The following is a 115343-nucleotide window of genomic DNA, read 5'->3' as shown; positions in this document are numbered from 1 at the left end:
TCGGTACGTTTTTTTATTGCTCTTTTTCATTAGCTTTTTTAATTATGTTGATCGTTTCGTCTTAACAGGGGCAGCCAACGGGATTGCCCATGAGCTAGGTTTCTCGCTGGATGGGATTGGTTATATCTCTTCAGCCTTTCTGGTTGTCTATACTTTTGCCTGCGTTCCTCTGGGGATATGGGCGGATGCAGGCAAACGCAAAGATGTTATTGCCTTTAGCGTTGCTTTTTGGAGCCTGAGCACTGCTTTGACGGCGCTCGCTAATAGCTTTGCGACCCTCTTTCTAGCGCGTATGTTACTGGGTATGGGGGAGGCTGGTTATTTTCCAGCGGGAACGGCCCTGTTGAGCGATTATTTTCAGCGCGAGAAGCGGTCGCGTGTGATGAGCTTATGGAGTATTGCTGAGCTATTTGGGGTGCTCATTGGCTTTGCCATTGGGGGAGCCTTTACAAGCCCGGGCCTGGTCATGGGGAGCTGGCGTATCGCTTTTCTGTTGACTGGAATTCCAGGGTTAATCCTGGCATTTTTTTCATGGCGTCTGCGTGAGCCGCGCCGTAACCAGGCCGATGAGGAGGCCACCCTCGATGTACTCCCTGCTGAGCAGGCTCGCCCTGTTCACCTGACGCGAAGCAATGTGCTTCTCCAGATGTTCTCTTTATTGCGCATCAAAACATTAGTTACGTTGATTTTTGTGCAGATCTTTGCCTTTTTTGTCATTGGGGTGACGATCTCATTCTTGCCAACCTATCTACAACAGAAGGACACCTATGGTTTTACACCGGGATTGGCGGGCCTCTATTCTGGTGGATTACTGGTCATCGCAGGTGGCATTGGAGCGCTGGTGGGTGGCTACGTCTCAGATCTCCTGGGTCGGCGCTATCCAGGGGCACGTGTCCTGGTCTGTGGTTATGGCTTTTTATTGGCCGCTCCATCAATGGCTGTCGTTTTGCTCTGTCATAATATCTACGTTTTTACGACCTTCTTTCTGCTTACCTCGTTATTATTACGTTGTTACAACGGACCCTATTCGGCGGCTGTACAAGATGTTGTTCCGGCGGTGTTGCGAGCCTCAGCAATCTCGCTTACGCTCTTATTGGGCCACCTGTTTGGGGATGCTTTTGCGCCTGCTATTGTGGGAATCATGGCCACCAATATTGATCCAACACATGGACAGCATTTTCATGCCAATCTCGCCGGGCAGGATCTTGGCAGGGCTCTTCTGATCACCTGTGTGCCTGCACTTGTCTTAGCCGGCCTATCTGGCATCCTGGGATCGCGCTGGATGCAGAGCGATGTTCTGGCGGCTGAACGTACCGGTCTGGCCTTATCACAGCTATCGTAATTGGTGGTTGCTTTATGAAGGAGACCTCAGCCGTTGAGAGGCTTCCTGGTGCTCATGGGGCACTAAACGGCTGAGGCCCTGGTTTCATGGGCCTATGCTTTAAAAATATCTTGCCATTGATAAAACTAGAATTACCGGCAAATATAGCACAAAGATCTACATATGACGGCTGCGAGATAAGAATATCCTGAATGTTTTGGGGGACCATTGGCTAAAATATCATTACTAATATGAAACCTGTCCGTTATAAATTATTAGAATACTTGCCAATCGATAGCAAGTAATTGTCTATTCTTATTCGTGAGACCCAAACACTTCTTTTGGGTTAGAAATTATCATGAGAAAAATAGTCCAAATACGCATTTGCATGGTCCTCTGTATTGTTTTCTGTTTTGTCCTCCTTAGTTCTTGCGGTGCCCCATCTTCAGCTGGAGCCAGTCAGGCAGCCACGCCTACACCCAGACCAGAGTCTGCAAGCGACCTGTTGTCTGCCAGTAACAAAGTCATGAGTGCTATGAACAGCAAACATCAATCGCTGGTGATGGTAGTTGGAACAGATTTTATGGCCTCTTATCTCCCATCTACTAGTGATCCAGCCGTTGCCAGTCAACTCTCAGCAAAATATACCAGTGAGAGTGATAGCAATGGAGCAACCGAATCTTCCCAACTCTTGACGATACAGATCACCGCTGGGACAAAGGATATCTCCTATGCTATGAAGCAGATCCTGCTGGGCGACCAGGCTTACCTGCAAGGGAACAGTGGTGTCTGGTATGTATTAGATGCCAGTGCTCTGAACGATTCTTCAAACAATCCATTTGCTATAGGGACAAATTCTCTGACCGATCCAGGCTCGATGGGTTTGGATGCGCTAACAGGCACTTTGACCGACCATAAGATTGAAGTTCTTAATGGTAAAAAACTGCGTCATATCACTTCTACATTAAATAAAGATCAGGTGATCAACGAGATGGGCAGTTCAGACACCCCCTTTGTTCACTCAGTTACAGGGGCAAATGTGGATATTTGGATTGATGAGGCCACGAAGTATCTTTATAAGATCGACTATAAAGTGCTGACGGATGCCAGCGCACCAGTTGTCGCAGGTCAACCACAGGGTTTTGAGGTCATAGCAAACTTCAGTAACTTTAATAAGCTGGTAAACTTTACTGTTCCTACCAATCCCCAACCTGCTACAAATGTCAAGCAAGTGTTGCAGTAGTCTGATTGGGTAAAAACTGCCCCATTTGAGAAATTACCTGCTCTTCCGTTGTATTAACTGGTTGCATTTAAAAGAAGAGGAAAATTTCTATTTTACGTAAGAATGAGAAGGGAATCGTTTCTTTATGAAAATCAAACAGGGTCTGTGCATTTCTGCGCTCATGCTCTCCTTGACGCTCCTGGCCTCCTGTGGTGTAAATCCTGGAGTTGGGGCAAGCCCCACACCCAGGCCTAAAACAGCGGCTGAACTGCTGCAGAGCAGCGAAACAACGATGAATAAATTGAAGTTTGTGCATGTTGTAAGCAACACGGTGGTCAATGAGGATATTAGTAATCTGCCTTCGCAAGATGGTCAGGCAAAATCCCTCAAAATCGACATTGGTGAGAAGTTAGATGGAGACTCTCTGCTTTCAACTCAGGAGGCAGCCTATAATCTAAACACCAGTGTTGACTCTGGCACTATCCAGCAGGATACTGCGATGAAGCTGGTGACCCAGGGTGACAAAGTATATGTGCAGAATAAGAATGGCACCTGGTATGTGCTCTCGAAAGCTGCCCTGGACAGTTCTCTGGATAATAGCCAACTAGGAGATTTTAGTGCACTCTTCGCGCTGGCAAAGAAGGGAACCCTGAACGATTCAGGAACCGAAAAACTGAATGGAGTTACCGTTCATCATCTGGTAGTGACCCTGGATAAGGACGCCTTGAAAGATCGTTTGCAGAAAGTAGCAGATTCTTTACAGGCTGTTCTGGGGCAGGATGCTGCTAAATCGTTCTTTGATACCATTCAGCTTTCAAAGCCAACGCTTGATTTATGGATTGATGAGTCGACCTCACGGCTCTATCAATCTGACCTGACGTATGGCCTGACACTTGACCTTAGTTCACTGGCCACCCCAACACCTGGCGCAAGTGCTCCAAGCATTGTGATATCTAGTGACGGAAAGTCCACCTACAGCAACTTTGACAAGAAGGTGACTGTAACTGTGCCTGCCGATGCCATTCCAGCCTCCAGCCTGGCCGAGGTTGGGCAATAAAGCAGTTTTGTCGTCGGATAAGTCATCTCGGGAGAGGTACGGTTAGAAAATCGTACCTCTTCTTTTTCATTGAACAGATTAATTGGACATAGACACCATTTCGCTTGTCGCGTATTATTGAGTGGGGACTGGTGTTGAGTGGCTGGCCCCTGAAGCCTTGACTAATCATGCGAAGGAAGACTTATGATTCACTACTATGAATTAGCGCGTCTGGATGCGCAGCAGAGAGCTCGTCTATTGCGTCGGGCGGAAGTCGCCATTGATGATCTGCTGGAGTATGTACGCCCTATTGTGAAGGCTGTGCGAGAGCGTGGCGACGAGGCTCTCATTGAATTTATGGAGCGCTTTGACCATGTGCAAGTGCCTGCTGATCGTTTGAGGGTCAGCCAGGAAGAGATTGCGCGAGCGCATGATCGATTGGAGCCAGAGATCCATCATGCCATCGAACATGCGATCCGAAATGTGCGCACCTTCCATGAGCATCAGATGCCGCATGAGCAGTGGTGGATGCAGGTCGCCCCTGGCGTCATGGCGGGTGAGAAGATTACGCCAATTAGCAGCGTTGGCCTCTATGTCCCCCGAGGAAAAGGAGCCTTCCCGTCTGTCATGTATATGCTGGCAACGCCAGCCAGTATTGCGGGGGTACCGCGTATTGTCGTGACAACGCCTCCCGGGCCTGATGGAGAGGTTGATCCAGCCTCTCTGGTTGCTGCTGATCTCTGTGGAGTGCATGAGATCTATCGTGTAGGTGGGGCCCAGGCAATTGCCGCACTGGCTTATGGAACTGCCAGTATCGCCCGTGTGCACAAGCTGACGGGGCCCGGGAGCCCTTATGTCTCTGCTGCTAAACGGCTGCTGTACGGGACCGTTGATGTGGGCCTCCCCGCCGGTTCAAGCGAAGCAAACCTGCTTGCTGATGAAACTGCCGATCCAGAGCTGGTAGCTCGAGATCTGCTGATTGAGTCCGAGCATGGTCCTGATTCATCGAGTCTTCTCGTCACCTCCAGCCGTTCGCTGGTCGAGGCAGTACTAAAGTTGTTGCCCGAAAAGATCGAGTCGCTACCGGAGCCCCGGCGAACCTTCTGCCGCACAAACTTTATGAGTGAAAAGGGGACCAGTGCCTTGATCTTGACCGAGAGCATGGAAGAGGCGATCGCATTCGTCAACGAATATGCTCCTGAGCATCTGGAAGTCCATGTGCGCGATCCCTTTGCGGTCTTGCCGGAATTAAAGAATGTTGGTGAGATCCTTCTAGGATCATATACACCCACCAGCCTGGGAAATTACAGCCTGGGAACCAATGCTATTCTGCCTACGGGTGGCTTTGCGCATACCTTTTCCTGTACCTCTGTCTATGATTTTCTCAAGCGTACGGGCATTGGATATGTGACAGCCGAAGGATATGCCAGCCTGAGTGAGACGACGCGCCGTCTCGCAGAGTTTGAGGGTTTCCCGTCCCATGCCCGCGCCGTCACCGATCGTCCAGTCTAACCTGATCAGATTGGGCCGGGTTTATCAGATAGATCGGATGGGGCGATGATAGCGCACATAATGTGCGTCGTTATCGCCCTGTCCTATCGTCTGACAGACCTTTCTTCTATGATGGAAGTACTTCTGGCCCTTTCTGGCAAAAGCTCTGCTATTTTTGTGGGATCAGATCGTTTAAGACTATGGATTATTCCACATCTCTGCTGTAAGCGTCTTGCTCTACGATTTGTCAAGATCATTAGCGAGCCAGCCAGCCTGTATTTTGGATATATGCGCTTGCTGTGATACTATATTCTTGTACATTGTAGACATTGTAGCCTGACAAAGACCTTTTTTTGATTGAACAGATCCTGACAGGTCGTACTGCAAGGAGGCTGATGTTTGTTTTCGACCGAGAAATCTTTCTCTGCTCAGAATGGTAAAGTTGTGTTATAATGCCCAGGTGAACTACCGCTGAACTGAAGACTCAGCGGCTTCTCTGGAAGCCTGAGTTCACCGATAGAAAAAAGGTTGATTTGAAGCCACTTCCCAGGTTTGAGAGTATGCATAGAGTGAGTGTCCGATCATCATGGATTATTCGTCAAAAAACTATACAACGTTTCTGATCCTCCCCCACCTGGTTTTTGTCTATACAGACCAGAAAAAGCGTTTGAATAGCGATGAAGATGCAAAAAAAGCGCTGTTTGAGGAAATTGCTGTTGTATCCAACTGTTCTCTTGCACCAGTCAAACAGAGAGTTCAAGCAGTATAGAGCGGTGTAAAAATATGGCAAGTAATTATTCATCTGACCAGAACAGATCGGTACCTCCAATCAATAATCCTGCGCTGCCGCAGAGTGAAGCTGGTGGAGTTCTGCCAGGAGTGGCTCAGAATCCGCCAATCTCTTCTGCTGCCCTCCCACCTTCGTCTGGAGATGCTGTGTCACCTCGTCGTCTACCATCAGGAACCCTCTTATCCGCAGACCGCTATCAGATTGATCGTCTGATTGCCTCTGGTGGGATGGGAGCGGTGTATAGAGCTATTGATACGCGCTTCAAGCGTCCATGTGCTGTGAAAGAGATGCTTGATGATTTCCGTAATGAGAGTGAGCGGGCCCAATCGGTGGAATGGTTTTCGCGTGAGGCGACCCTGTTACTGGAGTTGAACCATCCCTGTATTCCACGCGTGCGTGATTTTTTTGCTGAGAATGGGCGCCATTATCTGGTCATGGATTTTATCGATGGGCGTACATTAGCCGAGACAATGGATACCGAGGCAAATATCGCGGGTGTAAATGGAGCGCGTGGACTGCCAGAAGAGAAAGTGCGTGACTGGACCCATCAGATCTGTGGTGTGCTCTCATATCTTCACCAGTTAACGCCCCCAATTATCTTTCGTGATCTCAAGCCATCGAATATTATGGTCACCAGTCGCGGTGAAATTAAATTGATCGACTTCGGTATTGCGCGTACCTTCCAGTCACAGAATCAATCTACAGTGATTATGACGCTTGGTTATGCTCCACCCGAGCAATTACATGGAATGCCTGAGCCGCGTAGTGATCTGTTTGCATTGGGGTCAACAATGCATAAGCTCTTGACGCGTCATGATCCAGCCAATAATAAGCCGAGCATTTTTAACTTTCCGCCGGTACGGGTATTGCGACCAGATGTTTCGCCAGCTCTTGAACAGGTCATTAGCAAGGCGCTTGCACTGCCATTGGATCAGCGCTGGAGTAGTGCAGAAGAGATGGATCGCGCCATTCTGAAGCTGCCTCCAATCAGCCAATCCCAGGGGACAGTAGAGACGATTCCAGGTCGTCCTGGTGACGGCATACGGAGTACAAATGGCTCGGGTGGGAATATCCACGCAGTTTCACAGGTGGGTATCCCCTCAGGTCCAATCCATATGGGCACAACCGGCCCGGCTGGCCCCCAGATCATGACAGCCCAGGAACACCTGAATGCTGCTCGGATCGAGGCCGCCTATGAAGCGGTTAAAATGGCGCATGGCCTTGAGCAAAATAATCCATTGGTACACAAGCTATTTGGTCAGGTCTATATTCGCAGGAATCCACCGCAGGTTGACATTGCAATGAATGCATATAATCGCTCCTTGCAGTTGAATGCTAATGATGCTGAGACGCATAAATTGGTAGGGGATGTCTATCTCTACTATCGGCCTAATCTACAGATGGCCATTCAAGCCTATATACAATCTCTCCGTTTGCAGGCCAATGATTGGGAGACGCATGAACGGCTGGGCATTGCGTACGAGCGGGCGAATCAATTTGCGCAGGCGTTACGAGAGTATCAGGAGGCCATTCGTCTGGGGACAAACGTGCCCGAGAATGTCCGCTCACGGCTCTTCTTTGCGCTTGGTCAATTGGCAATGAGGCTTTCGCAGTGGAACGTCGCAGAATTTGCCTTTGTGCAGGTCCTGACATTGAATCCATCGGATAATCTCTCTCGTTTCTTATTGAGTCAGGTATATGAGAATGAAGGGAAACTACCGGAAGCCCTTCGGGAATGTAATTATGTTCTGGCTGGTCAGTGGGGGGCGACCAACCCCGCGGTCAAGCAGATGTATGATCGTTTAAGAAATCGTCTTGGACGCTAAGAGGCAAACTTTTATGCACTGTCAATCCGGCATGAAGGGAACGTGTCAATGAGTACGCATCGTCTCATCTTGAAGAGACAAAAGAGTGGTAGTCTGACGGCTCTTGCCTTGTTTTTCAGGCTATCGATTGCCTTTCTTTTGTGGCTGTCTCTGGCTTCTACTGTCCTTGCCGCAGCGGATGAATCACCGCTACGGCAGTCTCAGTTGTCTCTACCACCACAGGGGATCACGCGTGCTGGAGTCTCTGTCGTCCGTTTATTGGTGACGTATACTGGTTCAGACTCTGCACAATCAGGCAACACAGCCCCTGTCGTCGCACAATGTACAGGTCTGGGTGTGCTTGTGGCGAGCTCCCTCAATCCTGATCCCCAGGCGAGTCCTGAATATAGCAACTGGGTGTTAACGGATGGAAATCTGGTGAACGCCTCAGGGGATAAAGCGACCTGTGCTTCTAATCAGCCATCGGGCAGACTGGCTTCGGTCAATATTTTGCCCAGTACTGCCTACAATTCCAGCTACTTACCCCTATTACCACCTGCCACGACGGATGCAGGAACAACGAATTTTCACTGCCTCAATACCGATTGTAGTAAGGGCCCAATACTCTTTCCTTTTTCAACTGATACACAACATCCACAGCCATTTTTGAATATAGCAAAAAGCACTGTTGCAACTCAGGCTCTGATTCTTGCTCCCAATACAAATAAGACCGGACCTCTCAGTGTATTTTCGAGCACAAATCCAAAAGATCCGCAACAATTTCGCAACTTGCTAGAAGGCTACCGCGCTCCTGAAGTGGTACCAATGAGTGCAAAAACGCTGGAAGCTGGCACACCTTCGATTGATGATGAAGGCAACCTGGCAGGTATTCATCTTTCCAGCGCCAATGAGAATGCCACTGCTGATGTGTTTGGAAGTTTTGTTTCAACCACATTTGCGCAACTAAAATTGCTTTCTTCAAATGCGGTTCATGATAATTGGAATACTGGCGTTGATGATCTCTATCATTCGCATCTGGATCTGGCTCAAACGAATTTAAAGAATGCTTCAGCTGCTAACACAGAATTCACTGCTGGCAAGGCATTGGCCGCGACCGCCACTATTCAGGCGGCCCCACCGGCTTCGACTTCTGCTACGAGCTCTGGAAATGTCTTAAATGATGGGATAACTATCGCAGGATATCGCATTTCATTATTGCTTTTAAGCCTGGCAGGTCTTACCGTCCTTATTCTTTTCTTATTAATTGCCTATTGGATCATGAGCCAGGCTCGTGCAAGACGAAAGTTTCGCGAAGAGTTAGCTGCGGCAGAGCAAGATTCGGAGCGTGAGCTCCAACGGATTGAGGAGGAAGCTACTCAACAGAGTAAGGCTCAGATGATACAGGTTCCTGCTCAGTCACTTGTTCCAGCGGCTCCCACGATGTTGCGTTGTCCCCGCTGTAATGAATTTGTGGCCAGGGACGCGACCATCTGCCCTCGCTGTCAGCTCTTTTTGTCACCCAGCGAATCTGGACTGCATCTGCGCATAAATCCTGCTGCTCCACAGGCGGCTGGCTCGGCCTCTGGTCGTTCATTGCGCGAACCACAGGCGCCTCCTATGCTTGCTGATCAGCCAACCATGGTCCCTGTGAATACTATTGGGGAGCAGCCTACAATCGAATTAGCGCCAGGGACAGTTGCTGATCCTGACCGAACGGTCCCGCTGAATCGGCGTGTCAAGCCAGTAGGTTTTGTGGTAGGGACTCATTCTGATCCAGGGATCAAACGTAAGTTTAAGCCCAATGAAGACAGCCTGTTTGCAGCGCAAGGTCCTCTGGGAGGCCATGCCGGGAATCAGCCTTTTGGCCTGTTTGTTGTGGCAGATGGAATGGGTGGTCATGCTCAGGGTGAGGATGCCAGTCAGCTAGCAATTCAGAAGATTGTGGATACAGTCTTGATACGCCTTGCGAAAGACGGCTCGCTTCAGAATGATGATGGGGGTCGGCTCTTGATGGAGGGTATTCAGACGGCGAACCAGGCTGTTCACCAGCATAACATGGATGAGCGGGGTGATATGGGCACGACTGTCACGGCTGCATTGGTGCTAGGCAGTCAGGCCTATGTGGCCAATGTAGGTGATAGCCGCACCTATCTCTATCGCAAGGGTGAAGGGCTGAGAAAGATCACCAACGACCATTCAGTGGTGGCGAGCCTGGTCGAGGCTGGCATCATCAAGCCAGATGACATTTATACCCATCCAAAGCGCAACCAGATCTATCGTAGCCTGGGCGAAAAGCCTGCGGTTGATATTGATTGCTTCCCTCTACAACTGCAAGAGGGGGATAAACTTCTGCTCTGTTCGGATGGACTCTGGGATATGGTTCGCGATCCTCAGATTGAAGAGGTGGTCAAAAACACTGTTGTGGATCCCAATCAGACAGGCGATGCCCTTATTCAGGCTGCCTTAGCTGGTGGAGGAGAGGACAACGTCAGTGTCATTGTCGTACAGATCACCGATGCAACGAGAGTGAGCGCAGGACGAGGGTCAGTTCAGATCCTGGCGAAGCCGGAATCTGTACAGCTTCCATCATTCTAGTCTTTTGACCATTATCGACGCGGGCCATACATGCTTTGCACGTTAGCATAAAGCATGTATGGCCCGCTTTTACCGCTGCGGCCTTGATGTAGGCCAGTCGATTAGAAAAATTGTCGCACTTTCCTCCCTGTGCTATAATCAAAACAGCATTTTCTTGCCTTCGTCAACTTGGCGAAGGTTTTTGTTGGGAGGAAAGCTCGTGTCAACACCAGCTAATGTTGGATATTTATATGCAGGTATCTTGCTGGCTGCAGGCTTTGTTTTCGTGATTGTTGCGACTGGTCTTGCCGGCCTGCTTGCTCCTCATAAAAGAACAGCAGAAAAATTGCAGACCTACGAGTCCGGTGAGACTCCGATAGGGAATGCCTGGGTCCAGTATCCTTTGGGTTTCTACATCTTCGCCCTTCTGTTTGTGGCCTTTGATGTCGATATCGTTTTTATCATCTCCTGGGCTGTCATCTTTAAGCAGTTAAGCATTTTTGGCTTCTGTGAAATCCTCTTCTTCATTATCGTGCTCACGCTTGGACTCGTCTATGCATGGCGCAAGGGAGTGACCCGATGGATTTAGTACCACGTTCAACGAATATTCCTAGCGCGACCAGTGGATATCGTGATCAGAATGCGGCTCTGGCTCGTGAGCTGGCTCCGCTTGCACAGATTACAGGGACAGCAGTTGCTCCTCGTCCGCAGAAGGGTGATTACCTGGGCCTGGAGATCGAGCGTGAGAACCTGGTGGCTGTCTGCCGTTTCTTACGTGATCAGCTAGGTTTTGATCTTCTCAGTAGTATTTCAGGCGTCGATATGTTGGATCATCTGGAGACGGTCTACCATCTCCGTTCAACCACGCGTGGTCAACTGCTTCAGTTGAAGGTTCGGATCGACTCAGCGAAGCCCGAGGTAGCTAGCGTCGTATCTGTCTGGCAGACGGCGAACTGGCTTGAACGCGAGACCTATGATATGTATGGGATTCGTTTTGCGGGCCATCCAGATCTCCGTCGAATGCTGCTTGATGACGACTTTGAAGGGCACCCATTGCTTAAAGGGTTCCATCAAGTGCCTCTGACGAACAAGCCTCGTGCAACCACCCAGGTTGATCCCAATATGGCAGTCTCGGGTCAGTTTCAGCAGCAGGGCCTTGAGAGGGTCGTACAGAAGAAATTGGGCCAGGGTATGGAAGAGCGCCTCCATCCAGGGACTCCGACCTTTGGACATTCTTATGAGCGTGCCAACGATCTTGAGAAGGCCAATCTGCAAGGGTCTACAACTGAAGGTGAGTCAGTGACGGGGAGTTCTGCGTCTAATCCAGATAAGGCCTAAGATAGCTTGATCAAACATGTTGAGAGATACGACGAAGTGAGCATGAGTAGAACAATGCCAAGAACGAAAGCACAGAAACAAAGGTCGGCTCAAGCAAGGCGGTCTAAGGCGCGTCCTCTGGTGGCTCAGGATGAAGTGGGGAATGTTGAGCAGGTTGCGCTGCCCAATAAGACGACGCAGCAGCGCCCTGTTCCAGTGAAGCGTGGAGGTCAGGGCTTGTGGATGGAGGCATTCGTTGCTCTGGGCTGCTGGATGTTGGCATTTACCTTTGTATTTTTTACGCAAGATGCAAATCGCTATCTCTTTGCGGGCATTGCAGCGCTCATGGCCCTGGTATATTCTTTCATGTTTGTTGTCCGTTTCCGGACATGGCGGCAAAAAAGATAATCATACATTTAAAGGAAGCTTATGGCTACAAATCAAGGAATTGACCTTCAAGCTCAGTCAAGCGATACTTCTGAGGGCATTAAGTCGCAGGAGATGTTGCTCAATATGGGTCCGCAGCATCCAAGTACCCACGGTGTGCTGCGTCTGGTGCTGAGTCTGGAAGGTGAGACTGTTACAAACTGTACTCCAGTCATTGGTTATCTGCACCGTGGTATTGAGAAGATCCTGGAAAATCGGACAGTGATGGCTGGCATCCGGTATATGGATAATGCTGACTATCTCTCGCCCATGCTGAACGAGATCGCCTATGTTGGTGCAGTTGAGCAACTGATGGGGATCGAGGCTCCACGACGCGCTCAATATATTCGCCTCTTAACTGGCGAGATGCAGCGTATTGCCAGCCATCTCGTGGCTATTGGTACGTATCTCGTGGACCTGGGCGCATTTACGCCGATCCTGTGGACCTTCCGCGATCGCGAGGGTATTCTCTCATTGTTTGAGGCTCTAGGTGGTAGCCGCTTTAACGTAAACTATCAGCGCGTTGGTGGGGTTTTGCACGATTTCCCTAAGGGCTGGTTGAACGAGTGTTCGGCTTTCCTCGATCAATTTGAGAAGAATATGGTCGAGCTGGATGCTCTGATCACGGGCAATGAGATCTTTGAGTCGCGTACGCAAGGTGTTGGCTATATTGATCCTCAGCAGGCGCTGGCTTATGGCCTGACAGGTCCGATGTTGCGTGCTAGTGGCGTGAATTGGGATCTGCGCGTGAACCGTCCTTATATGGCCTACCGTGAGGTTCCAGTCAATGTCCAGGTACGCCAGGAAGGCGACTGTTATGCGCGGTATAAAGTGCGTCTGCAAGAGATCACCGAGAGCATCCGGCTCTGTCGCGTAGCGATTGATAAGTTGCCTGGTGGCCCTATTGGTACCCGGACACCGATTGCTCTGCGTCCTCCACGTGGGGAGACCTACTTTGCAGTTGAGAGCAGCAAAGGCGAGCTAGGTGTCTACTTTATTAGCGATGGTAGCGAATATCCATGGCGTGCCAAGCTCCGTGGACCTTCTTTTGTCAATTTACAGATCCTCCCTGAATTGTTGCGTGGCCACAAGATGAGCGACACCGTTGCAATTATGGGAAGTCTGGATATCGTACTGGGTGAAGTCGACCGCTAGAATACGTTTCTGTGAAGTGACAAACAGGTAGGCTAAGCTATAGCCGCTGCTGGTCGCTTCGGCACTGGAGTTATCAAATGTTACACACTGTTTTAGCCGATAACGTCGGGCTGGGACAACAGCTGTGGAGTGGAATCATTTCCTGGTCCTTCTTACAGTTTGTGGTGGCCTTCGTGACGATCTTCGGTTTCACTCTGACCAGCGCTACGATCCTCGTTCTTGCTGAACGTAAGGTAATGGGCTGGATGCAGGACCGCCTTGGGCCAATGCATACGGGCCCCTGGGGTCTATTGCAGACGGTGGCAGACGTTGCAAAGCTGCTGCTGAAAGAAGATATTCAGGTCTCAAGCGCCGATAAAGCTGTTTTCTGGCTTGCTCCTTCAGTTTTTATGGCCCCTGTGATTGCGGCCTTTGCAGTGCTACCTTTCTCGCCGTATATTCAATTGCCAGGCGGGGCTCTGGCGACCGGAATCATCTTCCTGGTGGCGATGAGCTCACTGGATGTTATCGGTGTGATTATGGCTGGTTGGGGCTCAAATAATAAATATGCTCTGATTGGTGGCCTGCGTTCGGCTGCGCAGATGATCTCCTATGAGTTGCCGCTCGTACTGGCTCTGATTGGGGTTGTGATGCTGACAAGCATCCTGACCAATGATGGCATTGGGACGATCTCTCTCTTTGGGATCATGGAGCACCAGAATAGCTGGCAGCATACAGGCAATGCAGTCCTGGATTTCCTCTTCGATGGCTTTACGCCGTGGAGCTGGTTTATCCTGGTTCAGCCTTTGATGCTGGTCGTTTACTATACCTGTGGTCTGGCTGAGACCAACCGCGCTCCCTTTGACCTGCCTGAGGCCGAGTCCGAACTGGTGGCTGGTTATCTGACTGAGTATAGTGGCATGCGTTGGGCTATGTTCTTCCTGGGTGAATACGGTAATATGACGATCGTCTCGGCGATCACCAGCTACCTCTTCCTTGGTGGTTTCTCTGGTCCTGGCGTAAACTTCCTGACTGCTCAGAACAGCCTGCTGTGGGGCTTTGTCGGTAATATCCTGGCTCTGGGCTACTTCCTGTTTAAGATTTATGCCCTCTGTTTTGTCTTCATCTGGGTGCGCTCAACCCTGCCACGTCTGCGGTCAGATCAACTGATGCAGTTTGCCTGGTTGATTCTGATGCCGGTTGGACTGGCAAACATTGTGGCAACAGGCTTTATCTTCCTGGTGACCGATGCTCTGCATCTGCCAATCTGGCTCTTCCTGGTGATCCTGGGTATTGTCAACTGGGTTGCCCTGTTCGGGTTTATCCAGCTGGTGGGTCGTGTGACGGTCGCTTCGACACGTAAGGCGCAGGCTCCGGCTATTCGGGCTCAACTGCGTCCACGAGCGGCTGCTCCTGCGCAGGCTCTGCAGCTGCGTGATGGCATTCCTGCTCCTGTGGCTCAGCTTCCTCAGGGCGTTGCCAGCGGTCACAAGTAGACAAGGATCTGTTTAAAAAGAAGTAGGGGTGAGCAATCTCCCTCTACTTCTTTTTTTTATCATATAGTGTCCAGAAACAATGGGGTTTCCAGTGAGAAAAAGAGGTGACGCTTTTGACTTCTGATGGGCAATTGAAGGTACTCTGGATTGTTGTCTGTGCTGCGGTGCCTGCTCGTACCGTTCAGGAGCTGGTTGTGCTGGCGCAAGAGGTAGGATGGGATGTGCATCTGATTGTGACCCCGAATGCGCAAAAGTTTGCAAACTCACCTCTGCTGGCACAGGTCAGTGGCCATCCAGTGTTGATAGATCTGGAGGAGCAGCAGCCCTTGCTGGAGCAGATCACCGCTGTAGTTGTAGTGCCAGCGACCTTTAATACGTTGAGTAAGTGGGCTGAGAAGAGGCCCGATACCTTTGCGCTCGCGTTTTTATTGCGGGCTGTAGAGGCTGGATTACCAATTCTGGTCGTGCCTCGTGCCTCAAGCGAACTGGCTCAAGAGCCCTCGTTTCTGCCCAGCCTTGTGCTTCTGCAAGCACAGGGTGTGCATGTTCTTTATGATCTTGAAGCATTCCCCCCTAATAATGCTGTGCCCTGGCATGTAATTCTGGAGCAATTGCAGTTTATTGCGCAGAGTAAGTACTATCTCCATAATAGTGAGTAGAAGGAGGGCGACCTCTTTTCTGATTGCATGCATATACGTTGAAAACTGCAAATTATTATTGGTGAGCAGCAGAAGAATGGTCTGCATAATACTATTGTACCATCTTTACTTTTATTAAGAAATATAGTATCCTTATGAAGGATATATTGATAAGTATTAGTATCTTTCGATAACGATTCGAGGAGGTTCTCACATGACCCTCAGTCAGGTTGTCAGCTTCTAAGAGCGGCTGTTAAGCCCGCTCTACCTCTCCTTTCTCTGTCCTGGTGTGCCTGTTGTGTACGGCCCAGGTCTGCTTTGTGTTTTCCAGCTACGCAGCTCTTACGGTTTTTTTGTGTTGAGCACATTCTCTTGCCTCATTCTTTATGAGAGTTTGCTTGTATCTGGCTTCTTCAGGGAAGGAAACCGGTTTATGTCTCATGAGTTTCAGCGTTATCAGCGCCTGCTTATGATCTATCTCAGGCCACAATGGCGACGTGTCCTCTGTTTATTATTCTTTGTTTGTGCTGGCATTGCCCTTTCACTCATCAATCCTCAGTTGCTGAGCTCTTTTATTGATGCTGCCATTGCAGGTAAGCCCCTGTCTAGCCTCCTGCTGCTAGCTGGCTTCTTTCTGGCTGTAGCTTTTATAAAGCAGGTGACCGTTCTGATTGAGGCGTATGTAGCAGAGAATATCGCGTTAAGCACGACCAATCGACTACGAGCGGATCTCATGTTGCACTGTCTCCAACTAGATTCAGCCTTCCATACAGTGCATACCCCTGGCGAATTGATTGAGCGTGTCGATGGCGATGTGAGTTCCTTGAGCAATTTCTTCTCTCGCTTTCTTGTCTCGCTGCTGGGAAATCTCTTATTGCTCCTGGGGGTACTTCTATTGCTCTATGTCATTGATTGGCGGATTGGTCTGGCTTTGAGTGGCTTTACCCTGTTCTCTCTCATTGTCTTTGACCGTTTGCGTAACATTGCCTCAACGGCATGGCAGGATGAGCGCCAGGCCAGCGCTGAGCTGTTTGGCTTTTTAGAGGAGCGGCTGGCCGGGACGGAGGATGTTCGTTCCAGTGGGGCTACCACTTATATGCATTATGGCCTGGCTGCCCGTTCACGTCAGCGTCTGCTGAAGCTACGGAGAGCGATCCAGCTGAATTTTGCCAGTTGGGGTCCGGCGACAGTGTTGACTGCTCTTGGGACTGCATTGGCTCTGTTGCTGGGGAGCTATCTTTTTCTCAACAAGAGCATCTCAATTGGAACCGTCTATCTCATCTTTAACTACTCTCTGTTGCTGAACACCCCGATTGAGCAGATTGTCAATCAGATCCGTGATCTGCAACAGACGACTGGCAGTATTAACCGTATCCAACAGCTCTTTGATACGACCAGCTCGCTTCAGGATGGTGAAGGGGCTCCGTTACCTCCAGGTGCCCTGGCCGTGGCTTTTCAGGACGTTACATTTGGCTATGTTGAGGATCTACCAGTGTTGAAGCAGCTTCAACTGTTGATTCCCGCAGGAAGTATTCTTGGCCTGCTGGGACGAACGGGAAGTGGTAAGAGCACGCTGAGCAAGCTTCTGGTGCGCCTGTATGATCCACTACAAGGGAGTATTCAACTTGGAGGCGTTGATCTGCGCAGTTTAAAGCAGGATGAACTGCATGCACGGATTGGGATTGTGACGCAGGATGTACATATTCTGCATACGACCGTGCGCAATAATCTGACGCTCTTTGATCCAGCGATTCAGGATGAGCGTATTCTGGAGGTTTTAGAGATGCTTGGACTGAGCTCCTGGTATCATTCGCTGCCGAAAGGTCTGGAGACACGCCTGGCTCCAGGAGGGAGCGGTCTTTCAGCGGGGGAGGCGCAACTGATCGCATTTGCCCGCGTCTTCCTGAAAGACCCCAGCCTGGTCATTCTAGATGAGGCCTCGTCTCGCTTAGATCCTGTTACCGAGCGATTGTTGGAACAGGCTATTGATCGTTTATTAAAGGACCGAACAGGGATTATCATTGCGCATCGACTGGCCACAGTGCAGAAGGCAGATCATATTCTCATTTTGGAGCAAGGAGCCTGCAAAGAATATGGCGAGCGCCAGGCTCTGGCAGCTGATCCTGCCTCTCACTTTGCACATTTATTACAGGCTGGTTTAATGGAGGTGCTGGCATGAAGGTAAAGACACTCTTTCGCCTTGCTACCTATGATCCAATCTTATATATCATCAGCGGACTCTTGAATGGGATTCTATTCTATCTTATCCCACTCCTACCCGGGCTGGTGATTCAGCGTTTGCTAGATACACTGACTCATGGGACTGTGACAGTGACGAGCCTCTGGAGCTTTATGATACTTCTCGTCGTCATTGCCCTGGTGCGTGCGGCTACCCTTTTTATAGGAGTCAGTGCCGAGTCTACGCTAAATATAGTGTCAGCGAGTTTACTGTGCCGTAACCTCTTTGCGCATATTTTGCAGAGGCCAGGGGCTCAGGCCTTGCCCTCGTCATCTGGTGAAGCCATTAGCCGTTTTCGCAATGATACTGATGCTGTTGGAACATTTATGAGCTGGATCTTTGATCCATTGGGTCAACTGATCGCTTTTAGTATTGCGCTGGCGATTCTTATTAGCTACTCCCCATTTATCACCCTGGCTGTGTTTCTGCCATTGCTGCTGGTGCTGGCTGTGGTGAATTCGTTCAAGCAGCGTATTCGTCAGTATCATGCTTCAAATCAAGAGGCTATTGGGGATATCACTGGTCTGCTAGGAGATGTCTTCGGGGCTTTCCAGCTCTTTAAAGTTGCCAGAGCCGAGAGGAATGTCGTGGCTTATTTTCAGTCACTGAATGAAATTCGGCGACGGGCGGCGCTTAGAGACAAGCTGTTAAGCCAGTTTATTGATACGCTCTCGAATAATGCGGCTGACCTGGGGACTGGATTAGTCTTACTTGTTGCCGCCCAATCGATGCGCAGCCGGGGCTTTACCCTGGGAGATTTTGCCCTGTTTGTCTCGTATCTAGGCTGGCTCTCACTTATCATTAGCTTCTCTGGCAACTTCTTCGCCAAGTTTAGCCAGATGAGCGTTTCGCTGGAACGTTTGTGGGAGCTACTTCAGGGGGCACCGAAGCTCGAACTGACCGCTCATAATGAGATCTATATAAGAGGCGAGAAGATTCCCCCACTCACCTTCAGCCCTAAGCAATCCACCGATCGGCTTGAGCTTCTAAAAGTGGAGGGACTGAGCTATCATTATCCTGGGAGCGAGCATGGAATTCAGCATATCGATTTTCAATTGCCGCGAGGATCATTTACGGTGATCACGGGGAGAATTGGATCGGGTAAGACAACACTGTTACGGGTTTTACTGGGATTATTGCCACGAGATGAGGGCGAGCTCTACTGGAATAGTCAGATTGTAGATGATCCGGCAACCTTTTTTGTTCCCCCGCGTTGTGGCTATACTTCTCAAGTGCCTCGGCTCTTTAGTCTCTCGCTACGAGAGAATATTCTGCTGGGGCTACCTGAACAGGAAGTAGACCTGGTGGGAGCCATCCAGGCGGCAGTTCTGGAGCCAGATGTATGTGAGCTTGAGCAGCAACTGGAGACTAGAGTTGGTCCCCGTGGCATCAAGCTCTCAGGTGGACAGATTCAGCGCACAGCAGCAGCGAGAATGTTTGTACGCGATCCTGAACTATTAGTGATGGATGATCTCTCCAGCGCACTTGATATTGAGACGGAACGGCAGCTCTGGTCACGCTTTACACAGGGTATGACACGGTTGGCCGTCTCTCACCGACGAGCAACGTTAGGAGAGGCCGATCAGATTATCGTCCTCAAAGATGGGAGAATCGAGGCCGTAGGGAGGCTAGCTGAATTATTAGCCACATCCCGAGAGATGCAACAACTCTGGAATGCAGAGGTGATTGATCAGGAGGAGATACCCGCATAAAAAATGGAGACAATGGGGCCTGGGCGTATATGCCCAGGCCTCGGGATCATGGATCTTCGACTATCGAAAGCCCTCTTGCACTCTCCTTGACACGCCTATGCGCTTGATCGTTTAGACACCTCGAATGAGCAAGGTAACCGCAGTCATGATAATACCCAGAGAAGAGCCAGCGATCACCTGACCGAGAGTATGCCGTTTGAGGACCACGCGTGACCAGTCTACCAGGATGACCAGCAGAAAGGCCGGTAGGATGACAACCCCATACAGCATCGTCAGCATCGTTGAGACCGCCGCAATTGAAGCTGCATGCATGCTGATCTTCCACCAGAAGGTAATGATCATCATGAGCGCGCTGGTAAGAGCAGTCAGGACTAAAATCGTAATCAGATCCTTTGGTCCATTGGCAAACGATAATATAAGGGCCCCGACCAGACTGGAACCAATAATAAACAGAAAAGGTCCAGTGCGTTGAGAACGATCACTTACGTCGATATCCGTAAATTGTCCAGTGCTGACACCAATCAAAATATAGAGCAAGGGTCCGATACTGAGAAATAAGAGCGTCACACCAGCATACTGTAAAGCGGCTGGATTGGGATGATAGAACGCGACCAGAAGAATAAGAGGTAATGAGATCGTCGCAGGTGAAAAAATAGTGGAGATAAAACGAGCGAACTGAATATAAAAAGGTTTGGACTTCGTAGGCATGCTTGCACTTTCTTCGCTCTCAAAGAGAGCTAAATTATCTGACATTATTGTCGTACAACCTCCCAAAAGAACGTAGCTACATTTCAACACCGATCAACACCGACTTCTGACTGCCCGCGCCCTGGATAAGAGCAGCAAGCAGCCATTAAAGAGAGCCCGGAGATGAGATCTCATCTCTGCAAGAGGGCTGGCACAGAAGAGAGAGGGCCAGGAATAGCCTTGCCTTGCTCTCTCTGGGGCCGGGCCTTTGCACCTTCAGTAAGGAGCCTGCCGAGCTGTAACGGGATAACCAAGCACAGTCGTGGCAACCTGACTAAAGCTTTCTGTATCTCCACTGCACCAGATCTGGGTCTTGCCATCCCTCATAGTCGCTGGATGGCTCATATCTTCCGCATCAAGTATAGCATGTGTGCGGCGAGCGATAGCTTTTCCACTATCAATAACCTGCACCTCCTTGCCCACAATGCGTTCAATAGCTGGTCGTAAGGCTGGAAAATGAGTGCAACCCAGAACCAGCACATCGATCTGCTGAGCGAGTAAAGGATCAAGGGCGTGACGTAGAATCTGATCAACCTCAGGGCCTTCGAGCTCTCCTCGCTCCACCAGCGTAACCAGTTCGGGGCAGCCAACGGAAAAGACCTGAATACCAGAAGCAAAATCTTCAATCAGATGTTGTAGATAGCTCGCCCTGGCTGAACTATTTGTTGCCGCAATCCCGATTCGTCCCTGCTTTGTGAGCCGAGCGGCGGGTTTAACGGCGGGGACCACGCCAATGAAAGGGATCGAGAACGTTGCTCGTAGGGTAGACAGAGCCGCTTGAGATGCCGTATTGCAGGCCACCACAATCAGTTTCACCCCCTGCTCAATCAGAAACTGACAGGCATTGAGCGACAGCTCCGTAATCTCTTCCTCGGTACGTACTCCATAAGGGCAGTTGGCAGTATCACCAAGATAGATAAAATTTTCGTGAGGAAGCTGTTTCTGAAGGTCTGAGAGGATTGTCAGGCCACCGGCTCCTGAGTCAAACACACCAATAGGAGCCAGAGAACGTTCTCTCTGCCTGTTTGGTACCTCACCATTGCGTGCATAGAGCAGTGGGCGCTGATGGGCTTCACCTCGATTGGTATCATAGATGGAATATATACTGCGTTCGGCATCGCGTGCGGGATACACATCGCGCGTCTCAGCCTCTTCTTCGATGCTCCAAATTTTCATAAGCGATTCTACTCGGTTGATTTCTCTCATTAAATGGATGACAAATGATGAAATTCGCGCTGCTCGCCAAACACATGGCGCAACGTATCGCTGATCTCACCGAGAGTGGCATATGCTTCCACCGCAGCGATAATCAGGGGCATGAGATTCTCCTGCCCGGTTGCTCCATGTTCAAGAGCGCGTAGGGTTCTGTGTACAAGGTTAGTATCACGTCGCTGGCGTAGCGCCTGTAGCCGGGCCACCTGCTGCTTTTCAACGGCTTCATTGACGCGTTGGAGCACAGGTTGCGACTCTTGTTCACTCACAAAACGATTGACTCCAACAACAATCTTTTGTTCCTGTTCCAGTGCCAATTGATACTGATAGGCAGCCTGTTCAATCTCCGCCTGCATAAAGCCAGACTCAATAGCGCGGACGCTGCCACCCAGTTCAGCAATTTTGTGGAGATAGTCCCAGGCTTGAGCTTCAATCTGATTGGTCAAAGACTCCACATAATAGGAGCCAGCCAGAGGATCAACCACATCGGCCACGCCAGTCTCATAAGCGAGGACCTGCTGTGTACGTAGAGCCAGACGAGCCGTCTCCTCATTGGGGAGCGAGAGCGCCTCATCCTTACTATTAGTGTGGAGAGACTGTGTGCCGCCCAGAACAGCAGCGAGAGCCTGATACGCTGTGCGCACAATATTATTATCGGGCTGCTGTGCCGTTAAGGTTGAGCCAGCGGTCTGGGTATGGAAGCGAAGCATCATCGAGCGTGGATCCTGAGCCTGAAACTGCTCGCGCATAATCTGAGCCCACATTCGGCGTGCGGCTCGGAACTTGGCGGCCTCTTCAAACAGATTGTTATGGCTGTTAAAAAAGAACGAGAGCTGTCCCGCAAATGCATCGACATTCAGGCCAGCCTTCAGGGCCGCTTGAACATAGCTGATCGCATTTGCCAGCGTAAACGCCACTTCCTGTACGGCGGTCGCCCCTGCCTCACGAATATGGTAGCCACTGATACTGATCGTATTCCAGCGTGGTAGCTCATCTGCGCAATAGCGGAAGATATCCGTAATGATCCGCATGGACGGTTCAGGTGGATAGATATACGTTCCGCGTGCAATATACTCTTTAAGAATATCGTTCTGGACCGTTCCTGAGAGCCTTGCCAGTGGGACCCCCTGTTTTCTCGCCACAGCGATATAGAGAGCGAGCAGAATGCTGGCAGTAGCATTAATAGTCATGGAAGTACTCACGCGCTCAAGAGGAATCCCATTGAACAGCGTCTCCATATCTTCCAGGCTGGAGATCGAGACACCAACTTTGCCCACTTCCCCCTGTGCCAGAGAATGATCGGCATCATAGCCCATCTGGGTTGGAAGATCAAAGGCAACGGAGAGACCAGTCGTGCCCTGCGAGAGGAGATAGTGATAGCGTTGATTGGACTCTTCAGCGGAGGCAAAGCCAGCATACTGGCGCATCGTCCAGAGGCGAGAGCGATACATGCCAGGATGGATGCCGCGAGTAAATGGATACTCGCCTGGATATCCCAACTGTGTTTGAGTATTGAAGGCGCTCAGATCTTCTTCTGTAGAGAGATCTGGGATCTCGTTATCAGCACTGGTAACAAATTTTTCCTGCCTTTCAGCTCCCTTGCTGAGAGCTTTACGGGCAGTTGTTTCGCGCCATTCTTTGGTACTTTTACTTGTGGGTAGATCCATGACACACCTTCCCTTCTTTATGTACCGTTGGCATTATAACATATCAGAAGAGTTGCGCCTATTATCAACAGCGGAAAAAAGCAGGCAGTAAAAGGCTCTAAGATATGTCAGTGGATGCCAGCACGACTGACATATTAATTATTGTGAGCAGCCTGAGCTGTAATTGACACGAGGAGCTGGCCCTGCTCAACGGTCTGTCCTGTCTGGACGCGGAGCTCATGGACGATTCCAGAGATAGGAGACGTGAGATCATTCTCCATCTTCATCGCCTCGAGCACAGCGACCGTTTGACCTGCGTGGACCGCTGTGCCCACATCGACCAGGAGCTTCACAACAAGACCCGGCATTGGAGCCTGAACCCTGGCACTCTGACTGGCCTGAGAACGACTCACATTGGCTAATTGTCTGATCCGTTCATCTTCGACCAGCACCTCAAAGCGTTGGCCTGCCAGAAGGATCTCATAGCGCTGTTCAAGAGGGGCATCTACGGACTGAAGACGGCGAGCAAAGATCTCATATGAGCGATGGTTGAGCAGAAGATGATAGCGACCGCCGGTTAGTGATTGCGTAAAGAGAGGAAGGAGCTGTTGCCAGACGATGGAATGTGGAACAGTATCCACGAGAACCTGCTGCGATTGTGAGCCAGATTCCTCTACTGCAACGGTATAGCTGTGTTTATTGTGAGTAACAACGTACGCCATAGAAGCATCTATCCTTTGGTGATGTTTGATGATCGACAATGATATCTCAACGACACATGAGCATTGTATCATGTGGCGATAGCAACTTGCTCATTGCCGAGCCTATATCTATAAGTATTTTATACGTATCTTCTACACCCAGGCATTGAGGATGCTTCACCATTCAATAATAATAAATTATGTATAAGTAGTGAATAGCTGTTTTGGGTATGAAAAGAGTGCCTATGGAAATAATTCTAACAATCCTCTAACACTTTTCCTATATGGCTCTAACATTGGATGTGACATACTGTGTGAAGAGAAAAGAGCACTGAGAGGTGGGGTGAGTGTACAAGGCAGCAGGAGCCAGCGTTGGGCGTTGGTGAGAGCAGCATAAGAAGGGTAGAAGTGCCATTCAAAGTTCTGCAAGCACGAGACAAGAGGATATGGACGTGGAGCAAAAGCAATCGAAATTATCCCAGAAGGGGCAGATCCACTCTGCGCAGACGCCACCGCGGTGTGCGAATTGCGATATTGATATTCTCTGGTCTCCAACAGTAGTTGAGGAGACGACCTATTGTTGCACAGGTTGTGCTGTAGGTGGACCTTGCTGCTGTGACTACTCTCTCTACAGCTCAAAGAATATCTCAGGAGTCATTCACTATGGCCCTGAGGAAGAAGTTTTGAAAAAATCTTCTGATTGACAATAAGCTTCATTGAGGAAAGGAAGTGTACATCGTGGCACAGATTCGTCCTATTGGAGATCGTGTGGTTGTAAAGCCAGCGGCTAAAGAAGAAGTTACGAGAAGCGGAATTGTTATTCCTGATACTGCCAAAGAGAAGCCCCAGGAGGGCGTGGTGATCGCTGTTGGTAATGGCCGTTTGCTGGATAATGGTGACCGCGCTGCAATAGATGTTCACACTGGTGATCGTGTGTTATTTGCCAAGTATGGCGGTACCGAGTTCAAGCTGGACGGCGAAGAGTATCTCGTCCTTAAAGAGAACGATATTCTGGCAATTGTCGGCTAGTTGTCACTAGTCTGGGCTTGCACTATCTTCTGCATTCAGCCGAAAAGAGGCGTCTGTATAAGATAGGTGAAGGGAAGGAATAAACTTAGTATGGCTAAACAGCTTATATTTGATGAAGAGGCTCGACGTTCCCTTAAAAAGGGTATTGATATTCTGGCTGGTGCCGTAAAGACAACGCTGGGACCAAAGGGCCGCAACGTTGCTCTCGACAAAAAGTTTGGTGCTCCTAATGTAACGCACGATGGTGTCACCGTTGCCAAAGAGATTCAGCTTGAGAACCCCTTCGAGAACATGGGTGCTCAGTTGCTGAAAGAGGCAGCAACCAAGACCAACGATGTCGCTGGTGATGGCACCACGACTGCAACCGTTCTGGCTCAGTCCATCGTCAACGAAGGTCTGAAGAACCTGGCTGCTGGCGCAAATCCCATGCAGTTAAAGTTTGGTATTGATCGCGGTACCGAGGCCATCGTCGCTTATATTCGTGAGATGGCGATTCCAGTCGAAGGCAAGAAAGAGATTGCTCAGATTGCTTCGATCTCTGCTGCCGATGAGCAGATTGGCGATCTGATCGCTGATGTCATGGATCGCGTAGGTAAAGATGGTGTGATCACCGTTGAAGAGTCCCGCGGCATCAACTTCGAGACTGAGTATGTTGAAGGTATGCAGATTGACAAAGGCTACATCTCTGCTTACTTTGTTACTAACTCTGAGAAGATGGAAGCCACTCTGGAGAATCCCTACATCCTGATCACGGATAAGAAGATTAGCGCTGTCCAGGATATCCTGCCAGTAATTGAGAAGATTGTCCAGCAGGGTCGTCGCGAGATCGTAATTATTGCTGAGGATGTCGATGGCGAGGCTCTGGCTACGCTGGTCGTCAATAAACTCCGCGGTATCATCAACGTCCTGGCCGTAAAAGCTCCTGGCTTTGGCGATCGCCGCAAAGAGATGCTGAACGATATCGCTGTGCTGACCGGTGGTCAGGTGATCAGCGAAGAGATGGGCCGCCGCCTGGATAGCGCCACGCTGGACGATCTGGGTCAGGCTCGCCTGGTTACCTCTCACAAAGAAGACACGACGATCATCGAAGGTCGTGGCGATTCTCAGGAGATCCAGGGCCGCATCCATCAGATTAAAGCCCAGATCGAAGGCACCACAAGCGACTACGATCGTGAGAAGCTCCAGGAGCGCCTGGCGAAGCTCTCTGGTGGTGTTGCCATCATCAAAGTTGGTGCTGGTACCGAGGTTGAGCTGAAGTATCGTCAGACCCGCGTTGAGGATGCGCTTTCCGCAACCCGCGCCGGTGTTGAAGAGGGTATGGTCCCTGGTGGTGGTGTTGCTCTCTTGAATGCCAGTGCTGCTCTGGATAATGTGAAACTGACTGGTGATGCTGCAACCGGTGTGGCGATTCTGCGCCGCGCCCTTGAGGAGCCCATCCGTCAGCTGGCCGCCAATGGTGGTCGCGATGGTTCAGTCGTAGTTGAAGGTATTCGCCGCGCTCAGAAAGAGCACAACAACAATCATATCGGCTACAACGTCTTGAATGACACCTATGTCGACATGTTCGAAGTTGGTATCGCTGATCCTGCCAAGGTGACCCGTTCGGCTCTCCAGAATGCTGCCAGCATTGCTGCTATGATCCTGACCACCGAGGCCCTGATCACCGATCTGCCCGAAAAAGAGAAGTCTGCTGCGCCAGCAATGCCTGAGTACTAAGCCAGTACTTAGCCCTTTGCCTGAGCGTAATGCTCAAGCGGCCCACCATTTATTGGTGGGCCGTTTTTTTCCATCGTGTGCTGATTTTTCTGATCTGGTCCGGCGTACCTATGAAAGAAAGCGGATTGAATTTAAGATCGGCTGAATGTATTTTTTTTGAGCCTCCTGATATATACTCTCTTTCATGATGCTATTGATGTTATAATAGCTTTTGTTGCGTTGGACGGTGATCACTATCAGGTGATACTGTACATTGTTTTTGTCTTGAAACGTTGCTTCTTGCTGCGACCATGGGATGCCACCTATGGTTGGTTGCGGCTGTGCACTGGAGATGGTCTGGATATTGTGGAGATCACTATATTGGGAGAGCCCTTGAATATACGCCGCATTAAGATCGTTGGCGCTATTGATCTGCGTGGATGCCCTGGTTGAGAAGTGCTGTAAATCTATGACGATCATGGCGCTTCCATTCTGACTGGGCGATTTAAGCGGAAGATCAGCTGGCTCACTGGCTTGATTTAGGGGGCCTGCTGTCCAATCGGCGGGATACTGAAGGGAGAGATTAAGCGTCGTATCTTTAACCGTCTTAAAGGGAGTGTCTGTGGCAGGTGTTGCGCCGGTAGTCAGCTGCTGGCTGACTGGATTAGCAGCGGTTGAAGATGCTTTTCCTGTCCCATAGAGGAAGCCTAATGTTGCCAGAGAGCCTAGCAGGGGGGTCAGAATGACCAGGGCCAATAAGATGAGCGGCTTTTTAAGTCTGCGTTGTGCAATCTCAGGAGCACTGGACTGTTGCAAGGGGGGCTGTTGCGATGCTGATAAGGATGGTGAAGTTGTCTCTGGCCAGGGCGGCGCACCTGGTGGGAGATACGAGAAGTTCTGTTGGCTCTGTTCCATGGTCAGGCCTGCCCCACACTGAGGGCAGCGCTGCGCGGCACCTGTTACTTCAGTAGCACATTGAGCACACTTCATATAATTTCCCCTCTTTTTCAGCCCGAGCATGTTTACATTTCCGTTGCCTATCCACGAGGGCTCTGTTTGACTTTTCTTATCTCTCTCCTCAGTACAGTAAACCTCTACCTTGATTACTACATATATATTTAAAATAGTATGAAATATACTGTTAATTGTCAAATCGGTCTTATGGATGTGCTATGCATGATGATTTTTCTGCCAGAGAATTATATTATGTGTGTATCTCTATGATTTGATTCAAAAAACCATTTTGATTGAGAGAACAACCTTTTTCACACTGAGCGAACCGTCTTTTTGAATCATCGGTCGATAATTGTAACTCGGGTAGGTTTTCAGGCAGTTTATTTCTGTGGAGATTGAGCGGAGATCGGTTCTGGTGAAGGAATGGAAAGTTGAAATGGTTTGCCAAAGCGGCGGCGGATAAGCATAGCCAGCGCAGGCCAACCGTCCTTCCAGGGGGAGAGCTTTTTTTCGGTGCGTGGGTGATAACGAATGGGGACTTCAACAATGGTATAGCCAGCCAGGAGTGTGCAGGCGGTGATCTCTGGTTCAATCTCAAAGCGCCGCCCTTGCATTGGAAGCGAGCGGGCTAAGGCTAATGGCAGGAGCTTATAGCAGGTCTCCATGTCATGAATCTGGCTCCCGTAGAGGAGATTGGTAAGTGTGGTAAGAAAGCGATTTCCCCAACGGGTAGTTCGTTTCTGGCTTGAGAGATCGCGATATCCATACACAACCACTTTCTGTTGCTTGCTGGTTGCATGATGCCATTGAGTGACCAGCACTGGCAGGTCCATTGGATCATACTCTAGATCGGCATCCTGGACAGTAATTAAATCGCCTGTTGCCAACTGAAAGCCGGTGCGGAGCCCTGCCCCTTTCCCTTGATTGCGTACATGGCGAACATACTGATAGCCGTCAAATGGTGGCTGTTGGCGCAGTTGTTCGAGAATCTGCCAGGTGCGATCAGTAGAGGCATCGTCTACCACCACTACTTCGAGATCCAGTGGGACACGTGTGAGCGACTCCAGCACCTGAGCGATAGTTTTCTCTTCATTATAGACTGGTACAATCACAGAAATACGCATCTCTTGCCACCTTGCCTGGGAGAGTTAGAAGAGACAAGTCGTTAAGAAGGGCCCCTTCATCCAAAGAGAGAAGAGATCTCTCCTCTCTTCCTAGTGTAGCAGTGGTCTGGAATGATACAAGAGAATAGACTTATTCGCGCCAGATTTGAATCGTTCCATCGGTTAAGGCGACAATTAATTGTTTTTTGGCAAAATGGAGGGCACTAATCTGCCAGGGATGATAGAACTTCTGCAATAATTGTCCTGTCTGGATGGACCAGAGATCGATAACACCTTCGTTAATCTCACTATCTTCACGAGCGACTGCCAGCCATTCTCCATCAGGCGAGATTGCCAGCCTGGCATTGCCACCCATATTTCCACTCTGGATCTCGCTATATGTCCCTGTCCGTGTATCACAGATGCGTATCTGCTTGCCTGTATAGGTAAAGGCCAACATATTGGCGTTGGGAGTAATAGCATAGGGGGTTGTGCACTCATCGCAGCGTCCAACTACTATCGTATCCGCGATCTGTGGCATTTTTTTGCTGAGCAGCTTATTCTTTGGCGAGAGATCCCAACGGCGGACAACTGCCTGCTGATCTTTCTCATTGGGGAGCTGAGCACAGGAGAATGTGACGAGCGTCTGAGCGTCTTGAGAGAGTGCCCGCATCCGAATGGCCCAGAATTGTCGCTTTTCGACACTCTCTTCGGAGCAGATGAGCGGATCAGAGAATTTTTTTGCGCTGCTCCCTATCGTGTAGCTTAACACATCGGTGCTGCGCACCCCCCAGGAACGTGGGGCTTGAATATCTTCGGCAAGATAGGGCAGGGCCATCTGAGCTATCCGCTTGCCATCAGGTGTTACTTGCAGGGTAACATCGAGCGAATAGTGGGCTGAGACGGCGCGTTCTTGTAAGGACTGGCTCCAGAGAAGCGTTCCGCTATAGGCATCCCAGATATGGAGGCCAAGCCGGCCCCAGCCAGCCAGCAGAGAGCCAGCTTCCGAGAAACGGAGGTCTCGGAGCGATTCAACCGTGAACGCAGGATCACTGGCAATGTTTGTGGCCTCTGTTACCTGATCCTCAATCAATTGCCAGAGGATGCCAGTGCCATCCAGTGAGCCAGCAGCGATCAACATCCCCTGGACTGTTGGAATGCTACTGAGAGCAGAGAGTACTCCGATACGGCTGCGAATCAGCGGACCAGCGTGTAAAGGGCCGCGAGAGCTAAACATACTCAGGCCTGAGAACTCATCCTCAGTAGCAGCGTCAAAGCGTTTGGGGTGAACAGAGGGTCGGGCAAAGCCACGTTTGCGCAGATCGATCACCCCACCAATGATCGTATCATAGCTCTGACGTTGTTCAGGATCGCTTAAGACCGCATAGGCGCGGTTGATCCGCTTCATCTCTATAGCCCCTTCTGGTCCTGCAAGATCAGGGTGGAAGCGGCGAGCCAGTTGTCGGTAGACGCGCTTCAACATATCACTATCTGCGTCTAGAGGGACGCCGAGAATTGCATAATAATTTTCAGGTGTATCCATTAAAGATAATGTTGCGCTCTGGCGAGCAGAAACGCCGCCTCCTCTTGTGTAGTATTGAGTAGAGATAAAGAACTTAACGTTATTATGCTATCACAAAAACTCCTCCTGGTTACAATGGCTCGATCTCTTTGAGCGAACTTAAAGGGAGACGATGCGTGTGCGTGGGCGCTCGTTTTTTACGGTGATGCGGCGTATGGCCCACATATACCAGGTAGCAAAGGTGCGATAGGGTCGCCAGAGCTCGCCCCGATCGCGAGCCTCAATCCGGGTTGGCCGCTCGGGCAATTGATAAGCAGTCTTAATCCCTTCTAAAAAGCCCAGATCATCAATAGGGAGGACATCGGGGCGACCAAAGGTAAAGATGAGACTCATCTGGGCCGTCCAGATGCCAATGCCTTTGACCGCCGTCAGTTGATTGATAACCTCCTCATCGCTTAACTCTGCTAATTGAGCGAGTTGAAGTTGTCCAGTCGTAACATGTTCAACAAGATTGCCGATATAGCGAGCCTTGGGTGTTGAGAGTCCAAGAGAGCGAAGGGCATCGAAGTCCAGGGTGGCTAGAGCTTCAGGGGTAACTTTTTGCCCTGGCAGAGCGGTTCGCACGCGATTCATAATCGCATCTGCGGCCTTCACGGAGATCTGTTGAGAGATAATGGCATCGATCAGAGCATTAAAGATATCGGGGTCAGGCTGGAGAGTGCAAGGGCCAACGAGTTGGATCGTTTCACGCATAACTGGATCAATATCGCTTAAGTAGGTTGTGGCTGCGGTAATCACATCCTGGAAAGGGATCTGCATACTATACCTCTCTGTTTTACGTTAAAGCCTGTTGTGAAGAGAGTATAGGCGTTTGAAGAACATTTGTCCAGTCACAAAAAGGATGCTTGCGCTCAAGCATCGTCTCGACCTTGAGCGCAAGCATCCTTTTTGTGTTTCTTCATGCATTTCCACGATCGACATCGTTCCTCTGAAATTGGATCACTCCAATCATCAGCAATGCCGCCGAGAGAGCCAGGAGGCTCCAGATCGTTCCCCAGCGCCAGCCATTCTGGATGGGGCTGCCATAGGCATAGAGAATAGAGAACCATTGTACCCAATCTGGCAGGTGGAGCAGGGAGCGAAGCAGATCAATCATAAAGGCCACTGCAAGATAGGTACCCACAAGCCCCGTAATGATGCTGCTGCGCAGACGACCCGCTACTGCATAGACAAAGGTGAGAAGTACCAGTTCAAGCGGTAGGATACTGAGCGAGGCCGCCATAACCTTCGCGGAATCGACTGCTAGATTGCTCAAATGAGCCGATATCACAACCGTTGGCCAGGCCAGGATAGGAATGATAAGCGCATAAACGAAGAGTGCACCAGCGTGTTGTAAAAGCAGACGAACGCGAGAGACTGGTGTGCTTAAGACCAGCTCGAGCCTTCCGCTATCGAGAGTACTGGCCCATTTAAGCGCCAGTGTAAAGATGAAGACCGTCGCTAAGGCGGGCAGAAATTGATAGATCGCATACGCCAGAAAACCGGCATTTGTAGTAATATCATGCCCGCTCAAAAGCTGAGCGATCGGCGAATTTTGAGAGAGAAGCTTGCGTATTGGATCCAGCATCGTTGTTGTCAGTGTTGTAATCCAGCCAGCGTAGGCCAGCAGGGAGATAATCCACCATAAAGCTGGCGTCTTGCCATTCTGAAGCGTGCGGGTGAAAAATGAACGTACAGAGATATCCTTCCAGGCCCGTTGTAATGACTGCTGTCGTGTCAGCGGTTTCGTCAGAGAAAGGGCCCCGCTCCAACCAGCAAAGGCGACTCCACCGAGATCGCGCTGCGTATAGAGCCAGAAACTGAGTCCACTAAACAGCAGCGTGAGGCCAATTAAGAGGAGAGCTGCCTCTGGATGGTTACTAAAAGAAGAGATGAGCGGCTTATTCTGGCTATAGTAATAGAGAGGTGAGAGGCGTTGCAGCCATTCTCCATGCTGGATCGTTCGTCCCGTTCCATCGAGAACAAAGGCATAGGCGATAATTCCGCCAGCCCATCCTGCGGCAGCCCCACGGCTGCGCAGACATTGTGAGAGCAGGAGCGAAAGACTGGCAAAAAAGATAGCATACAGACTGACATCAAGACCAGCCAGGAGAGCGCGGCCAGCCTCAATCTCCACTTTAGCGCTGGCCTCACCAATGATAGCCCCTAACGCAATGAGAAGCCCCACACCAAGTAAAGCGCTGATCAGCGCAAAGTATTTCTCAAGGAGATAGCGTGTGCGTGAGAGAGGGACGCTTAGCAGAAGATCACTGGCTCGTCGCTCCTCCTCGCCACGTACAAGATTGGCACCCGCCAGTACAGCCCAGATTGCCAGCATCGAAGGGACAAAGAAACCCAGTAAGCGCCACGTGGCATACCCTTGAATAGTCTGGAGAGCGATAGGATCTGCAATAAACTTCAAGCTTTGTGCAAGCTCAAGGATACCAGCATCGCCTCCCTGGCTGGAATATTGAGAGCTAAACGTCGCAAACACGGCCAGGATCACCAATCCTAAGCCCAGGCCCCAGTAAAGGACAGTAAAGCGATAATCGCGGAGGGTCTTGCTCCAAACAGTATGGAACATGCTTTTCTCTACCTTTCATCATCATTACCTGTAAGCGAATGATGACAAGCAGCACAATTCATCACAGGAACAGACAATTGTGTTGACGTCTTATGGTCGATTGATCAGATTTATTAAGCAAGACTTTTTTTATGTGGCTGTGCGGCTTCGTTGGCATAGAAGCGCAGAAAGATCTCTTCCAGATTTGGTTCATGAGTGAGAATATTGTAAGCCTCATGCTGAGCAGCGATCTGAATAATTGGTTGCAGGCTCCCCTGCGTAGTCAGGCGAATAGTATGACCATTGGGCTCCAGAATGGAATTGAGCACACCAGGGATCTGAGCAAACCATTCCAGCGTGGCAGGTTGTTGGAACGTAATCTCAATATCGTGCTGCTTAAAGTCTTTCAGGCGAGCGACCTCGTTGACCTGAATAATCTGCCCTTCGCGGATAATTGCCACGCGATCGCAGGTATGTTCCACCTCTGGGAGAATGTGGGACGAAAGAAAGATGGTGCGGCCCTCCGCATGAGTCTCTTGAACCAGTTTATAGAACTCCTGTTGATTGAGAGGATCGAGTCCGCCAGTTGGCTCATCCAGAATCAGCAGGCGGGGCTTATGCATAAAAGCCTGAACCAGACCAACCTTCTGTTTATTGCCGCGTGAATAGTCACGAAAACGTTTACTGGGATCAAAGTCCAGACGTTCAATTAATTGGCGAACATAATTCTGATCTACCCCGCCGCGTAGATGGCCCAGATAGCTCAGGATCTGAGCGCCCGTTAGAGTGGGATCAAGTGCAAATTCGCCGGGGAGATAGCCAACCAGACGTTTAACGGCTGTCGACTCCTTCCAGCAATCCAGTCCAGCGATAAAAGCCTGTCCAGATGTTGGCTTAAGGAGCCCCATCAGCGTCCGAATCGTCGTTGTTTTGCCAGCCCCATTGGGGCCAAGAAAGCCAAAGACTTCGCCTTCAGCGACCTGTAATTGGATATCTTGAATACCGCGCTGTCTGCCATAGGTTTTGGTCAGATGTTGGAGCTGAATCATCGCGCTCATTCTGTACGTTCCTTTTTCATGTATTTTTCGGCTAAATCTACAACATGGTGTAGTTGCTGCAAAGTATTGTCTTGCTCATCGCTTGTTGGATTGCGCAACGCAAATGTACGTTTGACCGTCTCGGCCATCAAGAGAGCCTTTTCTTCTGACGAGACCTGAAACTCCTCGGGCAGAAACTTATCCGCCATCAGAAAGCCAATTGAGAGAGCCTCCAGAAGATAGATCTGTGTCTGAATGGGGTGATCCTGACGGATGAGCTCATGTTTGCGAAAGAACTCTAACAGTCCATAAAAGGCAGTCAGCTGCTCTTCAATTCCGGTGCGGGCCAACTCTTTTTGTGTGAGTTCGCCCAGGATATCGGCATCTTGTAGGACTGCTGAACGTAAGAGAGGATGTTTGAGCAACATCAACAATGAGTACTTCATCATACCATGAAGCGTATTTCCGTCTGGATCGCGACTCATCTCCTGTTCAACCATGCGGGCACCACGAATCTTTTCGCGCATGAGGAGACTGAGGAACAGATCATCCTTTGTCTTCCAATGGAGATAGATCGTGCCCTTCGCTACCCCAGCCTCACGGGCGATATCATCAATCGTTGTTTTCTTGTAACCGTAACGTAGAATGAGCGAAGAGGCCACATCCAGAATGCGATCTGCACGCTCATCCTGTTTTGTACGATCCTCCTGAGAGTTTGCTGCCTGTTCTGTCACGAAAGCATCATCCTTACTGAACTAAAAGTCTTTCTGTTTTGACTAAATGACCAGATAGTCTTTATTGGTCATTTGGTTTCTCTACTCAAAAGTATAATCAGGAAAGCCGGAAAGTCAAGCGTATAAAATCTGTTTTCCTTGAAGAGAGAATCCTGTTGGTGGTTGAACGTAGAGAGCCCTTGACAGCACCAGATGTTATCAGGTATAATCTCCGTACGGTGTTCGTTAAATGAATGGTGTATTGAAGAATTGAAGAAGTCATCAGCGCGAGAGCGGAGATCGCTCAAAGTCAAAGAAGCTATTTTACAGGCGGCACGAGAGCTAGTTATCGAGCGTGGTCCGGATGGCATTTCATTGCGCGAGATTGCTCGTCGTATTGATTATAGCCCATCAGGGATCTATGAATACTTCGGGAGTGTGCATGAGATTATTGCAGCAGTCAGTGAAGAAGGCTCTGCGCTCTTGCAAGCTGCTTTTACGCGCATTACCGTTCAGCAACCTGTGACGGAACGCCTTGTCGAACTGGGAATGGCTTATCTGGCTTTTGCAGAACAGTATCCAGATTATTTTCTTTTAATCTTTACGCGCCAACAGACTTTATCTGAAGATGTGGGGAAGGAGACACAGCGCGAGGCACCCTATGATACGTTACGCAGCGCTGTACAGGCAGGCATTACCGATGGGACCTTTATCGTCCGGCCAGATTATGATCTGGATCTCATGACGTACCATTGTTGGGTCACCGTTCATGGTATGGCAATGCTTAGACTGACACTTTTAAAAGATTCGCAGGACGATTTTCTGACCATACATCGTCGTGTTTTAGAGCAACTCATCCATAGTTTTACCAGACCACGCTAAAAAATTTTTTTTACATTTAACCGTACAGTGTTCGTTTTAGAAACAGTGTGTTTTAACATAAAGGTAAGAGCATAATGAAAGAGATCGCATCTGGTCGTTATACTGCTCATATTGAAGGGCCATTTGTTGTGTTTATCCTGGGAATGCGTATCAATCGTTTCTGGGCTTTCAGAAAATGGTTTGCGGTTGTGAAAGCGATGGCTCCTATGATGAAAGAGCTTTACACGCACCCTGAGACAGGTTTTCTGGGTGGTCGATCATCTCTAACGCCCTGGCGAGAGATCACCGTTATCCAATACTGGCGTTCTTTCGAAGCATTAGAGCATTTTGCACGTAGCAAAGACTCATCACATTTACCGGCGTGGCAGCAGTTTAACAAAAGCATCTCTCCTGATGGATGTGTAGGTATCTGGCATGAGAGCTTTCTGGTCGCCGATCAGCAGTATGAGGCGATCTATCACAACATGCCTATCCATGGACTCGCTGCGGCAACCGAGCATGTTCCGCTGCGAAGAAAAGGTGAGACTGCTCGTCAGCGACTGAAGCAAGATGTGGTACCATCAACGTCTGGTAGATGGTAGAATGAATAGCCTGTAATTGGCAACGGGCCCCGAGATAGCATTCTGTGAAAGAATAGAGCAGCCGTATGGTAGAGCAGCACAAGCAAAAAAAGTTTACGAACCGTTTGAGCAACGAGACCAGCCCTTATCTCCTGCAACATGCTCATAATCCTGTTGATTGGTATCCGTGGGGAGAAGAGGCTTTGCAGAAGGCCCGGCAGGAAGATAAGCCAATCTTATTGAGTGTTGGCTATTCAGCCTGCCATTGGTGCCATGTGATGGAGCATGAATCATTTGAGAACGAGCAGATTGCTCAGATTATGAATCAACATTTTGTCTCCATCAAAGTAGATCGCGAGGAGCGGCCAGATATTGATGGCATTTATATGCAGGCAGTACAGGCGATGACGGGTTCAGGTGGCTGGCCGATGACCGTCTTTCTTATGCCTGATGGACGACCATTCTTCGGGGGGACCTATTTTCCGCCCCAGGATCGTCGTTATGGGCAGCAGGTAAGCCCGGGCTTTCCTCGGATTCTCTTGAATGTTGCCACCGCCTATCGCGAGCATCGGGAAGAGATTGAGGAGCAGGCAACTCAGTTAGCAGAGTATCTGAAAGAGCAGAGCAGTACCCCTCTGCGACCGAAGCGTCCATTGAGCAATCTTCCCGTTGTCTTGACACAGCTTACTCAGGCGGGACTGGCCCTGGCCAAAAGCTTTGATGCTATCTATGGTGGATTTGGCAGTGCGCCAAAGTTCCCCAACACCATGTCACTGGAATTCTTGCTGCGTTTACATCTGCATCAAATGCGTGGAGAGACCCAGAGCATTCGAACAGATGGCATTCCAGCTGAGTTAGAGATAGTTGAGACAAGCTTGCAGAAGATGGCCAATGGAGGGATATACGATCAGCTAGGTGGAGGTTTCCATCGTTACTCCGTAGATGAAGAGTGGCTCGTCCCTCATTTTGAGAAAATGCTCTATGATAATGCCCTCTTAAGCCGTCTCTACCTACACGCATATCTCGTTACAGGCAATGCATTCTATCGACGCATTGTGGAAGAGACACTGGAGTATATACGGCGAGAGATGCTCTCACCCGAGGGAGGCTTTTACTCCACCCAGGATGCTGACAGCGAGGGACACGAAGGGAAATTCTTTGTCTGGACACCAGCGGAGATTGAAAGCGTGCTTCCTCAGCAGGATGCACGCCTGTTTCAGGCGTATTATGATGTCACGGCTGGAGGAAACTTCGAGGGGAAGAATATTCTGCATGTGGAGGAACATGCGGAAACGGTTGCTCAGAGACTGGGAGTCAGTCTATCAGAGCTACAAGAGAGCCTTCAGCGCAGCCGGGCCAGCCTGTTCGAGCTTCGCGAGCAGCGTATCAAGCCAGCGCGTGACGAGAAGATCTTAACCTCCTGGAATGGACTTATGCTGCGCAGCTTTGCCGAAGCTGGTCGCTATCTTGGACGAGAGGATTATCTTCAGATCGCGCAGCAGAATGCAGAATTTCTCCTCTCCAATCTGCGTCATGAGGGACGGCTCCTGCGCACTTATAAGGATGGTCGCGCCCGTCTCAATGGTTACCTCGAAGATTATACCTTCTTAGCAGACGGACTTTTAGCCCTCTATGAAGCTGATTTCCAGCCGCGCTGGCTCAGCGAGGCCAGAGCCTTGATAGAGCAGACAATTGAGTTGTTTGTAGATACAGAGAATGGCGGCTTCTTCGAAACAGGCCAGGATCATGAGGCATTAATTAATCGTCCAAAGGATATCATGGATAACGCCATACCAGCTGGAAATAGCGTTGCCATCGACGTCCTGTTGCGTTTATTTGCCTTCACAGGTGAGCAGAGCTATCGCGAGCGAGCTGATAGCTATCTGCAACCGCTGGCCGAACTTTTTGTGCAGTATCCTCAGACCTTTGGCCATGTGCTGGGGGCACTGGACTTTGCACTTTCAGCCAGTCAGGAGCTTGCCATTATCGGCCATCCTGAGGATCGTGAGACTCAGGCGCTCTTAGCCGTGATCAATCAAAGGTATCGTCCGAATAGCGTGCTTGCCTCCGGGGAGCCAGCTGGTGCAGAAGCGCCTGTCCCCTTACTGGCAGAGCGGCCCCTTAAGGATGGGCGAGCAACGGCATATGTCTGTCGGAACTTTGCCTGTCAGGCTCCCGTCACCACTCCTGAAGAACTGATGGCACTCTTGTAACCCGCCTGAAGCGTAGGGAGTGAGAGAGTGGAGAGGGTGATGATGATCATCAAGAAGGCATGTGCGTATAGGGCGTGTGTATAGAGAAGGAAGGTAGCGGAGAGGAAAGCTGTGGGAGCATCCTCAAGAATTTCATGAGGGTGGAACAGGGTGGGAGTGGGTGATGATGCTCATCAAGAAGGCGTGTGAGTATAGGGCGTGCGTATAGAGAAGGAAGGTAGCGGAGAGGGTAACCGTGGGAGCATCCTCACGATTTTCATGAGGGTGGAACAGGGTTGGAGTGGGTTACCACGGCCATCATGAATGATGGGCTCTACATGTTTAAGCGATAAATCGCATTTTATGGTCGATTTATCGCTTAATTTTGCTGTGAGATATTTCATTTTAACATGGTTTATAACATATTTGAGCGACTGGCGCATACAGAGCGGCTAATAAATACTTAGTCATTCGCGTAACGTATCTCTCCACGGACCTCATGGCGGCAGAGGAGTCCTTGTTGACTTAACATCTCGAGAGCCTGCGAGGCTGCCTTTATCTCCGGACGACCGACTGACCTTTTGCCTTTTGGTAAAAATTGTTGTGCAACCTGTTCTGCTGTTAACACAGTTAGTTGTGTGTGATCCTGTAGATACTGTTGCAGGGAATGGATATACCAGGAGACCAGTTGTGCTGTACGGTTGCTATGAGCCGGGAGAGCCACCAGTACGGGACAGGGAGCTCGCTTTAAGATCTGAGCCGAGACACTTCCAAAGAAAAAACGGCGACACTGCTGCCAGAATCCATGACCGTGGTTGCCTATCACAATCAGATGCACATGGCGCTCATTGGCAACCTTAATAATCTCATCGGCTGGTGCCCCCATACAGATAAGCTCTTCAATATCGTCATACTCAAAACCACGCTGCTGAAAAAAAGCACGCGTCTTTTGTAAGAGCAGACGTGCTTCCTGTTGTTGATTATAGGAGGGTGGAGTTCTACTGGCCTGTTCAAGCGCATAAGTAGAAGGGGGGATAAGGATATGTGTGGGAGGGAGGACCGTTAAAAGAAGAAGAGAAAAAGAATGCTCAGATGTTTCAATCAAATCATAGACCGTCTGTAATTGATACTGCGTTGAAGGAGAAAATGGGCGTTCAACTCCCAACAAGATGTAGCGTCGCATCCTTATTGGCTCCTTCCAATTTTGTGGAATACTTCACACCAGAGTGGTTACATGTGACATTGTCAAATCTGTGTGTAAAGAGTATTCTTCTCTCATAGAAGAGTATAGCCGCTTTGCGGAGAAGAGGCAAGAATCCAGACCTGGCATATATTGCATGAATGCTTGAAATTGATTATACTACATTTGGCTGGATGGGTTCGAGCAGAATTTCAGGCCAGGCTTCCTCTTCCTAAGAATTCAAATGAAAAATGTGTATAACCCTTCTATTCTTTTTCCTTTTTTTAAACCTAAAAATGATTTTAATTCCACTAAAGAAAGTGGCATAATAGAGAACATTTGATTATCTATCGAGAAAAACGTTTACACATTTAAAGTATGAGTCTGTAAAGGACGTTTTAAAATCCGCACTTCAGTTAAAACTGGAGGGAAGTAGGAAATATGGGTATCAGAATGGAACCACCGCTTGATGAGATGAGCCTGTCTGTCCTGAGAGAATATAGCTTGCGTGAGATGGGGAAGTTTCGTCGTAAAGAGGAGAGCAACGACACCTATTGTTTAGAGATTTTTCGCCGTGCTGTCGTTTTACGGCATAATGCGGCCTGGGAAACCCTACAAGGGCTATTTAGCGACAACATTCGTATCTGGCTGGGAGCACATTCTCATCGCGAGCTTGCGCTACGCCGCGAGAGCGAGCAGACCTACATTGATGATACCTTTCGCCGTTTCTGGCAGGCAGTAAGCGACCAGGGACTGACCTTTAAGACCTTAGGAAGCGCCCTGAATTATTTACGTTTATGCCTTCATTGTGCCATTATGGATACTGTTCGTCAGCATGCGCGCCACTCGATTGAGCGTATTCCAGAGCAAGGACAGCCAAACGAGCCACAGGTTGAAGATAGTTATCATGAAACCGAGCTATGGGAAGCGATAAAAAGCCTCTTACCGGGGGAGAGAGAGCAACGTGTAGCTTATTTACTGTTTCATTGTAATCTAAAACCTCGCGAGATTATTCGGTATTGTCCACAAGAGTTTCAGAATGAAGAAGAGATCTATCGCCTCAAGCGGAATATCATGGAGCGTATCCTGCGCAACACAGCCATTTTACGCTGGAAATTGGATGGGAATGAGCACAATTAAGTTGATATACCTGCACTGACTCTTAAGATGAGCTAACTTTCCCGGTACCTGGAAGTATCTTGCTTCGTATAAAAAGTGATCACAAAAAAATATGCTGATCGTCGTTTATACAGCGAGAAACAAAATAGCTGTATATGGTGCTGAAAAATATACTTTTATAGAGGGAAAGTTAATGCTAGACTGTCTACACTCAATGGCCCCCAATGATGAGGAACTTTTGAGATACGTATTAGATGAAAAACCTTTAGCCACTCAAGTGAAGTCGCATGTGGAGCATTGTGTTGTCTGTCAGCAACGACTATCAACCTATGCTGAGATGGATCAGCGCCTGGTACAGGGCCTCTATCGTTCACAGTGTCCGACACCAACAGAGTTGAGCTTATATTGCGCACAGCAAATGTCTGTTGCACAGATTATGCAGATTACTGATCATGTCAAGATGTGCCCGCTTTGTGGAAGTGAGTTGGAGCTTACGCGTCGTTTCTTACAGAGTGACCTGTTTCCCGAGCCTGTGCAGAAAGAGGCCTTAAAACAGCACTTGCAGCGTATTATTGCGAGCCTTGTTCCATGGCAACCGGTGCTGGTAACGCGACGCGAGGAGCAGCTCCCAACCGAGGCGCGTTGGCCAAGACAATATCGTGCTGATGCAATCAATCTCTCCTTGCATCTCTCTCGTGCCAGTAGTGGTGAGGCAATGTTGTTAGGGCTGATCACCAGTTCGAAGGATGAAGAGGCTGTTGATGAGTTTGAAGGACGTAAAGCCGAGCTGTATCTGTTAGACAGTTGTGAGACGTCTCAATTAGCAGAGCAAGATGGCAGGCAGCAGAATGAACGTGCGCTCTTGACCAGCTATGTTGATGATCTAGGTAATCTTGTTTTTAAAGCGGTCCCCACAGGAGCCTATAGGATGATTGTCCATCTACCTACATGTGAGATGGTGATCAATAATCTCCGGATTGAGTATCCGTAAGCTAGCAGTTGTCATGTCCGTCTGTGACGCTCGATGGAAGTCTCGAGTGAAGAGAGAAATCCATCGTAAGGATCTCTCGCGTGGAGACCGTGTTTCGTGTGTTTGTGTATTGAGAAAGGGACACATGTGAGCACAGATGAACAGGTTTTTGTGCACCAATTACGCGACCTTCCTCTAGAAGAAGGTCGTATTTTTATTCAAGCTCATCTTCATGAACTTCCCCCTCCCGATATCCTCAAGATTCTTTTAAAAGATGAGTCTTTGCGCCAGCGCGACATTCACCCTTTTACCGCACTAAAACTTGCTGAGCAGCTGTTATTTTATAGTGAGCTGGTTCAATCGCGTTCAGCCTATGGTTTTGGTTTAATGGCTAAGGGCGATTCCCTTTCTATCTTAGGGCAGGAGCAGGCGACGGTAGATATTTTGGAAGAGGCAGCATCGATATTTTTATTTTTGGGGGAGGAGGTAAATTGGGCTCGCACCAGGATTGGCTGGATTGTTTCCAGTGCCTGGTTGGGACGAGCTGAGGAAGCTTTGCAGGTTGCAGAGGAGGCACGCGCTGTCTTTTTACGGCATCAGGAGCTCTTACGGGTCTGTGCACTGGATCATAATTGTGCAGTCATCTACTCGCAGATTGGGAATTATCGTAAGGCTCTGGAGACCTACGAACGTCTCTTGCAGATCTACGCTACCTTGCCCAACCAGAGCGAACAATTTATTACACATGCTATCGCTATGGTCAAACTAAATCAAGGTCGTAATCTCTCCTGGCTGGGGGAATTTGAGCAGGCCCGTCAACTCCTGGAGGAAGCAAGCGAAAGTTTTCAGGCTTTACGTCATATCGGCCCCTGGCTCAGATGCGAGGATGGTCTGGCACAATTGGATGTTCTACAGGGCCATTATGGATCAGCGCTCCGTCGTTATTATCAGATGCGCGATCGTAGTGAGCAGCAACAGCTAGCCAGCCCAACGTTTGCGATCCTGATGCAGCGCATTGCCAGTTGTCTGCTCAAACTCAATCGCATAACCGAGGCCAATCATCTGACAGCGGAGTCCGTAGAGATCTGCCGTCGATTGGGAGCCTCTCTGGATGTGGCCACGGCGCTGCGTGAATATGCAACGACCTTGATTGCGGGGCAACGTTTTAAGGATGCTTTACATGTGTTAGATGAGGCCTGGACCCTTTTTTCGGAAGGGAAATTGCTCCATCACGCTATGATTACACGGTTGCAGCAGACCTCTTTGCTATTAACAATGGGCCAATTTTACGAGGCCTATGAGCAAGCCAGCCAGCTTAAAACCTATTTTGATGAGCGCCAACTGGTTGTGCGTGCGACCGGGGCGCGCCTTGTGATGGCTGAGGCTCTGCTTCAACTGATGCAGCAACCAGAATTTCTGCTCTCGCCCGCTCATAAAGATGCCTATCAACAGGAGGTTCGCGCACTGACTCAGGAAGTGATCGAGTTTACACGCCGGTATATCTTGCGCGAAGAAGGATATAGAGCCCTGTATTTATTGGGTCAGATGGCAGCTTTAGAGGAGCACTATGCTGAGGCTGAGTCCTATTATGAAGCTGCTATTGAACAGATTGAGCAGATACTGGAGAATCTGGTTGTCGATCTACTGCCAGCATTTTTACATTCTACCTGGAAAGTCTATGAAGCTATGATTGCCCTTGGTTTGCAGCAGCGACGTCTGGCATTTGCCTTTCAGTATCTTGAACGAGCGCGTTCTCTGGCACTGCGTCATTATTTTGTTGCAACGCAGCCTGATGAGCAGATTAGATATGAACCATCCGAGATTGTCCTTCGTCAAGAGAAACAGGCAGAGCTGCTGCGTATCCAGACAGAGTTTCATGAATGGCAGGCCCGCTATCGTCGTTCCAGTCAGCAGCTTGAGAGCTTTGATCAGATACTTGCCCCTGGCGTTGGCCGTCAGGCTCTAGAGCAGGAGGTGCGCCGCAACGAAGAGAAGGTCAGCGAGCTCTTTGAGAGGCTACATCTGCAGCAGTTTGTATCATCTCGCACCGATGAAAAACCCTTCCTGGATCGAATAAATCGGAGCAGCGAATACGAAGTATCGCGATTGCAGCCCTATCTGAGAGAGCAGCAGCTTCTGTTAGCTTATTTCCTCTATAAAGGGAAGCTTGTCATCCTGGCTCTAACACGGGATGAGATCAAATGTGTTGAGCAAGAGAATGGTATAGAGGTATTAGAGCGGCTCTTACCCCCTCTCTATGCGCACCTGGAACCTGGTGGCTGGCCTGATCCACTGCATCCGCCACAGCAAGCGATTCGCAAGCTGCTTCACAAACTTTATGGCCTCTTGCTTGCTCCTATTGCTGATTGGCTGCCAGAGCGATCTGGAGAGTTAACGATTGTGCCATATGGATTGCTGCACAACTTGCCTTTTCATGCGCTGTATGATGGGGAGCAATTTCTGATTGAGCGCTTCCAGATCAACTATCTGCCAGCGGCCAGCCTTCTGCCTCAATTGCATGCTGAAGCTCTGGAGGAGAGCAAGATGGCTCCCGTCGTCTTTGGCTATTCTGGACAGGGGCAACTGCCTCGCGCTCTGGAAGAAGCTCAGATGGTGCAACAATTATTGCATGGAGTGAGTTTCCTCGAGAGTGAAGCAACAATTGGACAATTACAGCAACAGGTTGTAGGAAGACCACTGATTCATCTGGCTACCCATGGACAATGTCGCTTAGATGCACCTAATTTCTCCTACGTGCGTCTGGCAGATGGACAGTTGAATGCAATTGATGCCTTTGGTCTGAATCTCAAGCAGTGCCAATTAGTGACTTTAAGCGGATGTGAAACGGGACTTGCGCTAACAGGAGGCGGTGATGAGCAGCTAGGGCTTGGCCGAGCCTTCCTGGCAGCTGGAGCAGCCTCATTGGTAATGAGCCTCTGGCCTGTAGAAGATGCAGCTACAAATGAATTGATGATTCTATTCTATCAGCATCTATTGCAGGGTGAAGGGAAGGCTCAGGCTCTTAGAGCCGCGCAATGCGATCTTTTGCGGCGAAGTTCTCAGAGCGAAGCCCAGTATCGCCATCCCTACTTCTGGGCAGCCTTCCGTCTGGTTGGGAATACCGCACCGCTCTGTTTTCATCAGGTAGAGCATTGATAAATGATCGAAGCTATCCAGCTTACACCAGAGATATGCACCTAAAAAAAAACCACACTGACGTATAACTTGCGAGAAAGATTATTATTGCGTAGAAAAATGTATGGTCGATATATTGGGAGGACGCTTATATGGTACAGAAGCAGCCATCAATACCTCGCTCCTGGTGGAGTAAAATGGTTATCTACTGGTTAGATAATCAGGTGGCACTCAATTTTCACTCTTCACTTCCGATCACAGCAGGACGACAAGCGATTATTAATTCATTGGGATTAGATGAAATTAATCAATATTTAAATATGCGTGGGTACAATCTTGTTGCTTTTGGATCTGAGGATGTCCCCTTTGTCCCAACAGCTGTAGATGGGGCCATTGCTTCTACTGGCTATAATCAGCTCAATGTTTCGGAGCAGACGGAGGCCGGGCAGGCTCGTGAGCCATTAAATAGTCTGATTGGGAAATATCTGTTTCAGCCAGTTCATGGTACAGGGACGCTTGTCATCTGCTTTTTTCATCTGGAACAGACGAGTGTCTATTCAACTGCTGGGGCCTCTATTCTGGGCTTAAGTGGAGCCGTCTCAGTTCCTTATGGATCAGGAGCTTATAGCCCGAACGATCCGACACGGTACGTCATCAACTTGATTAATAACGAGAGCAGCATTATTCGGCGCGAGCTCGATGGGCGTGCACTGATCAATGCCAGCCCGAATTGGCTCTGTGGTGGGACGCCAATCGAAGGATGTGGAACTCACGGTTGTACGATAGCTCCACCTATTCCAGTGACTGAGGCGGCTCAGAACTGGCATTTCTCGTTGCCAGAACTTGCCCCTGGGTTGCAGCAGCGTACTGGGGCCGGTGTCACGGTATTTGTCCTTGATACGCGTCCACCTGTGCAACAGATTCTTACCACTGCTCAGCAGGCAGGTGAGCAGAATCAATTATTGCAGACATTGGTAACGCAGTTGCAGGCACCTGAGCCAACGTTTGTATTGCATGATACCGAACATTTTCTGCCCAGGCATCTAGAGAATGGAGCGCCCATGCAGCCCTTTACCGGAAGAGACGTGTTTGGCCGTCTGGGCGGGTTTGAGATGTCGGATCATGGTCTATTTGTTGCAGGTATCATTCGTGATCTGGTTCCTGAAGCCAGGATTGAATGTCTGCGGGTATTAAATGACTTTGGGGTCGGGACCGTTGCAGTGCTTGTACAGGCATTAGAGCGCATCCACCACAGGATGCTTGCCGTTAATCCAGATACAGGAGAGGCTGGGGATCTGTATCAGCAGCCAGTCGTGATTAACTTAAGCCTGGTCACTCTCCCTCATCAAGAAGTTCTGGTTCCATTCTGGTCTGGAGGTGCGTATACAGGAGCGGTGCAGCAGACCAATGAAACAGCGTCGTTGACGTTGGGTCTGCAGGCCGCTATTCAAAGCCTGACAGCTTCAGGAGCTATTGTGGTTGGTTCGGCAGGAAATGATTCAGATGCACGTTCTGGCAATAGCAGCGGAGAGCGGATGCAACCTCGTTATCCAGCGGCGTTCCCTGAAGTTCTCTCTGTGGGAGCCGTTGATAAAAGTGGACATGCAGCATCGTATAGCAATTATCCTGTAACGCCCGGGGCATTACAGAACAACGGTATTGCCACGTATGGTGGAGGCGTGCCCATCCCAGTTCTGCCAACACAGCCACGTCCGGAGATCCCTTATAGCGAAGGTTCTCCCTTTGACCCACAGACTATGATTGATGTCGAGCGGCAGACGCTCGATGCCATCGTGGGATTGCACACAGCACCAACGTATCCTGCCTTCTCAACGACTGAGACTCCGCAGAGTTATGCCGCTCCCAATCCAAATGCCTGGGCCTATTGGTCGGGAACTTCATTTGCGACCCCGGTTATCAGTGCAGTAGCAGCCCGTCTTCTTGAGGATCTGCGAGCTACCAATAGTGCATTGCAGCCTTACCAATGGCATCATGAGGTAATGAGCTTCTTTACGCGTCCCCAGGCTCAAGCAGCGCGCGTAAAGGATGGAGAGACCTTTTCATCTGTGCCTGAGTTCAGTACTGGTGGCATCAATGTTGGCCTATTAAAGGCTCAGCAATCTCTTCTGAAAAACTGATCCAGATACAGGGTCGCAACGGTATGGATATAGCATGCCCTATCTCGTATGGTTTCCCTGCTTTAGTCAGAGCCGCTTCGCTGGCTTTCGCCAGCCAGCAGAGCGGCTCTGTCCACATGTGTCCATTTTGGCAGCCTCTTCTTTTGAGTGTCTCCAATGGTGATACCACGAGCCGTCGGGTTGTCCTCGCCACGAGACAACAATGAGGCAACCGCGATCATCCTGCCTGCCGCCTTCAAAGATTAGCGGCGTCTGGTACCGCCAGTGAAAAACTCCAGAATAGCGACCAGAATGCAGGCTCCGATAAAAGAGATAAAGATGCTTCCACAAAACTTAAATGTACCGAGCTCCAGAGCACTGGCAATGATGCCGCCGATCACAGAGCCAATGAGACCCACAATAATATCCCCAAGGCAGCCGAAACCACGGCCACGCACAAACGTTCCAGCGAGTGAGCCCGCAATTAAACCAACGATTAGCCAGGCGATCAGGTTCCCTGGTTGTAGAATTGTTGTCACGTCAACCGTTCTGAATACAAGCATAGTCGAGCTTCCTTATGAGATTATGATAAAGCCCAGAAGGGATGAGCATTTATCATCGATAATAGCTTTTTAGTATCTTCTATACGGACAAGATGATGGATGAGTTGTAACTCAAGACAGTGGAGAGAATGGCCAGGGGTGTAGGCGCAATAAGAGAAAGGGTCGAGAGCCGACCCTTTCTCTTATTGAATGACGTTAAGCTGGGAATAAGTCAGTGCGTGACTAGAAATGAATGAGAGGAGAGCTAGAGTGCACTGCTGCGGCTACTGACTGCACGTAGAATGGCGATCAGAACGCACGCGCCGATAAATGCAACCACAATACTGCCCCAGAAGCCAAAGTTTTGTCCTGGGATCAAAAGGTTCGCCACCAGACCCCCAACAAATGCTCCGATCAGCCCCACAATCACATCGCCAATAACGCCGTAGCCACCTCCGCGCATGATCGCACTCGCCAGGAAGCCAGCGATCAATCCTACGACAAGCCAGGTAATAATGCCACCTGGATTAAGGGACGCACCAAGCACCATTGAAGTTGCTATCATCTTTTTTTTCTCCTTCTGTAGCCTCCTGATTGGTACTGAATACGTACGTAGTACAATGATCTTTCTTGCGTGAGAGATTTATACTGGAAATAGATCCAGTATAGTTGTATATCATAGCCAATATTTTTCTATTATACAAGTCAACAAGAGAATATCTTTGATAATAGTCAAAATGAAAAATCGAGTAATGAGAGAAATTTTTGAGTAAGCCTGTTTGTTATATATCAGCAACCTGTCCATTTGTGCATTGTTTATAGTAGAGCGCTATGGTAGGCTATGAGGGAAGTTTTATTTGGTCAACCAGGAGTCTGTGATTTATGTCCTTCGTTTCACCCGTTCCAGAAAAGTCTGCTCACCATGCACCACCAATCGGCCCTGTGAAAAAGATTTACTCAAGACTTGCGTTATCGAATCGCCTGCCCTTAAATGTTTATCTTCTGTTATTATTTACCACAGGAAAAGGTTTTCAACTCTCGATTGCGAACTTAAGCCTTAATTATTATGTGCATAGCCTGGGTTATAAAACCGATTTTATAGGAATTTTTAGTGCCATGTCAGCGCTGGGAGCACTGATAGGAGCTGTTCCTACAGGGATGCTGGCAGATCGTTGGGGGCGTAAGCCAGTTTTATTATTGACGGCTGTCCTCTCGCCTCTTTTTCTTGCGCTGACTGCCCTTGCTACTTCAGCTCCCTGGTTGTTAGGTTTAAATTTATTACAGGGCTTCGTCTCCACGGCTTATTGGGTAACGAACCTGCCTCTTTTAACAGAGAGCACAAAGGAAGAGCAGAGAGTAGGAGTCTTTGCCCTGAATAGTTTTTTATTACTGGGTATTGGATCGCTGGGAAATCTTTTAGGGGGAGCTATTCCAGAGCTGGTGGGTGGAATCATCCATGTCTCAGCTGGCAGTACAGTGCCATTGCGTTGGGGCGTCTTTGCGGCGGCCTCTTTTACATTCCTCTTTGGATTACCACTCTGGATGCTCCGCGAGCCTCGGAGAGCCTCACAGAGAAAGAGTGCTCAGTCAGAAGCGGCCAACGTTCTTGCTGCAGAAGAGAGCGGAGCACGAGCAAAGCCCACGTGGCTCCTCTTTGGTCAGCTTCTACTGCCAGATCTCCTTTTTACCACAGGAGAAGGGGCGGTCGTTGCATTGATCCAGATCTACTTTGTCTTGCGCTTTCAACTTCTGCCAGGATCTTTGGGGATTATTTTCACCATCTCCGGTCTCACGGGTGGAATCTTCGCCTTAGCTGCACCATTATTTGTGAAGAGATGGAGTAAGCTCCGTATTGTCACAATTGTGCAATACATGAGCGCACCTCTTATGCTTTTAATTGGTTATGCGCCGTCTCTACCAATTGCAATCACAGGTGAGTATGCACGTTCATTCTTGCGTACTTTGATTGAGCCTGTTTATGCGGCATTTGCCATGGAACAGGCCTCATCTCGCCAGAGAGCAATGCTTTCGGGACTTTACTCTGTTACCTGGAGCATTGGTTTTAGCGTTGGTCCAGCGATTGCGGGATGGTTGCAGACAAACATCAGCCTCTCAATGGCCTTTGTTTTTGGAGCGATCTGTTTATTGATGGCCCCAAGCATGTTATTAATTTCATTTGGCCGAAAAAGGGAGCCAATGCAGACAAATGCATAAATATATGGTCCCAATTGTGACAAAAAACACAGCGTTGCCGTCATTGAAAGTGTATACTTGATACAGTACAGACTATAATGCGAGAAGTATAGTTACCATCTTGTGGCGCATTTGTGGCTGAATGTGGTAGAGCCTTATGAACTCCAGACGCCCCAAATGTTGCTTTAGTTAAGAGGAGGACTTGATGGGCCAGGGTCTGGCAGATATCCAGAAAGGTGTACAGAGGAAGAAGCGTAAAGGCTTATCCCAATCTGATCTCCCTTCGTTTGATGCCACATTGCAGGCACCATCTAAAACTTCCTCGAAACGGGCCGTACAGGGCTGGATCTGGCGACCAGCAGAGGGCTGGTTAGTCTTTTTTTTGTTAGGGATTGCATTATACAGCGTCGCATTTGCCATTATTGATGCAAATTGGGTACCGCAGAGCCTCATTATCCTATGGTGCCCTATCCTGGGACTGCTGGTTGGTCTGGGGATTGCCAAGCTTCCTTATATTCCTCAACTGCTTCTGCACTTGATAGCCAGTCTCATTGGGTACTGGTTTGCCCTCTGGTTAACCAGCGTGGTTGCGTTTCAGATTCCCTGGTCTCAGCTTTTCCAACAATTGTTTGCGGCAATGACTGGTCAGACCATGCCGGGTCTGATTGATAGTCGAATGATCTTCTTCTTCTATCTCTCCTTCTTAAGCTTCTTTTTAGGCTATTTTGGGAGCTGGCTGATTTATCGTGCGCATCTTCCCTGGTTAGTGGTGCTCGTTTATGCCGCCATTATGCTGGTGAATATGAACTACATTACGGCGGGCGATTACAGCTATCTCGTTATTATTATGCTTGTAGCTTTAGGTCTACTGGTTGCGCGAATGCAGATTGCCTCGCAGATTATGCAGTGGCGTCGGGATGGGCTCTACACAGATCAACTCTGGGTCAGAGCGATTGTCAGGCGTTGCATGCAGATAGCCTGCTTCATTGTCTTAATCACTACACTTTGTGGCTGGCTCTTGCCCATGCCATCACAATCAGCGCAGGGGGCCCGGCTTTGGAGCCAGATGGGTGCAGATTGGAATAATCTTTTTAGTGGAAATGTCTCCTGGCAGAACTTCTCATTCCTTCCTGGACGATCGGATACCACCAATTTTTTTGGCGATCAACTCACCATTACAGGGAGTGTGCATCTCCCTACTGGCGAGGTATTGACCTATACGAGCTCAGATAATTCTTCCCATAGCCTGGAGGGATTTACCTATAATCAATTTGATGGACATACCTGGACTGCTACATCAGCCATCGCTCATGCCTATGATGCCAATACTGATCTGTTTAATGACACCCTGGAAGGGAGATCAGTGACCACAACAGTGAAGATCCTTCAGCCTCCAGGAGGAACCAGAAGTTATATCTTTGCTCCAGCGCACCCCACTGTTTTTGCCGTTGCAACCATTATTTATGGAGACAGCATTGCAGATACGGCCTGGACACAGCGCGATCCCCTCCAAAAAGGCGAGTCCTATCAAGTTCGCTCCTCTCTGGCACCTACCAGTGCTGCCACATTTGCAGACGTCCCTTTGCCTGCCAATAATGTGAATTATTGGCAGACTACCTATGAGCAACCAGAATTAGCCGCCCTGCAATCTCTCTACCTCTCTATTCCTAAAGACCTGTCTCCTAAAGTTTTACAGACAGCGGAGAACTGGACAAAAGGAGCTACCACAAGCTACGAAGCTCTAACCTTACTGGAAAGTCATCTTAACGATGAGAATGTATTCCACTATTCAATCGATAATCCGCCAGTTCCTGAGAATATGGATGTTGCCGACTGGCTTCTTCGAAATCATATAGGCTATTGTACCCATTATGCGACGACCATGGCGATGATGGGGCGGTTACTCAATATTCCGATGCGAATGGTCAATGGTTTTAGTGGTGGACATTTTGATTGGCAGACGAACACCTGGGTGGTTAATGGCAATGATGCACATAGCTGGGTACAAGCTTTTCTTCCGGGCCATGGCTGGATAAATTTTGATCCTACCCCTGGCTTCTCGGCTGCGCCACAGGCAGCTACGGCTCCCGCTGTGGCTCCAACGGCGGCACCTGTGAAATCTACCCCTACACCTGTCCAGCCCACTCCTACACAGAAGAGCACAACTCCCTCTACGCCAGCTGCTTCTCCTGGCGGACAGAGAATAGAGGCAAACAGCACCGTTGAGAGCCTGCCTGAGTGGTGGTTATGGCTGTCAATTAGTGGGTTTATCGGTGCTGCCTTGTTCTTCTTCTATGCCTTGTTCAGAAGATGGTGGTTAGACTTTGGGGGACAGAGCACCATCATTGCAAGTATTTTCTGGAGGTTTTGTTCACTTGCCAGCCTATCTGGTCTGGCTCCTCAACGTTGGCAGACTCCATACGAATATACAGGCATGCTGAGCCGTTATCTCCCTCAGCAAGAACAGGCGCTCTGGCAGGTGACAGAGCTATTTGTACGTGAGCGTTGGGGTCAACGCCAGGATCATCAAGCTGAGGTAGTGGCAAAGCGGCTCTGGCCTCGCCTTTTCAGGCTGCTTCCACATCTTTTCTGGCGGCGAAAACCCTCATCACCAATGGAACCTCTTTTTAAGGGCGAGGAATAGTCTTTTTTGTTACTTTTTAAGACTTTTTGCGTTACTATAGATAATGATTGGGTAATGGCTGGATGACGCGCTAAGGTGGTTGCCGGGTGATTGTGGAGTGGGAGGGCGCTATGTCACACGATTTAATTGTGGTCTGTAAGTATGGGTGGGGGCAGTTTCTTCGCTTATATCGTGATCATCTAGAGCTTAATGAAACCTCATACGCTATACAAGATATTATTTCAATTCAACCCATCTATGCGCGCACGCTTGGAATCTCCTCAACCCGTTTAAAGCTCCAGCTCAAAGAGCGCGTTATCTTCTTGCGAGGCATCGTTGATATCGATGCAGCACTTAAGATCATCGTATATGTAGAGAGTTGGCAGAGAGCGCATCTTCGTGCAGTCTTACAGAATGGTGCAGTCAGTCCTTCAGATCAGTCTGCTTCTCACCACCTTCATCTTGACGCCCAGGCATGGATACCCGTTGATGGGAACGAGCAGGCCAAAGAAGCCAGCGAGGCACTGAATGCTCGTATGTATCAAGAGCGCCAGATGTTGCGTATCCACCGTTTGAATAATCTAAGAACCGAGCGGACAAGGCGGCAGCATGGTTTTGATGTTGAGCGCCTTACACGGACGCTACAGTCAGGCCAGTTGCCACATGTTATTGTGACGCCGAGGTTGCACCAGGGAGAGGTTGCTCATTATTGTGTGGATGCGCAATTTTATACAGAGCTGTCAGGAACCCCCCTTTTTGCCAGGCGAGGGATCAAAGATCAGGGGCAATTTATCCTGACCAATCAGAGAGCTATTTATATGGGTCGGAAGCGCCAGATCGTGATTAAATATGAGCAGCTACTCCACTTTTTCTGTCAGGATGAATTAGTCGTCCTTTTGACGCTCAATTGGACCAATCGCTATCGGTTCTCGCTGCGCTATCCACTGGAGTGTCTCATGTATTTAGAGACAATCTTTCAGCGTTTTCAGCAGGAAAACATGCCACTGGCACTGCCATGGGCGATTGATGCCAGTACTGGAGGAGATTGGTCGATGGTTCCCATGTCTCAATCCCCTTTTTTGATTGGCCCGACCGGAGAGAGTCGGACGAGATAACAACGTCAAGCGCGGTTAGTAAGAGTTGAGTAGGATGATGATAGATACACTGATGGCATTATGGAACCTTGGAATGCGTGGAAAATTAGCTCAAGGATTGCTTCTTAGTTTTTTAATAGCGGCTACAAGTTATCTTTTTTTGATGACAATTGGCCTTCCTTCCCTCTCTCACTGGTCAATTTACAGCTTTAAAGCAGAAGAGAAGAATGGAAGTGGCCTGTCAGCTTTGGAGACCCCCACATTGATTGCTCCCACTGCTTCCCCACCTGCACCTACTCCTAAGCCCACTGTTCAAGCAGTTCAGGCCTGTACTGGCTGCTCTCTGCCAACGGGAAGTCGAATAAGGATGCCCAAAAAGGGGGCTAAATGGAGCCCACCGCGTGTTTCTCCTCAACCTACTGCCAGTAGTCAGAATGCTCTGCCAACGGCTACAAGCGAACCACCCAGGAGAATACTACCAACTCCGACACCCGGGCCACGCGCCGTCCCCACTCCTAAAAGTCACTCAAAATGATTAGGTATGAATCGCTCGAGAGTGCGATGTAACTCCCTGTTTGCTTTTATATACTTATGTACGTAGTTAGTCCCTCCAGGTCCAGGACGAGCTAGAAGAAAAGTAGGCTTAAGGAGTTCAAAAAATGAGTAACTTGTTTGTTCTTAAATTTGCGGATGAAACCATTGCAAGACAAGTGGCCGACGAGATGAAGAACTTGCAGAAGCAGCAACTGGTAAAACTCGATGATGCCGCATTAATCATCCGACGACCCGATGGGAAAGCCAAAATCAAGCAATTACATGATCTGGTAGGGGCCGGAGCGATGGGAGGTGCATTCTGGGGCTTACTGATTGGATTGCTCTTCTTTATGCCTGCGCTAGGAGCTGCTGTTGGTGCAGGGGCAGGAGCGCTTTCAGGTAAATTTGCCGATATTGGGATTGATGATAGCTTTATCAAGCAAGTTGGGAGTGCGATCCAACCAGGCGAATGTGCCCTCTTTCTCATGACACGCGACGCTGTTATTGAAAAAGTCTTGCCACGCCTGAAGAACTATCAGTTTCAGCTTATACAGTCCTCACTTTCGACTGAGAATGAGGCTTATCTTCGTGAGATGCTCGGTGTTAACAGCAAATAGTCTTCTCTACACAAGAGAGACGCAAGCAAGATAATGAGCGCTTTCACCATTCTATCGGAGAGCATAAGCAAGCCACATTCTCTGATGGGATGGTGAAAGCCATCAGGCTACCATGGGTACTCATAGGAGTATAGGATAGATTCAGCGAATAAAGACCTTGCTTCGTATTACAGATACAGCGAAACGAATTGTATGTGTAGACTATGTATACCCAAGCGAGCAAGGAACCATTTATGACGTTTTCACCATCCACCCAGCAGGAAAGAGCAGACTCAAAGAAAACCGTACTTATTATTGAAGACGATGCCAGCGTAGGAGCCTGTCTGGTGCAAGCCATCGTTGACGAGACTCCCTATCTAGCCTTTCTCGTCACAGATGCCTTCCAGGCTTTACAGGTATTCAGAGATTTTTTGCCTGATCTGCTCCTCATAGACTATCAGCTTCCAAAGATGAATGGATTTGAGCTCTACGACTCATTGCGTGATCAGGTAGATCTCAATGAGATCCCGGCAGTCATGATCAGCGCAAACCTGCCGCAGCATGAGGCCGAGAAGCGTCATCTCATCGTCCTGAGCAAGCCATTTGAGATTGATGATCTGATCGAGACAGTGACCAAAATTCTCACTGACTAACTGAGCAGGAGCCATACATAGTCCTCTTTGGAAAGAAAGATAGAGCTCCTTCTTTTCATATTCATGCATGAACTTCCCCACTCTCATCGATTCTCTATGGTTCAGGAAGTAAACCAGGAAAAATATATATTTGTCTGGTAGAAGTTGCCTACAAATCACTTGAATTTGTAGGCAACTTTCGTGTATAAATAGATGGAAGATACCTCTAGCACTAAGATGAAAAGTTGCAAGTAACTTTCATTGTTGAAATGTTTCTCACGCTATTATTCATCTCATGAGAGATCTTATCACATCGTGGTGATTGTGATGATCATTGATTTACCCCAGGCTCCAAGGAAGGGGATACCCCATGAGTAGAAGCAGATGGGCGCAGAATATTAGGATGCAGCGTCTGTTGCCTGGATTTGTTGCTTTGATGTTGGCAACAACTTCATTACTATTTATCATACCTTTTATCCTTCTCAGTCACGTGCAGGCTCATAGTAATCGGCTTGCTATTCCTCATTTTGGTGGAGGCAATGCTCACATTGTAAGGCCCCTTTATTCGACAGGCGACATTGTCGTTGCTGATTATGATGCAACTAGTGCCCCTTATTTCGCTGATCCGGGTGGAAGCGCGGATGCCACAGCAGCGATTCAAACAGCTCTTAATGATTGCAGTGATGGTGGTGGTGGAACGGTCTGGCTGGCAGCAGGTCAGTATAAAGTAACAGGTAGCATTATTATTCCGCCGCATTGTACCCTACGTGGGGATTGGCGTAATCCAGATGCTGGTAGTGGAAGCTATGGGACAGTGATTCTGGCCAACGTTGCGAGCGGCAGCGAGACTGACCCCGGGCTATTCCGTATTTCTGGTAGTGCAGGAGTCAACGGCCTGACCATCTATTACCCGAATCAATCCATTGCTAATCCTACTCCCTATCCTTACACCATTGAGATTCTGGGTCGACTTCTCAATGAGGATGGGTATATGTTGGGCAGCGTCAAGCATATTACCTTGCTTAACTCCTATCGAGGCATCAGTGCAGGAGCGCGTGCGACCCATGAGATGCATACTATCGATACAGTTAAAGGAACCGTGCTGGTGGTAGGCATGTATCTCCAGGATAGCGCTGATGTTGACGAGACCGAGAATGTTACCTTGAACAACAACTATTGGGCATCAATAGATGCTTCAGTAAGCAATCAGAGACCAGCGCGAAGTGATCTTGATGCATGGACGCGTGCGAATGGAACTGGTCTAAAGATGGGTGGATTAGAATGGGATCGTTTTGCCAACCTATCTTTTTCGGACTATCAGATCGGTATCGATATTGTGCAGCAGAGCCGCATGACCCTGAGCGTCAGTATGTTTGGTATTTCTGTATTCAATAGTAACATCGCGTTACGGATCGATGGAAATTATCTGAATCCCAATCAAGGCATTCAGATTGCCAATTCGACCCTACAGGCGAATCAGGGTACTCATCCGATTGCAGTACAGGTTGGAGACACCAGTAATAGCTCTATTCTTTTCAATGGAGTCACGATAGGAGGGGGAGCCGAGACCGCAGTGCAATTAACAGGACAAGACCTGTTAGAGTTTCAGAATTGTACATTTGATAACTGGAGTGGTCCATATGCGATAACAGCCAGTCGTGGCTCTGTTGTTGTACAAGGATCAAGCTTCAGCCCCACGCTTTCAGGGGGTAAAAAAGGATTAAATCTCCAATCGGGGCTCTCATCTGCCTCTCTATTGGGTAATAGTTATACAGGTGGCTCACTCTACGACAATAGTAGCTCGGCAACTGTAGCAGTTCAAGATAGTGGCTTTAGTTTTGTGAATAGCGGCATTAGCAGCTATACATTTGCTCTACAACCTCATCCAGACAGTAACAATTTTTATGATGTGGAAAGCTCTCCATATAATGCGCATGGCGATGGCTCAACGGATGATACCGGCTCGATTCAGAATGCCTTGAACGATGCAGGGAATGCAGGTGGTGGAACAGTCTATCTGCCAGCGGCCATTTATGCCATCAGGGGACATCTCAGTGTTCCTGGTAATGTAGAGCTGCGAGGTGCAGATAGTATGCCACATCGCACCACTCTCCTGAATGGAGGGAGAGCTACTGGAACAATTCTTTTTGCCTATGAAGGACGTAGTAGCAGCACAGCAGATACTGATCCCGCGTTGATCACCCTGAACGGTACCAATGCAGGCGTGCGAGGAATAGGCATCCATTATCCAGAGCAAGCCAACGATAGTGCCTCTAATATTGTCGCCTATCCATGGAGCATTCGTGGGAATGGAACGGGCGTCTATGTCTACGATGTCTCGTTATCCAATGCATACGAAGCGGTTGATTTTGCCAGGTATCCAACAAATGGACATATCATTCATGATGTGAATGGTTTTGCCCTGGAGGAGGGAGTGAGAGTAGGACAAAGCAATGAAGGATGGGTTGAAAACTCAGTCTTTAATTTAAATGCCTGGGCAAGAACTGGCGGCTTACCAAACAGCCTGGATGAGAATACCACAATGTTTCCCGTCGCTGGAACGTATTCACGAGCGCATGAAACGGCTTATGAGGCGACGAGCGGGGCACAGAATGAGCACTGGATGGGAGCCTTCTCTTACGGATCTCAGACTGGATTTGTCGTAGACAGCGATGCCAATGTAACGGCTATTAATTCTGGATCGGATGGAAGTCCAAATACCGTTTACATTAGCAACACAGGTGGGAATGGTGCATCTTTTCTGAACCTGTTGGGATGTGGATGTGGTCTTAATGGAGTAGGAGTTCATCTCAGCGGAGGGACAACCCACATGTTCAACGTTTCGACCGAAGTAAGCTATAATCTTGCCCTTTTGATTGAAGGAGGTTCATATACTGTTCAGGGAGGAATGTTCTCAAACAGCCTTGCAATGGTTACTGGTGGCAATGGCATTCTGGCTGGAAACTGGTTTAAAGATGGCGGCACACAAGTAACGGTTAGCAATTCTGGCACCTATGCCAACTTGTGGGGGAATATTGGAAACGGAGGTTTTACTTATACCTTTACCAATGGAGCGCCAATATTGATTACTGGAAACATTCCTCGGTAATTGGCGTAGAAGAGAGAGCTATGGAGCGAGAAAGAACCATAGCTCTCTTTCATGACTATGCTGATAAAACCGCAGAAGAATGACAGTATCTGCTCCTGATTAACTGGCAGAGAGAGAGCGTTTAATATGCAGTGAAGCGCCGCACGATTCACGAATAATCAAACTTGTGGGAAGTTCAATCCTGCGTGCTGGACCAGTCTGCTGGCCTTCAATGCGACTGATCAGGAGATTGCCAGCCCACAAACCAAAATCGAACAGTGGATTTTTGATCGTCGTCAATGCAGGTGTGACATGTGCGGCCAGGCTTAGATCATCATAGCCAACAATCGCCAGATCTTCAGGGACGCGGATTCCCTGTTTACGAGCAACCTGAATAATATCCATCGCCACCAGATCATTAACAGCGAAAATAGCGGTTGGGGCATTTGGCTGTAGAATAAAATTGCGATAGGCCTGTAGCGCCTCAGATTTTGACATAATCACATTTGGGATAGCCAGTGCTTCCTCATAGGGGATAGAGTATTTTTCGAGGGCCGTTTTATACCCATTCCAGCGTTCGTAGACCGAAGTTGTACTGCGCGTCTCGATATGAGAGTTGACAAAACCGATGCGTGTATGTCCAAGAATGAGCAGATGTTCAGTTGCTCGGAACCCTCCCCCAAAGTTATCGGACCCAACATAATCCGCCTCCAGTCCAGGAAATGTGCGATCCAGCAAAATAAACGGAATTTTATCAGCCTGCAGTTGCCAGATCGAAGGATCATAGGTGCTATTGCTGACCGGAAAAATAATGAAGCCCTGCACGCGATCAGCCTTCAAGCGAGCAATATTGCGAGTTTCCTGCTCTTGATCCTCATCAGTGTATGAGAAGCTTACATGGTAGCCATGAGATTTTGCGCTCTGTTCGACGCCAATCAGAATCTCCATATTTAATTCAGAGGCTGCCGGGCGTGTCAGTACCACCCCGATCCGTTTTTCAGCAGAGGCGATGTATGCAGGAGCACTTTCAGCCACCTGTCGGGTTTGTGCTTGCCGTACGAAAGTGCCGCGTCCTTGCACGCGCTCAAGCAGCCCCTCTTCAACTAGCTGAGTGAGGGCGCGGCGAACCGTATCGCGGCTAATGTGATGTTCGGAAGCCAATTCGAGTTCAGTTGGTAAGCGTGTACCAGCCTGGAGGCGTCCATCCAGAATACGCTCGCGGAAATAGGCTGCGAGTTGGATATGGAGAGCCTTGCCATTGTCCTGTTTGTTTAATTTCAGCATAGAAAGAAACCATCCTTGTAGGCGACAAAGAGACAACAAATCAGCTGTATATCTTGCCGCTTCTGCCTAGAAAATCCATTTTTTAGAAAGGATATCTCTCGTATACAATACCATACTTGTGCCAATTTGGCTAGCAATCTTTAGTGGGATCATACAAATAGACAAAATTTGTATGAATTTAATGCCAACAAATATTGACAAAAGGATGGGTTGTAGATTATCCTTAAGCCAGGGTACCCGAAGAGAGCATCACCTATGATGCGGGTGAGCTTGTAAGCATAATTATACCGTAGACTTTGACACCAAAGGAGTTCATCAATGTCTATTCCAAAGCGGCTACTGGCCTTAGTGATCGTCAGTATGTCCATTATTTTAACCGCATGCGGCGGCAGCACGAGCGGCAGTTCATCATCAACCACATTAACCATGTGGACCTGGAAACTGCCACATCTTCCAGGATTGCAGCAGATTGCCAAGAATTACGAAGCCAAAACTGGCATTAAAGTAAAAGTGAATGCATACAATCCTGATGATGTCTATCGGACCAAGATCTCAACTGCGGCTCAGTCAGGCGATCTTCCAGATATTATCTCCTATTGGACAGGTTCCCAATGGGATCTGGCTGGTAGTGGTGTCCTGTCTGACATTACTGACAAAGTTGACAGTAGCTGGCAGAATCAATTTATGCCAGGCACATATGATAAGGGTTCGGTCTTTTCCCAGACTCAGTATGATACCTGCCAGAAAGATCCTAAGTGCACGTATAAAAACGTTCAAGCAGGACGCGCTTTCAGTGTTCCTTACGCTTCTGGTCAGGCTATGTACATCTACGCCAACAAGAGCCTGTTGAAAGAAGCAGGCCTGAGCATTGATACTCCTCCTCAGACAGCTGAAGATTGGCTGACGATGATGGAGACGGTAAAGGCCAAGACTGGGAAGGCTGGTGTGATTGCTGGTGCACAGAATCCGAACGTCATGGAATTCTGGCTTTATCGCCCATTGATGATGACGAGCTGCGGTGTCCAGACCTATGATGCCATCTATGCTGGAAAAGACAGTTTTGCTAATCCCTGTTCATTGAAAGTTCTCAATTGGATCAATCAGCTTTCGACCGAGAAGTTGTGGACTGCAGATGTGCTTCAGAAAGACATCAACCCGGCGGACCAGGATTTCTCACAGGGCAAAGCAGCCTTTGACATTGGTGGTACCTATACTTTGAGCTTCCTGTTATCTCAGGGTATGAAAGAGTCTGATATTGTAACCTTTCCAGTGCCTGCATTGAAGGGTGCTGCTCTGGATCACTTATCGATCAGTGCTGATTCACTGATTGAGGCTGGTGTGGCGAAGAACAGCCCTCATCAGAAAGAGGCATTGGACTTCTTAAAGTATCTCACCTCTCAGGATCAGGCTGAAGTGTTTGCGAAGATGGTTGGAGATCTGCCAGCTAGCAAGATCTCGAGTGATCCTGATAAAGTTGGTCCAGTGATTCCAGGACTGGTTAAAGGCTTGAGCGCTGATTCACCTTTTATTCAGAGCAAGGTAGCTCCTTTGTTGGATACGGAGAAGGCATTGGATCTGGGTTTACAGCAGTTTATTACTGGTGAGACCAATCCTGCGGCACTGGCTGCCAAAGTGGATGCAGCCAATAAAGCAGCCTGGGCTGCTCATAGTGGGGCATAAGTTGATCGAAATCTTTCTGGCCATCAAGGTTTTTTACTGCGATGGTCAGAAAGCCTCTGCAACGTTTGTGCACCCCTTCGATCTATCGAAGATGTATGTAAAGGAACAGGAATATGGCACAGATGCAAATCGAGCCAACGGCGGTAAGAGACGGAACCCAACCGCGCTCAGCAAAGAGGAGAGATCGCCGGACAGCGTGGCAAGTTCTGAAAGCAAACAGTGGCTTTCTGTTCATTCTTCCAGCAGTGCTTATTTTTTTGATCTTTGGCCTCTACACAGTTATCTATTCAATCGTCTTGAGCTTCTTCCAGTGGAATGGATTTAGTGGTTTCTCTATCCTCCCACCCAGTTGTACTCCTCCGGCCTGTCAATTTGTCGGCCTCGAAAATTATGCCGAGTTTCTGTACAAAGACCCCACAGTCTCCTCGCAGTTCTGGCAAGCCTTGCAGAATAATATTATTATGGCTATCGTCGTAACCTTAGGAACGATTGTGGTTGCGCTCCCAATTGCAATTGCGTTAAATCGGGCCCTATGGGGCCAATCATTGTATCGCATGGTGATCATGCTGCCGATGGTTGTGCAAGGTATTGCGATCTACTACGTGTGGACCTTTATTTACAATTCTGATGGTCTCCTCAATGCTGTGTTAAAGGCAATTGGTCTGGGCTGGTTGCAGGCGCAGAATGGTTGGTTGAGTGATCCCGGCCGAGCGCTTCCCTCCCTGATAGTTGTGATGATCTGGGGCGCGGTCCCACTGGCAACATTGCTCTATCTGACTGGATTACAGAGTATCGGTCAAGAACTGTTTGAGGCTGCTACCATCGATGGAGCCAATGCCTTTCAAGTATTGTGGAGTATCATCTGGCCGCGCCTTAAGCCGACGACAGTGATTATCATTATTCTGAGCATCAATAGTGTTTTACAGAGCTATGAACAGGTTTATCTGATGACTAATGGTGGGCCTGCGGGCCATACTTCGGTTGTCGGATTACAGATCTTCAACTTTGGCTTTGGAGCCCAGCGCGAATTGGGAACAGCCAGCGCGATGTCATGGATCCTCTTTGTGGGTGTCTTTATTGTCGCCTTGATTAATCTTCGCGTTTTTCGTAGCGACGATTAAGTGAAAGAAACTATGCAGCTGACTGTGCCTCTGACAGCAGCGACCCATGAGCGACCTATGAAAGAAGGATAGTATGCAACAACCACTGATACAAAAGCAGCAGGCGCGTCGCCTTGCCAGTCGGAGAAAGATAAAGCAGAGCATTCCGCTCACACTCTCTTATGTTCTTCTTACTGCCTATGCCATTCTCTGTCTTTATCCTTTTTTGTGGATGGTCTCATCTGCATTGAAGTCAAATCAGGAGATAGTGAGTAATCCCTCTTTACTTCCCAGGCAGTGGCATTGGGAGACCATTGTTCATGTCTGGAATGATCTCAATTTCTGGCAATATTTTACAAATAGTATGATCGTAACGGTGCTGACAATCATAGGCATCGTCCTGGTCTATTCTTTGGCGGGGTATGGCTTTGCCAAGACCTCATTCTGGGGTCGTGATCTCTTCTTCCTGGCGTTTGTGGCTCTGCTTCTGGTTCCTGGCGTGACTGTGCTTGTACCGCTGGCTCAGTTGGTGCGTGCCTTCGGCTTAATTGGTCGCGAGTCAACCCAGACGAGCGTCTATATGGCTGTCATTTTTCCAGTCATTAATGGTGCAGGTCCACTGGCTATTTTTCTGTTTCGCAACTTCTTTGCAGGGTTACCTGATGAGTTGAGAGATGCTGCTCGCGTGGATGGTTGTAGTGAATTTGGCATCTACATGCGCATCTTCTTACCACTGGCCTTACCAGTCATTGCAACGGTAAGCATTATGAACTTTATCACCACGTGGAATGCTTATATCTGGCCATCTATTGTCATTAATAATGATGACTGGTTCACTTTGCCCTTAAAACTTAAAGACCTCGATCTGCAAACGGTGGTGCAGTGGAATGTTCGTATGGCTGGATCTTTAATTACCACTCTGCCAATTATTCTTGTCTTTCTGCTGCTACAGCGTTATTACGTCAAAGGTTTAACCTCTGGAGCGCTGAAAGGGTAAGCGAAATAATCTCTTTGTGTGAAAAAATGGCGTTCATCCGAGGCGGTGGACCCATTTCTGAGAGTCTACTGTGAAAGGTTCATGGGAGTCTTACTATGGTTCGTCCATTTACTATTTATGTCATGCAATCGGCGCATACCGATATTGGATATACACACTCTCAAGAGCAGATTATGCTCATGTATCTAGATCACTATGATCATGTGTTAGAGCTCTGTCGTAAAAGTGAGCACGAACCTATCGCACATCGTTTCAAGTGGACATGCGAGACTTCGTGGCAGGTGCGGCATTATCTGGAGGCCCGTCCAGAGCGTGAGGAAGAATTCCTCTACTATGTGCGGAACGGTCAGATTGAGATTACGGCTTCATTCTTACACTTTACCGATATGGTTGATACCGATGCCTATCGACGGAGCCTGGAATGGGTTCTGGCTTATTGTAAGCAGCATAAGTTGCCGTTGCGTTGTGCTCTCCACAGCGATATAAATGGCTGGCCCTGGGGATTAGCGGATGTATTGTCCGAGGCTAATATTCCTTATTTCTGTAGCCAGATTCATATTGATTCAGCGACTGATCCCTTAGGGAAGCGTGGCAGTGTTCATTATTTCTGGCTCCTGGAGCAAGGAGTGGACCTTAAACAGGAGACACCTTTTCGCATACCTCAAGCTTTCTTGTGGCAGGGGCCACAGGGAGGAAAAGTGCTCCACTGGTTAGGTGAGCATTATCTCCAGGGAAATGTGCTGGGTCTATCAAGCTCCAAAGGCTTTGCTGCCGATAAGACAGGGTATTTTACCGAAACGGATCAGGTCACTGCTGAAGAGCTCTATGCCAGCGCGAAAGTTGAAGTTCCCCGCTATTTAGAACGTCTCATTGAAGCAGGATATCCCTATGATAGCATTCTTCTGAGTACTGGTGGTTTTTATGTTGACAATGCACCACCGGACGAGCGCTGGTGCAGGATTATCAAGCAATGGAATAAGGATCATGAAGAGATTCAGATTCGCACCGCTACTCTCGGGGAGTGGTTTGAGGTCCTGGCACAGAAGCAGCAAGAGAGTCTGCCAACCTATAAAGTAGCGTGGCCCGATCACTGGGCTCATGGTCTGGGATCACTGACCACAAGGATTGCTCAAGCCCGGCGTACACAGCGTAGACGTGCTGATGTGGTTAAACTGGTTGACCAGGCAGACAGCAAAAAAGCTGCTGAGTATCTTACAACGGCTCTACAACAGGAACAGCTTGCTCTGGAGCATACATTCAACGCCTGGTCAACGACTGCACGTCCCAGCTCAAGCTTCAACGAATTTGTGCAATCAACGAAAGAATTGAACTTTCATCGCGCCGAATTCTATCTTGATGAAGCGGTTGGAAGTGCGCTACGGCAGATCGTTCCTGAGTCAAATGAACAGCCTCAACTGTATGTAGGTGTGTCACGATCAGGGGATGGGAAGCGTATCGTTCACTTTGCCGCCGATGATCTTCAGCTCAATCCAGAGCAGCAGATCCTGACTGATCTGGATGGCGAGCGTTATCCTTTTCAACGAGATAGCCAGGAACTGTCGCGTTTTATTGCGGTGTTGCCACTAAAAGAGCGGGATTTCAGTAGTTTTAGTCTAATGACTGCGCAGACTCAGAGTGTGGCGAGTGAAGCAAGGACCGAGCTTTCTACCAGGGGTTGGCATGTACGGGTTGATCCAATAAGTGGAGGCCTGTTGAGCCTGAAAGAGCAAGTCAATGGCAAAGAATGGGTTGATCTCCACCATCAACATGTCTTTGGTCAGCTCGTCCAGGAAGCCATTGTTCATCCACAAGGCTTACAAATGGTAGGGAATACTGGTCGTTTTATGGCATTGGATACTGCCAGTGACAGCTTACGCCGCCGTATTGAGCCAGGCCAGGTCTTTGAATATAGCACCTTGCAGATTATAGGAAGCCCTCAGTATCGTGCAGGTTCAGTCTTTGATACGATTCAATTAACTGGCAAGCAGACAAGAATTGGTAAAGTGCAGATCTCCTGGCGTGCCTATCACGCTATCCCGGTTGTCGAGCTTGTTCTGGACTGGTATAAGACATGGAGTGACCAGCCAGAAGCAGCTTATGTAGCTTTTCCTTTTGCGGCACAAGGTGGTCAATTAGAGTTAGAGACAGGAGGAGGCTTTTTCCAACCGGGCAGTTTTGCCGAAGGTGGTCAGCTCCCCGGTACCTGCTCAACCTACTACACCATACAGCAAGCAGCACGTATAAGTGCCGCCAGTGGAGAGCAATTGTTCTGGTTACCGCTTGACGCTCCCCTGGTCATGCCCAACGAGATCAACTATGCGCGTTGGGAAGCTACTGAACCCTGGGATTGGAATGGTTTCCTGGCCTCTATGCCAGTCAATCATTACTGGCATACCAATTTTGCAACCAGTCAGCGTGGTTATCTCCGTCTGCGCTACCGTTTTGTAAGCCCTTCAGCCCTCAACAGCGCAGATAGTGAGACCATTATACAGACAGGGATACCCAGCGAAGCCTATGGTTGGCGCTAGCTGAATTAACGATTCACCTTACAGGACAAGAAAGGAGCTTCGGGTCTCAGATACGATCCCAGAGCTCCTTCTTCTTTCTATGGCGGGTCTGGCAGAGAGCAGAAAAATACCCGCTTGCACAAGTTACCTATGCAAACGGGCTGATGGCGGAGGAGGTGGGATTTGAACCCACGAAGGCTATTCACCTTACACGATTTCCAGTCGTGCTCACTAGACCACTATGAGACTCCTCCACAGCGGAGAGGGCGGGATTCGAACCCGCGAGGGCTTGCACCCTACCGCTTTTCGAGAGCGGCACATTCGACCACTCTGACACCTCTCCGCTGCGCATTATAACAGATCTCTGAGGATGTGGCAAGCATTTACCGGACCGAAATTTTCCAGGTCAAATAAAGAGGATTGATAAGCGTTCTGCCTTATTCCTGTTGCGACAGAGAAGGATGAATCGCCAGATAGGCAAAGTCATCTGAGGCTTTGCGGCTGAAGATGGCAAAGAGCTCAGAGGCAAAATAATAGAGCGAGCGTTTCCAGCCATATTTGCGCTGCATTGCCCCTTTAGCCACAAAGACCTCGGCAGTAGTTGTTACCAGGCGAGCTTCGCCACTAAACAATGGGCCGGTGACTTTACCGCGGACCGTACAGGGGGCCAGAGTCACGCGAGCCGTATGTCGAATGCGCTTGACCTTGCCATACTCTTTCCCCGTCTCCACATAGAGCACCCCATTCGCTTCAGCGAACCAGACAGGAGTGGGAACAGCCCGTCCGTCCTTGCGAAAAGTCGTAAGGTTCAGGTACTCGGCAGCGAGAAGGGACTGGAACATAGTAGAAAAGGTAGGCATTGTCGTGTGTATCCTCTCTTAAATTGACTAGTTGCTGATGAGCTATTGAAGCCCTTAGAGATCGCTGAAGAGACCATTGAGAGCGCGCACAGGAGCAAAGCTGTAACGATGGTGGGGAGTTGCTCCATGGGTCTGTAGAGCCTCTAGATGTGCAGGTGTGCCATAGCCCTTATGCTGATCAAAGCCATAGGCGGGATACTCTTCGTGAAGCTTAAGCATGAGACGATCGCGGGTCACCTTGGCAATGATCGAAGCGGCAGCAATAGAGAGACAGCGGGCATCGCCTTTGATAATTGAGCGTTGGGGAAGCGCGATTTTAGGTAGGAGAATAGCGTCAAGCAACAGAGCCTGTGGGGCAGGCGTTAATTGAGCAACGGCCTCTCCCATAGCAATTTTTGTCGCTTGCAAAATATTGCGAGAGTCAATAAGTTCGGGCGAACCAATTCCAACGCCAACCGCAAGGGCCTCCTGCATAATGACATCAAAGAGCCGTTCGCGGGTCTGAAACGTCAGTTGTTTAGAGTCATTGACGCCAACCAGACGATTGGGCGTCTCATCCTCTAGTGGGAGGATCACAGCCGCCGCAACCACCGGACCGGCCAGGCAGCCTCGCCCTGCCTCATCGATCCCGGCGATAAAGGAATAGCCCTGTTCAAACAGGGCTATTTCCTCTATAAGCGTTGGATTGGTCTGCTTATGCGTTGGCTGCATCCTTAGCGGCCTGTAGAGCAGCTTTAGCGGCGAGCTGCTTGGCGCTCAGCGGACGGAGCTCTTTCAAGCGAGCAGCCTTACCAGTGAGACCACGTAGATAGTACAGTTGTTTGCGGCGGACCTTTGCGTGGCGTAGAACCTCAATTTTCTCGATACGAGGAGAATTGACCAGGAACGTACGCTCAACACCGACACCATTGGTGATACGGCGGACCGTGAAATTGCGGTTCACGCTGCTGCCACGTAAGCGCATCACAACACCCTCAAAGGGCTGTAAGCGTTCGCGGTTACCTTCAACAACTTTGACTTGCAGGCGGACTGTGTCTCCTGATTTTAGCTCAGGAACATCTTTCCGTAACTGAGCACTCTCAACAGCAGTGAGTAACGCCCGCCCTGCTGGCTTTGCTATGACCTTCTTGTCAGCCATCCCTTTAACCTCCTATGCGCACAGTGCTCAGCATGAATAAGTGGGTGGCAGAGCATCGGGCGCGAAACTTTACTTCGCGTTTAGCTGCTTCATTAAGCGAGATTTACGACGAGCAGCATTGTTTTTGTGGATAACACCTTTTTTAGCGGCCTTATCCAATTCACTGATGGCAGCACGAACGGCATCAGCGGCCTGTTCGGCGTTGATGGCGGGCGTTGTAATCGCCTGGCGAGCCTTTGTGATCTCTGTTTTCACAATTGATTTAGTGCTGCGATTGAAAGAGCGGCGCTTTTGCTCCTGGCGCATGCGCTTTTCTGCAGCTGCATTATTGGGCATGTAAGTATCAATCCTCCCCGAATCTCTGCCCTATCGCAGGGGCTTTTCGGCTTCTCGGCTTGTTTATAAAAATGCCGACGGCATGTCGGAATGCCGACATATGTCGGACTGAGTGCCCGTAGATTATAGCAGAAGTCTCTTCCTGGTGTCAAACAGTCTATCTCCTTTGGGTGCCCATCAGGATTGACAGATGAGTATCCTTATGGTAACCTTTCTGTAAGCGCTTACACAAAAAAGGAGTCATGTGGCAACAATCTACGATGTAGCGCGCCAGGCAGGCGTCTCAATTGGAACTGTATCACGGTTTCTTAACCAGAATGGGTATGTGAGCGAGGCGGCTCGCGAGCGTATTCAGGCTGCTGTTGAGGCGTTGGGGTTTGCTCCCAGCGGCGTTGCTCGAGGCCTGAGCAGTAAACAGACACGAATGATTGGGGTGGTGGTTCCCGATCTTGTGAACTTATTTATCCCAGAAGTTGTTCGTGGTATTCAGGATGTTATGGATAACGCTGGCTATTGTGCGGTCATCTATAACACTGATGGCCTGGGCGCTCGTGAGGCGCGCGCCTTAAAGCTCCTCTATGAGCGGCGCGTTGATGGGATGATTCTCCTCCCTCCTTCTTCGGAAGAAGGGAATGCTCAGATAGAGGAGCTTCATCGCCAGGGTCTTCCTCAGGTCCTGCTTGGTCGTGACCTTCCAGGTCTCCCACTGGATAGCGTAACGGTCGATACCTATCGTGGAGCAGTTGAGGCTATGCAGCATCTGTTGGCTCTTGGCCATACCAGGATTGCATTTGTGTCTGATAGAAGGCTGAAACGTTTGAGTGGTCGGCTTAGTGGGTATCGAGATGCATTGGAGCAGGCAGGTCTGCCCCTGGACGATGAGCTTCTGTTTGAGATGTCATCAATGTATAAAGGGACTGTACTTGATCGAATGCTTCAAGTACAAGATCCTCCTACGGCAGTCTTTTCTATGAATGATATGATTGCGATTGACGTAATACAGGAGGCTTACCAACGAGGGATAAAGGTTCCAGACCACCTCTCAATAATTGGCTTCGATGATATCACATTTGCAGCTTCTGTGCAGCCACCGTTAACGACGATCGCTCAGCCGAAGTCATTGTTAGGTCAGACAGCTGCTGAACTGTTATTGGCTCGGATTGAGCAGAAGGCTTCTCTCCCGGTCCAGGAAGTTTTGCTTTCTTGCCAGTTGATTGTGCGCATGTCAACGGCTCGACGCTAATTATTTTTTGTGTTTGTGTGTAAGCGCTTACAGAGTATCTACCAGGATAAACGGTGCTGTATTGAGAGGATGCTCATCTCTTATCAAGGGACATGCATGATCTCAGTAAAAGTTTTCAATACTCTTTTCTATGTTCAGAGGAGGTATGTCCATGATTGATCTCAATAGTCAGGCCTTTCGAGATAAAGTGTATGGTTGCTGGTTGGGAAAGAACTGCGGTGGCACGCTAGGAGCGCCGTTGGAGAGGGGATATGGAGAGCCCGAGCCTTTCGATGTCTGGTGGTATCCTGAACTGAAAGAGGGAGGCATCCCTAACGATGATTTAGAGATGCAATTGATCTGGCTGAAGGCTCTGGAAGAGGTGGGGCCTCGACTCAAGGCATCTGACCTTGTGCAGTATTGGCTGGATCATATTGGTTATAACTGGGATGAATATGGTCTGAATAAGACAAATCTGCGCCTGGGGCTCCTCCCTCCAGTCTCTGGTGGCTATAATAATTGGTTTAAGGATAGTATGGGCTGCCCTATTCGCTCGGAGATCTGGGCCTGTATCGCTCCAGGTCAGCCTCGGATTGCCGCAAAATATGCCTATGAAGATGCCATTGTGGACCATGCAGGCGGCGAGAGTATTTATGGAGAGCTGTTTAATGTAGCGATTGAGTCCGCCGCGTTTGTGATCTCTGATCCTGAACAGTTGCTTGATATTGGGCTTTCGTATGTTCCTCCCACAAGTCAGACCGCGAAAGCTATCCTGGCTGCACGTCAGGCTCATCGGGAAGGGCTTACCTGGCAGGCTGCACGAAAGCGGGTGCTGGAGGCTACCCCTCACTTTAATGCTCAGTATTCTCCGATCAATATGGGCTTCCAGGTTATTGGTTGGCTGTATGGTGAAGATTTTGGTGATGCCATCTGTAAAGCTGTGAACTGTGGCTACGATACTGATTGTACTGGCGCAACGCTGGGGAGCTACCTGGGGATTATAGAGGGACAGGGCCGCTTGCCGCAGAAGTGGACGGAGCCGCTGGGACAGGATATCTCGACCAATGAATCGTGGGGTGGGCTCTTTCATGCTTCAGATGGAGTCAATCCGGTGCCTGCAAATCTGGTTGATCTCACGGATCGCGTTATTGTGCAAGCAAAACGCGTTCTGACCGCCCATGGAATTTTGAATGGGGAATCAATACTTGAAATTGATCCTGCTACACTGTATGCAGACGAGAGTATTCAAGCGCTTTGGACGGCGAAGAGCACTCAGATCGACTATGAGTATCCAGGCCTCACCGTGAGTGTCGATTATGTGAATACTCCAGCAGTCGAGCCCGAGGAAGAGAAAGCGCTGCGAATCGTTCTGACCAACGTTCATCCTGAGCCATTGCAACTGCACTATCGGTTGTTCACGCCATCGGGTTGGGAGCTATCCAGGCAGACAGAGGCTGCCATCATTCAGGCGCATTCCACTGTGGCCGTTGATCTGCTGGTAAAAGTTCCTGAAGCCAGGCTGGTTGAGAATACAAATCGGTTGTATCTTGACGTTGTGCTCGAGGGACGCCCTGCGGTCCCTGCGACGCCAATTGTCCTCATTGGAGCCAGCCGATATTTTGTGTCGGAATGTATTCCTGCCGATGGGCGCTCGGATCAGGAGCTATTTGATGAAGTGTTTGCTCCTGAACAGATCACGTCCGATGCGGCTCTATTGCTTGAACAAGGGCGGCCTGGAACGTGGAGCGATCTCTATACGCTTGAGAATGAGCTCACGCTAAAAGAGCATTTTAGTCAGAGTGGAGTGCTCTATGTCCGTACCTTTTTCTGGAATCCAGATGCTGAGCAGCAGGTCTGGCTGGGCGCTCCAGCGAATTGCCCTACAAAGTTCTGGGTCAATAATCAGTTAGCGCTGAGCTCGTTCCGCTATCCTCTGGTACGGCCAAATTATAATGGGAATCAGGAGACCTATACTAAAGTCGACTTGCGTGCAGGTTGGAATGAGATCTTCTTCAAATTTGTGCGAAACGCTGAGGCCAGGCAGTTTGAGGGGTATATTATCCTCTGTCAAGCCGATCACCTGTATGCGGGCCTTTATCGAGTAGGTCGCACACAAGTGCCCTGGGAGCAGAATAATAAAAGATAGCATGTTTTTATAAGTGACATTGAGACTCAGATCTCCAATGAGGCTCACGGATGCAAACAACTATGCATCTGTGGGCCTCATTGGAGATCTCTTTGTAAAGGATTGCAGCCAGCTTTCTTCACAAGTATGGGATAGACAATAATAGGTTTACTGTGTATGATTACATTGATAGAAATATGTATTACACATTTCTATCAATGTGTTTTCGTATAGAGTATTTTTCTTATATAAAAGAATATTGCACAAGGATAATGAGAGAATGGTGTATTTGACCCCTTTCACTGAACCTGAATTTGAACACTATTTATCGTATGCCGTCAAGGAATATGGAGAAGAGATTGCGAAAAGTGGGCATCGATCGGCTGAAGCTGCACAGACACAGGCTCGTCAGCAATATCAAGAGTTGTTTCCGCAGAGATTAGAGAGCCCCGACCAATATATATTTTCTATTGAAGACGACAGCATTGGACAGAAAGTGGGGCTGATCTGGTTTGGTGTAATGAGGCAAGGAGAGAAAAAGAGGGCCTTTGTGTATGATGTGCGTATCCAGCCAGAGTTTCGTCGGAGAGGCTATGGAGAGCAGGCCTTTATATTGTTAGAGGAGAAGGTACGTGCTTTAGGGCTCCATGAAATTGGATTGCATGTGTTTGGGCATAACCAGGGTGCTCGAGCGCTCTACCAGAAATTAGGGTATGCAGAGACAAACATTCAGATGTCAAAGCAGATCTCTTAAGGGCGCGAGCCAGGGATGCATTTTTATCCCTGGCTTCTAGAAGATAAAGATCTCTAAGGCTCTTGCAGAGCTTGATCCAGATCGGCGATCAGATCTTCAGCATCCTCAATGCCAACGGAGAGGCGGAGCAGAGTATCAGTCAGTCCACGCGCCTCACGAATTTCACGAGGGATCGAGCCATGGGTCATACTGGCAGGATGGCAGGCCAGAGATTCAACCCCTCCAAGGCTTTCGGCAAAGGTAAAGATTTTCAGGCGGCGTACTGTACGATCCACATCCGCAATTGTGCCTTTGAACTGAAACGAGACCATCCCACCAAATCCGCTCATCTGACGTCTGGCCAATTCATGATCTGGATGGGAGGCGAGACCGGGATAATAGACCTTCTCAACGCGTGGGTGCTCGGACAAGAAATTAGCCACGATGCGAGCATTCTCTGCATGTTGACGCATGCGTATCCCCAATGTCTTGATGCCACGAAGCGTTAGCCAGACATCCATCGGACCTGGAACTGCTCCGGCGGCATTCTGGTGGAACTTTAGCGCATCATAGACCTCTTTATTGCTGGTGACGATTGAGCCACCGATCACGTCGCTATGTCCATTGATATACTTGGTCGTGCTATGCAAGACAATATCTGCTCCCAGGTCCAGAGGTTGCTGAAAGTAAGGACTGGAGAAGGTATTATCAACGACAAGCAGGAGATTATGACGATGGGCCACTTCAGCAACAGCCTTGATATCCACTAAACGGAGCAACGGATTGGTAGGAGTCTCCAGCCAGATGAGCTTCGTATTGGGGCGAATAGCCTTCTCATACTCTTCAATGGAGCCTGCGGTCGCATAACTGGTCTGAATCTGATAACGGCTGAGGATGCGTTCAAAGATGCGATACGTGCCACCATAAAGATCGTCGCAGGCCACCAGGTGATCGCCAGTGCTCAGCAGGCTTAAGACAGTCTGTTCGGCTGCCAGACCAGAGGCAAAAGCCAGCCCATAGCGACCATTCTCAAGGGCAGCCATACAATCTTCTAGAGCAGTACGGGTGGGATTGCCTGTGCGTGCATATTCATAACCTTTGTGCTCTCCCATCCCGCTCTGGGCATATGTTGAGGTCTGATAGATAGGGGTCATAATTGCTCCCGTAGAGGGATCAGGCTCCTGCCCCGCGTGGATAGCCTTCGTTGAAAACTTCATCGAACATGCTCCGTTTTTTAATGGTTCCTAAAAATCAATAGAACTGCTCACGACTATAACATTTCATCTGCTGAAAAACAACCTGGATGAAAGAATTAGCTCTTTTGCCAGCATGAGAAATAATGCCTGGCTGCTTGTTTACAGTATATATCTTTCACAAAAGAATACAATGTAGAGCAGCAGGATATTCCTGTTGGCAGCTATGGGACCTTTGATAGCCTTTTTGGGGAGAGAGCAAGCCAGATGTTAAGGAAGAGAGGGAAAGAAAGTGCAACCTGACCTTTAGGTCAAGCGTTTTAATAATTGAACATGATTCAAAGGGCATCGGCCTGTTTAATCGAAAGGAGGGGGCGGCATTCCTCCTATCCCTGAAGGGACGGATACTCCTGCCGCCGAAGTCGTGAAGCTATGGATGAGCGATCGGATCAGAGGCAGCAGAAGGAGCCTGTAGGCGTTCTACTGGTGCATGGTCTTAATGGTAGTCTACGTGATATGGACGAACTGGCTGCCTTCTTATCATTAAATGGCCTTTATACACGGTTAGTTCTGCTCCCTGGTCATGGCACGCATGTAAATGATATGCTGGCAATTGGCTGGGGTGAGTGGGCCCAGGCAGTGCGCGATGAACTACACCAGCTTCAGGAGATCTGCGACCATGTCTTTCTGATTGGGCATTCATTGGGTGGGGCCCTCTGCCTTCATCTGGCGGCCAGCGAACAGATTGCAGGCCTGATCACCATGTGTGCACCTGTGCATATGTATCCAGGGATGTTGACAGCGATTCGGCTGACCAGGCGCTTTATTCCGATGGTACCAACTATTCGTGAGGATATTCGTGATCCAGAGGCTCGGAAGCGGCATTCACGCGATGTCTATCGCTGGACACCTATGGCCCCTGTGGAAAGTATGCTACAATATCTGCCAATGCTGCGAGCTGAACTCCCACTCGTTACAGCACCTATTTTGATTATGACCGCTTTGCATGATCATGTTGTGCCAGCCAGCGATGGACGTGCTATTTATCGCATGATTGGATCGCAGGATAAACATCTTGTGACGCTGGATCGCTCCTATCATATGATCGTCAAGGACCACGATCGTGAAGAGGTTTTTTCACGAACGCTGACCTTTCTATTGCGCCATATCATACGGTTGCAGGCAAACGTACTGACTGATAACAATAGCGAGCAAGTAAAAAAATTGTATTAGTGAAATTGGATGAGACTTTGACACAGCAAGAACGTACTGTATTGGAAAAGGGGTCTACTCTCTCTCCTTCGCCAACATTATCTCGCCCTTCTCAGCGTACTCCTTTTATAAGCCTGATCTTTTTTTTGAGTTTAGTGAGCTTGCTCTTGATTATCTTTACAAGCCTCTTTGTGAGCAATCTTGCTGGACTGACAAAGGTACGCGCAACGGTTGCCTTGCCATCGCTTCAGGCCTTAGGTGGGAAAACGTTGCAAAAGTTAGTACTACCAGCTGATCAAGAATTATTTTATGCAGGGACTAGCTTTATCTTTAGTGTTCCAACGGCTGGTGGAGCTCCACGTATTCTGGATACTCCTGGCTATCGTTATAACCGTTCAACTCCGCCCCTACTCCTGCCTGATGGTCGATTAGTGTATGGTGGAACAGGCATCTGGCTGTTTGATCCAGGAACTGGCCAGAGGCAGCAACTGGCCTCGATTGCAGATGGAGATGTACTGACCTCGCTGGTAACCAGTTCAGATGGTACGCAATTGGCCTGGAGTAGCGCCCCCATCGGACGCAGTGGAAAGATTGAGGTCTATGCTGGCCCCCTGACCCAGGGAAAGCGTATCTACCAGCAGGTAGCGTCACAATGCCCTTGTTTTCGGGCCTTCTCCTATGCCAACAGTTCAGCGGGGCAGGCTAATAGCATTCTTCTTTTAACGAATGATCGGAGCGACCACCGCCTGGTTCAGTATGGGTTATGGGCGCTTGATCTGACGCAGTCTACTCAGCCATATCAGATCTTGCAGGATGCGCCTCAGCAAGGGCCTCTGGCCTATGTGCAGGCTCAGAATCTTCTGTTATCATCCAGTTATGAAGGTTTTGTGCCCCTGCCTACTGATCGCAGTGCTCCTGGAGATATGAGTTCGTTTAGTTATGCCAATAGTTTAACGTTCTCTTCTCTAAATGGAACACCTCTTCAGAGCCAGAATGCACAGACCTTTCTAGCGGAGCAGGGGAACTTGTCTAACAGTGCGGTCTATCACTGGGTGACAAGCCCATTCTTTTCACCTGATGGCAAACAGCTTGCCTATGTAGAATTTTCGAGCGATTCACATGACCCATTTACGCGCCATAGTGCACTCTATATAGAACAGGTTGAACAGAATGCTGTAACAAAGTCTACGGCCGGGCGAGGGCATGGACCGGGGCTTGTGGCCACATCGACCTCTCGCTATGTGGAGCTAGGAGGCTGGCTGGATGAGCATACTCTCTTATTCTATGCTGACAATGCGCTCTACGCATTCGATCTCCAACAGGGGGCATTGACTCAGATTGTCAGTCCAGGAGCTTATGTGAAGATCATTGGTGTTGGAAAGAAGAGATAGGTAAGATAATTCATGCAAGTATTTTGGCGTATCGTGCTCCTTTTTCTATGTGTCATTTTCTGTATTGCCTACCCGATTGCCGTAATTGGCGTCGCCTTTGATGTCAATCCGCCTTTTTCAATGACCTGGGCTGGTAGTGCCCTTCTCTTCCTCGAGGGAGGAATGCTGATCCTGGCTGCCATTGTTCTGTATGGACCTCTTCGCGCGCTCTTAATGGGTGGATTGGTCGTTCTGCTCTCCTATGGTGTGGAGGCTCTGGGAGTCCTGACAGGTTGGCCGTTTGGTATCTATCATTATACCCATCAACTTGTGCCGCTTTTACCGGGAGGAGTTCCTCTGCCAGTGATGTTTGCCTGGATCTTAGTCATCTTTGGTGGCTATAGCTGGGTTGTGACGACACAGCAGCAGAGACAAGGGTCTGGTCGGCGAGGCTGGCAACGAGCGCTTCAGGCGGCTCTATTGGCGATGCTATTAGATCTGGCTATAGAGCCCGTGGCTACCTATGTCGTGCATTATTGGGTCTGGGCTGATGCCGGACGCTACTCCTATTATGGCGTTCCTCTGACAAACTTTATCGCCTGGTTTGTGGTCGCCCTCCTTTTTCTGGTGTTGGCCGATAGATTATTGGGGAGCCTGCCAGTTGCAGCAGTACAGGATGAAGATCCCATCTTTAGTAGAAAGATGGGATCGGAGCGCCTCGCCTTGTTTGTCTCCCGTGTGATCTTTGTGGGGAGCCTGATCATGTTTGGGCTGGTCAACCTCACCCATGGTTTCTTTGGGGCGGCTGGAATGGCGGCCCTGGCAGGTGTACTCCTGCTGTGGTACCTCTTCAATCAGCAGAGTTCTGAGATTGTTACAAAGAAGCTTCACGAATAGGAACGACCTTTCCAGTGCGTTCCAGACTTGCGGTAGCGCCAGCGAATGGAGTTGAGCAAGATCAAATTCTCCAGAAAAATAGAGAGTGGGTGGCATAGCGTAAGCAAGAGCATGGTGAGCTTCCCGGTGCGCACAAAGCGCAGTGTTAACAGAATATGCATCAGCGTTGCCAGCAGATACGAGCTTAGCGAGAGCCCCACAATCACTGCTGGCAGCTTGATAAAGAGGGCTGCCAGTACAATCATAACAGGGACAATATACAGCAGCGTTGTGAGTAGTATTGCAATGAACGCAACTGGCAGCGTGTAGTTATAGAAGGCAAATAGATTTTTGGAGAAACCGTTCCAGACCTCAGTAAAGGAACGATACATGCGGCATTGCACCAGATCGAAGGCATCTACAAATGTCATGTGAAACCCGGCGGCCTTTAGCGTTCGAGCCAGGAGCACATCTTCCAGAATGAGTCCCTTAACAGCGGCATGTCCCCCGCTGGTCTCATAGCTTTTGCGTTCAAAACAGAGCAACTGTCCAACTCCAGTTGAGAGACTGGGCTCAGGCCGTAAGCGCACCAGAGGAACAGGTAAGAGCGAGAGCATCGTAAAAGTGACCAGTGGAACAATCAGCCGTTCGCCAGGACTGAGCATAATCTGTTCTGGAAGAGCCGTTAAAAGCTGAACGTTTTCCCGCTTCATTCGCTCAATGACAGCGGTAACGAGAGCTGGTTGATGAAATGTATCCGCATCAGTAAATAAGAGATAGCTACCACGAGCCTGCTGAGCCAATTGATGGCAGGCAAAATTCTTTCCGATCCATCCACTGGGGAGGGGAGCACCTGCCAGGAGCCGCAGCCGTCCTTGCTGGCCAGGGGGGAGCTCAGCGATCAACCGTTGAACAATCTGTGGAGTGCGATCATCGCTCTGATCATCGAGGACCAGAATTTCGAGATTGGGATATGTTTGAGCCAGCAGAGAGCGCACACAGGGCTCAATACCCAGTTCCTCATTGCGTGCTGGAACGAGCACAGAGACCAGAGGAAGATCATCCACCCTCCCGTCCATCATTCCTATAGTCTTTAAAGAAATGAGAGAGAGAGGTTTGAGGCGGTGAAACGTGAAAAGGTTGATGAGAAGGATAAGCAGGAGGCAGCTTAAGATTGCAAAGATGCTGCCTGTGAGAAAAAGCCAGGTCAGTTCCATAATAGATCCTATAGACAAATATGAGAGATAATTTACAGACGTTTCATCTGTTTGCGCAACAGAAACAGGTCAAAGATACGATTTGCTGATGCTCGGCCATGCATCAATTGGGTAAAGTTGGTCAATTCTCCGCTTAGTATATCAGCTCGCAATCGATCGAGTTCGGCAGTTACCAGCGTTTCCAGTTGATGAGTCGTCTGCTTCAGAAACTCGGGTTGTGCACTGCTTTCTTTTGTAATCAAGAGAGGCGAGCCCATACTAATAAAGAGATTAGGACGTTGTTCGGCCATATATTCGATGCGGCTGGCTAAGGGATAGAGATAGGCCGGGGCTGCGAGACGACTGAGATGAGCCGCTCCGGTAAAGAACGTCAGCGGGCGGGCGTCATTTGGTCGAATAACGCCTTGAGGAAAGATCCAGACCATACGGGAGGGTTTTTCTGCAAACAGTCTCGCGGCATAATGCAGAGATTGCATAGCTGCTCGTGGATGTTCGCGATCGACCGAGAAACAGCCAATCCAACGAAAGAAAAAATAGCGTTTTAGTTGAGCCTCTTCCATCATAAGATAGCCATCCAATTTGAGCTGTTTTTGCAGGAGAGCGGCTACATAGCCATCCCACCAGCTAAAGTGATTGGCACAGATAATCATAGGGCGTTGCAGATGCTCTGGCGTCAATTCATGCTCCATGCGAAAATAGACACGATCGAAATGTTTGCTGAGTGAGCTATGAATTAAGCGCCAGACAAGCCATGAGCCTGGGGGAAATTTAGCGGCAGTAATCATACAAATGTCATTCCTTTACCCATCCGTATTTTGTGATAACATCTTCACTTAGAATGTATTATAAGAGAGGTAACACTGTGTCTGCTACAAAACATATTCTCATCGTCGGGGCTGGTATTGGTGGCCTGACGACCGCCATTCGTCTTGCCTTGCAGGGTCATCGAGTGAGCATCTTTGAGCGTCAGCCGCGTGTTGGAGGGAAGCTCAATCTCATTGAGATGGACGGCTTTAGCTTTGATACGGGCCCTTCTCTTATCACCATGCCAGCGGTCTTTCGCGAGCTGTTTCAAGCGGCTAATCGTCGATTGGAAGAGTATTTAGATCTGGTCCCACTCGATCTAACCTGCCGTTATTTCTATCCAGATGGTCTGATTCTGAACGCCTGGCGGGATACAGAGCAACTGATTAAAGAGTTTGCGCAGGTAAATCCTCAGGATGGAGAGGCATTAGAAAAATTTATCAGCTATTCCAGAATGATTTTTGACGCTGCAGCCGATCCATTCCTCTACCATAGTCTGGGCAACCCGCTGGATGTCTTGCAGACGTTTATTCGCTATGTGCAGCAAGGGCATCCAGTAGAGCCATCAACCGGGCAGAATGGTCATGAGACCAGCATCTGGGAACGTCTGAGAGCAGTGATGGCTGCGCTCTCGCCAACGACATTAGATCAGTGTGTGCGTGGCTTCTTTCAGGACAGACATCTGCGCCAACTTTTTGATCGCTATGCCACCTACAACGGATCATCCCCCTATCAGGTTGCTTCAGTCTATAGTATCATCCCCTACGTTGAAATGGCTGATGGAGGCTGGTATCCCCGTGGAGGAATGTATGAGTTGGCGCGAGCGTTGAAGCGTTTAGCGGGTGAGCTAGGAGTAGGGATTGAGACCAATTGCGCAGTGAGCCGTATTCTGGTTGAGCATGGAGAGGCGCGAGGAGCCGTCCTGGCCGATGGGAGCGTCATACGGAGCGATCTGGTTGTCGCCAACAGCGATGTTGTGACAACCCATCGTGAACTGCTTTCACCAGCCGTTCGTACCGAGCGCTATGTGCGTCATCTGGAACAGTTAGAGCCCTCCTGCTCAGGATTTGTCCTGTTATTGGGAACTGACAAGCAGTATCCTCACCTGGCTCATCATAATATCTTCTTTTCAGACAACTATAAAGCAGAATTCGAGGACCTGTTTGAGCGGAAGATACCACAACGTACCCCCACCATGTATGTCTGTGCCACGACCCGAACCGATCCAACCCAGGCTCCAGAGGGCTGTGAGAACCTCTTTGTCCTGGTCAATGCTCCGTATTTAACCGAGAAGAGCAACTGGGAACAGGAAGCGCCTGCTTATCGCGAACGGATTCTGGATCTGCTAACTACCTATCCAGAGGGAGGGCTCAGCGATCTGCGCGAGCATATTATCTGCGAGAGTATGATCACGCCAGCAGATTTGCAGCAGCGCTATGGAGCCAATGCTGGCTCCATCTATGGTCTCTCTTCCAATGATCGCATGGCCCCTTTTACTCGACCGGGCAATCGTTCTAAAACGATTAAGAAACTGTATTTTGTTGGTGGAAGCACTCATCCAGGCGGAGGTGTTCCCCTCGTCATGCTCTCTGGAAAGATCGTAGCCGGGTTAATCGAGGAAGATCTGGCCCAGCATTGAGCTGGCATAGAAAGCTGCTGGCATATCTTTTGTAGACCAGAAAGAAGATACGTTGAGAGGAAATCCTCAAGGCTTATCTTCTTTTTGGTCTGCGAAAAAGAGAGGCCAATTTTTGGCCGATCCAGCTCGCACCAGAAACTGGCGCTCCCAGGTGTTCCGCCGGGAACGTAGGAGGAATCAGATCAGGCCTGATTTTAGGAGAGGCGAGATGGTTCGTCTTTTGTCTCGTACGCCTTTTTTTCTCTCTTCTTTTGCTTTTTCTTGCCATTCTGAAACCCCTCAATCTAAAGTGATCTTCATTTATTCTTCTAGCATTATAGCAGAAAAATGAACTTTAACCGCTTAAATCTATGATTACCCTCGATACAATCCTGTTCATATCACCATCTCTTGTGCCCACACATTGGGCAATAAATGGTTGCATATACTGAGCACCTGCAACATTTTTTCTCTACATGGGATTATAGATGGCAGACGATCAAATAAGCACAAAAGATGTAGGGGATTGCTATAACAGCGGCACTTATATCACATCGCTGGGCTGGTCGCCTGATGGAAAAATGATCGCGGCATCGATTGGAGGAGAGACAGGACCTGGAGTTGTGAAGGTATGGCTTTCGGCATAACTCTGGATGGGTAGACATGGAATCTTATGTATAGAGCTTGTGTTCAACCGAAAGAGAGATAGACCCTACCTCTCTGTTCGGTTGAACACAAGCTCTTAGCCTTACCAATACATGTCAGCCCATATGAGCCAGAGAGCTATTCATCAGCTCTTCGGGTGCCTCCTCAGTGGTTTCGGCTTTATACGCATATTGATCGGCGCGACCACCTGGTAGCCAGAACATAGCGATCAGACCAATGATAGCCGAAATCATCAGAAGCAAGTAGACCCAGAACAGGCCCTGAGACAATGCACCTTGTAATTGCTGAAGGAAATCCAGTGGCAAGGAATTGCGCACCTCAGGAGTTAGCAAGACATTAGCAGGTGCTACATTCGTTGGTAGACGTGCGGCATCAGTAGTATAGTGGGCAAAGATGGGGGCAAAGCGTTGGGCCATCTGAGCATTGAGGATTGAACCCATAATTGCCACACCAATTGTACCGCCAATCGTTCGAAAGAACTGAGTTGACGCCGTAGCGACTCCACGCAGGTTCCAGGGCACAGCATTCTGCACTGAGAGAATATAGGCCGAACTGGAGAAGCCCAGACCAGAGCCAATGAGCACCATCGAGACCATCACAAAAGCGAGGGTTGTTTGTGGATGAAAGAAAAGCACCATCACCATACCAATGACCGTCAGGATACTTCCTAACAGCGACGTAAAGCGATAGCCATAGCGCAAGACAACCTTCCCACTTAGCGCCGCACTGATCGGCCAGGCCAGCAATAAAGGACCAAGGATCAGACCAGCATCAGTGGCACTCCCGCCTTTCACACCCTGCATGAAGAGAGGGACATAGGAGGTAATACCAAACATAATAACGCCAAGTACCAATCCACCAATGCTCGCAATGACAATGATGCGATTAGAGAACAGAGATAGAGGAAGGATGGGTTCTGCGGCGCGGCGCTCCTGAAGAATAAAGAGAACGATACCAGCTATCGCCAGTGCAAAAAGGCCAATGCTTTGCCAGGAGCTCCAGGCCCAGCTTGTGCCTCCCTGTAAGAAAGCAAAGAGAAGCGCAATAATACCAGCAGAGAGTAAAAATGTTCCAGGGTAATCAAGATGATGTTTTTTGCGTTCAACCTGTTCTTTTAGCGCAATAATAAGTAGCAGAGCTGAGACGACTCCAAAAGGAATATTAATAAAGAAGACCCAGCGCCAGGAGAAATGATCAACGATGAGACCACCCAGGGCGGGCCCAATAATGCTCGAGAGCCCCCAGACGCCACTGAAAAGACCCTGAACACGGGCGCGTTCTTGTAAGACAAAGATATCGCCAATAATTGTGAGCACTATAGGTTGAACTGCCCCTGCCCCCAGTCCCTGGATCGCTCGAAAGATAATCAGCTGTTCCATTGATTGAGCAGCTCCTGAAGCAATCGAGCCTAGTAAGAAGAGAGCCGAGCCAAAGAGAAAGAGTGGTTTGCGACCATAAAGATCAGCTAATTTTCCATAAATGGGGACCGTAACTGTGGAAGTGAGCAGATAAGCTGAAAAGACCCATGAATAGAGTGTGATCCCTCCCAACTTTCCAACAATACTGGGCATAGCTGTGCCCACAATCGTGGTGTCGAGTGCTGCCAGCGTCATCCCCAACATCAGGGCAATCGTCACCAAAATTTTTGCCTGTCTGGTCATGGCATATATCCTTTGTTCTGTGCAGTGCAGGAACATCCCTTTTATCGCCACCACCATTATTCCTCATATCCTGCATGTTAGAGAACATCTGGTGGAGAGGATTTTATTCCTGCCCATCGTAGATGCAAACCCTACCTCATGTTTGGGGTAGGGTTTGCATCTACGATGGGCAGGAATAACAGGTTTTTTACTGACGCACTACTGAAGCTAACGGAGAGAGAATCAGGCTTCGACCTTCACACCACGCCAGAAGGCAACATACCCTTTAATCTCTTTGGCAGCATCCTTGGGCTCTGGATAGTACCAGGCAGCGTCGGCATTTTCTTTCCCATCCACCTTCACCGTATAGTAGCTCGCCAGCCCTTTCCAGGGACAGGTCGTGTGGGTGTTGCTCTCAGTAAAGTATTCTTTATGTACTGAGTCGGCAGGGAAATATTGATTGCCCTCAATCACAATACACTGATCGCTTTCGGCGAGAGTTGCGCCATTCCAGACAGCTTTTGGCATAGACATTTGCTCCTTTTATTGAGTAAGAAGTGGTGGGTTCGTTTTTCTTGTCACGCCTCGCGTAGATGATGTGCCATCCAGTTCAAGAAGATGAGCCCATAAATTTACGTAATAGAGATGCTCATGAGAGCAGGAAAGGATACTATAGAGATGCTCATGAGAGCAGGAAAGGATAATTTTCACCCGCAATTAGAGGTTGAAATCAATTATTTTTTTTTGAGAACGCGACCATCGTCCCAGGAACGAGCGGCCAGGATGTTGTGGGGGAGCAGCGAGAAGAGGCAGCAGCGATTGTGATGAGTTCGGGGGAGGAAGAGGGCCATGTGAGCGGCCCATGAGCATGCGTTGCAGCTCGCGTTTGATATTTGCCATGCTAGATGGTCGTTTCTTGGCATCTTTTTCCAGCATACATTGAATAAGAGTATTGAGAGCAGGGTAGCCAGGAAGTTCTAAAGGAGCATGCTGAAACGGATTGAGGGTAGGGTCCTGACCACTCAGGAGATGATGGAGCACAGCGCCCAGACTATAGACATCTGTCTGAGGAGTTGTTTGAGCGCGGCCATATTGTTCTGGAGCGGCATAGCCAGGCGAGCCCAGCGCCATTGTATCCTTGAGCTTGCCCTGTTTAAAATGGCGTGCAATGCCAAAATCGATCAGATACAGCTGCCCATCAGGAATGCGCATAATATTAGAAGGTTTGAGATCGCGAAAAATCACAGGAGGCTTGCGGGTATGAAGATAGCTTAAGACCGAGGCCAGTTGAATGCCGATATCGATCGCCTTTTCAATAGGTAAACGTCCCATTCTCGAGCGTTGAAGATAGCTCTCTAACGTCTCTCCTTCGATAAAACTCATCACCAGATACCAGCGACCATGCTCAGTAAAGTGGTCATAGATACTGGGCAGATTAGGATGCGTCAGAGAAGCGAGCAGAAATGCTTCACGTTTAAAGTCTTCACTTGCCTGTTGAATCTCTTGCGAGCTCAGGCCGCGCTGGGTAAGCTCTTTAACTGCGACGGCTCGATTACCAAAGTCTTGATCGAGGGCTTTATAGACTTCTCCATAGCCGCCAACTCCGAGCTGAGACAGGATCAGATAGCGCTTTTTAAGCAGCGATCCGGGTCCAGATAGAGGCTCTTGTGTGTGATGTTGTGTAAGGCTCATCTGCGAGGAGAGAGGGGCTCCGCAGAAGCGACAGAACCTGGCATGAAGCGGGTGAGCAGCTCCACATTGTGTACAGAAGAACTGAGATGGAGTACCCATAGAACGACGTGTGCCTCCTTACAAGAACATCGTATACGCGAGAAGAGATTGCGCATGAACCTGTCACTATTTCAAACAAGAACATCGTAATATTTCAATAATACACGACCTGTTCTAAAAATACTATGCCTTTTTTCACAAAATGATGCCTTTGAAAGAGCACAACTATTTTTTTGTAAAAATTTAAGGTCCTGCCCTGTATCGAGAAACGCATCCTTGACGAGCGTACAGTTGTTCAGTATAATTAAGTCAGACTTGACTCAACGAAAGCGTAAAGAAGACATGTATAAGCAGCTAATGCTTCTGGGTCTGTTGCTTGCGCGGCCAATGTATGGTCAGCAGATACGAGAGGTCATAGAGACGCACCACGAGCTTTTTGCCAATCACATCAAAAAGCCAACCATCTATTACCAGTTAGAGAAGCTGGTTGCGGATGGTTACTTAGACTTGCGGCGAGAAGCAGTTGAGGCACCAGGTCCAGGTGCAGCCCATGAAGATGTTACGTTGCGTGAGCGCGACATGTACTATATAACAGCAGAGGGCCGTAGCTATTTTTATACGCTTTTGCGTTCAATGTTAAGCACCTATGCTCCAGGTTTTAGTGAACTGGAGGCCTGTATTTATTTTCTCAATCATCTGACGCCAGAGGAGGCTGAAACGCTCTTACGCGAGCGCCTGGAAAACCTTCTCAACCAGAAGACAGATCTCTTGCAGCAGACAGAGGGCTGCCAGGGGACAGATATCGCTCATCAACTGGTCTATGGTCATAAATTGGCATTGCTGGAGGCTGAAATAAACTGGCTGGAAAAGACGCTTCGTCAGCTTCCTACTACCTATGCTATGTTTCTTCATTCGCATCAATAAACACATCTTTTTCTACAATGAGAGGAAAGTGCTTTTTTTTCGCTGTTAAGTCAGATCTGACTTAACAGACGGGATGGATAACCTATGCAAAGAAAGTCGCGCTCGCCATTATTGCTGATGGCTTTAACAATCTTGATTGATTTTATTGGATTTGGCCTGATCATTCCTCTCTTACCCTTCTGGGCTGAGCATGTGGGGGCCACCCCGGTTGGAGTTGGCCTGATCCTGACCGTCTACGCTATCGCGCAATTTGTCTGTACGCCACTGTTAGGCAGCCTGTCAGATCGCTATGGGCGTAAGCCCGTTATCGTAGCCTCGCTGATCCTGGAAACATGTTCATTTGTGCTTACGGCGCTAGCGGGAAACTTGCCGTTGCTCTTATGTGCGCGTTTTCTGGGTGGAATTGGTGCCTCCAATATTGGGTCAGCGCAAGCTGTTGTCGCGGATGTCACAGACGCTAAGAATCGAGCTAGTGGAATGGGAATGATTGGGGCATCGATTGGACTGGGTTTTGTGATCGGGCCCTTATTGGGAGGAATCCTGGCACCTCTGGGAACCACCCTTCCATTCTGGGTTGCGGGTGGATTAGCGTTAATCAACGCCTTACTGGTGATCCTCTTTCTCCCTGAGACGCGTCAACAGCGAACTGGGAGTGCCGTGAGACAGAATCTCTTAAGAGGGTGGGGGAGCGTTCTTCATACGCCTGCTATTCTGACCTTAATCAGCGTCAATCTCTTGTTTACGCTGGCCTTCACCGCCATGGAGGCAGTCTTCTCCCTCTTCTCACAGAAGACCTTTGGATGGGGAGCCTCACAGAATGGGTACATATTTACCTATATAGGTATCATTATTGTCCTCATGCAAGGGGGTCTGGTTGGTCAACTTGTGAAACGTTGGAACGAGCGTGGAGTCATGTTAGTGGGCCTGTTGTTGCTGGCAGTGGGATTAATCATGCTGGCCTTTAGCCAGCAGTTTGCCTTGCTTTTAGTGAGTCTCGCATTATTAAGCATTGGCGAAGGAGCGGTTACGCCAACCGTCTCGACCCTCTTATCGTTTGCCAGTTCTCAGGAGAAGCAGGGAGAGATCCTGGGGCTTTCACAGGGTCTGGCTGGGCTGGGAAGAGCTGTAGGGCCGGTCGCAGCTGGCCTTGCCTACATGTTTTATCCCGGGACTCCCTTTATCATCGGTGGTATACTTGTGTTGCTGGCCTTTCTCGTAGCCGTGTCAAATCGCTCCCATCTGCACCAGCCTGTGCACTTGATGGGAGGAGAGCGTATTCCCGTCGGTGGAGAGATCAGCCACTAACAAGTCACAACAGCCATGTCAACGCATGAAAAGCCCTGTTGACATTCGTTTCAGCCAGAGGATAGAGCTATCCTCAAAGCGTCTGGCTACCTCTGATTCTCTATCAGATGTACCATTTATGATCTGTATTTATGATCTGTAAGGAGAAGGACTTCGATGGCATTACGTATTTCGAGCATGGTCTTGCGAATCTGCGGCCTGCTAGCTCTTATTCTTGGACTTATCTTCTGGATTGCTGGTATCAAAGGTGCGCTCGTCCCTGTGCATATGCTCCTGGGTCTCTTAATCGCCATTGCCCTCTGGGTTGAGGGTGGTGTCATTGCGACCGCTAAGGGTGGCAACATTGGTCTGGGGATAGCAGCCTTTGTCATTGGTGTACTACTGATCTGGCTGGGCCTGACCCAGGCCTCTCTGATGGTAGGTTCCTCGCACTGGATCATCCAGGTTCTTCACCTGCTTTTGGGCTTAATTGCCATTAGCCTGGGAGAAGCGATCACAGGTATCTACCGGAAACGCGTGCGCAAAGCCCTCTAAAAGGGACCATGTGAGACGGGAAGTGATCTTGTGGGACAGCCAGAAGCCCTGGCTGTCCTTTTTTGCTAACCAGGCCCCTTCTGCGCTCGTTTCGGCTATTGCCGAATGGCCGCTAATATGGTTTAATAAAAAGTGCTAAGAGTGCTAATGCTAGTTTCATAGTTTCCTGAAGGATTCAACTGATTGGAGGATTGCCGGTGAAGCACCAACAGAGATCGCAGCTTATTGGCATCTATCCAGGTAGTTTTGACCCATTAACCAACGGGCATCTGGATATTGCGCGGCGTGCAGCACAGCTCTGTGAGAGACTTGTGATCGCCGTCTATGCAACGCCATCGAAGAATCTGCTATTTACAGTTGAAGAGCGGGCGGCACTCTGGCAAAAGGTCATTGCAGAGGAGCAACTAGTCAACGTGCAAGTTGAGACGTTCACGGGTCTAACGATTGACTATGCGCGAGCGCGTGGCGCCACAGCGATCATCAAAGGGCTCCGTTCGTCAGCAGATTTTGAAGCTGAATTCAAACAGGGGTTAATGAATCGAAAATTGGCACCTGAGATCGAGACAATCTGTTTGTTTACCCATCTTGAACACCTTTTTATAAGTTCATCTCTGCTTAAAGAAGTGGCGCGTCTAGGTGGCGATGTCACCGACCTGCTTCCCACCACTGTCGCACGTGCCTTGCAGCAGAAATTGCATGGGGAGCCGCGTTAGAGCGATCACGAAGAGCGAAGCTCAGACAAAGCATACGGAGAGAGCCAGGGCTGCGTCCGGGGGGGACGCCGTGGCACGGGAAGGAAACAAGGCACAGTATGGATATACTTTATCTGGTCGATCGTCTGGAGAACCTTGTCGCCAGCAGCCGCAAAATGCCCCTGCTGAATCAGATCATCATCAAAGAGCCCGACATTTTAAATATTATTGATATGATGCGCACCTCGATCCCTGATGAGATCAAGCGAGCCCGACGAATTATCCAGGAGAAAGAGAACATTTTGGCGCAGGCGCAGTCGGATGCGACCGCCATTGTGGCGCGTGCTCGAGACGAGGCCGAACGGACCATGAGCCGAGAAGGGCTGCTCCGAGCAGCGGAGGAGCGCTCGCAAGAGATGGTGCGGCGAGCCAACGAGCAGGCTCAATCCATCATTCGTCGAGCTGAAGAGCGCACCGATCAACTGCAAAACGAAGCGGATGCCTATGCAACCGAGACCCTTCATGGCCTGCGGGAGCATCTTCTGAGCATCAACGGCGAGCTTGGGCGAACCATCATGAGCATCGAGCGAGGATTAGATAGCCTGGAGGATCAGAATACTCAGCAGCCAGATGGAGAAGAGAACGACCTGATTCCACCTCAGCAGACGGGTCCACAGCAACGGCGAGCCTCCCTTGCCGCCGATTCCATGGGGAGTTCTAATTATTCTGATTAAGAGCATTTGAGCCAAGAAAAGGGACAAGAGGGCCCTGGAAAACCAGAAACTGATAGACAGAACAAAGACTTGACACCCTTACAGACCTTGTCTATAATGAGCAAGCGCCTGCGGAGGACACGGGATCATTCACCTTGCGCCCGAAAGTATTTTACCGGCAAGAGATAGTACAAAAGGGTTCTCTAGTGTCTAATCACGCCAGTTGTTTGGAACATGCCGCGTGTTGAGTCATCACACGATCTGTTGTATTCTAGCATCAACCTGCCCGGAAACGAACAGATATTGTAGCGGTTCCCTTCAAACTGCTGAGGGTTGAAACTAGTGGAAAGGAAACATTTCCCATGATATATAATGTGGCGCAACTGATGAAAGCCCAGGTTGGCAACACCTACTCATCAGCTATTCATGAAGAACAGGTTCAACTCGACAGCGATCTCAACGTCATTGGCCCCATTGATGGCCATGTGCGTATGCGCCGTGTCAACCAGGGGCTTCTGGTCGATGGTTGGGTGGATCTGACCCTCGGGCTAACATGTACCCGCTGTTTAAAAGAATTTGAGCAGCTCATGCATGTGACCTTTGAGGAGCGCTTTTATCCAACGGTAGATGTGGTGACGGGTGCCCCACTTCCACCAATCGAGGAGGACGACGTGTTCTCTATCGATGAACACCATCAGGTCGATCTCACGGAGGCCATACGCCAGGCTGTGTTGCTCGCGGTTCCGATGGTGACACTGTGCAAAGAGGATTGCGCCGGGCTTTGTTCACAGTGTGGTCATGATCTCAACCTTGGCCCCTGCAATTGTGAGCCAGAGGGAGAGAGTCAATTTAACATCTTAAAAGATCTATTACCAATCAGTCAGATTCAAAACAACACACCACACGAGTAAGTAGACCTGATCAAGAACTCAGGGCACAATACTGGTGGAAGAGGAGAATACAGCAATGGGAGCCTTACCAAAACAGCGCATCTCGCATGCGCGCCAGGGCGAACGCCGCGCCCATCATCATCTTGACCTGCCGCAGTTGGTTGCTTGCCCACAGTGCAAGAAGCCTCGTCTGTCGCATCACGCTTGCCCAAATTGTGGCACCTATCGGGGTCGCCAGGTGTTTCTGCCAAAGAATCAGAAGTAGTGTAGAGGCAACAGGGTTGCTGATGCATACTTATAGATGTATTGTGGCTGGCTGACCCATCTATCCGGTCAATGGACGGATGGGTGGGTCATCTACCACAGAAGACCATCCATTCCAATCCGTTCTCGTTACTCTGAAAAGCTGGGGAAGCGAGCATATTTCAATAGTGAAGTGCATAATGATAACTACACAAGTCGCCTTTCTCTTTCCTGGACAAGGTAGCCAGGCGGTTGGTATGGGAGCAGATGTTTTTGCTGCATCTCCTGCGGCAAAGCAGGTTTTTGCCACCTTTGATCAGACCCTTGGTTTTGCGCTAAGTGAGCTCTGTTTTGCGGGGCCTGAAGAGACCCTCCGCTCGACCATCAATGCTCAGCCTGCTATTGTAGCTGTCAGCCTTGCCTACCTTGCGGCATTTCAAGAAGCACTCTCCTCCTCCTATTCTTCCTGGTCGATCCCTTTTACCCCTGCATATGTCGCGGGTCATAGTGTTGGCGAATGTTCGGCACTGGTGGCTGCGGGCGCGGTGGGTCTGAGCGGGGTTGCGCAGCTGGTGCGTGAACGTGGTCGTCTCATGCATGAAGAAGAGCTAGCCTGTCCGGGTGGGATGGCAGCGGTCATTGGACTGGATGAAGGAGTCTTGCAGGAGATCTGCCAGGAAGTTATTCAGGGATTGCAAGCGAGCGATGTGAGGCATCCGGGCCAGGGCCAGGTAATTATTGCCAATTACAACGCGCCCGGCCAGATTGTCCTCTCTGGCGAACAGCAGGCCCTTGAGGCAGCGCTTCAGATTGCGAAAGAGCGTGGAGCCAAGAAAGTCATCCCTCTGGCTGTAAGTGGAGCCTTTCATTCCCCAGTCATGGCCCCAGCCGTTGCACAGATGGCTCACTCACTCTCCGTTACAGCTATTCAGAATCCCCAGATCCCATTAATTGGTAATATTACAGCAACCCCTCTGACAAGTGTAGAGGAGCTACGTGAGGAGCTGGCGCAGCAAGTGGCGTCATCGGTGCAGTGGACCAGAACAATTGAGTATCTGGTCAGCCAGGGAGTGACCACCTTTTTTGAGATTGGGCCTGGTAAGGCTCTTGCTGGTATGAACAAGCGCATCGCCAAAGGGGCGACCACTATCAATATTAGCAGCGTCGCCGAGATTGAAAAGGCCGTTGAACTCGTTCGTGAGATGGGCCTGGTACAATAACTATATAATGGAGTACAGACATGTCTGAGACGAACGTAGTGCTGGCAGATCTTGCGGGACAGGTTGCACTTGTGACCGGGGGATCTCGTGGGATTGGGCGAGCGATTGCGCTGGAACTGGGGCGGCGTGGAGCCGATGTCTGTGTCAACTACTTAGGGAATGAAGCACGGGCTAAAGAGACGGTGGCAGAGATAGAGGCTTTTGGCGTAAAAGCACTGGCTATAGCGGCTGATGTAAGCAAGAGCGAAGATGTTGAACGACTCTTTCGCGAAGTAACCAGTACTCTTGGGTCAGTTTCGGTGCTTGTGAATAACGCAGGCATCACTCGTGATAACCTACTAGTGCGTTTGAGTGAGGACGATTGGGATAGTGTACTTGACACGAACCTAAAAAGCTCCTATCTTTGCTGTAAGGCGGCAGCGCGTTCAATGATTAGAGCCCGCAAAGGCTGTATCGTGAACATCGCCTCCGTCGTTGCTCTGGGTGGAAATCCAGGTCAGGCTAATTATACGGCGGCAAAGGGAGGCTTGATTGCACTGACCAAAACTCTGGCCATAGAGCTAGGGGGGCGGAATATTCGTGTTAATGCAGTAGCCCCTGGTTTTATCGAGACTGATATGACCGCTAATCTTACGAAGGAGGCTCATCAAGCGCTGGCCGGGCGCATTGTGCTTGGTCATCTGGGTGCCCCTGAAGATGTAGCAGCGGCCGTAGGTTTCCTCTGTTCGCCACCTGCGCGATACATCACAGGTCAGGTATTAAGCATTGATGGTGGTTTATCACTTACCTAAGAAGGAGGAAGCGTCATGGCAATAGAATCACAATCAACCGGAGTGGTACGGGTTGCCCGACCAGTACTTTCAACGATCGTGATTAACACTGCCTTGTTGATCCCTGGAGTTGTCAAGATGGCTCAGGTAAGTGATCAATGGCTACGCCTTCTGGGCCGCGAGGTTCCCAGGCAGGGGGTAGCATTAACGGTCAAAGATAATACCGTCTCGGCAGATCTCTATATTGTTGTAGAAGCAGGCTATAATATCGTCGAGGTTGGCAATGCCGTTCAAGAAGAGGTGGCAGCAGCCATCGATATGATGATCGGTATGCAGGTCCGAGAAGTTAATGTGTATATTCAAGATGTTGCTTAAGTAGATCCGACTTACTGACATCTGTCTGCTCTGCAAAGAACAAGACTCAAAGCTAGTCACAATGCGAGGATACTATGCCAGGGATACGCAGACAAGCGCGAATGATCGCACTGCAAACACTCTACGAATACGATATCACCAATCATACCCCCACAGAGGTCTTGCAGCGTCATGCCGAGGAGCGTAATCTGCATCCAAAGGTAGTAGAATACGCGAGCGAGCTAGTCGTGGGTGTGTATACACATGTGGCAGATATCGACGACCATATTCAGACCGCAGCCCGTGAATGGCCAATCCAGCAGATGGCCCGTATTGATAAAACCATTCTCAGGCTTGCAATCTATGAGATTCTGTTTAATAATACGGTACCAGCCAAGGCTGCTATTAATGAAGCGATAGAACTTGCCAAGACATTTGGCAGTGATACCTCTAGCCGATTTATTAATGGTGTCCTGGGTACAATATTTACGCGGGCTCAACAGCCCACCCCTAAAACTGAAAGCGAGGTGAAATAGAATGGCTACTATTCATGAGCGCCTGAAAAAAATTATCGTTGACCAGCTTGGTGTTGACGAGAGCGAAGTAGTTTCGAGCGCTTCTTTTGTTGAGGATCTGAATGCTGACTCCCTGGATCTGGTCGAATTGATCATGTCTCTGGAGGAGGAGTTCAAGCTCCAGATCTCTGACGAGGATGCAGAAAAGATTACAACGGTTCAAGAAGCCGAAGATTATATCGAAGAGCACTCCCGCTAATTTTTTTCATCCTTTCTGGTGCTCTCTCTCTTTTTTTGAGTGAGAGCAAACAGACGAATTTTTCTGGGCGACCATTACAGGTCGCCCCTTTCGCTATGTGTGGTTCTTTTTCTGATGGTCCCTGTCACAAACTCCTGGTGTCGTGCATCTAGTATACAGAGGCAGAATGAGTACGTTCGAACGTTCTGTCAATGTGAAAAGGGTTGTGTGTGGATATATTGCCTGCCACCCAAGCGGTTGAGGTGCTGATTCATGAATATTATAAGCTTGTCTTCCATACCATTTATGGGCTAACTGGGAATTGGGAAGAAAGTCAGGATCTGACTCAGGACACGTTTCAGCAGGCCCTGAAGTCTATTGATGCTGCTCGTGAGACGAGTGGTGTGGACTTTCATGCGAAGGCATGGCTATTGCGTATCGCTTTGAATACGGTCCGCATGCAGCGTCGGCGACGAGCGCTCTTTCGCTTTATTCCCTTTTCTTTGTTGCAGGATGCAAAGCAGCAGGGAGGGGATGAGAGTAGAGGGCTGGAAGGTATTCATGAGCAGGCTGCGCCGGTCCAGCCTCGTGGCTATGGCAAGACCGAGACAGACGATCCGGCATTCCTGGTTGCAGAGCAAGATGCTGTTCGGCGTACGATGGCGAAACTTCCTGAGAATCTGCGTATCTGCCTGTTGCTTTCTATTGTGAGTGATCTCTCAAATAGTGAGATTGCCGATCTCCTGGGATTGAAGGAAGCAGCAGTGCGGCAGCGCCTCTCGCGCGCTCGGCAGCAGTTTCGGCAAGTATATGCCTACGAAAGTGGGGATGAACTGGTGGAGTCACCAGCCAGTCGTCTGGAGGGAGAGAGCACTGAGCCCACCCGGACGACTGAGACTTCGGCCTCTCCTGATTCCTCACCCACTTACAAGGTTCAGAGGAGATCGATGCAGACTCATCAGCAGCGTTTCTCGTTGACAGATCTTCCTCCCAGATCAAGGAGCTTTTATGAACAACGACTCTCTTGAGACTTTATTAGGCCGTCACTATGGTCCATCTGCTCCGACGCCAGCCCATCTAGAGCAGCGGCTCGTTTCATCGCTCATGGTGGAGGCAGCGCAGCAGAATCGCCAGAGGCATGAGGCAGCACGTCTGCGGGAGTATCGCCTCAGTCGTCGTAGGGCTGTAAAGCTTGTGGCGATCGGGTCTGCTAGCCTGGGGCTTCTTAGTGCAGGCCTGGAGGGGATCCATCTCGCTGAGAGCAATATGTTTGGCCGGGAGTTAGCCCATCCAGTTCTATCATAGCACCGATCTGATGAGATCACTAGCGAACCCTGGATATATCAGGGTGCTATGTTGGTTCAAAAAGTGCTCTATGGACATCATTGAGGAACGCGTGACATTCTCAATGGAAAAGAAGAAAGGACCCTGTTGATGCCTATTGGTTTTCGTCCGCTTGATATTATCGTAATTGCGGTGGTTGCCCTCCTCATCTTTGGTCCCAAAAAATTGCCGGAGCTTAGCCGTTCGATCGGGGCCAGTATTCAGCAATTTAAAAAGGGCATTGATGATCTTAAAAATCCGGAGCCACAGGCGTCGGTTGAGCAACCGCTTCATAGGTCAGCCGCAGATCTCCGTTTAGAGCTAGAGGCTCTGGAGCGCGAGCTTGCCAACAAGCAAGCTGCCCCCATGTATCATGATGCTCCACACACTGAGAAAGCTCCCAACTTTGAATAAGTGCTGCTGTTAACAGGAGGTTTTTTTATGGCAACCAGTAACATTGGTCAGCAGCAGACCTCCCCATATGATGACTATACAGACCAGGAACGGAGACTTGAGGCGGAGATGGAGGCCTCGTCGATGTCTCTGGTCGATCACTTAGAAGAGCTACGGTGGCGTATCTTTAAATGTTTGATTGCGCTCGCTATAGGAGGCGTCATTGCCTTTATCTTCCGTGATCAGATCATGAATTTTTTGCAGGGTCCGTTGCCAAGCAGGGCCAATGCACTGCGTTCGGCTCATGGGAAACTTGTGGTGGTGGGATTAACTGAAGGCTTTACCATCACTTTGTTGGTCTCGCTTGCAGCAGGAACCGTTCTGGCCCTACCGGTCTTACTTTATCAGACCTGGGCTTTTATTGCGCCGGGACTCTATGATCACGAAAAGAAGTATGCGATTCCCTTTATCTTTATTGGGTTGGCGCTCTTTCTGGCGGGCTCTATCGTCTGTTACGCTATTCTCCGTTTCCCGATTGAATGGCTGATCTCGTTCTCTGGCAGCAATTTTACAGAACTGGTGACGGCTGATAATTACTTCTCATTTGTCGCTATCTTCTTGCTCATCTTTGGAATCGTCTTTGAGATGCCGCTTGTGTTAACCTTTCTCGCCAAGGTGGGGCTGATCTCTGAGCAGACATTGCGCAAGAAAAGATCTGTGGCCCATGTGGGAATGTGGTTGGCAGCCTGTTTTCTTACACCAGGAGCAGACTTTTATAGCCCACTCATTCTGGGTGTGGCGATGTCGATTCTGTATGAGTTAACGATTATTATCATCCATTTTACCGTCAAGGATGCTGTAGTGACGGCTTAAGAGGACGTTACCCTGTCACAATCAAGCAGGTTCATGCATCTTTCTAGAAAGAAGGATCGAAAGAAGGATCATAGCTTGCCTTGATTGGTTGGTTTTCAGATAATAGATCACTTCTCATAGGGTTGTTCTATATGAGCTGGTCCGACTACATTGTCGTAGGCAGAGAAGAAAGGACAAAATAGTATGGGTTTTCATCCTGAATTGATTGTCGTTCTGGTCGTAGCGCTTTTAATCTTTGGCCCCAAAAAGTTGCCAGAGATGGGGGCTGCGATTGGCAAAAGCGTCCAACAGTTCAAAAAAGGCATGGAAGACATGCAAAATAGTGCTCAGAAAGACGAAGAAGAGAAAGAGAGTGCCCGCTTACGTGAACTGGAGACTCTCGAGCGCGAGATTGCGGCCAGGAAAGCCTTGCTCGCCGCACAGGCTGTCTCTTCGACTGGCATAGAGGCAGATCTATCGACCTCCAGCGTTGCGGAGGTAGTCGAGAGACCTTCTCACTTCGAAGATGCAGATCTTCAATCCTCTGAAGTTCACATGCCTTTTCCTACCCAGTCTGACGACGCTGAGACGATTGTGATCAAGAAGCCCGTTGAGGTTGTCAGCACACATACGGTCCATCCAACGCAAGAGTAACCAGGATAGTGGCCGGTGTGGGAAATGTCTGTCACAAACAGCGAAGGCTACGCATCTTGCTAAGTAGAGTAGTAAACCAGACAAAAAAAGTATCCATGCGCGTCAGATTTCATTGCATATAGACAATAGTGTACGATTGCCTCCCTCCTTAGAGGAGCAGGGTAGAAGAAAGGAAACCAATCATGGGTTTTATGCGTCCTGAGTTAATTATCATCGTCGTCATCGCGCTCCTGATCTTTGGACCAAAGAAACTGCCAGAGATGGGCTCAGCAATTGGAAAGAGCATTAAAGAGTTCAAAAAAGGTGTTAACGAGATTCAGCAGCCCAAAGATAAAGAAGAGGATGTAAAGTCTGCGGATGCCTCACGTTTAGAGCTGGATGCGTTGGAGCGCGAGATCGCCGCCAAGAAAGCTGCGGTTGCGGCGCAGGAAGCTGCTGCCCAGCCAAAGTTTGATTAATCTACTACCACGAGCTTAGGAAAAAAAATGGCGACGAAGATAGAACAGGAACATGCTACGCTGCTGGATGATGGAGATGATGGCAACCGTGTCATGTCTCTGATCGACCATTTGGAAGAGCTCCGCTGGCGTATTTTCAAAGTCTTGATTGCAATTGTCGTGGGAGCAATTATAGCCTTTATCTTCCGCGACCAGATTATGGATTTCTTGCGCGCTCCACTGCCAACGCAGGCTAATGCTCTGGACCGTCAGGGTGATAATAAACTGGTGGTGATGGGCCTGACTGAAGGCTTTAGCGTAACCTTGCTGGTCTCACTTGTAACGGGACTGGTGCTGGCTCTGCCCATCCTGCTGTATCAGACCTGGGCGTTTATCTCACCAGGCCTGTATGCACGAGAGAAGAAGTATGCATTGCCATTTATCAGTCTTGGCATTGTGTTGTTCCTGATTGGCATTAGCCTGGGATATATTGTTCTGCGTTATCCAGTAGAGTGGTTGGTCTCCTTTGGGTCGGCAAACTTTACAGAGCTGGTGACAGCGAGTAGCTACTTTTCGTTTGTGGCAATCTTTATTCTCGTCTTTGGTCTGGTATTTGAACTGCCACTGGTCCTGACGTTTATGGCGAAGGTTGGAATCGTTTCTGGTGAGACGCTGCGTAAGAAGCGTTCAATTGCTCATGTGGTCATGTGGATTGCATCCTGTTTTCTGACGCCAGGTGCAGATATCTATAGCCCCTTGATTATTGGTGTCTCCCTTTCGCTCCTGTACGAACTGACGATTATCTTTATTCGCTTCACGATTAAGGATGAGATCATAGCTGAGTAGACGTTCATGAAAGGGTTTCACCACCCTGTATGACACGTTTATTTTCAGAAGAGGTTTCACAAAAAAATTGCCACCTGGAATGCTTAAAGCTTCCAGGGGCAATTTTTTTTGTCAGAACTTTGCTCCTCTGAGTTCTTGAAAAGCAGCCGTTCCTCAAAAATTTTAGATGGCTATCGCTACTCGATTAATTTGTAGTAATCACCAGCTGCGGTTGATTGGAACTGCTCTCACGAGAAGCGAAGCCACTCCAGCCGTTCACCGAGGTGCTAATGGCCAGGCTAACCTGTCCACCCGAGAGCCGGCTCTTAACAAATTTCGTGACATCGATCTCGATATAGCCTGTCTTATTAGAAGAGACTGTCGTAATCGTGCTGCCAACTCCAGGAAGGGTGCTGGCATCGGTTTCCGACCAGGAATCATTGGTAACCTGATGGACAGTCACTTTGAGTTTTCCCTGGCCTACATCATTGCGATAGATTCGCAGCTTGGCTGATGTGATGTTGCTCGGGACAGATGAGAGATTGAACTTCAGGTAGGAATTGGTGTACAGGCTGGCATTGAGATAGGTTAAGGACCCTGCATCGGCGGCCCAATCATCACGATCAGCGGTAGGATTCAGGGTTGTTTTACCCTTACCACCACCGTTGCCGCTGTTGCCACCAGTACTGCCACCGTTGCCGCTGTTACCACCAGTACTGCCACCGTTGCCGCTGTTACCACCAGTACTGCCACCGTTCCCACCATTGCCGCCATTACCACCGCCGTTCCCGCCATTACCACCGTTCCCGCCATTGTCGCCAGCGGTTCCGGTATCGCCATAGACGAAGCCATTGCCCGAGAAGCCGACATAGACGCGCCCAGCCACGTTCATATCGCCAGTGACCACCTGCACATTATCATAGATGCCGGCAGGAGCTGTTGAGATGAGATCCCAGGTTGCACCTTTGTCGCCAGAGCGCCAGATGCCCCACTGATTGTTGATCTTCGCATTGGCATACACTGCCGGGTAGGCTGCACCAGCCAGAGGAGCACCAAAGCCGAAGGCATGGGATTCCTGAATGGCTGCGATCTTCGTCCAGTGATCGCCCTTATCCTCTGTATAGGAGATACCACCCTGAGCCGTACTGGACCAGACATTGCCAGCATGACCAGGAACAGCATGGATCTGACTGAAGACCCAACCATCACCACCCCCCTGAGGTGCGCTGGCAGCCTGTGTCCAGGTTTGCCCACTATTGGTGGAGCGATAGAATGCACCGCCTGTGCTATAGATGTAGAAGGAGCCATCCACCTTGTCGGATGCCAACAGTTTGAGCTGGCTGAGGTAGTACTGAACATGTAAGCCGGTGACATTATTGAAGAAAGGCAAGGGATTCCAGGTTGCGCCTCGGTCCGTTGAGACATAAGGAGCGCGACCGTACGTGGGTAGGCGCACAATATTGTTGGTATCGGTTGCCGAGACTGCGATATTGCCTGCGAAGCGATCGTTGGACGTGCTGGTTCCGCTAAAGGGCGTCCATGTTTTTCCGCCATCGGTTGAGTAGCCACTGTAATCGGGATTGAGAAAGCGATGGTCAGAGACCACATTGACCAGGAACTGAGGATGCTGTCCACTATAATCCAGATTCCAGCCACTGGAGAACTTGTCGTTCATCAGTTCGCCCTGTGGATACTGATCAGGACTGGCGTGGTAGAAGCCCTGGCGATCCCAGTTGGTATTGACCGGCTGGCCGCCCGGAGGAGCCACCAGATCGGTAGAGACCATCTCTTCAATGCCTTTGCTCACAAAGTTCCAGGCAATATTCGAGCCACTGAGGCCATCTGCCCGCCAGACGCCAGTGCCCTGACCGAACCAGAGGCGATCCTTGACCTGGGGATCAAAGATGATGTTCCCAACGCTCAGCCAATTCGACTCATCGCTATTGGTGATCCAGGGGATATTGGGGGATGCGAGTGAAATATTCAGCGTATCCCAGCTTGCTCCGCCATTCGTGGTGCGATAGAGATGACCGCCACTAACAGGCGAGGTGCCAGCGATGATGCGCTGAGGATTGAATGGATCGACGCTTACCGTCAGGTAGTTCGGATTACCGGATGGGCTAACGTCAGCCCAGGAATTGGAAGAAGGAGTATAGCGACGGATATGAGCATCGGTGATCGAGAAGTAGGCCTGGCCATCACTGCCAATGTCGCCTGCCTCGATGGTCTGAGTGGTGGGATAGATGTTCGTCCAGCTATTGCCACCATCATTGCTCATGTAGACGCCCGAGCCAGCGACAGCGGCGTAGATGCGCTGCGTCGCGCCATTGACAACCGAGCTGGTGGGATCGAAGGCCACAAACTTAATGCCTGCGGGATTGTTATCACCAGAGGTATAGACAACGGGGACTTGAGAGATCTGTGTCCAGTTCTGGCCACCATCGGTTGTGCGCCACAGACCCATATTGCGCGACCCGAAGTAGACGATATTTTCATTGTTGGGATCGATAACCAGACGCTCGCTTTCCTGACGATTATCGGCATTACCGTTAATCTTCCAGCGCTGCCCATTATCGGTCCAGGTTTTGCCCTGGTTCGTACTTTTCAGGATACGACCGCTGGGAGTATCATTGGTGAAATCGTAGGTGATGCCCACCGCAGCATAGACTACCTGATTATTGGATTTGCTGGTAGCAACGCTCTCAACTTGATAATCGGATGGGGTAGGATTGGGCACAGCATCCGCAACCAGCAATTGTGTCCAGGTCTGGGTGCTTTCATTCCATTTGTACAGACCACCGACATCCGCACGAGCATACAACAGGTTGGGAGTTGTGGGTTGAGCAACGATGCCAGTGATCCAGCCGCCACCACCGATTTTGAGTTGTTTCCAATTGTAAGTAGTTGTAGGATTATCAGCATGAACGAGGATACTTGGTAATTTGACTGCAATGACAACAGCTATCAGTATAATAGCCAGCAAGAAACCTGATACCAGGAACTTTGCACGATTTTTGTGCATAGAAGACATCCTCCTTGAACAATACTAAAAAAACGGTAGGAAAGTTATAAAAAATTGTAGAATAAGCCAATGAAAGTCGATAATCTTTCCTGAACCTGTAACAAGAGATTAAAAAGCTAAAAGATTTCTGGATACTTTCGCATCCATAATTGTGAATGAGCATCACCCCCTTTCACAGAGATAGAACAATCATAAAAATATATTTATCCAGACGAAACATGTGCTGATCCTAAGAATTAACTCCACATGTTAAGAGAACTCTACGAGATAAATAGATTTTATTGAGCATCTTTTTTATGTTAACATAAGTATACGGAGGTGGTTTTTTGCTGTCAAGCATAGGGGGGGAAGTAGGTAAAATGGTACATTTTGACGAGGGACGTGTCGTATTATGTAGCAATGAAGGGAGAAGAAAAAAGTTTTGAGATTGCGATGTATACTAATATAAATGGGAATGAGTATTGTTTTGTAGAATTATGCAGAGGTGATTTTAGCATAAATATGAATTTTTACTAATAAAATTGTATATATAGTAAATACTGCAATCTTTGAATGTAATCTAAATGAAACAGAAGCATATTTCGTTTTTGCAACGAAATATGCTTCTGTTTGCTTCTTCTTGTATGAGATTTACCTATCTGGTAGCTAGAAACGATAGCAGGAGGGATGTATACAGTCATCAGGCTGACGTTAGATCTGAGCTAGCAACAGTTGAGGAATTGATTGATGAGGATATATATGCAACAGGCCCTCTGACGCTGGCTACTGCTTTGTATTCAGCAGTCCAGGGTCAGAAGGCCTGTTGTCTTTAGCTACCTCTCCTTGATCGTCTCCTCGCTCTCAAGAGAAAGGAGAGAATCAAGGTTAGAGGGAGGGTTGTTGATTAATTGGTAATAACCACCAGTTGGGGTTTATTGGTGCTGCTCTCACGAGAAGCGAAGCCTGTCCAACCACCTGCCGAGGTACTGATAGCCAGACTGACCTGACCGCCTGAGAGCCGGCTCTTGACAAAGCTTGTGACATCAAACTCGACATAGCCAGTTGCATTGGAAGAGGTTGTCGTAATCGTGCTACCAACCGCAGGGAGGGTGCTAGCATCGGTTTCCGACCAGGAATCATTCGTGACCTGAGAAACAGTCACGGTCAGATTCCCCTGTCCTACATCATTGCGATAGACCCGCAACTTAGCTGACGAGACGTTGCCTGAGATTGACGAGAGATTGAACTTCAGGTAGGACGTAGTGTACTGACTGACATTGAGGTAGGTCTCTGAACCAGTATCAGAGGACCAGTTATCACGATCAGCGCCAGGGACGAGCGATGTGGTTTTTGGAGACGGTGTAGGTGTGGGTGTGGCTGTGCTGGCTGTAGTAACTACCAGCTGGGGTTGATTGGTGCTGCTCTCACGAGAAGCAAAGCCCGTCCAACCACCAGCTGAGGTATTAATTGCCAGACTGACCTGTCCACCAGAGAGCCGGCTCTGGACAAAGCTCGTGACATCAAATTCAACATAGCCAGTTGCGTTAGAAGCGGTCGTCGTAATCGTGCTACCAACTCCAGGAAGGCTGCTGGAACTGTTTTCTGTCCAGGAATCATTGGTAACCTGATGAGCATTCACCGTCAGGTTTCCCTGTCCTGTATCATTGCGATAGACTCGCAGCTTGGCCGACGAGATGGTGCCTGAGACAGATGAGAGATTGAACTTCAGGTAGGAATTGGTATACTGGCTGGCATTGAGATAGGTCTCAGAACCAGTATCAGAGGACCAATCATCACGATCAGCAGTAGGATTCAGGGTTGTGCTGGTCGAACCGCCACCGCCATTACCACCAGTGCTTCCGGTATCGCCATAGACGAAGCCATTGCCCGAGAAGCCGACATAGACGCGTCCCGCCACGTTCATATCGCCAGTGACCACCTGCACATTATCATAGATGCCGGCAGGAGCTGTTGAGACGAGATCCCAGGTTGCACCTTTGTCGCCAGAGCGCCAGATGCCCCACTGATTGTTGATCTTCGCATTGGCATACACTGCCGGGTAGGATGCACCCGCTAGAGGAGCACCAAAGCCGAAGGCATGGGATTCCTGAATGGCTGCGATCTTCGTCCAGTGATCGCCCTTATCCTCTGTATAGGAGATACCACCCTGAGCCGTACTGGACCAGACACTGCCAGCATGACCAGGAACAGCATGGATCTGACTGAAGACCCAGGCATCATTGCCACCCTGAGGTGCGCTGGCAGCCTGTGTCCAGGTTTGCCCACTATTGGTAGAGCGATAGAATGCGCCACTCGAGCTATAGATGTAGAAGGAGCCATCGACCTTGTCGGATGCCAACAATTTGAGCTGGCTGAGGTAGTACTGAACATGTAAGCCGGTGACATTATTGAAGAAAGGCAAGGGATTCCAGGTTGCGCCTCGGTCCGTTGAGACATAAGGAGCGCGACCGTACGTGGGCAGGCGTACAATATTGTTGGTATCGGTGGCCGAGACCGCGATATTGCCCGCGAAGCGATCGTTGGACGTGCTGGTTCCGCTAAAGGGCGTCCATGTTTTTCCGCCATCGGTTGAGTAGCCACTGTAATCGGGATTGAGAAAGCGATGGTCAGAGACCACATCCACCAGGAACTGAGGATTCTGGCCACTATAATCCAGATCCCAACCGCTGGAGAACTTGTCGTTTGTCAGTTCGCCCTGTGGATACTGATCAGGATTGGCGTGGTAGAAGCCCTGGCGATCCCAGTTGGTATTGACCGGCTGGCCACCCGGAGGAGCCACCAGATCAGTCGAGACCATCTCTTCAATGCCTTTGCTCACAAAGTTCAGAGTAAAGCTTGAGCCACTGAGGCCGTCGGCGCGGAAGACGCCAGTGCCCTCACCGAACCAGAGGCGATCTTGAACCTTAGGATCAAAGATGATGTTACCGACGCTCAGCCAGTTATATTCATCGCTATTAGTTATCCAGGGAATATCAGCAGAGGCCAAAGATACATTGATTGTATCCCAACTTGTGCCACCATTCGTGGTGCGATAGAGGTGACCGCCACTGACTGGAGCCGTACCAGCGATGATGCGCTGAGGATTGAATGGATCGACGCTTACCGTCAGGTAGTTCGGATTACCGGACGGGCTAACGTCAGCCCAGGAATTGGAAGAAGGCGTGTAGCGACGGATATGGCCATCGGTGATCGAGAAGTAGGCCTGGCCATCACTGCCAATGTCGCCTGCTTCGATCGACTGACTGGTGGGATAGATGTTCGTCCAGCTATTGCCACCATCATTGCTTATGTAGACACCTGAGCCAGCAACACCAGCATAGATGCGCTGCGTCACGCCATTGACAACCGAACTGGTGGGATCGAAGGCCACAAACTTAACGCCTGCGGGATTGTTATCACCAGAGGTATAGACAACGGGGACCTGAGAGATCTGCGTCCAGTTCTGGCCACCATCGATTGTGCGCCACAGACCCATATTGCGCGACCCGAAGTAGACGATATTTTCGTTGTTGGGATCGATGACCAGACGCTCGCTTTCCTGACGATTATCGGCGTTACCGTTAATCTTCCAGCGCTGTCCATTATCGGTCCAGGTCTGTCCCTGGTTCGTACTTTTCAGGATACGACCGCTGGGAGTATCATTGGTGAAATCGTAGGTGATACCCACCGCAGCATAGACTACCTGATTATTAGATTTGCTGGTAGCAACGCTCTCAACTTGATAATCGGATGAGGTAGGATTGGGCACAGCACCAGCGACCAGCAATTGCGTCCAGGCCTGGGTACTCTCATTCCATTTGTACAGACCACCGACATCCGCACGAGCATACAACAGGTTGGGAGTTGTGGGTTGAGCAACGATGCCAGTGATCCAGCCGCCACCACCGATTTTGAGCTGTTTCCAATTATACGTATTGGAGATATCAGCGGCGTGAGCAGAGGGAGTTGGAAACTTTACAGTCACGATAAGTGCCAGGATTACGACCGAGATTAATAGCCCTGACGCCAGGACTTTTGCACGAACTTTGTGCATAGAGTATATCCTCCTTGAAAGGTATCGAAACATGGGCGCTTGTGCGATAGAGGGAACTGCATAGTTCTCTCTATACGGGTGGAGAGACACATGCTCTCCTAAGCAGGGGTACAGGGTATCAGAGAGAGCAACGACATAATAAGCAGGTGTCTGAGCACTCTCTTTTTGTTGTGTTGGTTTGCATCACCCCCTTTCAAACAGGTTGAAAGTAAGTCAGATCGATCCTTTTAGAGATCGGCCTTGACAAGAGAATAGTGCTGAATAGAGAGGATAGTACTTTATCTTGTAGAATATAGTAAGTGGGCATATAAATAAACTTCATCGTTATATTAATATAAGTATACGAATAGGAATTTTCCTTGTCAAGACTTTCAGGAAAATTGGTAGAAAGCAGTACTTTATTGGGATGTAAGGCTTTTATCAAGTAGAAGAGGGTACCATTAGATATAGATTTATGTTACTATATGGTGAATAGCGAGTTGTGTTCATCAATGATATACTGAAGTATTCTATAGGTACGAAGCAAAAGGCTTAGTGGCCTGCTTTGTGAAGAGAAGAAAGTGGACAGAGACAAGTGACAACACGACGACAATTGCGGGCTGATACAAGAGTTGAGGAGCTTTGTAAGAGCCTTCGCCAGATAGCTTTTGAAAGAGGGCCTGGGGCTCAGCTCCCTACAGTAAGCATGTTATGCAAAGAGATGGAGGTATCAAGTGTCACTTTACGAGATGCACTTGATATTTTAGAGACAGAGCAGATTATCTATCGAAAGAGGAGCCTGGGTATTTTTGTCTCTCCGAACATTCATCGGAAGTCTATTCACATTTTTTTTTCTGCGAACAACCTTATTTCAGAGGTACTGTCACCCTTTTGGGCTCTATTATGGATGCGTCTGGAACAAGAAGTACGACGGAGAGAACAGTTTAAGAATGAGATTTATACCTTTCATCTAGTTCCGCAGATTGCTGATACCAGAGATTCAGTCCCTGAGGATGTCAAAGAGCTGTTGCGAACACAGCGGGTACATGGAGTACTGGCTGTAGGATTGCATACAGTTGGTTTAGGAGAGGATACTGAGCCTTCAATTCCTTGTGTTACCTTTGCTGGTGGGGGCTCCTGGCTCGTTATTATAGATAATGCTGAAGAAGGTCGTATGGCCGCAGACGAATTGCATCGTCAGGGGTGCAAAAGGCTGGGTTGTTGGCTGCCAAATATGCTTTATTTTGATATACCGGGCTGGAATGCTCATGATATTCCTCATCTCTCTTTAGAAGAGATGGCGTCTTTTCTTCAGTTTCGTAAGACATTGGAAGAAAAAAAATTAACCTATTATCCAGAATTTATGCGCCTTCCCCATCTGCCATTGTCACAGCAGGTGCTCTCGCCGCAAGAGCAAGGCTATCTTTTAGCGAAAGAAGTCTATGGAGGGGCCAGTGATTTAAAGCCTGATGGCCTGTTTATTGGGGATGATCTGCTTGCCGATGGAGCGCTTACTGCTTTAGAAGAGATGGGCATTAAAATTGGAAAAGATGTGAAAGTTATTGTTCATACCAATGCCGGTTCACCTATTCTGTTTGGGCATCTAAGAAAGATTACGGCGCTTGAATATAACCCATTAGATATTGCACAGGCTATGTTTTTGCAATTGGATACGCTTATGGCTGGCCTGCCCCTGCGTGAGCCAAATATTATGATTCGCCCCCGATTGCGCAAATAGACGAGCATAAGCTCCCTTCACGATCAGGCTATTTATGGGGTACAGTGTGACGCTGGGTATCTTTTGAAGAAGTCCTTGAAGAATTTTTAGTGTGAGCGATGTCCAAAGCGCACCCAGAACAAGATCAGCATCAATGAATAAAGCAGACAGGCAATGACAAAGAGAGGTGCATAGCCAACATGGGTAATGATCAGCCCTCCAATAGGCGTTGCCAATGCATAAGAGACTTGGTAGGCTGCCTGATAACTACTATTAGCGAGTCCACGATGACGAGGCTCAACTACCTCCATTGAAAAGACTTGAAAGATGCCTTGAGACATGTCGGTCAGCCCCTGACGAAGAGGATAGGCAATAGCGGCAAGTGGAAGCGAACGTGTGAAGCCAAGAATGAGCATAAGTGGCAGAGCCAGTACTCGTGGAATCACAATGCTTGCCACCTGGCCAATGCGGAGAGCCAGCCAGGGAGCCATCAGGATCATACAAGCGTGTAAGAGATTAGCCCCACCATCAAGAGCCCCAAAGAGCGCTGGAGAGGCCCCTAGATGCTGTACAAAATAGAGATTGAAGTACGGAATAAATAAGCCAGCGCCACAATAGAGAAGGATCTGCGCCAGAAGCATCGTTGCGAATGGACTTTTTAGCAAAGGTCGCCAGCGTTGCCTTATCTTCGCAAGTTGTGTCATTCGTTGTTGCAGCTGAGAGTGAAACGAAACCGGTACTTGTAGACTTCTGGGTATGGTAGCAGGTCGATCAGATGCCATCAGGAATAGTGGAATAAAGCTAGGTAGGGAGATCAAGCCAGCCAATAATAACGAGAGCTGATAGGAGCGTGCAGTAGCTCCTGAGGCCAGAAGCCACTCTAATCCTGTTGGTAAAGGAGCCATAAGCGTAGGAAAATTACGGATCCATCCAGGCAAGAAGCCTCCGATAAACTCGCCCAGTACCGTAGTGCCAAGACTGAGGACAATGTTGAGGCTAAAGAGATGTGGTCGCTCTTCAGAGGTACTATGAGTTGAGAGAAAAGGGGCATTGATGACAAGTAAGAAGGCCCCACCAATACCAGCGATAAAGCCGCTTATACAGAGAGTAAGAGGGGTTCGAAAAAGAATCTGGCCTGTTCCTGCCAGACCAACGAGGACACTGGACCAGATAAGAATCAGCTTACCGCCAAAGCGATCAATGCAGAGGCCAGCGGGAAAGATCATCAGACCCCCCCCAATAGTGGCAATCAACAGAACCAGGCCAATAAAATCCGCCCCATAGCCTAACTGAGCAAGATAGAGATTATAGAGAACAGTAATAATCCCTGCTGAGATCCCACTTAAAGCATTGCTTATCAAATACAAACGGGCGCTTCGCTGAAAGCGCCCGAATTGTTGGAAGTAGCTATTAACGTGAGCCATTGCGCAATTGGCTCGACGTAATTGTATGGGTTTCGGGATCATAAGAGCTTGTCGCTGTTGAGGGCTCAGCGCTGCGGCGATCCATAAGCATCCGCAGACCGGGGCTTTTTAATTCCATCTCCTCTTGTGTCGATGGAACTGGTGGTTTGCTCTCTTCTCGTTGCCAGAAACTGCGGGATGTGAGCAGTCTGGCAACTGTTTGTACCTGAACTGTACGAGCTCGGAACTCGATTGCAGCATTGGCCACGCGATCCGAGACCTGTTCAACCTTTTTATCGGCCTGCTTCACTCGTAGTGGAACTGTAGCAATGGCCTTCATAGGCGTTGGGGTCTGTTCGGCAGGTGGGACGCCCTGAATGGCGGAAGCTGTAGTGCGATTAACGCTCTCCACATTGGGCCGCAGTAACTTAATGAGCTCTGTTTTTTCGCGCACCCAGGAGAGACCAAAGGCCATAGCCAGATTGAACACAACAGCAACAATGACAAAGATCAGGAGAAAAAGGCAGATAATAATCCCCCCGATCTGTCCCAGTGTCTCAATCACCGGATTAACAGCAAGCACCGTAGTAACCATTATTCACCCCCTGCGCTGGCCTGCATTGCTTCTAACTGCTGTTGACGGCGCTCTTCAGCGCGAGATCTGGTATGGCCTTTGCCAAAGAAGACCTTAACCATCTGTTGGCCAGCTACAGCGGCAGCCACCACACGGACACTGGGGCGCAGTGCCAGTTCAGAGGCAAAACTGGCGGTATTGCCAATAGTCGAAACGGTATGTCCTGCCGTCTGAGCAGTCTCTTTGACCAATCCAACTGTCTCCTGGACTGAAGAGACAAGCGGTTTTAGCTCATCGCGCACTGTCGTGATTGTGCGAACCAGCATAAGGATTGAATAGATCTGAAACAGCGTCGCGGTTACCATCAGTAAAGCCAGGAGGAATAGAGCGATATAGAGTACATCGAGTAAGACATGGAAAATGCCAGCCACCACCAGGCCGGCAATGATCAGTAGTGCCACCACCACCGCTACAATGATTGCATATTTTTTTGCACTTTGCACAGTGTGCCTCCTAATACAAATCTGAAGCAATTTGGTTTCATTATAGCGCACAAGCGAGAATACTTATAGTCTGTGCGGTATTGAGCGCTTTGAGCGACAATGAAAACCATCTTATAAAAGAACATTCCAGGTCCGGGTTATTTTTGCAAGCGAAGTACTGATTTGCTGTATAAAATAGAAAACCATTCGATCGAAAGTATCCCAAAGGCATCGAATAAGGCAGCGCAGGGATACCTACATAGTCTTATACGAAGAGATGTACCAGAAAGACTACATGGATAGCACAATCTCTTTGCTTGAATTCTTACATGTCCCTGTTTCACTAAAAAAGTGATCACTCTAATGAATGAACTTCTCTCTCTATCTATAGAGGAAATGTCAGCTCTATTGTCCGAGCCGATTGTTCTCCCTGTTCTGATCAATCAAGAGAGGAAGGGCGTAACCTGCTGGTTTGCTTTCGAAAGACTTGTCAGTTGAGCGTTCTACCCTATAGAATAGAGATACTATTTTGTGGTATAGGAGGCTAAACATTATGTCCGTGGGATTTTCACTTCCCTTATTGGTAATGGGGGATAGTCCAGTGGCGCTATCTGGAAGCATTCTGGGTATCTCCTTTGCTATTACACAAGGTCAATTGGTTTATGCAATTATTGCAGCATTAATCGGTGTCGTGGCAGAGTTTATTATCGGCTGGCGGCTCCCCTTTGGTGTCGTCGGAGCATTCTTTGCTGCTTTGATTGGCATCTGGCTGTTTACAAATGTCATTCCCGTTGATATTGAAGGCTCATTAACGATTGCAGGCGAGACTATTCCAGTTGTCAAAGCCATTATCGGGGCTATTCTGGTGGTAGCGGCCTGGCATCTATTAACGTTCCCTACATGGCGCACACGCCATAGCTATTATCGGCGTCGGCGCTCGCCAGAGTATCGTCGTAGCGAGCGGAGAGGTTATCGGGGATATCGTCGACGTCGACGAGAGTACCGCGATTATTAGATTTATCAATACGTCACGAGCTGATCATTATTGGAGTTGTGTCGTTGAGATCTCATGAAGATGTGACAGGGTGGAGTGGGTTCAGCAGGGCCATCAAGAAAATGATGGGGTGTGACAGGGTGGAGTGGGTTCAGCAGGGCCATCAAGAAAATGATGGGGTGTGACAGGGTGGAGTGGGTGAGCAAGGCCATCAAGAAAATGATGGGGTGTGACAGGGTGGAGTGGGTCACCACGGCCATCATGAATGATGGGCCCTACACGTTTATGCGATAAATCGCTCATGAGGGGCAAAATTATTGTATAAAGTGGAGAGTCTGACATGAATGGCCGCGGTCCTTTCGCCCAGAGGGGGCTGGGGATCGCTCTCTTCTATTCTTCAGAAGAGAGTGGATTACTTTTTTCAGCGTAATCCGTAGATTGACTCATGGATATGCTATAATGAAGGCCGGTTGTTTTATGAGTTCATGAGGCTATGTGTTGTGTCCACGACTACCATTACTTTTATTGTCAGTGCATTTGTTACTTTTTTTACCGTCATTGATCCAGTTGGCCTTGCCCCTATTGTGGTTGGATTAACCTCTCATTTTAGCCCCGCACAGCGCAAAGTGATCGTGACCCGTGCTATCTTCATTAGTGCAGGAATTATTACCTTTTTTGCTTTGGTCGGACGTTTCTTATTAGATCGTCTGGGGATTAATTTATACGCCTTCAATATTGCAGGCGGAGCGATGCTCTTCTTAGTCGCAGTAGATATGCTTTTTGGTCGTTCTTCAGGAACCCGTGAGACGAAAGCGGAAGAAGAAGAAGCCATGACGCGCGAGGATATCAGTGTCTTCCCCCTGGCAATTCCCATGATTGCAGGCCCAGGAACAATTGCGACGACGATCCTGTATGTAGACCTGGCAGGTCCGCATCCCCTTGACCTTTTAGCCGTAGCAGCCGCAATTATCAGTTCATTGTTTGTCGCATGGATGGTCATGAGGGCAAGTGGCTGGCTGATCCAGCGCGTCGGTAAGACGGGTATTCTCGTGTTATCGCGTATCCTGGGAATCTTGCTGGCCGCCCTGGCGATTCAATTTATGCTAAATGGTTTGAGCCTCTTTGCCCATACTAACGGTTTTATTAGATAGATAGTTTTTCGCGCCTGCCAGATAATAGCCTGCTTAGAAGTCCTGACTGGTGAGCAAGTCTGCCACCTTGACTTGTTTCTAGCGTAGTAAAGAGAAAGAATCTCTTTTGTATGAGGGACGAGTGGAGACAAAGCAATCTGCCGAGAACGAACAGCGGATACATGCCGAACTGAGTTATCGAACAGCTCTGCATCACTATCGTCAGAAGCGAGGGGTTGATCAACAGTGTTGGGTGACCTGGCTGATCGTGGGAATCACCGTAATTATCTGGTGTATCACAGCTACTCAGGCCGCTATAGTTGGAGGATTTCGCGATTGGCGTGCAGTACTCTATGATATAGGGAACAATGCAATCAGTGTGCAGAATGATCAGTCACTTTCTCAGGTACTGATAGCTGCTGGAGCAAAAGCGGATAATCTAATCAAGCAAGGAGAGTATTGGCGTTTTCTAACGCCCATTTTCCTCCATGCTAATGCACTCCATCTGTTACTGAATATGGTGAACCTGCTGGTGCTAGGCATTATTCTGGAACGGATTATGGGCCATCTCCGTTTTTTATTTGTGTACACGATCACTGGCATTGTCAGTATGATCGTTAGTTTCGTCTTTGCACCAGATATACTTAGCGTAGGAGCGTCGGGAGCGATTTTTGGGCTTGTTGGAGCCTACAGCCTCTTCATTGTCATGCATCGAAGAGCTTTTCCTCGTGGTGGCCTCTTTGCATTGCTGTGGTTGATTGTTGTGATTGGGATCAACCTTGGGTCAGGAGGGATCTTTCCGAATGTTGACAATTATGCGCATATTGGCGGTCTTATAAGTGGATGTGTCCTGGGTGCGTGGTTTATGCCGCTCTATCGCACATCATCGGTAGCGGACCAGACGCTTGTAGATGTACACAGTCTTACCTATCGCTGGCCCTTGGCAGTTTTGACAATTTTAGGTACACTACTATTTGCAATTATTGCATGTTTTTTGATCTAAACGGAACGAGATCGTTGCCGCCTGAACGCATGTGCGTCTTTTGCGTCTGCGATTGATCATAGTGGAGGAAACGAGTGGAAGCTCAGACAGAGATCCAGACATATCTGGAACAGGGAAAGCAAGCGCTAGCGGCGGGTAAAGGACGAGATGCTGCGATTGCGTATGCGCACGGGGCGCAGATTGAGCCTAATAATCCTCTGGTCCATCTAGGATTAGCGGAGGCCAATCTCGCTTTAGGGAATTATGGTGTTGTGCAGATGGCCTGCCGACGCGTTCAGGAGCTACAGACGCCCGATGGTTTAGATTCAAAGATTGCGCAAGCTCTCCTTGATCTCTTAGACCGTCGCTATGAGCGAGCACTTCAGAACGTCGATGCAGCTATTGAGATAGAGCCAGGCATTGCCTATCTCCATGCTTTGCGATCCTATCTCTTGCGAGCTACTGGACAGGATTATGATGCCAATCTTGCTCGTGCACGTGCTACTCGGCTCTCATATGGAGGTCGTTTCGAGAACTGTTTTCCCGTTGTAGATGTGAAGGGCAGCTCCCGTTCCACACCAACTGCCTTGCCTGGCAGCAATAGCAATCAGGATTCAGCAACGGTAGCCCAACAGGTACAGCTCCCACCTCAAACGCCAGAGCAGAGACGGGAAGAGAAACAATGGAAGCGTCCTGATGGTATGCGCCGTACCATGATTCGTACGCGTTATACATTAAGCCAGTATCCTTTCCTCCTTACTTTCACGCTAATCGCGATTAATGTGGTCGTGTATCTGCTCGTAGGATTAAATTACCATAATCTCCTTGCATTCGATGGGGTACAGATCTTTTTTGCAGGGGGGCAGAATAGCTATTATATTCAGCAGACAGGCGAATACTGGCGTATTTTTGTGGCAATGTTCTTGCATTTTGATATTACGCATCTTGGTCTAAACATGCTTTCTCTCTTCTTTATCGGGCGAGGGGCAGAAGTATTTTATGGCAAGTGGCGTTACCTGGTCATCTACCTGGGATCGGGCGTTCTGGGAGGTCTGGTAACCTATTTCTATTATCTCCAACCACAGTATGCCAATACAGTGTCAGCGGGAGCATCAGGAGCTATCTTTGGTGTCTTTGGTGCGCTGGGCGTTTTCTACATGGTGAATCGTCGGGCGTTAGGTGTCTATGGTCGAGGGGCGATTGGTAACTGGGCCTTCTGGCTCTTAATCAACATGGCCTGGGGTTTTAATTCACCCTCAATTGGTATCGTTGACCATATTGCGGGCCTGGTGATTGGGATGATCATTGCCTTTTTATTGATCCCCCGTGGTCGTCGTATCCATTTATAGGGACCAGCAAGAAGCAAGCCGCATTTTTGCGGCTTGCTTCTTGTTTAAGAGAGTACACTAAATGTAGGGAGTCGAGCTTGCAATCTCGTTGTGACCCGGCTGAGTCACATGATCCTTTCCACGAGTCGTAACTAGCTTTGCGGTGCGTGGGTGAGACGATCCTATCCATGCCCTTTACCCCCCTGTTCGACTCTCTTCCTTTTTCACTCTGTGACTCGCGGAATAAATTGGCCGCAGTGGCCAGGATATGGTGTTTTTTGAGATTTTCTCAATATGTTTTCAGGCCCGCTCCAAATCTTGCCAGGAGTTAACAGCTGCTCTCATCTCGTCGTCCTGGTAAGCAACACTCTGTAAGATGCGAATGGCCTGCCGCTTCTCTGACACCTCGCCATGTTGCAACTGGGAGAAAATGTAGTCACGCGTGAGTCGCAGGTATTCATTCTCCAGGGCTAGCGTCTCTCGACACAATCCGCGCAACTGCTTGCGATCCTCTTTAGAATCAGGAAGCGCATATCTCCAGGCATCTTTGCAGAGATCGTAGATGGTCACCACAAGCTGTACTCGCTTGTCATGGGGAAGATACTCTTTGCAAAGCCGCATACTCTGGCTTTTCTGCCCCACATAGCGCCCGGTTTCCAGGGAAAGAATGAACGTCGCGATCCATGTTGTCAGGGCAACGAGCACACGTGTTCCACGAGGAGTGCCTGGACGTGCAAGTATAGTATCATAGCCGTAAAATTCCCCAGCAGGATCGGGGTACGTGAGCGGAAAGACAAGAGGCGTCATCAATGGATAGGTAATGCCTTCTCTCTGGCGTGGAATACTGAGATGGAACACACCGGACTCGATCACATCAAGAACATAGTGTGAAAACTGTACGGGAGGAAGATCTGCACGCATATCTTTCCCATAAACAAGCACACCAGCGACCTGAATCAGAGCACTCAAAAAGCTGGTCTGTGCCGCATCTGGTCTCAGCTTTTGTAACAAGACATCCTCAGAGTAAGCATGTGCATCAATCTGAACTGGACTGCTGGCCTGGCACTCTGCAATAAGATACTGAAAGAGTGCTTCCTCAGCCTCTGTAGTGGTGCCACGGAAGATGATGAAGAGATCGACGTCACTGGAGTTGGAAGATCGGTCGTGACCAACAGCCGTTCCGTCGCTGGTGCTCCCACCGAGATAGTAGCTACAAATACGTTCCGGAAAAGCATTCTCGAAGAGGGTGATCAGATGCACCAAAAAGGTATCAAGGGATTCGCTTTTTGTGCTTGCATGCAATTTCGTGCCCATCAACCATTTCTCCTCCACATACGCTCAGAGGCATGCAAAGCATGGTGAGTAAAATTAATGAGCCTTTGCAAGATAATTTCTTTTTTGCTAAAGCATTCTTAGAATACTTGATTGAGAAGTATTTTCTAAAAGAGCGTTTTTCTAGCATCTAAAGTTCCATATCCTGGCTTATCTCTTGCAGCTTATCGAAGATACTATAGCTGCAAGAGATAAAAAATAAACACAAAGGCTGCTATATTTTTATGCACCATGTTCCAGTTTTTGGACCTGTTCGTAGACCTGTTCGGCCTCTTCAGTCTGTCCTAAAGCTTTGAGGGTATCGGCCTTCTTGCGCAGGAATGATCCATTGCGTGGCTCCAGCTTAATCGCGATCTCATAGGTGGCCAGGGCCTCTTGATATTGACCAAAGTTGAAGAGGACATTGGCCTTCCCTTCATAAGAAGAGGCGCGCTGAGGATCAAGCTTATAGGCGTATTCATAGGTCGAGAGCGCTTCATTAAAGCGGCGCATATGGTAGAGCGTATCCGCTTTATAATCATAGGTTTGAGAATGCGTGGCATCCAACTGGATAGCTTGATCGAAGGCTGCCAGGGATTCATCGTAGCGCCCCAGGCGGAAGAGGGCCCGGCCTTTGCCAGTATAATGTTCAGCCGTTTGCGGGTCGAGTTGAATAGCCTTCTCTGAGTAGGAGAGAGCCTCTTCTGATCGCTGCAATTGGCGGAGAATCCAGGCCTTCCCATTATAAGCAGGTGCACAGGACTCATCGGCCAGGATAGCCTGATCATAAGCCAGGAGAGCCTCTGGATAGCGCCGAAGCGTTGAAAGAGCCGTCGCCAGTCCAAGATGTCCATCGAGATAGGCTGGATCGATTTCAATCGATTTTTTGTAATAGGTTAAAGCATCTTCATAGCAGTGTAGCTCATAAAGAATCATAGCTTTATCATTGTAAGAAGGGGCGTAGGTCGGATCGAGGCTAAGCGCTGTCTCTACAGAGGCCATGGCATCCTGATAGTTCCCTAGTGCGAAGAGAGCGCTTGTTTTTCCTTCGTGTGCATAAGCAAAGGTCGGATCTTTCTGAATAGCATACTCGAAGGCATTGAGAGCCTCCTGAAATTTCCCTTGATCATACAGCGTATTACCCTCTTCAACCCATTGTTCTTTCGTCAGGGTGATTGCAGCTACATTGGGGGTTGAGATACTCAAAGGAATGCTAATCTCGCGCCCAGAGGCACTGGGATCAATCGAAGGGATATGTAGGTCCAGCAGACTGGTAAGGAAAGATGTGATATCAGGGAAGCGATCTTCGCGTTTCTTCGAAAGAGCACGTAAGAGCGCTTGCTCGACATAGGAAGGAACAGCGGCATTAATCTCTGTTGGAGGGAGAGGCGGTTTGGTCTGGTGAGCCATGGCAATCGTTACTGCATGCTGACCCGTGAAGGGTGGGCGGCCAGTCAGCAATTCGTAGGTAATGCACGCCAGGGCATATTGATCGCTGCGTCGGCTTACAAAGCCCTCAAATTGTTCAGGGGCCATATAACGTGGGGAGCCAATAACATCGACCGTCTGAGTTTTGGT

Annotated in this window: 99 protein-coding genes and 2 tRNA genes (2 of these 101 only partly in view); 66 read left to right on the top strand and 35 right to left on the bottom strand. The window is 49.2% G+C overall.

The window, feature by feature from the left end; translation table 11 throughout:
- The 14 genes from EL628_RS19350 to EL628_RS19285 all read left to right on the top strand — a co-directional run.
- Positions 1-1342 carry the 3' portion of a spinster family MFS transporter gene (locus EL628_RS19350; RefSeq protein ID WP_126581550.1) on the top strand. Its footprint begins 68 nt before the window's first position, so 1342 of the gene's 1410 nt are visible here — the last part of the coding sequence; the start codon falls outside the window, past its left edge; the stop codon is at positions 1340-1342.
- 514 nt (positions 1343-1856) lie between these two features.
- Positions 1857-2564, top strand: a complete 708-nt coding sequence (locus EL628_RS19345) for a LolA-like protein (RefSeq protein WP_126581549.1) — start codon at positions 1857-1859, stop codon at positions 2562-2564.
- Between the two features lie 124 nt (positions 2565-2688).
- On the top strand, positions 2689-3600 hold the full coding sequence (locus EL628_RS19340; protein ID WP_126581548.1) for a LolA-like protein: 912 nt from the start codon (positions 2689-2691) through the stop codon (positions 3598-3600).
- A 183-nt stretch (positions 3601-3783) separates the two neighbouring features.
- Positions 3784-5091 (top strand): histidinol dehydrogenase, encoded by a 1308-nt coding sequence (gene hisD, locus EL628_RS19335; RefSeq protein WP_126581547.1) that lies wholly within the window; start codon positions 3784-3786, stop codon positions 5089-5091.
- 762 nt (positions 5092-5853) lie between these two features.
- Complete coding sequence (locus EL628_RS19330) at positions 5854-7686, top strand: serine/threonine-protein kinase (RefSeq protein WP_126581546.1); 1833 nt, start codon at positions 5854-5856, stop codon at positions 7684-7686.
- 48 nt (positions 7687-7734) lie between these two features.
- Entirely contained in the window at positions 7735-10260 is a 2526-nt protein-coding gene (locus EL628_RS19325; RefSeq protein ID WP_126581545.1) for a PP2C family protein-serine/threonine phosphatase, read from the top strand.
- Positions 10261-10459: 199 nt separating this feature from the next.
- Positions 10460-10828, top strand: coding sequence for an NADH-quinone oxidoreductase subunit A (locus EL628_RS19320; protein ID WP_245994167.1), 369 nt, complete (start codon positions 10460-10462; stop codon positions 10826-10828).
- Complete coding sequence (locus EL628_RS19315) at positions 10819-11577, top strand: NADH-quinone oxidoreductase subunit C (protein ID WP_161975616.1); 759 nt, start codon at positions 10819-10821, stop codon at positions 11575-11577. The genes EL628_RS19320 and EL628_RS19315 overlap by 10 nt, the downstream gene beginning before the upstream one ends.
- A 54-nt stretch (positions 11578-11631) precedes the next feature.
- Positions 11632-11964, top strand: a complete 333-nt coding sequence (locus tag EL628_RS19310) for a hypothetical protein (RefSeq protein ID WP_126581542.1) — start codon at positions 11632-11634, stop codon at positions 11962-11964.
- Positions 11965-11985: 21 nt separating this feature from the next.
- The gene (locus tag EL628_RS19305) at positions 11986-13137 is read left to right on the top strand and encodes an NADH-quinone oxidoreductase subunit D (RefSeq protein ID WP_126581541.1); all 1152 of its coding nucleotides are present in this window, start codon (positions 11986-11988) and stop codon (positions 13135-13137) included.
- A gap of 77 nt (positions 13138-13214) precedes the next feature.
- A complete protein-coding gene (gene nuoH, locus EL628_RS19300) occupies positions 13215-14612 on the top strand; it encodes an NADH-quinone oxidoreductase subunit NuoH (RefSeq protein ID WP_126581540.1) in 1398 nt (465 codons plus the stop codon).
- Positions 14613-14725: 113 nt separating this feature from the next.
- The gene (locus tag EL628_RS19295; protein ID WP_161975615.1) at positions 14726-15271 is read left to right on the top strand and encodes a flavoprotein; all 546 of its coding nucleotides are present in this window, start codon (positions 14726-14728) and stop codon (positions 15269-15271) included.
- A gap of 412 nt (positions 15272-15683) precedes the next feature.
- Positions 15684-17429: an ABC transporter ATP-binding protein gene (locus EL628_RS19290; protein ID WP_126581538.1), complete on the top strand. Its 1746-nt coding sequence runs from the start codon at positions 15684-15686 to the stop codon at positions 17427-17429.
- Entirely contained in the window at positions 17426-19201 is a 1776-nt protein-coding gene (locus tag EL628_RS19285; protein ID WP_126581537.1) for an ATP-binding cassette domain-containing protein, read from the top strand. The genes EL628_RS19290 and EL628_RS19285 overlap by 4 nt, the downstream gene beginning before the upstream one ends.
- A 111-nt stretch (positions 19202-19312) precedes the next feature.
- Here EL628_RS19285 and EL628_RS19280 read toward each other — a convergent pair whose 3' ends face one another.
- From EL628_RS19280 to EL628_RS19265, 4 genes are all read right to left on the bottom strand, one after another.
- Positions 19313-19909 carry a phosphatase PAP2 family protein gene (locus EL628_RS19280; protein ID WP_126581536.1) on the bottom strand — a complete coding sequence of 199 codons (597 nt, stop codon included), beginning with the start codon at positions 19907-19909 and terminating at the stop codon, positions 19313-19315.
- Positions 19910-20164: 255 nt separating this feature from the next.
- Complete coding sequence (gene murI, locus EL628_RS19275; protein WP_161975614.1) at positions 20165-21124, bottom strand: glutamate racemase; 960 nt, start codon at positions 21122-21124, stop codon at positions 20165-20167.
- 29 nt (positions 21125-21153) lie between these two features.
- Positions 21154-22827 carry an acyl-CoA mutase large subunit family protein gene (locus tag EL628_RS19270; RefSeq protein ID WP_126581534.1) on the bottom strand — a complete coding sequence of 558 codons (1674 nt, stop codon included), beginning with the start codon at positions 22825-22827 and terminating at the stop codon, positions 21154-21156.
- A gap of 134 nt (positions 22828-22961) precedes the next feature.
- On the bottom strand, positions 22962-23528 hold the full coding sequence (locus EL628_RS19265) for an acyl-CoA carboxylase biotin carboxyl carrier protein subunit (protein WP_161975613.1): 567 nt from the start codon (positions 23526-23528) through the stop codon (positions 22962-22964).
- Between the two features lie 717 nt (positions 23529-24245).
- On the opposite strand from EL628_RS19265, the gene groES reads away from it, so the two are divergent.
- The gene (gene groES, locus EL628_RS19260; RefSeq protein WP_126581989.1) at positions 24246-24536 is read left to right on the top strand and encodes a co-chaperone GroES; all 291 of its coding nucleotides are present in this window, start codon (positions 24246-24248) and stop codon (positions 24534-24536) included.
- 90 nt (positions 24537-24626) lie between these two features.
- Entirely contained in the window at positions 24627-26252 is a 1626-nt protein-coding gene (groL, locus tag EL628_RS19255) for a chaperonin GroEL (RefSeq protein ID WP_126581532.1), read from the top strand.
- A 108-nt stretch (positions 26253-26360) separates the two neighbouring features.
- Here the strand turns inward: groL and EL628_RS19250 are convergent, their stop codons facing one another.
- From EL628_RS19250 to EL628_RS19220, 7 genes are all read right to left on the bottom strand, one after another.
- Positions 26361-27221, bottom strand: coding sequence for a hypothetical protein (locus EL628_RS19250; RefSeq protein ID WP_126581531.1), 861 nt, complete (start codon positions 27219-27221; stop codon positions 26361-26363).
- Between the two features lie 344 nt (positions 27222-27565).
- Complete coding sequence (locus EL628_RS19245; protein WP_126581530.1) at positions 27566-28309, bottom strand: glycosyltransferase family 2 protein; 744 nt, start codon at positions 28307-28309, stop codon at positions 27566-27568.
- A 130-nt stretch (positions 28310-28439) separates the two neighbouring features.
- Positions 28440-29831: a DnaJ domain-containing protein gene (locus EL628_RS19240; protein ID WP_126581529.1), complete on the bottom strand. Its 1392-nt coding sequence runs from the start codon at positions 29829-29831 to the stop codon at positions 28440-28442.
- A 138-nt stretch (positions 29832-29969) separates the two neighbouring features.
- Positions 29970-30629: a DNA-3-methyladenine glycosylase family protein gene (locus EL628_RS19235; protein WP_126581528.1), complete on the bottom strand. Its 660-nt coding sequence runs from the start codon at positions 30627-30629 to the stop codon at positions 29970-29972.
- Between the two features lie 139 nt (positions 30630-30768).
- Complete coding sequence (locus tag EL628_RS19230) at positions 30769-32433, bottom strand: efflux permease Rv1217c-related protein (protein ID WP_126581527.1); 1665 nt, start codon at positions 32431-32433, stop codon at positions 30769-30771.
- A 113-nt stretch (positions 32434-32546) separates the two neighbouring features.
- Entirely contained in the window at positions 32547-33470 is a 924-nt protein-coding gene (locus tag EL628_RS19225; protein WP_126581526.1) for an ABC transporter ATP-binding protein, read from the bottom strand.
- Entirely contained in the window at positions 33467-34183 is a 717-nt protein-coding gene (locus tag EL628_RS19220; protein ID WP_126581525.1) for a TetR/AcrR family transcriptional regulator, read from the bottom strand. The genes EL628_RS19225 and EL628_RS19220 overlap by 4 nt, the downstream gene beginning before the upstream one ends.
- 249 nt (positions 34184-34432) lie before the next feature.
- Here EL628_RS19220 and EL628_RS19215 point away from each other — a divergent pair, with 249 nt between their 5' ends.
- The 3 genes from EL628_RS19215 to EL628_RS19205 all read left to right on the top strand — a co-directional run bounded on the left by EL628_RS19215 (position 34433) and on the right by EL628_RS19205 (position 37817).
- Entirely contained in the window at positions 34433-35044 is a 612-nt protein-coding gene (locus tag EL628_RS19215) for a TetR/AcrR family transcriptional regulator (protein WP_161975612.1), read from the top strand.
- 74 nt (positions 35045-35118) lie between these two features.
- Positions 35119-35625: a DUF4188 domain-containing protein gene (locus EL628_RS19210; RefSeq protein ID WP_126581523.1), complete on the top strand. Its 507-nt coding sequence runs from the start codon at positions 35119-35121 to the stop codon at positions 35623-35625.
- Positions 35626-35690: 65 nt separating this feature from the next.
- Entirely contained in the window at positions 35691-37817 is a 2127-nt protein-coding gene (locus tag EL628_RS19205; RefSeq protein WP_126581522.1) for a thioredoxin domain-containing protein, read from the top strand.
- A 442-nt stretch (positions 37818-38259) separates the two neighbouring features.
- Here EL628_RS19205 and EL628_RS19200 read toward each other — a convergent pair whose 3' ends face one another.
- On the bottom strand, positions 38260-38979 hold the full coding sequence (locus EL628_RS19200; protein WP_126581521.1) for a universal stress protein: 720 nt from the start codon (positions 38977-38979) through the stop codon (positions 38260-38262).
- A gap of 438 nt (positions 38980-39417) precedes the next feature.
- Here EL628_RS19200 and EL628_RS19195 point away from each other — a divergent pair, with 438 nt between their 5' ends.
- From EL628_RS19195 to EL628_RS19180, 4 genes are all read left to right on the top strand, one after another.
- Positions 39418-40116 (top strand): hypothetical protein, encoded by a 699-nt coding sequence (locus EL628_RS19195; protein WP_126581520.1) that lies wholly within the window; start codon positions 39418-39420, stop codon positions 40114-40116.
- 172 nt (positions 40117-40288) lie between these two features.
- On the top strand, positions 40289-41086 hold the full coding sequence (locus EL628_RS19190) for a hypothetical protein (protein WP_136626716.1): 798 nt from the start codon (positions 40289-40291) through the stop codon (positions 41084-41086).
- A 126-nt stretch (positions 41087-41212) separates the two neighbouring features.
- A complete protein-coding gene (locus tag EL628_RS19185; protein WP_126581518.1) occupies positions 41213-44221 on the top strand; it encodes a CHAT domain-containing protein in 3009 nt (1002 codons plus the stop codon).
- A 131-nt stretch (positions 44222-44352) separates the two neighbouring features.
- A complete protein-coding gene (locus tag EL628_RS19180; protein ID WP_126581517.1) occupies positions 44353-46338 on the top strand; it encodes a S8 family peptidase in 1986 nt (661 codons plus the stop codon).
- Positions 46339-46400: 62 nt separating this feature from the next.
- Here EL628_RS19180 and EL628_RS29910 read toward each other — a convergent pair whose 3' ends face one another.
- The 3 genes from EL628_RS29910 to EL628_RS19170 form a co-directional block, all read right to left on the bottom strand.
- A complete protein-coding gene (locus EL628_RS29910; protein ID WP_161975611.1) occupies positions 46401-46559 on the bottom strand; it encodes a hypothetical protein in 159 nt (52 codons plus the stop codon).
- Between the two features lie 21 nt (positions 46560-46580).
- Positions 46581-46880, bottom strand: a complete 300-nt coding sequence (locus EL628_RS19175; RefSeq protein WP_126581516.1) for a GlsB/YeaQ/YmgE family stress response membrane protein — start codon at positions 46878-46880, stop codon at positions 46581-46583.
- A 244-nt stretch (positions 46881-47124) separates the two neighbouring features.
- Positions 47125-47424, bottom strand: coding sequence for a GlsB/YeaQ/YmgE family stress response membrane protein (locus EL628_RS19170; RefSeq protein WP_126581515.1), 300 nt, complete (start codon positions 47422-47424; stop codon positions 47125-47127).
- 317 nt (positions 47425-47741) lie between these two features.
- On the opposite strand from EL628_RS19170, the gene EL628_RS19165 reads away from it, so the two are divergent.
- From EL628_RS19165 to EL628_RS19135, 7 genes are all read left to right on the top strand, one after another.
- Positions 47742-49073, top strand: a complete 1332-nt coding sequence (locus EL628_RS19165; protein WP_126581514.1) for an MFS transporter — start codon at positions 47742-47744, stop codon at positions 49071-49073.
- 184 nt (positions 49074-49257) lie between these two features.
- A complete protein-coding gene (locus tag EL628_RS19160) occupies positions 49258-51696 on the top strand; it encodes a transglutaminase TgpA family protein (protein WP_126581513.1) in 2439 nt (812 codons plus the stop codon).
- Between the two features lie 110 nt (positions 51697-51806).
- A complete protein-coding gene (locus tag EL628_RS19155; RefSeq protein WP_126581512.1) occupies positions 51807-52790 on the top strand; it encodes a hypothetical protein in 984 nt (327 codons plus the stop codon).
- Between the two features lie 34 nt (positions 52791-52824).
- Entirely contained in the window at positions 52825-53304 is a 480-nt protein-coding gene (locus EL628_RS19150; protein WP_126581511.1) for a hypothetical protein, read from the top strand.
- Between the two features lie 124 nt (positions 53305-53428).
- Entirely contained in the window at positions 53429-53920 is a 492-nt protein-coding gene (locus EL628_RS19145; RefSeq protein WP_126581510.1) for a DUF1269 domain-containing protein, read from the top strand.
- A gap of 233 nt (positions 53921-54153) precedes the next feature.
- Positions 54154-54552, top strand: coding sequence for a response regulator (locus EL628_RS19140; protein ID WP_161975610.1), 399 nt, complete (start codon positions 54154-54156; stop codon positions 54550-54552).
- A 349-nt stretch (positions 54553-54901) separates the two neighbouring features.
- Positions 54902-57640, top strand: coding sequence for a glycosyl hydrolase family 28-related protein (locus EL628_RS19135; protein ID WP_126581508.1), 2739 nt, complete (start codon positions 54902-54904; stop codon positions 57638-57640).
- A 99-nt stretch (positions 57641-57739) separates the two neighbouring features.
- Here EL628_RS19135 and EL628_RS19130 read toward each other — a convergent pair whose 3' ends face one another.
- Positions 57740-58903 (bottom strand): GntR family transcriptional regulator, encoded by a 1164-nt coding sequence (locus EL628_RS19130; protein WP_126581507.1) that lies wholly within the window; start codon positions 58901-58903, stop codon positions 57740-57742.
- 318 nt (positions 58904-59221) lie between these two features.
- Here EL628_RS19130 and EL628_RS19125 point away from each other — a divergent pair, with 318 nt between their 5' ends.
- The 4 genes from EL628_RS19125 (at position 59222) to EL628_RS19110 (ending at position 65208) form a co-directional block, all read left to right on the top strand.
- Positions 59222-60583 carry an ABC transporter substrate-binding protein gene (locus tag EL628_RS19125; RefSeq protein WP_126581506.1) on the top strand — a complete coding sequence of 454 codons (1362 nt, stop codon included), beginning with the start codon at positions 59222-59224 and terminating at the stop codon, positions 60581-60583.
- 113 nt (positions 60584-60696) lie between these two features.
- Positions 60697-61704 carry a carbohydrate ABC transporter permease gene (locus tag EL628_RS19120; protein WP_126581505.1) on the top strand — a complete coding sequence of 336 codons (1008 nt, stop codon included), beginning with the start codon at positions 60697-60699 and terminating at the stop codon, positions 61702-61704.
- A 73-nt stretch (positions 61705-61777) separates the two neighbouring features.
- Entirely contained in the window at positions 61778-62680 is a 903-nt protein-coding gene (locus EL628_RS19115; RefSeq protein ID WP_126581504.1) for a carbohydrate ABC transporter permease, read from the top strand.
- A 95-nt stretch (positions 62681-62775) separates the two neighbouring features.
- The gene (locus tag EL628_RS19110; RefSeq protein WP_126581503.1) at positions 62776-65208 is read left to right on the top strand and encodes a glycoside hydrolase family 38 N-terminal domain-containing protein; all 2433 of its coding nucleotides are present in this window, start codon (positions 62776-62778) and stop codon (positions 65206-65208) included.
- 144 nt (positions 65209-65352) lie between these two features.
- Here the strand turns inward: EL628_RS19110 and EL628_RS19105 are convergent.
- The 6 genes from EL628_RS19105 to rpsT all read right to left on the bottom strand — a co-directional run bounded on the left by EL628_RS19105 (position 65353) and on the right by rpsT (position 67521).
- A tRNA-Ser gene (locus EL628_RS19105) sits at positions 65353-65441 on the bottom strand.
- Positions 65442-65445: 4 nt separating this feature from the next.
- Positions 65446-65530, bottom strand: a tRNA-Ser gene (locus EL628_RS19100).
- 94 nt (positions 65531-65624) lie between these two features.
- Positions 65625-66047, bottom strand: coding sequence for a PPOX class F420-dependent oxidoreductase (locus EL628_RS19095; RefSeq protein WP_126581502.1), 423 nt, complete (start codon positions 66045-66047; stop codon positions 65625-65627).
- 54 nt (positions 66048-66101) lie between these two features.
- On the bottom strand, positions 66102-66758 hold the full coding sequence (rnhB, locus tag EL628_RS19090; RefSeq protein WP_126581501.1) for a ribonuclease HII: 657 nt from the start codon (positions 66756-66758) through the stop codon (positions 66102-66104).
- Positions 66742-67185, bottom strand: a complete 444-nt coding sequence (rplS, locus tag EL628_RS19085; RefSeq protein ID WP_126581500.1) for a 50S ribosomal protein L19 — start codon at positions 67183-67185, stop codon at positions 66742-66744. Before rplS ends, rnhB begins: the two co-directional genes overlap by 17 nt.
- Before the next feature lie 69 nt (positions 67186-67254).
- Positions 67255-67521: a 30S ribosomal protein S20 gene (rpsT, locus tag EL628_RS19080; protein ID WP_126581499.1), complete on the bottom strand. Its 267-nt coding sequence runs from the start codon at positions 67519-67521 to the stop codon at positions 67255-67257.
- Between the two features lie 244 nt (positions 67522-67765).
- Here rpsT and EL628_RS19075 point away from each other — a divergent pair, with 244 nt between their 5' ends.
- The 3 genes from EL628_RS19075 to EL628_RS19065 all read left to right on the top strand — a co-directional run bounded on the left by EL628_RS19075 (position 67766) and on the right by EL628_RS19065 (position 71622).
- Positions 67766-68764: a LacI family DNA-binding transcriptional regulator gene (locus tag EL628_RS19075; RefSeq protein WP_126581498.1), complete on the top strand. Its 999-nt coding sequence runs from the start codon at positions 67766-67768 to the stop codon at positions 68762-68764.
- Between the two features lie 151 nt (positions 68765-68915).
- A complete protein-coding gene (locus tag EL628_RS19070; protein ID WP_161975609.1) occupies positions 68916-70889 on the top strand; it encodes an ADP-ribosylglycohydrolase family protein in 1974 nt (657 codons plus the stop codon).
- A 259-nt stretch (positions 70890-71148) separates the two neighbouring features.
- Complete coding sequence (locus tag EL628_RS19065) at positions 71149-71622, top strand: GNAT family N-acetyltransferase (protein WP_126581496.1); 474 nt, start codon at positions 71149-71151, stop codon at positions 71620-71622.
- A gap of 53 nt (positions 71623-71675) precedes the next feature.
- On the opposite strand, the gene EL628_RS19060 is transcribed toward EL628_RS19065, so the two are convergent.
- The gene (locus EL628_RS19060) at positions 71676-72818 is read right to left on the bottom strand and encodes a cystathionine gamma-synthase (protein ID WP_126581495.1); all 1143 of its coding nucleotides are present in this window, start codon (positions 72816-72818) and stop codon (positions 71676-71678) included.
- A 408-nt stretch (positions 72819-73226) separates the two neighbouring features.
- On the opposite strand from EL628_RS19060, the gene EL628_RS19055 reads away from it, so the two are divergent.
- The 3 genes from EL628_RS19055 to EL628_RS19045 all read left to right on the top strand — a co-directional run bounded on the left by EL628_RS19055 (position 73227) and on the right by EL628_RS19045 (position 76273).
- Positions 73227-74027 carry an alpha/beta hydrolase gene (locus EL628_RS19055; protein ID WP_126581494.1) on the top strand — a complete coding sequence of 267 codons (801 nt, stop codon included), beginning with the start codon at positions 73227-73229 and terminating at the stop codon, positions 74025-74027.
- Positions 74028-74173: 146 nt separating this feature from the next.
- Complete coding sequence (locus EL628_RS19050) at positions 74174-75397, top strand: TolB family protein (RefSeq protein ID WP_126581493.1); 1224 nt, start codon at positions 74174-74176, stop codon at positions 75395-75397.
- Between the two features lie 12 nt (positions 75398-75409).
- On the top strand, positions 75410-76273 hold the full coding sequence (locus EL628_RS19045; RefSeq protein ID WP_126581492.1) for a carotenoid biosynthesis protein: 864 nt from the start codon (positions 75410-75412) through the stop codon (positions 76271-76273).
- Here EL628_RS19045 and EL628_RS19040 read toward each other — a convergent pair.
- Together EL628_RS19040 and EL628_RS19035 are read right to left on the bottom strand one after the other, a co-directional pair.
- Positions 76264-77469 (bottom strand): glycosyltransferase family 2 protein, encoded by a 1206-nt coding sequence (locus tag EL628_RS19040; RefSeq protein ID WP_126581491.1) that lies wholly within the window; start codon positions 77467-77469, stop codon positions 76264-76266. The genes EL628_RS19045 and EL628_RS19040 overlap by 10 nt on opposite strands.
- A 32-nt stretch (positions 77470-77501) precedes the next feature.
- On the bottom strand, positions 77502-78254 hold the full coding sequence (locus EL628_RS19035) for a lysophospholipid acyltransferase family protein (protein ID WP_126581490.1): 753 nt from the start codon (positions 78252-78254) through the stop codon (positions 77502-77504).
- 77 nt (positions 78255-78331) lie between these two features.
- Between EL628_RS19035 and EL628_RS19030 the strand changes: the two genes are divergently transcribed.
- Together EL628_RS19030 and EL628_RS29905 are read left to right on the top strand one after the other, a co-directional pair.
- Entirely contained in the window at positions 78332-79912 is a 1581-nt protein-coding gene (locus EL628_RS19030; protein ID WP_218028948.1) for a phytoene desaturase family protein, read from the top strand.
- A gap of 467 nt (positions 79913-80379) precedes the next feature.
- Positions 80380-80538, top strand: a complete 159-nt coding sequence (locus tag EL628_RS29905; protein ID WP_161975608.1) for a hypothetical protein — start codon at positions 80380-80382, stop codon at positions 80536-80538.
- Positions 80539-80652: 114 nt separating this feature from the next.
- Here EL628_RS29905 and EL628_RS19025 read toward each other — a convergent pair whose 3' ends face one another.
- The 3 genes from EL628_RS19025 to EL628_RS19015 all read right to left on the bottom strand — a co-directional run bounded on the left by EL628_RS19025 (position 80653) and on the right by EL628_RS19015 (position 83988).
- Positions 80653-82218: an MDR family MFS transporter gene (locus EL628_RS19025; protein WP_126581488.1), complete on the bottom strand. Its 1566-nt coding sequence runs from the start codon at positions 82216-82218 to the stop codon at positions 80653-80655.
- Between the two features lie 222 nt (positions 82219-82440).
- The gene (locus tag EL628_RS19020) at positions 82441-82725 is read right to left on the bottom strand and encodes a DUF427 domain-containing protein (RefSeq protein WP_126581487.1); all 285 of its coding nucleotides are present in this window, start codon (positions 82723-82725) and stop codon (positions 82441-82443) included.
- 189 nt (positions 82726-82914) lie between these two features.
- Positions 82915-83988, bottom strand: coding sequence for a serine/threonine protein kinase (locus EL628_RS19015; RefSeq protein ID WP_126581988.1), 1074 nt, complete (start codon positions 83986-83988; stop codon positions 82915-82917).
- Between the two features lie 282 nt (positions 83989-84270).
- Here EL628_RS19015 and EL628_RS19010 point away from each other — a divergent pair, with 282 nt between their 5' ends.
- From EL628_RS19010 to tatC (EL628_RS18920), 19 genes are all read left to right on the top strand, one after another.
- Entirely contained in the window at positions 84271-84852 is a 582-nt protein-coding gene (locus EL628_RS19010; protein WP_126581486.1) for a PadR family transcriptional regulator, read from the top strand.
- Positions 84853-84936: 84 nt separating this feature from the next.
- On the top strand, positions 84937-86157 hold the full coding sequence (locus tag EL628_RS19005) for an MFS transporter (protein ID WP_126581485.1): 1221 nt from the start codon (positions 84937-84939) through the stop codon (positions 86155-86157).
- 156 nt (positions 86158-86313) lie between these two features.
- Positions 86314-86691 (top strand): hypothetical protein, encoded by a 378-nt coding sequence (locus EL628_RS19000; protein ID WP_126581484.1) that lies wholly within the window; start codon positions 86314-86316, stop codon positions 86689-86691.
- Positions 86692-86888: 197 nt separating this feature from the next.
- On the top strand, positions 86889-87404 hold the full coding sequence (gene coaD, locus EL628_RS18995; protein WP_126581483.1) for a pantetheine-phosphate adenylyltransferase: 516 nt from the start codon (positions 86889-86891) through the stop codon (positions 87402-87404).
- 98 nt (positions 87405-87502) lie between these two features.
- Positions 87503-88117, top strand: coding sequence for a hypothetical protein (locus EL628_RS18990; RefSeq protein ID WP_126581482.1), 615 nt, complete (start codon positions 87503-87505; stop codon positions 88115-88117).
- A gap of 341 nt (positions 88118-88458) precedes the next feature.
- Entirely contained in the window at positions 88459-89007 is a 549-nt protein-coding gene (locus tag EL628_RS18985; RefSeq protein WP_126581481.1) for a YceD family protein, read from the top strand.
- A 55-nt stretch (positions 89008-89062) separates the two neighbouring features.
- Positions 89063-89251 (top strand): 50S ribosomal protein L32, encoded by a 189-nt coding sequence (gene rpmF / locus EL628_RS18980; protein WP_126581480.1) that lies wholly within the window; start codon positions 89063-89065, stop codon positions 89249-89251.
- Between the two features lie 178 nt (positions 89252-89429).
- Positions 89430-90449, top strand: coding sequence for an ACP S-malonyltransferase (gene fabD, locus EL628_RS18975; protein ID WP_126581479.1), 1020 nt, complete (start codon positions 89430-89432; stop codon positions 90447-90449).
- 20 nt (positions 90450-90469) lie between these two features.
- A complete protein-coding gene (gene fabG / locus EL628_RS18970; RefSeq protein ID WP_126581478.1) occupies positions 90470-91240 on the top strand; it encodes a 3-oxoacyl-[acyl-carrier-protein] reductase in 771 nt (256 codons plus the stop codon).
- A gap of 15 nt (positions 91241-91255) precedes the next feature.
- On the top strand, positions 91256-91594 hold the full coding sequence (locus EL628_RS18965; RefSeq protein WP_126581477.1) for an Asp23/Gls24 family envelope stress response protein: 339 nt from the start codon (positions 91256-91258) through the stop codon (positions 91592-91594).
- Positions 91595-91668: 74 nt separating this feature from the next.
- Complete coding sequence (nusB, locus tag EL628_RS18960; protein WP_126581476.1) at positions 91669-92109, top strand: transcription antitermination factor NusB; 441 nt, start codon at positions 91669-91671, stop codon at positions 92107-92109.
- A 1-nt stretch (position 92110) separates the two neighbouring features.
- Positions 92111-92347 (top strand): acyl carrier protein, encoded by a 237-nt coding sequence (gene acpP, locus EL628_RS18955; RefSeq protein ID WP_126581475.1) that lies wholly within the window; start codon positions 92111-92113, stop codon positions 92345-92347.
- A gap of 209 nt (positions 92348-92556) precedes the next feature.
- Positions 92557-93354, top strand: coding sequence for an RNA polymerase sigma factor (locus tag EL628_RS18950; RefSeq protein WP_161975607.1), 798 nt, complete (start codon positions 92557-92559; stop codon positions 93352-93354).
- Positions 93335-93631, top strand: coding sequence for a hypothetical protein (locus EL628_RS18945; protein WP_126581473.1), 297 nt, complete (start codon positions 93335-93337; stop codon positions 93629-93631). The genes EL628_RS18950 and EL628_RS18945 overlap by 20 nt, the downstream gene beginning before the upstream one ends.
- 129 nt (positions 93632-93760) lie before the next feature.
- Positions 93761-94063, top strand: coding sequence for a Sec-independent protein translocase subunit TatA/TatB (locus EL628_RS30840; protein WP_126581472.1), 303 nt, complete (start codon positions 93761-93763; stop codon positions 94061-94063).
- A 27-nt stretch (positions 94064-94090) separates the two neighbouring features.
- Positions 94091-94915: a twin-arginine translocase subunit TatC gene (gene tatC / locus EL628_RS18935; protein ID WP_126581471.1), complete on the top strand. Its 825-nt coding sequence runs from the start codon at positions 94091-94093 to the stop codon at positions 94913-94915.
- Between the two features lie 183 nt (positions 94916-95098).
- Positions 95099-95548 carry a Sec-independent protein translocase subunit TatA/TatB gene (locus EL628_RS18930; RefSeq protein WP_126581470.1) on the top strand — a complete coding sequence of 150 codons (450 nt, stop codon included), beginning with the start codon at positions 95099-95101 and terminating at the stop codon, positions 95546-95548.
- Between the two features lie 182 nt (positions 95549-95730).
- Positions 95731-96006, top strand: a complete 276-nt coding sequence (locus EL628_RS30835; protein ID WP_126581469.1) for a Sec-independent protein translocase subunit TatA/TatB — start codon at positions 95731-95733, stop codon at positions 96004-96006.
- 27 nt (positions 96007-96033) lie between these two features.
- Positions 96034-96831 carry a twin-arginine translocase subunit TatC gene (gene tatC / locus EL628_RS18920; RefSeq protein ID WP_126581468.1) on the top strand — a complete coding sequence of 266 codons (798 nt, stop codon included), beginning with the start codon at positions 96034-96036 and terminating at the stop codon, positions 96829-96831.
- A 184-nt stretch (positions 96832-97015) separates the two neighbouring features.
- Here the strand turns inward: tatC (EL628_RS18920) and EL628_RS18915 are convergent, their stop codons facing one another.
- Both EL628_RS18915 and EL628_RS18910 read right to left on the bottom strand, forming a co-directional pair.
- Positions 97016-99832, bottom strand: coding sequence for a CBM96 family carbohydrate-binding protein (locus EL628_RS18915; protein ID WP_126581467.1), 2817 nt, complete (start codon positions 99830-99832; stop codon positions 97016-97018).
- Positions 99833-100715: 883 nt separating this feature from the next.
- Positions 100716-103865: a CBM96 family carbohydrate-binding protein gene (locus EL628_RS18910; protein WP_161975606.1), complete on the bottom strand. Its 3150-nt coding sequence runs from the start codon at positions 103863-103865 to the stop codon at positions 100716-100718.
- Positions 103866-104439: 574 nt separating this feature from the next.
- On the opposite strand from EL628_RS18910, the gene EL628_RS18905 reads away from it, so the two are divergent.
- Positions 104440-105582: a substrate-binding domain-containing protein gene (locus EL628_RS18905; RefSeq protein ID WP_126581465.1), complete on the top strand. Its 1143-nt coding sequence runs from the start codon at positions 104440-104442 to the stop codon at positions 105580-105582.
- An 86-nt stretch (positions 105583-105668) separates the two neighbouring features.
- Here the strand turns inward: EL628_RS18905 and EL628_RS18900 are convergent, their stop codons facing one another.
- From EL628_RS18900 to EL628_RS18890, 3 genes are read right to left on the bottom strand one after another with little or no spacing between them, the layout of a single operon-like run.
- On the bottom strand, positions 105669-106985 hold the full coding sequence (locus EL628_RS18900; RefSeq protein WP_161975605.1) for an MFS transporter: 1317 nt from the start codon (positions 106983-106985) through the stop codon (positions 105669-105671).
- Positions 106972-107559: a hypothetical protein gene (locus EL628_RS18895; protein WP_126581463.1), complete on the bottom strand. Its 588-nt coding sequence runs from the start codon at positions 107557-107559 to the stop codon at positions 106972-106974. The genes EL628_RS18900 and EL628_RS18895 overlap by 14 nt, the downstream gene beginning before the upstream one ends.
- On the bottom strand, positions 107559-108041 hold the full coding sequence (locus tag EL628_RS18890) for a hypothetical protein (RefSeq protein ID WP_126581462.1): 483 nt from the start codon (positions 108039-108041) through the stop codon (positions 107559-107561). Before EL628_RS18890 ends, EL628_RS18895 begins: the two co-directional genes overlap by 1 nt.
- Positions 108042-108573: 532 nt before the next feature.
- Between EL628_RS18890 and EL628_RS18885 the strand changes: the two genes are divergently transcribed.
- From EL628_RS18885 to EL628_RS18870, 4 genes are all read left to right on the top strand, one after another.
- Positions 108574-109035 carry a hypothetical protein gene (locus EL628_RS18885; protein ID WP_126581461.1) on the top strand — a complete coding sequence of 154 codons (462 nt, stop codon included), beginning with the start codon at positions 108574-108576 and terminating at the stop codon, positions 109033-109035.
- 479 nt (positions 109036-109514) lie between these two features.
- A complete protein-coding gene (locus EL628_RS18880) occupies positions 109515-110165 on the top strand; it encodes a MarC family protein (RefSeq protein WP_245994160.1) in 651 nt (216 codons plus the stop codon).
- Between the two features lie 106 nt (positions 110166-110271).
- Positions 110272-111147: a rhomboid family intramembrane serine protease gene (locus EL628_RS18875; RefSeq protein ID WP_126581459.1), complete on the top strand. Its 876-nt coding sequence runs from the start codon at positions 110272-110274 to the stop codon at positions 111145-111147.
- 74 nt (positions 111148-111221) lie between these two features.
- The gene (locus tag EL628_RS18870; protein ID WP_126581458.1) at positions 111222-112475 is read left to right on the top strand and encodes a rhomboid family intramembrane serine protease; all 1254 of its coding nucleotides are present in this window, start codon (positions 111222-111224) and stop codon (positions 112473-112475) included.
- Between the two features lie 279 nt (positions 112476-112754).
- On the opposite strand, the gene EL628_RS18865 is transcribed toward EL628_RS18870, so the two are convergent.
- Both EL628_RS18865 and EL628_RS18860 read right to left on the bottom strand, forming a co-directional pair.
- A complete protein-coding gene (locus EL628_RS18865; protein WP_126581457.1) occupies positions 112755-113768 on the bottom strand; it encodes a hypothetical protein in 1014 nt (337 codons plus the stop codon).
- A gap of 240 nt (positions 113769-114008) precedes the next feature.
- Positions 114009-115343: the 3' portion of a serine/threonine-protein kinase gene (locus tag EL628_RS18860; RefSeq protein ID WP_126581456.1), read on the bottom strand. 513 nt of this gene lie beyond the right edge of the window; only the last 1335 of its 1848 coding nucleotides appear in the window; its start codon lies beyond the right edge, outside the window — the gene reads right to left on this strand; its stop codon occupies positions 114009-114011.

The organism is Tengunoibacter tsumagoiensis, from assembly GCF_003967535.1.
GTDB lineage: Bacteria > Chloroflexota > Ktedonobacteria > Ktedonobacterales > Ktedonobacteraceae > Tengunoibacter > Tengunoibacter tsumagoiensis.
Note: the sequence above shows the minus strand (reverse complement) of the source record. Positions and strands in the feature narration are given on the sequence as shown.

Bases quoted from the DNA above. Each gene is read 5' to 3' on its own strand.
- EL628_RS19345 (WP_126581549.1), top strand. From the start codon at position 1,857: ATGAACAGCAAACATCAATCGCTGGTGATGGTAGTTGGAACAGATTTT.
- EL628_RS19340 (WP_126581548.1), top strand. From the start codon at position 2,689: ATGAAAATCAAACAGGGTCTGTGCATTTCTGCGCTCATGCTCTCCTTG.
- hisD (WP_126581547.1), top strand. From the start codon at position 3,784: ATGATTCACTACTATGAATTAGCGCGTCTGGATGCGCAGCAGAGAGCT.
- EL628_RS19330 (WP_126581546.1), top strand. From the start codon at position 5,854: ATGGCAAGTAATTATTCATCTGACCAGAACAGATCGGTACCTCCAATC.
- EL628_RS19325 (WP_126581545.1), top strand. From the start codon at position 7,735: ATGAGTACGCATCGTCTCATCTTGAAGAGACAAAAGAGTGGTAGTCTG.
- EL628_RS19315 (WP_161975616.1), top strand. From the start codon at position 10,819: ATGGATTTAGTACCACGTTCAACGAATATTCCTAGCGCGACCAGTGGA.
- EL628_RS19310 (WP_126581542.1), top strand. From the start codon at position 11,632: ATGCCAAGAACGAAAGCACAGAAACAAAGGTCGGCTCAAGCAAGGCGG.
- EL628_RS19305 (WP_126581541.1), top strand. From the start codon at position 11,986: ATGGCTACAAATCAAGGAATTGACCTTCAAGCTCAGTCAAGCGATACT.
- nuoH (WP_126581540.1), top strand. From the start codon at position 13,215: ATGTTACACACTGTTTTAGCCGATAACGTCGGGCTGGGACAACAGCTG.
- EL628_RS19290 (WP_126581538.1), top strand. From the start codon at position 15,684: ATGTCTCATGAGTTTCAGCGTTATCAGCGCCTGCTTATGATCTATCTC.
- EL628_RS19285 (WP_126581537.1), top strand. From the start codon at position 17,426: ATGAAGGTAAAGACACTCTTTCGCCTTGCTACCTATGATCCAATCTTA.
- EL628_RS19280 (WP_126581536.1), bottom strand. From the start codon at position 19,909: ATGCCTACGAAGTCCAAACCTTTTTATATTCAGTTCGCTCGTTTTATC.
- murI (WP_161975614.1), bottom strand. From the start codon at position 21,124: ATGAAAATTTGGAGCATCGAAGAAGAGGCTGAGACGCGCGATGTGTAT.
- EL628_RS19270 (WP_126581534.1), bottom strand. From the start codon at position 22,827: ATGGATCTACCCACAAGTAAAAGTACCAAAGAATGGCGCGAAACAACT.
- EL628_RS19265 (WP_161975613.1), bottom strand. From the start codon at position 23,528: ATGGCGTACGTTGTTACTCACAATAAACACAGCTATACCGTTGCAGTA.
- groL (WP_126581532.1), top strand. From the start codon at position 24,627: ATGGCTAAACAGCTTATATTTGATGAAGAGGCTCGACGTTCCCTTAAA.
- EL628_RS19250 (WP_126581531.1), bottom strand. From the start codon at position 27,221: ATGAAGTGTGCTCAATGTGCTACTGAAGTAACAGGTGCCGCGCAGCGC.
- EL628_RS19245 (WP_126581530.1), bottom strand. From the start codon at position 28,309: ATGCGTATTTCTGTGATTGTACCAGTCTATAATGAAGAGAAAACTATC.
- EL628_RS19240 (WP_126581529.1), bottom strand. From the start codon at position 29,831: ATGGATACACCTGAAAATTATTATGCAATTCTCGGCGTCCCTCTAGAC.
- EL628_RS19235 (WP_126581528.1), bottom strand. From the start codon at position 30,629: ATGCAGATCCCTTTCCAGGATGTGATTACCGCAGCCACAACCTACTTA.
- EL628_RS19230 (WP_126581527.1), bottom strand. From the start codon at position 32,433: ATGTTCCATACTGTTTGGAGCAAGACCCTCCGCGATTATCGCTTTACT.
- EL628_RS19225 (WP_126581526.1), bottom strand. From the start codon at position 33,470: ATGAGCGCGATGATTCAGCTCCAACATCTGACCAAAACCTATGGCAGA.
- EL628_RS19210 (WP_126581523.1), top strand. From the start codon at position 35,119: ATGAAAGAGATCGCATCTGGTCGTTATACTGCTCATATTGAAGGGCCA.
- EL628_RS19205 (WP_126581522.1), top strand. From the start codon at position 35,691: ATGGTAGAGCAGCACAAGCAAAAAAAGTTTACGAACCGTTTGAGCAAC.
- EL628_RS19200 (WP_126581521.1), bottom strand. From the start codon at position 38,979: ATGCGACGCTACATCTTGTTGGGAGTTGAACGCCCATTTTCTCCTTCA.
- EL628_RS19195 (WP_126581520.1), top strand. From the start codon at position 39,418: ATGGGTATCAGAATGGAACCACCGCTTGATGAGATGAGCCTGTCTGTC.
- EL628_RS19190 (WP_136626716.1), top strand. From the start codon at position 40,289: ATGCTAGACTGTCTACACTCAATGGCCCCCAATGATGAGGAACTTTTG.
- EL628_RS19180 (WP_126581517.1), top strand. From the start codon at position 44,353: ATGGTACAGAAGCAGCCATCAATACCTCGCTCCTGGTGGAGTAAAATG.
- EL628_RS29910 (WP_161975611.1), bottom strand. From the start codon at position 46,559: ATGATCGCGGTTGCCTCATTGTTGTCTCGTGGCGAGGACAACCCGACG.
- EL628_RS19175 (WP_126581516.1), bottom strand. From the start codon at position 46,880: ATGCTTGTATTCAGAACGGTTGACGTGACAACAATTCTACAACCAGGG.
- EL628_RS19170 (WP_126581515.1), bottom strand. From the start codon at position 47,424: ATGATAGCAACTTCAATGGTGCTTGGTGCGTCCCTTAATCCAGGTGGC.
- EL628_RS19165 (WP_126581514.1), top strand. From the start codon at position 47,742: ATGTCCTTCGTTTCACCCGTTCCAGAAAAGTCTGCTCACCATGCACCA.
- EL628_RS19160 (WP_126581513.1), top strand. From the start codon at position 49,258: ATGGGCCAGGGTCTGGCAGATATCCAGAAAGGTGTACAGAGGAAGAAG.
- EL628_RS19155 (WP_126581512.1), top strand. From the start codon at position 51,807: ATGTCACACGATTTAATTGTGGTCTGTAAGTATGGGTGGGGGCAGTTT.
- EL628_RS19150 (WP_126581511.1), top strand. From the start codon at position 52,825: ATGATGATAGATACACTGATGGCATTATGGAACCTTGGAATGCGTGGA.
- EL628_RS19145 (WP_126581510.1), top strand. From the start codon at position 53,429: ATGAGTAACTTGTTTGTTCTTAAATTTGCGGATGAAACCATTGCAAGA.
- EL628_RS19140 (WP_161975610.1), top strand. From the start codon at position 54,154: ATGACGTTTTCACCATCCACCCAGCAGGAAAGAGCAGACTCAAAGAAA.
- EL628_RS19135 (WP_126581508.1), top strand. From the start codon at position 54,902: ATGAGTAGAAGCAGATGGGCGCAGAATATTAGGATGCAGCGTCTGTTG.
- EL628_RS19130 (WP_126581507.1), bottom strand. From the start codon at position 58,903: ATGCTGAAATTAAACAAACAGGACAATGGCAAGGCTCTCCATATCCAA.
- EL628_RS19125 (WP_126581506.1), top strand. From the start codon at position 59,222: ATGTCTATTCCAAAGCGGCTACTGGCCTTAGTGATCGTCAGTATGTCC.
- EL628_RS19120 (WP_126581505.1), top strand. From the start codon at position 60,697: ATGGCACAGATGCAAATCGAGCCAACGGCGGTAAGAGACGGAACCCAA.
- EL628_RS19115 (WP_126581504.1), top strand. From the start codon at position 61,778: ATGCAACAACCACTGATACAAAAGCAGCAGGCGCGTCGCCTTGCCAGT.
- EL628_RS19110 (WP_126581503.1), top strand. From the start codon at position 62,776: ATGGTTCGTCCATTTACTATTTATGTCATGCAATCGGCGCATACCGAT.
- EL628_RS19095 (WP_126581502.1), bottom strand. From the start codon at position 66,047: ATGCCTACCTTTTCTACTATGTTCCAGTCCCTTCTCGCTGCCGAGTAC.
- rnhB (WP_126581501.1), bottom strand. From the start codon at position 66,758: ATGCAGCCAACGCATAAGCAGACCAATCCAACGCTTATAGAGGAAATA.
- rplS (WP_126581500.1), bottom strand. From the start codon at position 67,185: ATGGCTGACAAGAAGGTCATAGCAAAGCCAGCAGGGCGGGCGTTACTC.
- rpsT (WP_126581499.1), bottom strand. From the start codon at position 67,521: ATGCCCAATAATGCAGCTGCAGAAAAGCGCATGCGCCAGGAGCAAAAG.
- EL628_RS19070 (WP_161975609.1), top strand. From the start codon at position 68,916: ATGATTGATCTCAATAGTCAGGCCTTTCGAGATAAAGTGTATGGTTGC.
- EL628_RS19065 (WP_126581496.1), top strand. From the start codon at position 71,149: ATGGTGTATTTGACCCCTTTCACTGAACCTGAATTTGAACACTATTTA.
- EL628_RS19060 (WP_126581495.1), bottom strand. From the start codon at position 72,818: ATGAAGTTTTCAACGAAGGCTATCCACGCGGGGCAGGAGCCTGATCCC.
- EL628_RS19055 (WP_126581494.1), top strand. From the start codon at position 73,227: ATGGATGAGCGATCGGATCAGAGGCAGCAGAAGGAGCCTGTAGGCGTT.
- EL628_RS19045 (WP_126581492.1), top strand. From the start codon at position 75,410: ATGCAAGTATTTTGGCGTATCGTGCTCCTTTTTCTATGTGTCATTTTC.
- EL628_RS19040 (WP_126581491.1), bottom strand. From the start codon at position 77,469: ATGGAACTGACCTGGCTTTTTCTCACAGGCAGCATCTTTGCAATCTTA.
- EL628_RS19035 (WP_126581490.1), bottom strand. From the start codon at position 78,254: ATGATTACTGCCGCTAAATTTCCCCCAGGCTCATGGCTTGTCTGGCGC.
- EL628_RS29905 (WP_161975608.1), top strand. From the start codon at position 80,380: ATGGCAGACGATCAAATAAGCACAAAAGATGTAGGGGATTGCTATAAC.
- EL628_RS19025 (WP_126581488.1), bottom strand. From the start codon at position 82,218: ATGACCAGACAGGCAAAAATTTTGGTGACGATTGCCCTGATGTTGGGG.
- EL628_RS19020 (WP_126581487.1), bottom strand. From the start codon at position 82,725: ATGCCAAAAGCTGTCTGGAATGGCGCAACTCTCGCCGAAAGCGATCAG.
- EL628_RS19015 (WP_126581988.1), bottom strand. From the start codon at position 83,988: ATGGGTACTCCATCTCAGTTCTTCTGTACACAATGTGGAGCTGCTCAC.
- EL628_RS19010 (WP_126581486.1), top strand. From the start codon at position 84,271: ATGTATAAGCAGCTAATGCTTCTGGGTCTGTTGCTTGCGCGGCCAATG.
- EL628_RS19005 (WP_126581485.1), top strand. From the start codon at position 84,937: ATGCAAAGAAAGTCGCGCTCGCCATTATTGCTGATGGCTTTAACAATC.
- EL628_RS19000 (WP_126581484.1), top strand. From the start codon at position 86,314: ATGGCATTACGTATTTCGAGCATGGTCTTGCGAATCTGCGGCCTGCTA.
- EL628_RS18990 (WP_126581482.1), top strand. From the start codon at position 87,503: ATGGATATACTTTATCTGGTCGATCGTCTGGAGAACCTTGTCGCCAGC.
- EL628_RS18985 (WP_126581481.1), top strand. From the start codon at position 88,459: ATGATATATAATGTGGCGCAACTGATGAAAGCCCAGGTTGGCAACACC.
- rpmF (WP_126581480.1), top strand. From the start codon at position 89,063: ATGGGAGCCTTACCAAAACAGCGCATCTCGCATGCGCGCCAGGGCGAA.
- fabD (WP_126581479.1), top strand. From the start codon at position 89,430: ATGATAACTACACAAGTCGCCTTTCTCTTTCCTGGACAAGGTAGCCAG.
- fabG (WP_126581478.1), top strand. From the start codon at position 90,470: ATGTCTGAGACGAACGTAGTGCTGGCAGATCTTGCGGGACAGGTTGCA.
- EL628_RS18965 (WP_126581477.1), top strand. From the start codon at position 91,256: ATGGCAATAGAATCACAATCAACCGGAGTGGTACGGGTTGCCCGACCA.
- nusB (WP_126581476.1), top strand. From the start codon at position 91,669: ATGCCAGGGATACGCAGACAAGCGCGAATGATCGCACTGCAAACACTC.
- acpP (WP_126581475.1), top strand. From the start codon at position 92,111: ATGGCTACTATTCATGAGCGCCTGAAAAAAATTATCGTTGACCAGCTT.
- EL628_RS18945 (WP_126581473.1), top strand. From the start codon at position 93,335: ATGAACAACGACTCTCTTGAGACTTTATTAGGCCGTCACTATGGTCCA.
- EL628_RS30840 (WP_126581472.1), top strand. From the start codon at position 93,761: ATGCCTATTGGTTTTCGTCCGCTTGATATTATCGTAATTGCGGTGGTT.
- tatC (WP_126581471.1), top strand. From the start codon at position 94,091: ATGGCAACCAGTAACATTGGTCAGCAGCAGACCTCCCCATATGATGAC.
- EL628_RS18930 (WP_126581470.1), top strand. From the start codon at position 95,099: ATGGGTTTTCATCCTGAATTGATTGTCGTTCTGGTCGTAGCGCTTTTA.
- EL628_RS30835 (WP_126581469.1), top strand. From the start codon at position 95,731: ATGGGTTTTATGCGTCCTGAGTTAATTATCATCGTCGTCATCGCGCTC.
- tatC (WP_126581468.1), top strand. From the start codon at position 96,034: ATGGCGACGAAGATAGAACAGGAACATGCTACGCTGCTGGATGATGGA.
- EL628_RS18915 (WP_126581467.1), bottom strand. From the start codon at position 99,832: ATGCACAAAAATCGTGCAAAGTTCCTGGTATCAGGTTTCTTGCTGGCT.
- EL628_RS18910 (WP_161975606.1), bottom strand. From the start codon at position 103,865: ATGCACAAAGTTCGTGCAAAAGTCCTGGCGTCAGGGCTATTAATCTCG.
- EL628_RS18900 (WP_161975605.1), bottom strand. From the start codon at position 106,985: ATGGCTCACGTTAATAGCTACTTCCAACAATTCGGGCGCTTTCAGCGA.
- EL628_RS18895 (WP_126581463.1), bottom strand. From the start codon at position 107,559: ATGGTTACTACGGTGCTTGCTGTTAATCCGGTGATTGAGACACTGGGA.
- EL628_RS18885 (WP_126581461.1), top strand. From the start codon at position 108,574: ATGTCCGTGGGATTTTCACTTCCCTTATTGGTAATGGGGGATAGTCCA.
- EL628_RS18865 (WP_126581457.1), bottom strand. From the start codon at position 113,768: ATGGGCACGAAATTGCATGCAAGCACAAAAAGCGAATCCCTTGATACC.